Here is a 111,899-nt window from a genome sequence, read left to right on the forward strand (position 1 = left end):
GCGCCAGCCTACTTCGCGGCCGGCGTACCGGCCGGAGCCGACGCGGCGATGGCCGCGAACTGCTCCACGGTCAGCGACTCGCCGCGGGTGCCCGGGTCGACGCCGGCGGCGGTGAGGGCGGCCTCGGCCCGGTCCGGGCCGCCGGCCCAGCCGGCGAGCGCCGCGCGCAGGGTCTTGCGGCGTTGCGCGAACGCCGCGTCCACCACGGCGAAGACCCGCTTCCGGGGTACGTCGGGTCGGGGCGGCTCGTGACAGGTGAAGGCGACCAGACCGGAGTCGACGTTGGGGACCGGCCAGAACACGTTCGGCGGCACCCGCCCGGCGCTGCGGGCGTCGGCGTACCAGGCGAGCTTGACCGACGGGATGCCGTACACCTTGGAGCCGGGACCGGCGACGAGCCGGTCGGCGACCTCCTTCTGCACCATCACCAGACCGTGCCGCAGGCTGGGCAGCTCGGCGAGCAGGTGCAGCACCACGGGCACGGCGACGTTGTACGGCAGGTTCGCGACCAGCGCCGTCGGCGGCGGACCGCCCAGCTCGGCGGCGGTGACGCGCAGCGCGTCGGCGCGGTGCACGGTGAGTCGGTCGGCGTCCGCTCCGGCGTGCCGCGCGGCGGTCTCCGGTAGCGCGACCGCGAGCGTGGGATCGATCTCCACGGCGTGCACATGCCCGGCGACCGGCAGCAGTCCCAGGGTGAGCGAGCCGAGGCCGGGGCCGACCTCCAGCGCCACATCGTCGGGCGTCAGGCCGGCGGCGGTGACGATCCGCCGGACGGTGTTCGGGTCGTGCACGAAGTTCTGGCCCAGCTTCTTGGTGGGCGCGACGCCGAGCCGGCTGGCGAGTTCCCGGATCTCCGCCGGGCCGAGCAGGCTCACCACGGGCCGAAGGCCCGGTCACCGTTGGCGGAGATGGCCGTGCACAGCTCGTCCAGGTCGCTGCCGGTGGTCGCGGCGAGGGCGCGGACGGTCAGCGGGATCAGGTACGACGCGTTCGGCCGGCCCCGGTGCGGCGTCGGGGTGAGGTAGGGGGCGTCGGTCTCCACCAGGATCTGGTCCAGCGGTGTGAGCGCGGCGGCCTCGCGCAGGGCGGTGGCGCTGCCGAAGGTGACGGTGCCGGCGAAGCTGAGCAGGTAGCCCCGGCGCACACACTCGCGGGCGAACTCGGCGTCGCCGGAGAAGCAGTGCAGCACCACCGTCTCCGGTGCGCCCGCGTCGTCGAGAATTCGCAGCACGTCCGCGTGGGCGTCCCGGTCGTGGATGACGAGCGTCTTGCCGTACCGCTTGGCGATGGCGATGTGCGCCCGGAAGCTCTCCTCCTGCGCGGCCCGCCCCTCGTCGCCGGTGCGGAAGAAGTCCATCCCGGTCTCGCCGATTCCCCGGACCCGGTCGCGGGCGGCCAACGACTCGATCTCCCGCAGCGCCTCGTCGAGGTCCCCCAGCCGGGGCGCCTCGTTGGGGTGCAGCGCCACGGTGGCCAGCACGGCCCGATGCCGGTCGGCGATGTCCGCGCCCCAGCGCGAGGACGCGACGTCCACGCCCACCTGGACCAGCCGGTCCACGCCCACCTTGGCGGCCACCGTGATCGCCGTGGCGACCGGGTCGTCGGACGGCCCGCCGCCCGGTACGCCGGCCTCGCTGACGGTGATGTCCAGGTGGGTGTGGCTGTCCAGCACCGGCCGGGGCAGCGGCTCGGGGGCGGGCGGGAACTCTCCGGCCCGCCGGGCGGCACGCTCGCGGCGGGTTTCAGTCGGCTCGCTCATCAGCGACAGCATCACACACCGGCGTCGTCCATCCGCCCGCCACCCGGCGTTCACCTCGACTACGCCGCGCGACTCTACCGTCGCGGCAATGACGGTCACACCTCACGCGAGCGACGCGGCCGGCGAGCGGATCGGCCTGCGGGTGGCGTTCGGCGGGGACGTGTACCCCGCCGAGGAGATCGCCCGGGGCGCCGCGTACGAGCTGTTCAGCGCCGAGGAGGTGGCCGGCTTCGAACGGGCGCCCCGACCGGGCAGCGCCCTGCCGTGGCATCGGTTCGTGCACGTCACCGAGGTGAACGCGGTGCACGGGGCAGTCGAGGCGGCCGAGGAGCCGGAGACGCCGCTGATGCTGCCGGCGCACCGGGAGCACGGTTGGTCGCACGTACACCAGCTCAGCCAGCAGCCGTCCGCGGCGGGTGACCCGGTGGTGGCCGCGGTGCGCGCCTCGGCGGTGGTGCGGCGCGGAACCCGGATGGTGAAGATGCTCTCCGCACGGCAGCTCGCCGGGTACGTGCGGGGCTGGCTGCCGCACGGCTTCTGCTATCGGGAGCACGACGTGGCGCACCTGCGCACGCCGGCGACGACCGCCGTGCTGCGCACCGACGGGGACGTCGGGCGGGACGGATCGGACGTGGCGTACGCGCTGCGCTGGCGGGCGGCCGACCCGGGCGACTACGACGTGCCGGTGGGCGAGGCGCACCGGGGCCTGACCGCGCTCAGCTCCCGGGACCGGGTGGGCCCCTCGGTGCTGGGCACCGGTTTCGCGCCGAGCAACGGTCAGCTCATCCCGGAGTTCGTGACCCGGGACTTCGCCGACCTGCCGATGCCGGCGAACGCGACGCTGCTGGCGTACACCGCCGAGGGGATGGAGGTGGTGCTCTACAGCTACCAGGCCGAGCAGCGCGCGTGGTTGCGGATGGTCGGCCCGCAGTGGCGGCACCTGCTGGCCGCGGTCCCGGGCCTCTCCCCCGACCAGGAGTTCGTGCCGACCGGCGACGCCCCGCGCTCCACCCAGCTCGTCGGCCGCTACGGCGACACGGAGTACGAGGCGGTGGCCGACCTGCCCGGAGGTTTCCGGGTGCTGGCGATGACCCGGGCGGCCCGCTACCCGGTGGAGGCGGTGGCCCGCCGGCTCCGGTTCGCCACCTGGCGGGGCGTGCCGTGCCTGGTGCTGCGCGAGGAGGCCGGCTGGCTGCGGTTACGGCTGCGCCACCCCGACCCGGAGGCAGTGGTCAACACCGGCGCGCAGTGCCACGACCGGGGCGTCTACGAGACCTGGGCGCCGGGCGTCGAGGTCACCGAGGACCAGGTCATGGACACCCGGTACGCGCTCTGACGACACGCGGCGGCCGGACGTGCCGCCGCGTGCCGCCAAACGCTCAGCCGACCAGGCGGGCCAGTTCCTCGTCGACGATCGACGGGTCGAGCTTGCGGAACACCGGCGTCGGCGCGGTCAGCGGCCGGCCGGTCTCGATCGGCACCGACTCCCAGCGCGCGCCCACCGTGTAGTCCCCGGTGAGCACCGGGTACGACGGACCCCCGTCCAGGTCGTCGACCTGCTCGATGACGGGCATCGGCGCGTGTACGTCGGTGCCGCCGAGCAGCTCGTACACCTTCTGCGCGGAGTGCGGCAGGAACGGGGTGAGCAGCGTGTTGGCGTCGCTGACCACCTGGAGGGCGACGTGCAGGATGGTGCCCTGGCGGGGCTTGTCGGCCTCGGCCTTGAGCTTCCACGGCGCCTGCTCGGAGAGGTACTTGTTCGCCTCGGCGACCACCCGCATGGCCTCACCGATGGCCTGCTTCTGCCGGTGCCGGCCAATCAGGTCACCGACCGTGTCGAAGCCGGTCCGGGCGACGGCGAGCAGCGCCTCGTCGGCCTCCGTGAGCCCGGCCGGGTCGACCGGCGGGATGGCCCCGAAGTTCTTCGCCGCCATCGAGACGCACCGGTTGACCAGGTTGCCCCAGCCGGCGACCAGCTCGTCGTTGTTGCGGCGCAGGAACTCCGCCCAGGTGAAGTCGGTGTCGTTACTCTCCGGGCCGGCGGCGGCGATGAAGTAGCGCAGCGCGTCGGCGTCGTAGCGCTCCAGGAAGTCCCGGACGTAGATGACCACCTTGCGGGACGAGGAGAACTTGCGCCCCTCCATGGTCAGGTACTCGCTGGAGACCACCTCGGTGGGCAGGTTCAGCCGGCCCAGCTCGCCCGGCTCACCGTCGCGGGAGCCCGCACCGGAGTAGCCGGAGAGCAGCGCCGGCCAGATCACCGAGTGGAAGACGATGTTGTCCTTGCCCATGAAGTAGTAGGACTGGGAGTCCTTCCCCTGGCCGTCGGCGGACCACCACTTCCGCCACGCCTCCGGGTCGCCGGAGCGGCGGGCCCACTCGATCGAGGCCGACAGGTAGCCGATCACCGCGTCGAACCAGACGTAGATCCGCTTGTCGGGGCGGTCGCGCCAGTCGTCGAGCGGGATCGGCACACCCCACTCCAGGTCGCGGGTGATCGCCCGGGGCTGGAGGTCGTCGAGCAGGTTGCGGGAGAACCGCAGCACGTTGGGCCGCCACCCCTGGCGGGTGTCCAGCCACTGCCGCAGCACGTCGGCCAGGGCGGGCAGGTCCAGGAAGAAGTGCTCGGTCTCGACGAACTTCGGGGTCTCGCCGTTGATCCGCGACTTCGGGTCGATCAGGTCGATCGGGTCGAGCTGGTTGCCGCAGTTGTCGCACTGGTCGCCGCGGGCGCTGTCGTAGCCGCAGATCGGGCAGGTGCCCTCGATGTACCGGTCGGGCAGGGTGCGCCCGGTGGACGGCGAGATCGCGCCCATGGTCGTCTTGGGCACGATGTAGCCGTTGCGGTACATCCCCTCGAACAACTCCTGCACCACGGCGTAGTGGTTGCGGGTGGTGGTGCGGGTGAACAGGTCGTAGGAGAGGCCGAGGCCGTGCAGGTCCTCCACGATCACCCTGTTGTACCGGTCGGCCAGTTCGCGCGGGGTGACTCCGTCGGCGTCGGCCTGCACCTGGATGGGGGTGCCGTGCTCGTCGGTGCCGGAGACCATGAGCACGTCGTGGCCGGCCATCCGCATGTACCGGGCGAAGACGTCGGAGGGAACGCCGAAACCGGAGACGTGGCCGATGTGGCGGGGGCCGTTGGCGTACGGCCAGGCCACTGCCGCGAGAACGTGACTCATGAGCAGCAAGCCTAGTGACCCGTCCGGCGGGCCCGCGAACCAATAGGGGGTGACGGGTCGACGGACCGGGCTGAGCCCCTCGGCCTTTGGTCCGATTTGTCGCCGACACGCGGTCCAGCTGCCCGTTCGGCCCCCGCCGCCGGTGTGCAATGAACCTCGTGACTGGCAGACGAGCGGCTCGGGACCATGACGAGCGTCCCACCGGGCCGACGGTCGACGACGAGCCCGGCAGGGCGTCCGAGGCGTCCCGGGGCGGCGCGGTCGCGCCCCAACCCCGCCCGGTGCCCGCCGCCGACCCGGCCGCCGCTCCCCGTCCGGACCCCGCGCCGAGCCCGGTGCCACAGCCGGGCGCCGCGCCGAGCCCGGTGCCACAGCCGGGCGCCGCGCCGAGTCCCGCGCCACGCGCCGGTGCCGGGTCGCGGCCGAGCCCCACCCCCCGGCCGCCGACGCCGACCCCGGCGCGCCCCAGCCCGACGGCGCCCACGCCCAGCCCGGCCCGGCCGCACCCGCCGGGCCCGGCCGCCGAGCGGCCACCGGCCGGCTCGTCCGCCGAGCGGCCACCGGCCGGCCCGGCCGCCGAGACGGCGGCGGCCGGGAGCGCGACGCCCGCCGCTGTCGAACTGGGTCAGGCGGCGACGGCCGAGCTGGAGCCGACCACCGGGGCGCCGGTGGACGCGGTGCCGCGCCGGGTGCCGGTCCGTCAGCAGAGCCGCGGCCGGGACGCGTACCGCTCCGACGGGACGGAGCCGCCGGACGACGGCGGCGCCTTCTGGGCGCCGATCGAGGAGGTGCACTGGGACGGCACCCCGGTCCGGGAGGACCCCGCTCCCGGGCCCCGCACCCCGGCGACGGGTCGTCGCGCCACCGCACGGACGGCGGTACCGCCCGACCCACTGGTCGGATTGACCGTGCTGGTGCTGTTGAGCCTGGTCACCGCCTTCTTCGCCTGGGTCAGCGCGGGACCGTTCTGGCTCGCCGTCGGGCACGCGCGCGACGGCACCGTGGTGATCGACTCCTGCGTCGGCGGTGGGCTCACCCAGCGTTGCCGGGGGATCTTCACGGCGGACGGGGGACGGTTCCTGGCGCACGGCGTACGCGTCAGCGGCGTGCCCGCCGGGGGTGGCGCTCCCGGGACCGCGCACCGGGCCCGGATGACCGGACCGGCCGGCAGCACCGCGTACGCCGACACCGGCGCGAGCCGGCACCTGCGCTGGCTGCCCGGGTTGGTGGTGGTGCTCGGCTGCGCCGCCGGCATCGTCCGGTGGACCGGGTCGGCCCGGCTGCCCGGCCGGCGACACCGCCGGTGGGCGGTGGCCGCCGCGCTCGCCGGCCCGACGCTGATCACCCTCGGCTTCCTGGCCGCCGCCTGGTGAGCGCGACGGCGGGTCAGCTGTGCACGATCGTGTAGACCTCGCGGCGGCGTAGGGCGTACTCGGTGGCGACATCGGTGATGGCGTCCCGGCGGGACCGTCCGGCGGCCTCCCGCTCGGCGACCGCGGCGCGCAGGGTCTCGTCGTCGGGGCGTTCCGCGGCGGTCACCGGCGCGCCGGCCACCACCAGGGTGATCTCCCCGCGCGGCTCGGTCTCCGCGGCCCAGCGGGCCAGCTCACCGAGCGGACGACGGAGGACCTCCTCGTACGTCTTGGTCAGCTCCCGGCAGAGCGCGGCCGGCCGGTCCGCGCCGAACGTGTCGGCCAGGTCGGTGAGCGCCGCGCCGATCCGGTGCGGCGCCTCGAAGAAGACGAGGGTGCGCTCCTCGGCGGCGAGCGCGCGCAGGCGGGACCGGCGGGCGCCTCCGGCCCGGGGGAGGAACCCCTCGAAGCAGAACCGGTCACAGGGCAACCCGGAGACGGCGAGGGCGGTGGTCACCGCGCTGGGCCCGGGGGCGACGGTGACCGGCGCGCCAGCGTCCAGCGCGGCCCGGACCAGTCGATATCCCGGGTCGGAGACGCTCGGCATGCCGCCGTCGGTCACCAGCGCCACCGCGTACCCGCCGAGGATGACCTCGACGAGTTCGGGTGTACGCCGTTCCTCGTTGCCCTCGAAGTAGGAGACGATGCGGCCTCCGACGGTGATGTCGAGGTCGCGAGCCAGCCGGGTGAGGCGGCGGGTGTCCTCGGCGGCCACCACGTCGGCGCTGGCCAGCACCTCGCGGAACCGGACCGAGGCGTCGGCGGGGTTGCCGAGCGGGGCGCCGAGCAGGATCAGGCGTCCAGCTTCGGACATTTCACCCACGACATCGTCTCCTTCATTGACAGCGGATACCGGTATCAGGGACGACGGGCGCCACAGGACACCCTGGCAGCCTACGATCGCCGGGTGACGAGTGCGTCGACAGCGCAGAGCCCGAGCGTCGAGCCGGCAGGAACGGTCGAGGTTTCCGGCGAGCCCAGCCCCCATCAGGAAGCGGCGACGCCGCCTGCCGACAGCGGAGGTGTGTCCGCCGCGGTCCGTCGCCGGTTCACCACCGTCGACAGCCGGATGGACCCGTACTCGTGGCTGGCCACCGCCGTGGTGGTGGCCATCGCGGCGATCCTGCGCTTCGTCGGCCTGTCCAGCCCCAAGGGCAAGATCTTCGACGAAACGTACTACGCCAAGGACGCGTACGGGCTGATCAGCCGGGGCGTCGAATGGAACTATAAGGACAACGTCCCGTCGTACGTGGTGCATCCGCCACTGGGCAAGTGGCTGATCGGCATCGGCGAGTGGGCCTTCGGCTATCAGGACGCGGATTCGAAGGTGTCCGTCGGCGGGCACCTGTTCACCGCCGCGCCGGAGTTCGGCTGGCGGTTCTCGGCGGCCCTGATCGGCACGCTGTCGGTGCTGCTGCTGGTCCGCATCGGCCGGCGACTGTTCCGCTCGACGGTGCTCGGCTGCGCGGCCGGCCTGCTGCTCGCGTTGGACGGTTTCCACCTGGTGCTGTCCCGCGCCGCGCTGCTCGACATCTTCCTGCTGTTCTTCGTGCTGGCGGCCTTCGGCGCGCTGGTGCTCGACCGGGACGCCCGGCGTCGGCGCTGGGCACGCGCGCTTGACGACGGCCTCGACCCCAGCCTGCCCGGCCGTGCGGGCCGACCGTCGACCGGTTGGCGGACGTGGCCGTGGTGGCGGCTGGCCGCCGGGGTGCTGATCGGCTGCGCCTGCGCGGTCAAGTGGAGCGCGCTCTACTTCGTGCCGGTGTTCGCCCTCTTCGTGGTCCTCTGGGAGGTCGGGCTCCGCCGGTCGGCCGGCGTCCGCCGGCCCTGGCGGGACACCCTGCTCGACGAGGTGCCCTGGCTGGTGCTGGCGGGGGTGCTGATGATCGGCACCTACCTGGCGACCTGGTCGGGGTGGTTGCTGAGCGACGACGGCTACTACCGGCTGGCGACGTCGTCGGCGTACCCGACGGGGTCACTCAGCGACACGCCTGTCATCGGCCCGCTGGTCAACCTCTACGAGTACCACCGCGCCGCGTACGGTTTCCACGCCCAGCTCGACGACCCGCACAAGTACCAGTCGTGGCCGTGGCAGTGGCTGCTGCTCGGCCGCCCGGTCGCCTTCCACTGGTCGGGGGACGGCGCCTGCGGCGCACCGACCTGCGCCTCGGAGATCCTGCTGCTGGGCACTCCGCTGCTGTGGTGGTCGTTCCTGCCCGCTCTGGTGGCGCTCGTCTGGTTGGGCATCGCCCGACGGGACTGGCGGGCCGGCGCGATCCTGCTCACCGTGGCCGCGGGTCTGCTGCCCTGGTTCTGGTTCGCCCTCGACGGCCGGACGATGTTCTCGTTCTACGCGGCCCCGGCGCTGCCCTTCCTGGTCCTCGCCGTGGTGTACGTGCTGGGCGCGTTGATCGCACCGGCCGGGGGTGACGTGGGTGAGACGAAAGCCCTGGTGCCCGGCGACGCCGGCTACGAACGACGGTTGGTGGGCAGCATCGCGGCCGGAGCCTACGTGCTGCTGGTGGGGCTGTGCTTCGCCTACTTCTATCCGATCTTCGTGGGCAAACTGATCCCGTACTCGGACTGGCTGGCCCGGATGTGGCTCGACGGTCGCTGGATATAAGCACCGGCAGGCGACGCGCCGCATAGCGCGAAGGACATCGGGCCCGCACGCGTGACGCGTGCGGGCCCGATGCTTGCCTGCGAAGTTCCAGACAAAGAAGTTCCAGACAAAGAAGTTCCAGACAAAGACGTTCCAGACAAAGACGCGCGCCCCGATCGCCTGCCACGGGGGAAGCGGGCGATTGGGGCGCGCATGAAGAGCTTAACCACCGCGCGCCACCGGCACAACGGGTCAACTTGGGTCGGATTTCCGACCGATTCCGGCCGGGCCGAGGACTATCCTCCGGCCGTTGACCGAGGGTGACCTGACGTGGACCCAGCGCCCTCAAGGGGCGCTTTGGCCGTCCGGAACGACCAACCACCCCGACGGCCATCCAAAGTGGATCTCACTACACTGCGGGCCGTGATCAACTTCAGACGATCGGCGGCCGTCCTTCTCGGACTGTTGGCGACCACCGCGCTGACCGGGCCGGTCCCGGCGGCGGCCGACGAGGAGCAGGTGGCCGAGCCACCCCGGGTTGAGCTGGTGCTCGACGTCAGCGGCTCGATGCGGGCAGCGGACATCGACGGACGCAGCCGGATCTCGGTGGCCCAGCAGGCCTTCAACGACGTGGTGGACGCGCTGCCCGAAGAGACCCAGCTCGGCATCCGGGTGCTCGGCGCGACCTACAAGGGCAAGGACAAGAAGGTCGGCTGCCAGGACACCCAACAGATCGTGCCGGTCGGTCCGGTAGACCGGACCGCGGCCAAGGCAGCGGTGGCGACACTCCGGCCGACCGGGTTCACCCCGGTCGGGCTGGCACTGCGCTCCGCCGCACAGGACCTGGGCACCGGGGCCACCACCCGGCGGATCGTGCTGATCACCGACGGGGAGGACACCTGCGCCCCGCCGGACCCGTGCCAGGTGGCCCGGGAACTGGCTGCGCAGGGCACCAGCCTGGTCGTCGACACGCTCGGTCTCGCACCCGACGAGAAGGTACGCCGGCAGTTGCTGTGCATCGCCGGGGCGACCGGCGGCACGTACACCGCGGCGCAGAGCGCCGACGAGCTGACGGGCCGGATCAAGCAGCTCGTCGAGCGGGCCGGCGACACCCACACCCGGGCGCCGACCGTGGTCGGCGGCACCGACGCCTGCGGGTCCGCGCCGCTGCTCGCCCCCGGGGTGTACGCCGACCGGGAGTCGTTCTCCGAGCACCGCTACTACCGGGTGCCCGTACGCCCCGGTCAGGAGCTGCGCGCGTCGGTGAGCATGGCGCTGGACCGGCCGGTGAACCGGGACTACGGGGTGCTGCTGCGGGCCACCGCGGCGGACGGACGGGAACTGGTGCGGGGCGCGGACGCCGGCAGCGGCCGTGCCGACGTGCTCTCCGCCGGTCTGCGCTGGTCGGCCACGGCGGACGAGGAGGACGCCGCCGACGAGGACGCCGCCGAGGCGAGCCCGACGCCGACCGTCGAGCCCACCACCGTCTGCCTGGTGGTCAGCAACTCGTTCGCCGCACGCCCGGGGACCGCGGCCACGCCCGGCCTGCCGGTGGAGCTGACCATCGACGTGGTCGCCGCCGCCGGCGCCCCGGACGGCCCCGATCTCGGTCGTGGCTGGGTCCTGCTCGCCCTGCTCACCGTTGCGGGCCTGCTCACCGGCCTGGTCGCCGGCCTGCTCACCCGCTGGTGGGTCGCCACCTGGAGGGAGAACTGATGCGTACCGCACTGTTCCGGTCGCTGGCGGCGCTGCTCACCGTCGGCGGGGTCGCGTTACTGCCCGCGGCGGCCGTGGCCGCCCCCACCCCGTCGCCGGGCGCCACTGCCGTGACCCGGGCCGGCACCTCGTTCCTCACCGCCACGCCGATCACCGCCGGTCAGCCGGTACGCGTGGACGCCTCCGTCGGGGACCACCTGTACTGGTCGTTTACCGCGACGGCCGGGCAGGTCCACGAGATCAACGCCACCGTCACCTTCCCGAAGGCCCGCAGCGGCGCCTCCACGTGGACGATCGACGTGTTCGACGGGTTGCGTCGGCGGCAGGCGTGCACCGCCGGGGCACAGACACCGACGGTCGACGGCAAGGCGTCCAGCGTGGCGCTGGGCTGCACGCTGCGCGAGGTCCGTCCCTGGGCGGAACCGTGGTCGGCCGATCCGCTGCCCGGCACGTACGTGGTCCGGCTCTCGGTCACCGACCTGCCCGAGCCGGACCTGGGCGCACCCGTCGACGTGGACCTGCTGGTCGGCGTCGTCACCGACCGGGGCGCCTCAGCCGATGACGGCGAGCTGGCCGCACCGCTGGTGCCGAACACGAAGGCGGGCACGGTGCTCAACGCCGTACCGACGCCGGAGCCGGCGGCCGACGACGAGACCGGCTCGCTGACGGACTGGCTGCCGGATCTCGGCTCGCGCTGGATCTGGACCGGCATCGGCGGCGTGCTCGCCGCGGTGGCCGGGGTGGTCGGCTTCGCTCTGACCCGGCGGCCCCGGCGACCCTGAGTCGGCCGTGTCCGTCGGTGGCCCCGCCCGAGGCGGGCGGGGCCACCGACGGTTCAGCCTCGTCGCGTCCCCCGCGGCAGCCAACCGATGAAACGGTCCTGCAACGACATCACCGGCGCTGCCCGCAAATCCTCGGCGGCGGCGGCGAGACAGGAGCCCAGGTAGACGCTGAGCATCGCGCGGTCCCCCCCGTACTCCGCCAGCAGCCGGTCGCGCTTCGTCGTGCACGGCCACTCGTCGCCGCAGGAGCCGCAGTTCCAGCCCGGGGTCGTCGGTGCGTGGTCGTCGGCCCGACCCCCTGGCCGTTCGGCGCCATCGCTCATCGCAGCTCCTTCAGATGCTCACGGGACTTGGCAGCTCTTGATGGTGGTCCCCCCGGAGCCATCATGGAGAGCGCGACGCGTCCCTCCGGTGTTACATCTTTGCGGTACGTTCTGCGGTCGTGGGAGTCGGAAATTTGACGGTCCAGAGAACGCCTGCTCGCTACCCATCGGTAGGGCTCCGCCGTGCGTGATCTCCTACCGCCAACGGTCGCCGTGGCGGTCGCCGCGCCCGACGACTGGACCGGCGACCTCCTCGACGCGGAGCAGGCGTGTCTCGGCGACCAGGCGGTGCAGACCCGTCGACGGGACTTCACCGCCGGCCGGGTCTGTGCCCGCCGGGCCATGGCCGACCTCGGCCTGCCTGCGGTGGCCGTGCCCAGCGCCGCCAACCGGGCGCCCGTCTGGCCGGCGGGCGTGGTGGGCGCCATCACCCACACCGCCGGCTACTGCGCCGCCGCCGCGGCGCGCGCCACCGACGTGCGGTCCGTCGGTATGGACGCCGAGCAGCACCGCGAGATTGATGCGGGGGTACGCCGACTCGTGCTGCTGCCCGAGGAGGAGGAGCACTACGCGCGACTTCCCTCCGGCATCCGGTGGCCGATCGTGTTCTTCAGCGCCAAGGAGACCGTCTACAAGGTCTGGCACCCGGTCGTCGGGTCCTGGCTGGACTTCCACGACGCCCGGCTGGAGATCGACCCGGACGCCGGCACGTTCACCGCTCGGATCGCGCCGACGCGGATGGACGCGGCGGAGGCCGCCGAGGTCGCGGACCCGCCGAGCACGATCCACGGCCGGTTCGTGGTCGCCGACGGCCTGGTCCGCACCGCTGCCGTCCTCGCACCGCGCTGACCGCCACCATCCATGGTGGTCACCGCGGCGGCCTGCGGAGGCCGTGGGACGCGGGCCGGCGTGCCGACCGGCCGCCCGGCGCCGCGAGGTAGCGTCGGCGCGTTCCCGAACCGCACGTACGAGGCGTCAAGGAGTACGGTGACCCACCCCCAACCCCCCGTCGGACCGCAGGACCTTCAGCAGCCGAGTCCGGAGCCGCTGCTCCCGGCCACACCGCGGCAGTCCGCCGCAGACCCGACGGTTCTGCCGGCGACGCCCAGCCCCTGGTCGACTGCGGGCAGCGAGCCGGTCCCGCCGCCGTACTCCGGCGCCGCGTACCCGCAGGGCGACGGGCCGGGCCATCGGCTCACGATGCCGCCACCCGTCCCGCCGACGACGACGTCGCAGCGGACCGTGGTCGCCGTCGCGGTGACGACGGCCGTGCTCGCCCTGTTGTTCTGCGCCGGCGGCATCGTGGCCGTCGTCATCGGTGCGAAGCACGCCGCCAACGAGGTGACCGAGGCGCTGCCCACCCCCGGCGTCAGCAGCGACGCCGGGCAGCCGGCGGCCGGGGCCATGCCCTCGCCCGTACCATCCGTCGCCGCCGGCAGGGCCCGGAACATGTCCGTCGGGGACACTCTCGTCATCGACGACAACGGCGGCACCGTCGAGATCACCGTGACGAAGTTCCACACCGCCACGAAGCCCTGCAAGACGTACGGCCTGAAGCCCGACGAGGGCATGTTCGTGATCGCGGACGTGACGGTGACGGTGACCAAGGGCACCGGCTCGGCGAACCCGCTCTTCTTCCAGTGGGTCGCCGCCGACGGCACCGAGACCAACGCGGTGACGGGTGCCTTCTCCGGCTGCGGCAAGCCGATCCCGGCCGGCAACGACCTGGCCGCGGGCAGCAGACGTACCGGCAGCGTGGTGTTCGACGTGCACGACACGTCGGGGGTGCTGGAGTACCAGCACCGGTTCGCGACCGCCGGCTCCTGGCGGCCCTGACGTGCTGGTGGGGCCGGCCCGATGATCGGACCGGCCCCACGCGTTCGACAGGTCAGCAGCCGGTCCACCGGACCGGGGTCACCCGGTCGGCGTTCCGGAAGCCGACGATGGCGCCGGTGTCGGCGATGGCCCTCGCGCCGACGTTGCCGCCGCCCGGCAGGACCCGGGAGGTGGTGCCACGGGTGACCAGGGCACCGCCCACCACGACGCCCTTGGCGTTCACGTCGTCGAGCCCGGCCTCCGGGTCGAGGATCACGTGCGACCCGTTGCGGAGGTCCCACCGGACCTTCGCCGGGTTGTCACCGCCGAGCCAGACCTGGCCGATCGCCCAGTGGCCCGCGGCGGCGTTGACCACCGTCGACCCACCACCGGCGACCGCGAGCGGCTTGACCTTGCCGTTCGGGCGGCGGACCCATCCGGTCCAGTCGCCGAAGGGTCCCGCCTGACCGACGACGGTTCCGTTCGGCGTGATGCCGGTCGCCTGGGCGTCGACCGGGGCGTCGAGCACCTCGACCGTCCCCGGCCGGGCGGCCGGCCAGCGCAGGGCGCTGAACTCGCCGGGCACGATGTCGGAGCCGTAGCCGACGATGTCACCCGCGGAGTTGATGGCGGTGACGAAAATGCCGGTGGACGGCGGCACCGGCAACTGCTGGAGCTTGCCGTCGCGGTACGTCCACGGCCGTCCGATGCCGCTCTCCGCCCAGCCGTTGGCGATCACGGTGCCGCTCTCGTTGACGTCGACCGGGTGGAGTCCGTTGCCCGGCGCCACGATCTCGGTGAGCCGCTGCCTGTCCCAGACCAGCAGCAGGTACTGGTTCTCGCTCTCACCGACCCGCAGGGCCGTGCCGGCGACGAAGCGGCCCGACGGGTCGATCGCGCTCGCGTCGGCGCGGTAGGTGTCCGTCGGGTAGGGCAGTGTGCTGATGGTGCAGGCGCTGGCGGTGGTCCTCGCGGGCGCGGCGGTCGCCGTCGAGGACAGGGCGACCCCGAGGGAGGCGGCCAGCAGTCCGGCGGCGGTGCCGGCGAGCATCCTGCGTCGAGCGGTGTACGTCATCTCTTCTCCCCGTGTGAAGCCCGGCGTTCCCGGGCATCGACTTATGCCAGATCCACACCGGAAGACGTCACACGGTTGCGGCCTGTCCGATGAGCGACGTGATCGCTCCTGCCGGCTTGCGGTCTGCTATGGACGGGTGGAGGGCCCTTGCCCGGTATCCGTCGTGGCCTCAGGATCGGACGCGTGATCATCGACCCACGTCCGGGCCGCGCGCTGGACTACCACCTGGTCCTGCCCGCATCGGACGGCCACGACGGGGAGAGCGTTCTCGTCGAGGAGTTCACCCGCCAGGACGACCTCTGCGCCACCGGGCTGCACAGCGCGAGTTGGACACCGAGCGATGGCTGGTGGAGTTCCGCCTCGCTGAGCCGCGGTCTGCGGGCGGACCCCGCCGTACTCGCCCGGGTCGTTCCCGTCGGACGCGCCGAGGCGGCAGACGCCTACCGACGCCTCGGCGGCGGTGAACTCCCGTCCGAGGTCGTGCTGCGGACGTACTTCCGCGACCATCAACCGATCGCGGCGGCCACGCCCCTGCGACTCGGCCCGACCCAGCCGCCGCCGGAGGGCTTTCACGAACGACGCGTGTACCGCGTCCTGTTCGCGAAGGACCTGCGGGCGGAGCAGGTGACGGCCCTGCGAAGCCGCTGGCGCACGACGGGCGGTGGCACCGCCGGATCGGTCGCCGACGGGTGTCACGACAGTGGCGGCGCCCGGTTCACCTGGGACCTGAGACGGGTCAGCCACACACTCGCCTGGGGCCTCGACGTGACGGTCCTGATGCGAGAAGGCGGGGCCCCGGCGGTGCGCGAGACCCTGATGAACCTCACGAACCTGCTGCGGCAGCAGGGGCTGATCACCGTGACGACCGAACGGTTCGCCTAACCGCCGTGCCGATTTTGCAATGATGTACGTCGATGTTGCCAGAGTGGTGCCAGACGTGTTGGAATGGCTCGTATCGCCGCAGCGCGGGGGCAACCGCGCTGGAAACGGCCAGCGCGGGAGCAGCGCAGTGCCGGCAGCGCGCCGATTGGGCAGCCGCTCGCCTGTCGCACAGCCGGGCCATCTCAGTGACGACGGACAGCTCGCCGTTCCCGTCGTCCGCACCCCCGACACATGCCCCCGATGGCCGACGCGCCCGCCGGGGCGTCCGGTCCGGTCCGTGAGGACGCCGGAACCGGCGACGAGGTGAGAGGCAATGATGAGTTCCCCAGAGAGTGCCGCCAGGTGGTACCGCAACCGCCTGGTGTGGGTGGCGGTGATCCTGCTGGCGGTGTCGGCCGGTGCGGTCGTACTGATCAGGCAGGCGAACCAGGACGCGAAGCCGGCGGACCTGCAGGCCCAGATCACCGCCCGGATGCGGACGACGCTCGAACAGGCCGACCCGGGGCAGCACAACCATGCCGGCCACGGCGCCCAGCAGGTGGCCACCGAGGGTAAGCCGCCGGTGATCTGCGGGGTCCGCGTCTACGGGTACGAGCCGACCGACGCCGCCGCGCTGGCCGACGTGCGTACGGTCTACGGCTTCCACCTGTGCGGAGTCGCCGAGAAGAAGCGCCCCTGGGACGTGGCGGTCAAGCTGGCCGGGCCCGTGATCATGTATATGTCGACAAACCCTCCGGGCATCCAGGTGGTGGAGGCGACCGCCGATGTCATGTTCGTCGACCGGCTTCGGCAGATGTTCCCGGACAAGTACGAGGAGTTGGCGCTCAAGGAGGCGTTGACCCAGTCGGAGATGGCCGACCAGCGTCGCCGGTACGACGCCGCAGCCGGCCTCTGAGCACGTTCCCCCGCTCGGTGGTGACCACTCTGACCACCTCATATCCCATTTTACATAGATCAGCATTGATATTTAGACACATGGATGTAACAGTGGGTTTGGGAGCGTTCCCACCCGATCACCCCCGAGAACGGAGGATGAACCGTGCGTTCAACCAAGTCCGATCAATCCGGCGGGCGACCCCGGTCAACCGTCCGTCGGTCCCTCCAGGCGCTGGTCCTGCTGTTCGCCATGGTGGCCGGCGCACTGCCCTCGGTCGGCGCGGCCCAGGCACACGGCACCGTCATCAACCCGGCGACTCGCGCCTACCAGTGTTGGAAGACCTGGGGCAACCAGCACACGAACCCGGCCATGCAGCAGCAGGACCCGATGTGCTACCGGGCGTTCCAGGCCAACCCCGACACCATGTGGAACTGGATGAGCCAACTGCGCGACGGTCTCGGCGGCCAGTTCCAGGCCCGCACCCCGGACGGGCAGCTCTGCAGCAACGCCCTCTCCCGGAACGACTCGCTCAACCAGCCGGGAGCCTGGAAGTCGACCCCCGTCAGCCGCAACCTGACGGTCCAGATGTACGACCAGGCCAGCCACGGCGCTGACTACTTCCAGGTCTACGTCTCGAAGCAGGGGTTCAACCCGGCCACCCAGAAACTCGGGTGGGGCAACCTGGACCTGATCGCGACGACCGGCCGCTACGCGCCGGCGCAGAACATCTCGTTCAACGTCTCGATCCCGTCCTCGCGCAGCGGGAACCACATCCTGTTCGTGATCTGGAAGGCGTCGCACATGGACCAGACGTACATGTGGTGCAGCGACATCACCGTCAGCTGACGGCAGGACTCGACAGCCACCACAGACGTCGAGGGCGGGTTCTCGGTCTCCCGAGAACCCGCCCTCGACGTGCTATCCGCTGGTGGAGCTGAGGGGATTTGAACCCCTGACCCCCTCGATGCGAACGAGGTGCGCTACCAGTCTGCGCCACAGCCCCCCACCGGCGAACCGGCTTCGGTCCCACCCGGCTTGCACCGGGCGGGCCGGCAGCAAGGCTAACAGGTCGCCGGCCTCCACCGCGAATCCGCCCCCGGTGCGCCGCACCGGCCCGTTCCGAGATCCACTCGACGTCCTGGAAACCGGGGCATCCCGGACACTCAGACACCACGCCTTCCCGGAAATCGAGCCGATCAAGCGTCCGACGAGGGCCGCGAGAGCGGGCCAAGCACCCGGGCGAGCGCGGTCACGCGCCGCGGCCGGCCTCGTAGGGGCGGCCGCGCAGGCCACCCGAGCGGCGGTACGAGACCGAGCCGCCGTTGACCGCCGCCGGCAGGTCCGCAGGGCGGTCGAGGCCCATGGCGGCTCGGCGTACCACCTCGCGTTGGGCCGCCAGACGACGCTGCGCCTCCCGGCGGGCCGCCGCGCGACGGGCCTGCTCGCGGCGGACCTCGGCCTGGCGGGCGGCCAACCACGCCGCCTCCCGGGCCCGGGCGCGACGCCGGCGGCGAGCGGCGAGGGCTCGCCCGCGCAGGTGTACGACGTACACGGCCAGCAGCATGAAGGTGACCGAGAAGCCGATCCAGAAGCCGGGGCTGACGAACAGCACGCCGATCAGCTCGACGACGTTGAGCAGCAGCAGCGCGGCGAGCACGCGGCGTCGCCGGTACACGGCGGGGGTGTGCTGCCGGCGCGGCGGACGGCGGCGGGGACGCTTCGCAGCCGGCGGCACGGCGCGCAACCGGCCGGAGCGACGGGCCGCCGGGGGCGCGGAGACCGGTACGGCCAACTTCCCCGTAGTCGCATCTTCGCTGAGGGTGACGACAAGCGAGCGCGGCGGGTGGAGGGGCTGCCGTCCCGGCACAGTGCGACGCCGCCGACGGCGTTGGAGCACCCGCGCCGTCGACTGCGCCCGCTCCGCCACCAGCCGCTCGGTGGCGTCGTACCGGCGAACCAGCGCCGGGGCCAGGGCGAGCAGGCCGGCGGCGGCGAGGACGGCGAGGAGCACCGAGGTCGGCACCCTCACCCCTCCCGTCACCGAATTCGGAGCAACCGCTCCCCGACCGCAGGATCTTCCACCGATCACGCCTGAGCGCGTGGATCATCCGGGCGGTGAGCGCTTGCCGCAGCTTGCAGTTACTTGAGGTTACGGTGAACCGACCGGGATACCGCAGCGCCGCGCCGATCCCGTGCGTGGGACAGTCGTTACCGCGCGGTCGCGCGGATCCGGTGCCAGCGGGCCAGCAGACCGCCCTCGGCGGCGACCTCCTCGCTCGTCATCGCGTATCCGATGTGGTCGCGCCACGCGCCGTCGATGTGCATGTAGCGCACGTGGTACGACTCCTCGCGGAAGCCCAGCTTCTCCACCACCCGCCGCGACGGGCGGTTCTCCGGCCGAATGTTGACCTCGATCCGGTGGAGTCCACCCGGGCCGAACGCGTGGTCGACGGCGAGCGCGAGCGCGGTCGGGATCACACCCTGGCCGGCCACCCGGGCGTCCACCCAGTAGCCGACGTAACCGGAGCAGAAGGCGCGGCGCACGATGCTGCCGACGTTGAGGTGCCCGACCAGCCGATCCCGGTCGGCCTCGCGCAGGCAGACCGCGAACGGCATTCCCTCGCCCTCGCGGGCCGAGCGCCGCTGGTCACGATGCACCCACCGGAACGCGGCCGGCGAGTTCAGCTCGTCCCAACCGCCCGGCAGCGACGACTCCCAGGGCGCCAGCCAGGCCTGGTTGGCCCGGCGTACCTGCGACCACGCCGCCGCGTCGGAGCGCCGGTACGGGCGCAACAGCACCGGCCCGTCGACCAGCACCGCAGGCCAGCCGGGCGCACGGACCGGTCCGAAGAGACTCACCCGCACAGTCTCCCGCGCGGGACCGGTTCGCGCGCAAGTGGACTCCCGACATCCCGTCCGGGGGATCTCACCGACGGCGGTCCAGCAGCAGGACGTCCACGGTGGAGCCGGCGGCGGCGCTGGTCACCCGCTCGCCGAGCACCAGGAGCCCGTTCGCCTCGGCCAGGCCGGAGAGGGTGAACGGCCCTCCACGCAGCGGTTGCACGGTGTAACCGCCGCCGCGTCGCTCGGCGACGTGCGCGGGCCGGAACTCGCGCAGCCCGCCGGGTGAGGACACGGTCTCCAGCAGGTGTGCCCGGACGCTGGGACGGAACACCGGCTCCGCGCCGGCGAGCAGTTGGATCGCCGGCCGCGCCAGCACCTCGAAGCCGATCAGCGCGGCGCCCGGGTCGCCGGGCAGGCAGACCACCGGCACCTCCTCGGCGCCGACCGTGCCGAACCCGAGAGCGGTGCCGGGATAGAGCGCCACGTCGGTGAAGGCCACCGGCCCGGCCCGGCCGCCCTCGCGACGGGACAGGATCCGCCGGACCATGTCACCGGGGCCGGTGCCGGTCCCGCCGGTGGTGATGATCAGATCGGCCCGCAGGGTCTGGTCCTCCAGCAGGCCACGCAGCCCTTCCGGGTCGTCGTCGCAGATGCCCACCCGGTACGCCAGCGCGCCCACCTCGGCCGCGGCGGCGGTCAGCGCGTGCGAGTTGGCGTCCACCACCTGACCGGGCTGGCTGCCCCGGCCCACGTCGACCAGCTCGTCCCCGGTGGCCACGATGACCACCCGTGGACTCGGCCGGACCACCACGTGGCCGATGCCGGTGGCCGCGAACACGGCGACGAGGGCCGGGGAGACGTACGTGCCGGCGCGGGCGAGCAGGGTGCCGGCGGGCAGCTCCTCACCGGCGCGGCGGACGCCGTACCCCCGCTTGGGGGTGCGGAAGATCTCGACGGCGGCCATGCCCTGGTCGGTCCACTCCACCGGGACCACCACGTCCGCGGCGACCGGCAGGGGCGCCCCGGCGGCCACCGAGAAGCACGCGCCCGGGGTGAGCCGCACCGGTCGCCAGCTCGCCGCGCCCAGGTCGCCGACCACGTTGAGCCGGATGCTCCGGCCGCCGGGCGTGCCGGAGGGGGCCGGGACGTAGCTCGGGCCCCGGCCCCCTCCAGAGATGTCCTCCCAGCGGGCCGCGTACCCGTCCACGGCCGCCTGGTCGAAGGCCGGGAAGGCGTGCGGCGCGACGACGTCCTCGGCGAGGACGTTGCCGTGCGCCTGGGTGAGGTCGAGGTCGAGTGGCGGCAGCGCGCGTAACCTGCGCAGCACGCTGCCCAGGTAGTCGGCGAGCGGCGTCAACTCGTTCGCGGCCGCCTCGGCGTCGGCCGTCGCGGTCATGTACCAGATCCGCCTGCCGCGTCGGCCTTGACGAACTCGGCCAGCCAGGAGCGGAACTCGCTGCCGAGGTCCTCGCGCTCGGCGGCGATCTGCACGACCGTCTGGAGGTAGCCCAGCGGCATGCCGGTGTCGTAGCGGGTGCCCCGGTAGACGATCGCGTGCACCGGCGTGCCCTCGGTGCGGAGCAGCTCCATGGCGTCGGTCAACTGGATCTCGCCACCACTGCCCGGCTTGGTCCGCCGGATCGCGTCGAAGATCGTGCCGGGCAGCACGTACCGGCCCAGCACGGCCAGGTTGCTCGGCGCGTCCTCCGGCTGCGGCTTCTCCACCATGCCGGTCACCTTGACGACCTCGCCGATGTCGGTCAGGTCGGACTCGGCGGGCTCGACCGAGGCGATGCCGTACCGCTTGGTGTCGGCCGGGTCGACCTCGAAGAAGGCGAGCACCACGCCACCGGTGCGGGCCTGCAACTCCAGCATGGCCGGCAGCAGCGGCTCGGACGGCTTCACGAACTCGTCGCCGAGCAGCACCGCGAAGGGCTGGTCGCCGACGTGGGCCTCGGCGTACCCGATCGCGTGCCCGAGCCCGAGCTGCTCCGGCTGCCGGACGGTGTAGATCTCGGCCAGCTCACCGGGCCGACGCACGGCCGCCAGCCGCTCGGCGTCGCCCTTCTCCTCCAGCCTGGTCTCCAGGTCGGGGCGACGGTCGAAGTGGTCCACCATCGACGTCTTACCCCGACCGGTGATCAGCAACACGTCACCGATGCCGGCCTGGGCGGCCTCCTCGACGATGTACTGCAGCACCGGCCGGTCGACGACCGGCAGCAGCTCCTTGGGAACCGCCTTGGTGGCCGGCAGGAAGCGGGTGGCGAGTCCGGCGGCCGGGATGACGGCCTTGACCGCCAGGGGACGGCCGGTCGCGGCGACCGTCGCTGAGGGGTTCGCTGAGTGCTCCGACATGCCGCGAGACTATCGGCCACGGCTCTGCCGCGGCGGGTGTGGCCCAGAAGACGCGCCGCCGCCCGGCCCCGGCCGCGCCGCGTCCGGACCGGCTCGCGCGGCGTCCACCGGGCCGTCCGCCGGTTCCGGCCGCGCGTGCGCGGGCCCCGGACGGTTCGCTTCGGGTACGCCCGCAGCCGACTCCGACCGGGCGTGGCCGCCCGGCTCCCGCGGGACCCGCGCGGGCCGGCCGGCTCTCGGCAGCCCGTCGGGTGGGCTGACCGCGCCGGCCGGCACCGGGATCTCCCGCATCGGCACGTCCGGGCGGACCTCCGCGACGCGGTAGGTGTCCCGACCGGCGGCCTTGGCCACGTAGAGGGCGTCGTCGGCGGCCTCCAGCACCTCCCGCCCGGTGCTGCCGTGGTCCGGGTAGACGGCGATGCCGACCGACACGGTCACCACGATCGGCCCCGCGTACGCCTCGACGGCGATCGGCGTCTCGCGTACCGCCGCGCCCAGCCGTTCCGCGACGATCGCCGCGCCCCGGGCGTCGGTCTCCGGCAGGAGCAGCACGAACTCCTCCCCGCCCTGCCGGAACGCCAGGTCCACCTCGCGGATCTCGCCGCGTACCCGCCGGGCGAACTCCGCCAGCACGGTGTCCCCTGCCGCGTGCCCGTACGTGTCGTTGACGTCCTTGAAGCGGTCCAGGTCGAGGGCGAGGACGCTGAGCATCCGGCCGAACCGGCTGGCCCGCTCGACCTCCCGGCGGATCGACTCGCGCAGGTAGCGGTAGTTCCACAGCCCGGTGAGCGGGTCGGTGAGGGAGAGCCGCTGGGCCTCCTCGTGCACCCGCACGTTCTCCACCGCGACGGCCGCGTGCCCGGCGAAGGTCCGCAGGGTGACCAGGTCGTCGTCGTCGAACTCGGCCGCGCCCACCCGGTCGTAGAGCGCCAGCACGCCGAGGGCCACCGCCGGAGAGACCGCATCGTCGGCGGTCCGCTCGCCGCCCAGGATGGTCCGCTCGCCGCCCGGGATGGTCGTCGTGCCGCTGCCGAGCCCGGTCGTGCCCGGTGCGGCGAAGGGGACCGCCACGTAGGTGCGGCAGCGCGGCTCGCCGGTCGGCGGCTCGGTCGGTTCCACGCGTCCCCGCTGCGGCTCGCCGGTCGCGGCCACCGCGCCGACCACGCCGACGCCGACCGGCACCCGCAGGGTCTGCGGGCCGTCCGGGTCGGGGGCCGGCCAGCGCCCGTCCAGACCCTCACTGCACTGTGCCACCAGCACCCCACCGGTCTCCACCAGCAGCACCGCGCCGGCCCGCGCGCCGGTGGCCGCGATGGCGCTGTGCAGGATCACCCGCAGGATGCGTTGCAGATCGTGGGTGCTGGCCAGGGTGTCGCCGAGCACCGCGAGGTGCCCGCGGAGCTGGTCACGGCTGCTGGTGAGCGCCGCGACGTACGAACCGGTCTCGCGGGTCATCCGGTTGAACGCCTCGGCGAGCCGACCCAGCTCGTCCCGGCCGCGCACCGGCACCCGGGCGGTCAGGTCGCCGTGCGCCACCCGGTCGACCGCGCCGGCCAGCTCCACCAGGGGCCGGGTGGTCACCCGGGCCAGCCGCCACGCGGTCAGCACGGCGAGCAGCCCGGCCAGGGCGACCACGCCGGCCAGCGTGATGTGCAGACCCGGCGGCCTGGTGCTCGGCACCGACAGCACCAGCGGCAGCGGCTGGCCCACGGACGGTCCGACCCGGCGCACGTACCGGCCCTTGGTGGTTTCGGTGACCCGCTCGCCGGTGCTGTGGCCGGCGGCGGCCAGCACCCCGTCGCGTACCTCGCGGGACTCGGTGGTGTGGGTGAACCGGGCGGCGCTCGCGCCGCCGTCGAGCAGCGTGACCGCGACTCCGCTCACCGCCGCCAGCCGGGCCACGAAGGCCGGGTCGACGAGCTGCGCGGCGGCCACACTGCCCAGCAGGGCGCCGGCCGCGTCCCGCCGGTCGACGTGGGCCGCCAGCGCGCGGACCGGACCGGACGTCGCGGCGACCGGCTCGGAACAGTCCCGCCAGGGTGTCGACGGCGCGCCCGGCGAGACGTACGTGGCCCGCCCGCTGACGTCGCTGACCAGCACCGCCGCGGCCAACCCCCGGCCGACGAGCTGGCCGGCGACGATGGCCGGATCACCGGTGAGGGCGACCGCGTCGGCGGCGGCACGTAGCTGCTGGCAGAGCGCGTCGACCGAGGTACGCACCGCGGACGCCGCCACGGCGAGGCGTTCGGTGGACCGGGTGCGGTCGACGGCCGTGACGGTGGAGGCGACGAAGAACGCACCGAGCAGGACCGGGCCGAGCACCACCACGAGGAAGGCTGCCGTCAACCGCCCGCGTAGCGTCACTCGGTCCCCCCGGAAGTTCCGCCTCCGTTGCTTGCGATGCTGACACAGAGCAACCGTGGGAGTGGCGTTGCGTCAGGAGTGTTGCGTGTCAGATTTTTCTGATGAAGCGGAAGTGACCCGTGTGACGAAGCGGGACACCCGGATACGGCTGCTCGCCCACCGTCGGACCCTGGACGACGCGGCGCGGGCCGCAGCCGCCCGGCGCGTCCAGGCCGAGCTGGTCGCCCTGGTACGCCGGCTGCGACCGCGCCGGATGACGGCGTACGTGCCGGTCGGCTCCGAGCCGGGCGGGGCCGACCTCGCGGAGGTGTTGCGCGGGGCGTTGCCGGCCGAGGGTGAGTTGCTGCTTCCGGTGCTTCGCGCGGATCTCGACCTGGACTGGGCGCCGTACACCGGTCCGCACGCGCTGGCCGCCGCCGGCCGGGGCCTCCGGGAGCCGGTCGGCCCCCGCCTCGGCGTGGCCGCCGTCTCCGGCGCGGAACTGGTGGTCGTGCCGGCGCTCGCCGTCGACCACCACGGCCGGCGGCTGGGCCGCGGCGGCGGCTCCTACGACCGGGCGCTGGCACGGGTGCCCACGGCGAGCCTGACCGTGGTGCCGTTGCACGACGGTGAGCTGGTCGAGGCGCTGCCCACCGAGCCGCACGACCGTCCGGTCCGCGCGGTGGTCACCCCCTCCGGCGGAATGCGTACGCTTGATGACGGCCCGGGTACGGCGCAGGGTGTCGCGCCCCACACGTCCGCTGGACGAACCCGGCCCGAATGACGCACCATTGGCACTCGAATACGTCGAGTGCCAACTGGCCGAGTCCAGATACCGGAGGAGAACGTGCCTACGTACCAGTACGCCTGCACCGCGTGCGGTCACCAGCTCGAGGCGGTGCAGTCCTTCTCTGACGAGCCGCTGACCGAGTGCCCGGCGTGTCAGGGGCGGCTGCGCAAGGTCTTCAACTCCGTCGGCGTCGTCTTCAAGGGCTCAGGCTTCTACCGCACCGACTCCCGCGCGTCCGGCTCGGAGACGTCGGCCGGCGGCGCGGCCAAGCCGGCCAAGTCCGAGTCGTCCTCGTCCTCGTCCTCGGGTGGAGACTCCGGCTCGTCGTCCTCGACGTCCTCGACGTCCGGGTCGTCCTCGTCCGGGTCGTCCTCGTCGTCCGGCGGGTCGGGCGGCGGCAAGGCGGCGGCCAGTTCGGCGTCCTGATTCCGCTCGGCCTAAGACCGCCACGTCGGCGCTGCGCCGCTGAGCCCTGGACGGGGTCAACCCTGCCCGGGGCTCAGTCCCAGTGCGGAGGGCGTTGGGCGAGGAGCCAGTCGTCGTTTCCTGCGCTGCGCTCGCCCCAGCCGTGGTCGGTGTCGTCCGAGGTCTGCTCGGGCAGCACCACGAAGTCGTCGCTCAGGTCGACGGTGCGGTCGTCATCGCCGCGCGCGACCGCGGCGCCGGGATCCTCGGTGCTCACGAGCGGCAAGACTAGCGCAGGCCGCCCGCTCCGTTGGTAGCCTCGGACGGCGTGACGACCCCCAGCGGTGGCAGCACCCCCGACGACTACTGGCGTCGACCCGGGACCGACGACCGTCCCACGGCGGACCAACCGCCGCCCGCCACACCACCCACCGACGGGTACGCGGGGCCACCACCGAGCGTGCCGCCTCCGGCGGGCTGGCGTCCTCCCGTACACCTGGAGCCGGCGCCGCCACGACGCCTGCCACCGCAGAACACGGCCGCCCTGGACGCGGCGGAGCAGCGGTCGCAGCGGGTCACCTACGGTTTCGGTGCCGCCGCCGCCGTGGTGGTGGTGGCCCTCGTCTGCCTGCTCTGCTCGCGGATCCTCTTCTGACCACCGCGCCACTGGGCGGCGGCCGGCAGCGACCGTCGGTCCGCGCTGGTCAGAGGGTGGTGCCCCAGACGGCCTCGGCACCGGAGTGACCGGTCAGAGCGACGTAGACCAGGGCAGCGAGCGACAGCGCGACGGCGGCCACCGCGAGCACCGGCGTCACCAGGGCCGGCAGCCGTGGCACCCGGGGGTGTCCGCTGGTCGCCACGAGCAGCGCGATGGCCACGATCCCCAGCGGCACCACGATCCGGAAGAGGATGTCGCCGTAGCGCGAGTGCTCGAAGATCTGGTCGAGGATCTGCCCCTGGTAACCACGGGCGACCAGGGCGTCGGTGAGCGCCTCACCCGACTCGACGGCCACGAAGGCGGTCACCGGCGTCACCACGGCGAGGATGCCCAGCGCCCAGTCCAGTCGGTGCCGCCAGCGCGGCAGCCCCACGTACGCGATGGCCAGCACCGCCAGCAGGGGGACGAAGACCACCATCGCGTGCACGACGAAGACGTGTGTCGGTAGACCCAGAATCTTCTCGAACATCGACACCTCCAGGCGGATCGCGGTCCCGGGGTCGTCAGCGTACGTACGAACCGCTGGTCGTCCCCGGGCTCTCCCCCGAAAGACACGCGCACGGCGCTGACGAGGTTCAGTGTCCGGATCGATCTTTACGAGCTGTGTTCGTGACCACCGCCCTCGGCCGACTGTTGTCGTCGCTGGTCGCGCGTGCTGTCATTGGCGCGTGTCCAGAGGTGAGGAACTGCTGCGATCGCGGGGGCTGCGCGTCACCCGACCGCGCCTGGCGGTGCTGGATGTCCTCGCCGACGGTGGCCACCTGGAGGTCGACGAGATCACCCGGCGGGTCCGGGAACGCCTCGACTCCGTCTCCACCCAGGCGGTCTACGACGTGCTGGGGGCGCTGAGCAGGGCCGGGTTGTCCCGCCGGATCGAGCCGGCCGGCAGCCCCGCCCGGTACGAGGCACGCGTCGGCGACAACCACCACCACGTGGTCTGCCGGGGCTGCGGCGAGATCGCCGACATCGACTGCGCGGTCGGCAGCGCGCCCTGCCTGGATCCGGGCGTCGCGCACGGCTTCGAGGTGGACGAGGCGGAGGTGACCTTCTGGGGTCTCTGCCCGAGCTGTCAGTCGCGGCGCGCCGCCGACGGCTGACCCCTCCCCGTCGCCGGGACCCCGGCCGGCCGGGCTGGCCGGCACCGACGCGCCGGCCGTGGCACGCTTGGTCGGTGGACTCCGATGACCTCGGCCTCTTCGGTCCGGGTTCGGTCACGTGGAAGGTGCACGAGGAGCCGATCCTGATCGTCGCCGGCCTGCGCTCGCTCTACCTCCAGGCGTTGCACCCGCGCGCCATGGCCGGCGTCGCGCAGAACAGCGACTACCGCACGGACGCGTGGGGACGGCTGGTCCGCACGGCCACCTACGTGGAGACCACCGTCTACGGCACGACCCTGGACGCGGAGCAGGCCGGCGCGCGGCTGCGTCGACTGCACGCCCGGCTGCGGGCCACCGACCCCGCCACCGGCGAGCAGTTCCGGATCGACGACCCGGCCCTGCTGCGCTGGGTGCACGTCACCGAGGTCGAGTCGTTCCTCAGCACCGCCCGCCGGGCCGGTCTGCCGCTCACCGATGACGAGGTGGACGGCTACTACACCGAGCAACGTCGGTCAGCCGCCCTCGTCGGGCTGGACCCGGCCACGGTGCCGGGCACCGCCGCCGAGGTCCAGGATTACTACCGTGCCGTTCGGCCGGAGCTGCGGATGACCCGGGAAGCCGCCGAGACGGCGCTGTTCCTCACCGCCCCACCGCTGCCGTGGAAGCTCGGCCTGCCGGCCCGGCTGGGCCTCAACCTCGGTCCGCCACGGTGGGCGTACCTCGGGATCGCCGGAACCGCGCTCGCGCTGCTCCCCCCGTGGGCCCGGCGGATGTACGGCGGGTTGGGGCTGCCCACCACCGAGTTGTCGGCGGATCTCAGCGTTCGCGCGCTGCGACTGGCGCTCGGCGCGGTGCCGCGTCGCTACCTGGAGGGGCCGTTGGTTCAGGCCGCCAAGCAACGGGCGGCGGACCGAGCGGCGCTGGCCGGCTGACCGACCCCACGTGCGCCGCGTCGAGCTGGCCGACGGACGCGATCAGCCCTCGACGGTTCGTTCCACGGCCGCCCACGGCTCCTTGCCCGGGGTCTGCGCCCCGGTGGGACAGTGCCGCCGGTAGTCGCACCAGCCGCAGCGCGGCCCGGGCGCGACCGGGAACGCCTCGTCGGCGTCACCGCCGTCGGCGACGACCCGCTCGGCGGCCATGATGTCGCGGGCCGTGTCCTCCGCGCGGGTCAACTGGCGGGCCAGCGACTCGACCGTGTGGTCGTGACCGGCGACCGTGCCGGTCGGCAGGTGGTGCAGCTCGACCCGGCGGCACGGCCGGCGGAACACCCGCTCGGCCGCGTACGCGTAGAGGGCCAACGCCTGCGAGCCCCGGGCGTCGTCGGCGTCCAGCCCGGTGCGGCCCGTCTTGTAGTCGACGATGACCAGCTCCGGACCCTCCGGGCCCGGCCGGGAGTCGATGCGGTCGGTGCGGCCGTTGAAGGCCAGGACGGCGGTCTTGACCGCCACCACCCGCTCGACACCGAGCGGGTCGGAGTCCGGCTCCAACGTCTCGACGTACGCCTCCAGCCAGCTCAGCGCCCGCCGGTAGGCGGCCCGCTCCTGCTCGTCGTCGCGGTAGCCCTCACGGACCCAGGTGCCCTTGAGCAGGGTGGCCAACGCTTCGGGGCGGCGTCGGTCGGCGGGCAACGCGTACCAGTTCTTCAGGGCGGTGTGCACGCTGGCGCCGAGTGAGTTGTGGGCCCAGGGCGGACCCTTCTGCGGTGCGGGACGGTCGACGTAGGAGTAGCGGTAGCGGCGGGGGCAGTCGGCGTACGTACCGAGTTTGCTCGGGGTGCAGACGAACAGCCGCTCCGGCATCCCCTCGAAGCCGAGCTGCTCGGCGCCGCCGGGACGTTGCTGAGGGGTCCGACCGCCAGCGGCGGATCGTCCGGATGAAGAGGCTCGTCGCACGCCTGCGATCCTGCCATCCACCCCCGACATCCGGACTGTCCCGGTCAGGTCATGTTCACGTAGTGCGTGACGAAGGCGGCCACCGCGTCGGCGATGAGCTGGACGGCGATCGCGGCAAGGAGCAGGCCGGCGATCCGGGTCAGCACCTCGATGCCGCCGGGGCGCAGGATCTTGACGATGCCGCCGGAGAAGCGCAGCACGATCCACACGGCGACCATGACGGCGAGGATCGCCGCGGCGATCGCGGTGTAGTCGCCGAACCCGTCGGCCTGCTGGACGAAGAGCATGGTCGCCACGATGGCGCCCGGTCCGGCCAGCAGCGGGGTACCCAGTGGCACCAGCGCGATGTTCGAGGTGACCTGCTGGCTGGGGTCGTCGGCCTTGCCGGTCAGCAGCTCCAGGGCGACCAGGACGAGCAGCAGCCCACCGGCGGCCTGCAAGGCGGGCAGGTCCACGTGCAGGTAGTCGAGCAACGTCTGCCCGGCCACCGCGAAGATCACGATCACACCGAGAGCGAGCGCGACGGCCTGCCACGCCGCCCGGTTACGGTCGCGCGCGGGCAGCGGCCCGGTCAGCGCCAGGAAGATCGGCATCATGCCCGGGGGGTCGGTGATCACCAGCAGGGTCACGAAAACCTCGCCGAACAGCTTCAGATCCACGTGAGCAACCTAGCCGCGTCACGGTGGGCGAAATACGCGGATCAGACCGAAGCGACCTCGGTCACCCCGGCGGCGACGATCCGCTCGTACGCCTCGACACCGGTGGTGAACGCGCCGAGCCGGACGGTCTTGTGGGTGCCGTGGAAGTCGGAGGAGCCGGTCACCAGGAGGTCCAGCTCGGCGGCGAGCGCCCGGACGTGCGCCCGTTCGGCCGGGCTGTGGTCCTCGTGGTCGGCTTCCAGCCCGGCCAGCCCGGCGGCGGCCAGCTCGGCGATCAGCTCGTCGGGCACCACCCGGCCACGTCGGGTGGCCCGGGGATGGGCGAACACCGGTACGCCCCCGGCGGCCCGGACCAGCCGGACCGCCCGGAAGACGTCGATGTCCTCCTTCGGCAGCCGGTACCGCTCACCGAGCCAGTCCGGGCCGAACGCCGCGCGGGTGTCGGCGACCAGGCCGGCGCGGATCAGCGCCTGCGCGATGTGCGGGCGACCGACTGTCCCGCCGGCCGCGCCGGCGAGGATCTCCGGCCAACTCACGTCGATGCCGTCGGCGCGCAGCAGCGCCACGATCCGCTCACCGCGCTCCTCACGGGCGGCCCGCACCCGGGCCAGCTCGGCGACCAGCTCCGGGTGTTCCGGGTCGAACAGGTAGGCCAGCAGGTGCAGTGGGATCGCCGGATCCGCGCCCTCCCAGCGGCAGGACAGTTCGGCGCCCCGGATCAGGAGCAGGCCGGGCGGCAACGCCCGTACGGCCGGCGCCCAGCCCGCGGTGGTGTCGTGGTCGGTGATGGCCAGCACGTCCAGACCGGCGTCCGCGCCGGCACGGACGAGTTCGGCCGGCGTCAGCGTGCCGTCGCTGGCGGTCGAGTGGGCGTGCAGGTCGATCCGGGGCGCGGAGCCGGTACGCGAGGTCACTCCCCGACGCTACCGAGCGGACCCGAAGCAGACTCGCGTAGGTGGGGCGGAGATCCCCGCCGCCCGGCCCGATAACCCGGCGGATCCGGCAGGGTCAGGAGCCGCTGACCAGAATCGGTCGGTCGCCGGGCTCGAGGCCGGCCACGGGCATCGACTCGGCCTGTTCGCCGGCACGGACCCGCTTGACGTTGACCCGGACCAGCCAGCCGGAGCTGTCGACGTAGGCGACGTCCGAGTCGCTCGTCCAGGCGACCGCGCCGCTCACCGCCGGGCCGACGGGTACGGCGTCCAACGTCGTACCGAGCCGCTCCAGGTCGACCAGCAGGGAGCGGTCGGTCGACCCGACCTTCCCGTTCACCAGGAGCCATCGTCCGTCGTCGGACAGCCCGCCGACGCCGTCCGGGCTCAACCGGCTGCCGCAGGCGGTACGTGCCGCTTTCGTGGCCCGCTTCGGATCGACAAGTGTCAGGCAGGTTTCGTCCGCCGAGTTCGCCGGCACCTGGCTGACCAACCGCCCGTCCGGCAGCGAACCGTAGACGTTCAGGGTGTCCTGCTCGGGCACCTCGGTCAGCTTGTCCGCGCCGGGCCGCCACAGGACGTGACCCGGCCGGGTCGGATCAAGTCGGACCACCAGGCTGCTGCCGACGAACCGGACGGGTTGCGCGCTGTCCGGGACCGCGATACGCACCGTGCCGATGAGCTGGGTGCCGACGACTCCCGCCACGAGCAGGTCCCCGCCGTCCCGCCAGGCGACCTGCGTGGCGTCGGGCGCGAGAACGATCTGCCCCGCGCCGGCCAGCAGCACCTGCACCAGGCCGTCGTCCTGGGCGACCCAGAGGGAGCGCCCGGCGGCGGTGGGCGCTCCGACCACCAGCAGACCCGTGCCGTTGGGCAGCCGGTGCGCGAGTTCGGCGGGGCCGACACCGGGCAGCGCCAGGCGCTTGCCGTCGGCGTCGATCAAGGCGCTGGCGAAGAGTACGTCGGCGGGCGCCTTCGACGAGGGCGGAGGCGGGGCGACGCTGGCCGTGGCGAGCGGTTGGGCCGACAGGTCCGGGTCGCCGATGACGACGATGGGCGGCCCCTGCTGGTCGGAGCCGCCGGAGAGGTGTGTCATGCCGGCGCCGATCAGCACGGTGGTGACCACCCCGAGCGCGATACCGACTCCGGCACGCCGCCGTCGGATCCGGTTGGCGCGCCGGATGGCCTGACCGGCCGGGTCGGCGGTCAGTGGACGGGTAACGGCGACCTGGCGCGAGAGAGCCTCCCGCACCGCACCTTCGAGCTGGTCACGTCGCACCTGATTAGGACGCCGCAGGCCACCCGTGAGGTTGTCGGGGAGCCGCGGAAAGACGTTCACTGCTGCTCTCCGGGGCCGGTGCCGACAGGCACGGCCACCGAAGCGGTGGGCAGGTCGACCGCCGGGGCGATCGGACGGGGCGCGGACGGGCGCGGCGCGACCGGCCCGGGCTCGGCCCGACCGACGCTGGGACGCGGCGTCATCGCGGAGCGGGCTCCGGCCAGCCCTCCGACCGAACCGGACGGGACCGCCTCGACAGTCCCGCCGGGTCGGGCAACCTCTCGGGAGCGGGCGGCAGCCGCGTCGCGGCCGCGCCGCGGGGCGGTGCCGGTCCCGGTCGGCGCGGCGGCCAGATCCGGAGTGTCGACGCCCATGCGGCGGCGCAACGTGGCCAACGCCCTGGATGCCTGACTTTTCACCGTTCCAGGTGAGATGTCCAACAGTGCCGCCGTCTGCGCTTCCGACAGGTCCTCGTAGTAGCGCAGGACGAGCACCGCCCGCTGCCGGCTGGGCAGCTCCTTGAGGTGCCGCCAGAGCAGGTCACGGTCGAGCTGCCGCTCGATCTCGTCGAGGCCCGGGCGCTCGGGCAGCACCTCGGTGGGGCGCTCACCGTGCCAGCGCCGCCGCCACCAGCTCGTCGACGTGTTGACCATCACACGCCGGGCGTACGGCTCGACCGCCTCGATCCCGCCGAGCCGCTTCCACGCGAGGTACGTCTTCGTGAGCGCCGTCTGGAGCAGGTCCTCGGCCGTCGCCCAGTCGCCGGAGAGCAGATAGGCGGTACGGAGCAGGGCGGCGGAGCGAGCCGCGACGAACTCGCGAAACTCCTCCTCCAGGGGATCCCTGCTCGCCACCACACACCTCCGCACCCAAACCGTCCTGGAAGAGTGCCACGTCAGCGGCGTTTCGGTCCATGACGAAAGGTGCGCACTTGCTCCGATGTTCGGACGAAAACTTTCACGCGCCGTCGTCGGCCTTGGCCTCGTCGGCCTCCTTGCCCAACCGCGCCTCGACCGCCTGCGGCTCGTACATCTCTTCGACGACCCGTAGGTAGAGCTCGTTCGGGTTGGGCAGATTCTTGACCTCCCGCAGCGCCTGCTCCTGGCCCGCGGACTCCAGGACGAAGGTGCCGTAGTTGAGCGCCCGGCCGGTCGGGGTCTGCTCGTACTTCATGTCGGTGACCCGGACCAGCGGCATCATGGCGACCTTGCGGGTGACGATGCCGTTGACCACCATGACCCGCTTGTTGGTCAGGATGAACCGGTCGTACCACCAGTCGGCGACCTTCCACGCCACCCAGCCCATGACGGCGAACCAGAGCAGCACCGCGATGGTCGTCAACGCGCCCACGTTCCGCCCCGCGAGGAAGCCGGAGAGGTAGCCGAGCACGAAGGTCGCCGCGACGCCGATCAGGAGCGGGTTGGTGAGGTGGATCCAGTGCCGCTTCCACTCGCCCCGGTAACGCTCGGTGGGGAAGAGGTAACGGGCGACCAGCGAGCTGGGCTCGTCCTCCAGCGGGAGGACCCGACGGGGTGTCGACCCCATGGCGTCGGCGCGCAGCCCCGCCAGCTCCTCCTCGGAGATCTGCGGCGGCTGGCTGGCGGCGTCGGGATCGCGGATCCAGGCCCGACCGGACCGCCCTTCGCCGGCATAGCCGGGCCCGTCGCCGTAGCCGACGTCGTCCGAGAGGGAAGGCCCGTCGGACAGGCCGGGGCCGGCACCGTAGCCCGGGCCGTCATCGGGCCCGATCCGCGGGATCGGCTCGGTGTCGCGCTCGCGACGGTCCCGGTCGGGGTCGTCCGGGTCGAAGGGTGGACCGGAGGGGCTGCCCATCGGCGGCTAGGCGACGAGACTGGTGAAGAAGTCGCCGAACCCCTGGGCGATGTCCATGATCCCGCCGCCCAACGACTTGAACACATCAGCCGCAGAGTTTGGCCGATAGGCGACGAAGAAGATCAAGAATGCGATTCCGGCCCAGGTGAGGACCTTCTTGACCATGGCGGGCCATCCTCTCGCGCGGCGCCGGGTCCCATTACCGCAGCGGCACCCAGAGTATCAGTGTGGTGTCGTACAGTGAATATCTGCGTCCGTTCTCCGTCAACCCGGAAGAGATGTCAAGCTCTCCCGGACAGGTACGGGGACGGTGCGCCGTACACGAGTTCGGGCGGAGTCCACTCGGTCAGGTCGTGTAACACGACATCCTCCGCGAGCAGATGACCCGCACTCGCCGGCCAGGCTATCGCATGTAGCCACATTCCCCGAGCCTCGCCGGCGTACGCGCTTCGATCCGTCGGAGAATTCACCAACCACAGTGGAGTCGGGTGCCCGCCGACCCTGATCCTGGCCTGCCCGACGTGCTCGGGATGCCCGGGACCGGGGTCGGTCAGCGCGTCGGCGAGCTCCGGTCCGGGATCGGGGCCGGCCAGGCCGGCGAGTCGCGTACCCAGGCCCACGCCCGGTTCCTCGGCCACGAAGACCAGATCCGCCGGGCCGTCGTCGAGCGGTGCGGGCCCCGCGCAGGCCACCGCGGTCGCCCGCACGCCGGTGCGGTCGTCCCCGGCGTACGCCACGCCGGTGAGGGTCCAGCCGGGCGGCAGCGGCCACGGGCACCACAGTGGTGTCCCGGGTGGACCGGGAGCCGCGGTGATCCGTTCCACCACGCTCGCGACGATCTCCGCCCCGATGTGTTCGGGCACGTGCAGCGGCGGCACGGGTCCGCAGCGCAGGCACCTCGACTCGGTGTGCATCAGATCCGGCGCCCGTACCGGGCCCCCGCATCTCGGACAACTCACCGCGACACTCACATCCCCACCGTCACCCCACATCGCCGCCACGTCAAGCCGGAACGCCGAAAGCCGGAACGCCGAGCGCGCCGATGGGACGACGGTCAGTCCGGCGGTGGACCGGCGTGCGTCCGGATCCACGCGTGCATGGCGATGCCGCTGGCCACACCCGCGTTGATGGACCTCGTGGAGCCGTACTGGGCGATGGAGTGGAGTTGGGCGCAGGCGGCCCGCGCGGGCGCGGACAGGCCCGGGCCCTCCTGGCCGAAGAGCAGCACGCAGTCACGCGGCAGCACGGCGGTCTCGATCGGCCGGGAGCCGGGCAGGTTGTCGATGCCGAGCACGGGCAGCCGCCGTCCGGCCGCCCAGGCGACGAACTCCTCGATCGTCTCGTGGTGCCGGACGTGCTGGTATCGATCGGTCACCATCGCGCCGCGTCGGTTCCACCGACGCCGACCGACGATGTGCACCTCGGCCGCGTTGAACGCGTTGGCGTTGCGCACCACCGTGCCGATGTTGAAGTCGTGCTGCCAGTTCTCGATGGCGACGTGGAAGCCGTGCCGCCGTCGGTCCAGGTCGGCGACGATCGCCTCGTGCCGCCAGTAGCGGTAGCGGTCGACGACGTTGCGCCGGTCGCCCTCGGCCAGCAGTTGCGGGTCGTAGCGCGGATCCTCGGGCAGGTCCCCGGGCCAGGGGCCCACACCCACCTCAAGCTGGTCGTCGGTCACGGTCATCAGAGAGTACGGCCACCCCGGCGCCCCGCGATCTCAGCCCAGGCCGAGCGCGTCACCGAGCCGGTCCAGGAAGCGTCGGTCCGCCGGGCTGGCCGGATGCCCGTCGAGGCCGGGCGTCGCCCGGCAGACGCGGGCCGCGACCGACTGCACCCACTGGCGGTACGCCGCCGAGTCGGCCGGATCGGCACGCCGACGCAGCACCCGGGCCGCTGCCCGACACGCGGCCAGCAGGTCCACCAGATCGGTGAGCCGCTCGGCGGGAGCCGGCGCGCCATCGTGCCGGGCGTAGATCGCGGCGACCACGGCACGGACCAGGTCACTGTCGAACCCGCGGCCGGCGGCCACCGCGTCCAGGCCAGCCAAACCAGCCATCACCCCGCGCTCCGGGCGGCCGGCGCCGGGCGCGGCGGCGGCCACGAGGACCCGAGCGGGCAGGCTGGTGAGCAGATCCCACTCGGCGGCGGAGTAGACGGCGGTGGTCAAGGGTGCGGCACGGCGGCCGGCAGAGGGCGGCTCTCCGGCGACGGAGTGGCTCATCGGAACCTCCGGCGTCAGCATAAGCCCCGAAAACGGGACCAGGGCCGCCACCGGCGGAACCTGCTGTCCGATGGTGCCCTGCTCCGGCGGGCGCGTTCAGCGCGGCGTGGGGAAGCTGGGCCGCTCCGGGTCCACCCCGTCGGGCACCGCGCTGGCCGCGTACTCCTTCTTGGGGACCATGACCCGGCGGCGGAAGACGCAGACCATGGTGCCGTCCTGGTTGTAGCCGCGGGTCTCCACCGAGACCACGCCCCGGTCGGGCTTGGAGCCGGACTCCCGCTTGTCGAGCACCGTCGTCTCGCCGTAGATGGTGTCGCCGTGGAAGGTGGGCGCCACGTGCCGCAGCGACTCCACCTCCAGGTTGGCGATGGCCTTACCGCTGACGTCGGGCACCGACATGCCGAGCAGCAGGGAGTAGATGTAGTTGCCGACCACGACGTTGCGCCTGAACTGGCTGGACGTCTCGGCGTAGTGCGCGTCCAGGTGCAGCGGATGGTGGTTCATGGTGAGCAGGCAGAAGAGGTGGTCGTCGTACTCGGTGACGGTCTTGCCCGGCCAGTGCCGGTAGACCGCGCCGACCTCGAACTCCTCGTAGTAGCGGCCGAACTGCATGCTGGTCCCCTTCGACGGGCGGCGATGGAGTTCGGCACAGCATGCCTTACCGGTGGTTAAGGCGACGGTCCGGGCGGGACCTCGGCGGAAATGTCACACCGGTCACTCACCAGGGGGGAGACGCAATGAGCGGCGGGGCCCTCCCCGGCACCCGCCGCCCACGCTCTGATGTGAGGAATTCTGCCCTACGGCGCCGTAGCTTCAACAGAGATCGCGGTCACATTTATCTTTTTGTAACACTACTCTCCGTGACGAACGCGGGGTTGATCAGCGATCTCCGCAGGCCGGATACCTCCTTGTCAGGGCTCAAGTTACCGATTCGTAGCGCTCGACCGGGTGGATCTCCCTGGAAACGCTCCCATTACCGCAGGTCACGCAAGTGCGTCATGCACTTGCGTTCCGCAGGACGAGATGAACTGACACAGTTCGATGGTCTGCGCGGCACCCGAGCAGCCCCGGCCACGTTTCGTGCGCAGCCGCCCGGGAATTCGATACGGTCAGCCCTGGTTCTACGGGACGCAGACAACCCGCAGGTGATCGGAGAGTGCAATGGCAACCGTTGAGCTGACCTCGGCGAACTTCGACGAGGTGACCGGCAACGACGGCATCGTCCTGGTCGACTTCTGGGCCGACTGGTGTGGTCCGTGCAAGCGGTTCGCCCCGGTCTACGAGCGCTCCTCGGAGAAGCACCAGAACATCGTGTTCGGCAAGGTCGACACCGAGGCCCAGCAGGAGCTGGGCGCGAAGTTCGACATCCGGTCGATCCCGACGATCATGGCGATCCGCGACGGCGTCATCGTCTTCGCCCAGCCGGGCGCCCTTCCCGAGTCCGCCTTGGAGAACCTGATCGAGCAGGTCGAGGCGCTGGACATGGACGACGTCCGCAAGCAGCTGGCCGAGCACAAGCACTGAGCCGTCCGCGCGACGGCACGCGAAGGCCGGGCCCGGTTCGGGTCCGGCCTTTCGTCATATCCCGAAAGCCGCCCATGATCACCGACCTGGGCAGGCGGAACTGACCGTCGGTGGGACGCGAGACGGTCGGTACATCCCGTATCGTCACGACCCGATGGAGACCCTGACCACCCGCGGGCGCGTGACCCGGCTGGGCGCGACCGCCCTCGGTCTCGTCCTGCTGCTGCTCGGCACCTTCTGGGGCAGCGACGACGACTTCCCCTTCGGCCCGTTCCGGATGTACGCCACCTCGAACCCGCCGAACGCCCCCGCCCCGGACACCCGGGTGGAGGGCGTGAACAGCGCCGGAGCGGTGGTCGACCTCGACCAGGACGCGACCGGCATCCGCCGCGCCGAGATCGAGGGCCAGCAGGACCGGTACGCGGCCGACCCCGCGCTGCTCACCGAGGTCGCCGACGCGTACGCCGACCGTCATCCGGACGCCCCCGCGCTGGTCGAGGTCCGCATCGTCATCCGTTGGCACGGCATCCGCGCCGGCCGGCCCACGGGGCGGCACACCGACGAGACGATCGTCAGCTGGCAGGTCTCCCGATGACCGGCTGGCTGACGGAGGCGGTGCCCCGCGGACGGATCGCCGCGTTCCGGACCCTGATCTACCTCTTCGTCGTCGCCGACCTGGTGGTCTTCACCCCCTGGGTACGCACCAGAGCCAGCGTGCCCGGTGAGCTGTACCAGCCGCTGTTGATCGGCCGCCTGCTCCCGCTGCCGACCCCGACGCCGACGGTCGTGGCGCTGATCTTCTGGGGGCTCCTGCTCGCCGCCCTGCTCGCCGCGACCGGCCGGGCACCCCGGCTGCTCGGCTGGACGGTCTGCGCGCTGTACCTCGAGTGGATGATCATCGCGATGAGCTACGGGAAGGTCGACCACGACCGGTTCGGCCTGCTCGTCGCGCTGGCCGTGCTGCCCACCGCCGGCCGGGCCCGCCACGGCGACACCACCCGCACGGAGGCCGGCGGCTGGGCCCTGCGCGTCACCCAGATAGCGGTCATCTGCACGTACTTCCTGGCCGCCTGGGCCAAGCTGCGCTTCGGCGGTCTGGACTGGCTGACCGGCTCGGTACTGGCGAGGGCCATCATCCGACGCGGCACCGACCTGGCCGACCTCATCGCCCAGGTGCCGTACCTGCTGATCGTCGCGCAGTTCGGCATCGTGGCCTTCGAGCTGCTCAGCCCCGTGGTGTTCCTGTTACCGGCCCGCTGGCGAGTGGCCATGGTCGGCTTCTTCTACTCGTTCCACGTGGTGACCATCGCGACCATCACGATCTCGTTCGCGCCACACCTGGCCGCGATGACCAGCTTCCTGCCCCTGGAACGGGTACGACCGCTGGTGTGGGCACGCCGACTCGCGGGGCGGGGCCCGGTGGACGTCGACACGACGTCGGCGCCGCCCGATCAGGCTCCGCCCGACGATCGGGCCCGGCTCGGCGATCAGGCTCCGGCGGTCGGGCGCCCGGTCGGGCCGTAGAGCCGCTCCCTGGCCTCCTGCGGCAGGGAACACGCCGCCGTACCGCCCGGGAGGCGGTGCCTGTTGCGGGCCACCCAGCGGTAAACCGGCCAGGCCACCGCGCGCACCGGCGGGAACCGCAGACCCGCGCCGGCCACCCGCCACACCGGACCGCTGTCGGCCAGCAGCTTCGCGATGGCGTCCGGACCGGCGGCGCGGGAGCCGTCCGCGCCGACCCACTGCACGGCCTCCTCGCACTCGGCCACGGTGAGGCCGAGGGCGTCCAGGTCGGCGAACTGCCAGGGCACCACCCGCGCGCCCGTGGGGATCCGGCGTTCGATGAACTCCGCACAGGTCGTGCAGAACGCGCAGTCACCGTCGTAGACGAAGGTCGACCTCTCCATGGGTCCATCCTCCCCCGTTGGAGCGACGATCGCTCACGGGTGTCCGGCGGGTCACTTGCGCGGACCTCGTACACGTGTTCGAATAGTGCCCATGCGCTGGGACAACCTCACCGCTCCCCCGGTCGAGGGAGACCCCGAGAGGGCAGCGCCAGCGACGCCACCCCTGCCGCTGGCGCTGCCCGGCGCCGTCGTCCGCACCTTCGACACCCCCGAGTTCGCCGGGATGACGTTCCACGAGGTGCAGGCCAAATCAATCCTCAACCGGGTGCCCGGCCAGTCCCGCGTCCCCTTCGAGTGGACCATCAACCCGTACCGGGGATGCAGTCATGCTTGTGTCTACTGCCTGGCCGGTGACACTCCGATCCTGATGGCGGACGGTCGCACGAAGCTGATCAGTGAGCTCGAGCCCGGCGACCGCATCTACGGGACCGAGCGACGCGGTGCTTACCGCCGATACGTCGTCACCACCGTTCTTGACAAGTGGTCCACCGTGAAACCCGCATACCGGGTCACCCTGACTGACGGCACCACGCTCATCGCCAGCGGAGACCACCGGTTCCTCTCCGATCGTGGCTGGAAGTACGTCACCGGGGCTATGCAGGGCACCGGCCAGCGCCCCTACCTGACCACCAACAATCGCCTCATCGGCACAGGCCGTTTCGCATCCGGGCCGAAGGAGTCACCTGACTACCGCCGGGGCTACCTCTGCGGGATGGTCCGGGGCGACGCTCACCTCGCCACCTACTCGTACCCACAGGGGGTCGTGCATCGGTTCCGTCTGGCGCTGATCGACGACGAGGCGTTGAGTCGGAGCGAGCGCTACCTCGCCCAGGAGGGCATCGAGACACAACGCTTCTCGTTCGCACCGGCCAGCGCCACCCGGCAAGCCCTGTCGGCGATCCGCACCTCGAAACAGCGGGACATCGAAACGATCACCGGTCTGATCCAGTGGCCGGCTGCCCCCACCGACGAATGGCGCCTCGGCTTCCTGGCCGGCATCTTCGACGCCGAGGGCAGCTGCAGTAGAGGCGCCCTGCGCATCAGCAACAGCGACGACACGATCCTCGACCAGACGACGGCGGCGCTGCGCCAGTTCGGCTTCACCTGCGTGCTTGAGGACCCCGGCAGACCCAACCGGGTGCGGCAGATCAGATTGACCGGAGGTCTTCCCGCTCGGCTCCGGTTCTTCCACCTCACGGACCCGGCCATCACCAGGAAGCGCTCGATCGAGGGCGCCGTGCTGAAGTGCAGGGCCGACCTCAGGGTGGTCGACATTCAAGCGCTCGGGCTGGAGCTGCCGCTCTGGGACATCACCACCGGCACCGGCGATTTCATCGCCAATGGGGTGGTGAGCCACAACTGTTTTGCGAGAAACACCCACACCTACCTCGATCTCGACGCTGGTACGGACTTCGACCGGCAGGTGATCGTCAAGGTCAACGCCGGTGAGCTGGTGCGACGCGAGCTGGCCGCGCCGAAGTGGCGGGGCGCGCACGTCGCGATGGGCACCAACGTCGACTGCTACCAGCGTGCCGAGGGTCGTTACCGGCTGATGCCGCAGATCATCGCGGCCCTGCGGGACTTCGCCAACCCGTTCTCCATCCTCACCAAGGGCACCCTGATCCTGCGTGACCTGCCCCTGCTGCGTCAGGCGGCCGAGGTGACCACGGTCGGCATCTCCTTCTCGGTGGGCTTCGTCGATGACCAGCTCTGGCGTGGCGTCGAGCCCGGCACGCCGCACCCGAGTCGCCGGCTCGAGGCGGTCCGCCGGCTCACCGACGCCGGCTTCCCCGTCGGGGTGCTGATGGCGCCGATCCTGCCCGGCCTCAGCGACGGCGAGGAGTCGATCGACGCCACGGTCTCGGCGATCGCCGCCGCCGGAGCGACGAGTGTGACCCCGCTGGCGCTGCACCTGCGCCCTGGCGCCCGCGAGTGGTATGCCCAGTGGCTCGCCCGGGAGCACCCGCACCTCGTCGGCCGTTACCGAGAGCTGTACCGCGCGGGCGCGTACGCCCCGCAGGCGTACCAGCGGGAGCTGACCGCCCGGGTGCGGATCGCCTCCCGTCGCCACGGGCTGCTCCGGGGCGAGGTGGGCGACAACCGCCGCCTGCCCGAGCCGCCGCCCGCTCTCGCCGTCGAGCAACTGACCCTGCTCTGACCTTCCGCGCCGGGTGGAAAGCCCCCGGAACTGCGGCGATACCCTCCCCCGTGCGCCCTGGCACGTGGCGCTGACGTCCTGCCGGCAGGACGCGGGGACGCTCGCGACGGTGTGGGACCGCGAAGACGGAACCTGGCGGCGGTGCCAGACAAGAACAGGGCATGAACGCACCGTCGAACCAGGGGGCCATCGGGACATGACTGTGACCGAGCGCTCCGACTCGCTGTTGGTAACGGGAGCGCCTGAACTGTTCGGGGAGCTGTTCGAGCGGTACGGCGGTTGGCTGTACAACTTCAGTTCCCGCCGGGTCGGGCGGCAGCTCGCCGAGGATCTGGTCGCCGAGACGTTCCTGATCGCGTTCTCGCGACGGGACCGCTACGACACCTCGATGCCCAATGCACGTCCGTGGCTGTTCGGCATCCTGAGCAACCTGCTCCGGAACTACCACCGCGCCGAGGTGCGGTGGCTGCGGGCACTGGAGAAGTCGGGCAGAGATCCACTCAGCGGTTCCGGCCAGCACAACTTCGCCGATCGGGCCGACGAACGGCTCGACGCCGAGGCCGCTACGCGGGCACTGGCCGGCGCTCTCGCCGCGATGCCACACGACCAACGTGACCTGCTCCTGCTGCACATCTGGGCCGGCCTGGACTATCCGGAGCTGGCCTCCGCGCTCGGCCTGGCACCGGGCACCGTCCGCTCCCGCCTTCACCGGGCCAAGGCACGCCTGCGCCTCGCGATGCCCGCCCACTACGCACCGTCCGCCGCTGCGAATGAGGAAAACGGATGAACGACAACGTGGAATCTGACAACGCGGGCGTCGAGCTGCTCGTCGCCTTTCGCGAGGACCTGACCGGCCCTGGAACGGACGCGACCGACCGGATGCGGCACGCGATCCTCAACGGGACCAGGTACGCGCGTCCAACGGCGAAGCGCTGGTTCCTGCGTCGTCCGGCGATCGCGACCGCGACCGCCTTCGCTCTGGCTGGTCTCGCAGCCGGCGGTGTCGCCCTCGGCACGGCCGACCGGACCGGGCAGGTGGGCGGCGTCGCCAGCTCGACGGACGGGTCCCACCCGTCGCAGCTGGGCGATGTCACCTACGTCAGCAGCCAGACCCAGGCCGCGCTGGGCAAGGCGGACGACTACGTCGTGAAGGTGCACGACACCTATCGGGGTGGCTGGATCGACTCCTGGGAGGACCGGCAGACCGGACGCCGGCGGGTCGACATCTTCGGGGGCGACGGCAGACCGGACTCCACGCTGGTGACGGTCGTCGCCGACGGGAAATACCGTGGCACCCAGATCAGCCATCTCGAGCGGACGTACTTCGAGTTCGTCGACTCACCGGACAAGGCAACCGGCACGGTCTTCGTGCCGAACGACGCGGCGAGCATCCGGACTTGGCTCGCCCGGGGCAAATTGGAGATCGTGGGGCAGGAGAAGGTGGACGGGCGCGACACCGTGCACCTGCGGTTGACGGCGGGGACGGCGGCCTACACCGCAGAACTGTGGGTGGACTCGACCTCGTTCCTGCCGTACAAGACGGTCGCCGACAAGAGCGGCAAGGTGACCGACAGGTCAGAGGTCAGCACCTTCGAATGGCTGCCCCGCTCGGATGCGAACCTGAGCCACTTCGACCTGACGCCGCCCGCCGGCTATGAGAAGGCGGGAAGCAAGGCCACCAAGGGCGACTCGCCGTTCACCCTTCCCGCTGGACCCGACCAGGCCCCCAGCCCGACGACCGACTGACCGCCGTGGGTTGCCGCGCCCTGGGTTCCGGGGAACGGCAGCCCACGGCGTAACCGGTCTGCTTCGCTTCGCGCGAAGCGCCGGCCGGGCCCGACTGGCTGCTGGGGGCGGCCAGTCGGGCCTTTCGGCGCAGGTGTTGCTCGCCCGCGTGCGGCGGGCGGCGGAGCTACAGTCGGCGGGTGCGTACCGCTCAGCAGATCCTCGCCGACTCCGCCGTGATCGCCGTCGTGGGCGCGTCCCGCGACCCGATGAAGGCCGCGCACAGCGTGCCGTTGCAGATGCAGCGGTACGGCTGGCGCATCATCCCGGTCAACCCGAGCGTCGACGAACTCTTCGGCGAGCGGGCGTACGCGTCGCTGGCGGACATCCCGCACCCGGTCGACCTGGTGGACGTGTTCCGGCCGGCCGCGGACGCCGTGCAGGTGGTGCGGGACGCGGCGGCGATCGGCGCGCCGGCGGTCTGGCTGCAACTGGGCATCGTGTCGGCCGAGGCGCGCGAGATTGCCGAGGAGGCCGGCATGGACTACGTCGAGGACCGCTGCCTCATCGTCGAACGCGCCGCCGGAAACCTGACCCGCCTCCGCTGACCCGCGTTTCCCCCGCGATCTTGCAGTTTCGGTTGGCGTTCTGCCCCGTTATGCACGCCATGTCGCCGCAGTAACTGCAAGATCGCGGGATTCAGGGTGGGGGTTAGAGCTTGTATTCCTTCAGCAGGCCTCGGCTGATGATGGTCTTCTGGATCTCCGAGGTGCCCTCGCCGATCAGCAGGAACGGGGCCTCGCGCATCAGCCGCTCGATCTCGTACTCCTTAGAGTAGCCGTAGCCGCCGTGGATGCGGAACGCCTCCTGGACGACCTCGGCGCAGTACTCCGAGGCGAGCAGCTTGGCCATTCCGGCCTCGACGTCGTTGCGCTGTCCGGCGTCCTTGAGTCGGGCGGCGTTGACCATGAGGGCGTGCGCGGCCTCGATCTTCGTGCCCATCTCGGCGAGCTTGAAGGCGATGGCCTGGTGCTTGGCGAGTGGCTGGCCGAACGTCTTGCGCTGCTGGGCGTAGCCGACGGCCAGCTCGAAGGCGCGGATGGAGATGCCGCAGGCGCGGGCGGCGACGTTGACCCGGCCGACCTCGATGCCGTCCATCATCTGGTAGAAGCCGCGGCCCACCTGGTCGGCCCCGCCGAGGATCGCGGAGTCGGGCACGGTCACGCCGTCGAGCACCATCTCGGTGGTCTCGACGCCCTTGTAGCCCATCTTCTCGATCCGGCCGGGGATGGTGAGGCCGGGCGCGGTCTCGCCGAAGCCCGGCTCCTTCTCCAGCAGGAAGGTACTCATGTTGCCGTACACCGAGTCGGCGCCGGTGTCGGTCTTGACCAGGGTGGCGACCACCGATGAGTACGCCCCGTTGGTCAGCCACATCTTCTGCCCGTTGAGGACATAGGTGTCGCCCTCCCGGACGGCCCTGGACTTGATCGCCGAGACGTCGGAGCCGGTCTCCGGCTCGGACATCGAGAACGCACCGCGCACCTCGCCCGTCGCCATCTTCGGCAGCAGGCGGGCCTTCTGCTCGGCGGAGCCATGCTGGGAGATCAGGTACGCCACGATGAAGTGGGTGTTGACGATGCCGGAGATCGACATCCAGCCCCGGGAGAGCTGCTCCACCACGAGGGCGTACGTGAGCAGCGACTCGCCGAGCCCGCCGTACTCCTCGTCGATGGTGAGACCGAACAACCCCATCTCGCGCATCCCGTCGAGGATGTCGGTGGGGTACTCGTCGGCGTGTTCGAGCCGCTGGGCGTGCGGGATGATCTCCTTGTCGGCGAACTCCCGGACGGTCTCCAGGATCGACTGCTGCACGTCGGTGAGGCCGGGCGTCTGGGCGAGTCGAGCCATCTCGGCCTCCGGGAATCAGCGCACTACTCGTGGGTAACTGAACGCTCGGTAAGTATCGGTCGCCCGGCCCGCCAGGCCAAGGTGACCAGTCCACACAACCGCTGTGAAAAGGTTCACCGCTACGGGTACCGTCCGGCAAGAAGGACTTTTCCGGCACCGACAGGAGGAGGACAGCCGTGAGCTACCCGCCGCCGTCGGGCCCGCCGGGAGACGAGCCGCCGCCGTCACCCTACGAGCCATCCCGGGACCAGTCGCCGTACGCGCCACCGCCGGCCGGCCAGTCGCCGTACGCGCCACCGCCGGACCAGTCGTCCTCCGGACCGCCGGAGCGCTCGCCGTACGGGCCACCCGCCGACGAGCCGTCGCCGTACGAGCGGCAGGGGCCGCACCAGCCGGCGCACTGGGGTCAGCAGCCGCCGTACCCGCCGCAGGGCCCCTACGGCCAGTACGGCCCACCTCCCGGCGGCCCCGGTCGGGGCACCAACGTGCTGGCGATCCTGTCGCTGGTGTTCGCCTTCGTGTTCCCCCCGGCCGGCGCCGTCCTCGGTCACCTGGCCAAGCGGCAGATCCGCACCACCGGCGAGGAGGGCGACCAGCTCGCGACCTGGGGCCTGATCCTCGGGTACGTGTTCACCGCGCTGACCCTGCTGGCCTGCTGCGGCTGGCTGGCGCTGGTCATCCTCGGTAACAACGGCGACAGCCGCGGCTACTGATCAGCGGAACCGGGCCTCCCGGACGCTGTTGCCACCGTCCACCACGAGCATCTGACCGGTGATGTACGACGCGGCCGGCGAGCAGAGGAAGCTGATCGCCGCGGCGACCTCGTCCGGGGTGCCCGGTCGTCCGACCGGGGTGCCCAGACCCTGCTTGATCTCGGCCATCGTGGAGGCCGCCGTGTAGATGGTGCCCGGCGCGACCGCGTTCACGGTCACCCCGTCGGCGATCATCTCCATGGCCAGCGCGCGGGTCAGACCGACGACACCGGCCTTGGCGGCGGCGTATGCGGCTTCGGTGGGCAGGGCGTTGACCGGGCCGGCGGTGGCCGCCAGGTTGACGATCCGCCCCCAGCCCCGCTCGGCCATCCCGCCGATGAAGGCCCGGCTGCACAGGAACGCGGTGGACAGGTTGCGGTCGATCTCGCCGCGCCACTCGTCGTAGGTCAGCTGCGCGACCGGCCGCAGCACTCCCTGACTGGTCCGGCTCGCCAGGCCGGCGTTGTTGACCAGAACCTCGACGTCGCCCAACTGCTCGGCCACCGCGTCGGCCAGCGCGCCCACCTCGGACTCGTCGGTCAGGTCCGCGACGAACCCGGTCACGCCCAGTTCACTGGCCCGCTCGTGGATGCGCCGGGTGGTCGACACGATGGCGACCCGCGCCCCCAGGTCGGCGAGGCGCCGCGCGGTGGCGTACCCGATGCCGTCCGGACTGCCCGCCCCCGTCACCAGGGCGACCCGGCCGTCTAGCCGCATGGTCACCGGATCGGGCAGCGCGACCGGCTCGTCGGCGCCGGTCGCGCCGGTCGACGTGGCCGCCCGACCGCGCCGCGCCACACCCGGACGGCTCACGTCCCGTCGCGGTCGGCTGCCGGACCGGTCCGCGGCACGCGCGTCAGTTGACATGCCAGGGATCCTGCCCGTTACGACCGGCCCGGGCAACGCGGCACCCGGGAGCGGGGGCGTCGGGTTTGGTCACTGCTGGCTACTCTGGCGGCGCAGCCGAGCCGACGGAGATCACGCATGACCAATCCCCCGCCCCCCGGCGACTGGAACGACCCCACCTGGTCGGCTCAGCCGTCGAGCACACCGCCGGACCCGACCCTGGTGGCCGGTCAGCCGGTGCCCGCCCAGCCCGGTCCCGTGGACCCGTACGCGCCGGTCGACCCGTACGCGGGCGCGCAGCAGGCACCCGGTCAGCCCATGCCCGGTTACGCCCCGCCCGGATACCCCGCACCCGGGTACGCGCCGGCGGGCTACCCGCCGCAGTACCCCGGTTACGGCTACCCGGCCCCGCGCAAGACCAACGGTCTGGCCATCGCGTCACTGGTGCTGGCCCTGGTCGGTCTCACGTCCTGCGGCATCACCGCGCCGATCGGGGCGATCCTCGGTCACGTGGCGCAGAAGCAGATTCGGGCCAGCGGCGAGGACGGCGAGGGGTTGGCGAAGGCCGGCATCATCGTCGGCTGGATCGTCACCGCGCTGATGGTGCTGGGCATCGCCGCGTACGTCGCCGTGATCATCTTCGCGGTCACGACGGGCGCGAGCAGCGACAGCGGTTACTGAGGCGGGCGCGCGGGTGGGCGTACCGCCGAATGCGGGACCGGGTCGACGGCCGGCGGCGGGCGACCCGACCCGGCCACTCACTCCGCCGGCGGGGTGAACGACGAGGTACGGCTCATGCCGGCGGCGCGGCCCTTGGCGGCGATCACCAGCGCCATCTTGCGGGACGCCTCGTCGATCATCTCGTCGTCCAGCATCACCGCGCCCAGCCTGCCGCCGGCCTCCGAGGTGTAGTGCTCGTACGCGTCGAGAATCAGCTCGGCGTGGTCGTAGTCGGCCTGCGCCGGCTGGTAGACCTCGTTAGCGGCGTCGATCTGGCCCGGGTGCAGCACCCACTTGCCGTCGAAGCCCAGCGCCGCCGACCGCTTCGCCACCTCGCGGAACGCGTCGACGTCCCGGATCTGCAGGAACGGGCCGTCGATGGCCTGCTTGTCGTGCATCCGGGCGGCCATCAGGATGCGCATCAGGATGTAGTGGTACGGGTCGCCCGGATAGTCCGGGATCAGCCCGCCGACCACCAGCGACCTCATGTTGATCGAGGCCATGAAGTCGGCCGGGCCGAAGATGATGGTCTCGACCCGGGGCGAGGCGGCCGCGATGGCGTCCACGTTGACCAGACCGGCCGCGTTCTCGATCTGCGCCTCGATGCCGATCCGGCCGACCTCGAGGCCGAGCGTCTTCTCGATCTGGGTGAGCGTCAGGTCCAGCCACCGCACCTGACCGGCGTCCTGCACCTTCGGCAGCATGATGCAGTCGAGGTTCGCGCCGGCGCCCTCGACCACCTCGATGACGTCCCGGTACGTCCACGGGGTGGTCAGGTCGTTGACCCGTACCACCCGGGTCTTGCCGGCCCAGTCGCCGTCGTTGAGGGCGGCCACGATGTTCTTGCGCGCCTCCGGCTTGGCCAGCGGCGCAACCGCGTCCTCCAGGTCGAGGAAGACCTGGTCGGCGGGGAGCCCCTGCGCCTTGCCGAGCATCTTGACGCTGGAACCCGGTACGGCCAGGCACGACCGACGGGGACGACCGACTGCGGCCATGGATGTGCTCCTTCCAGCGACCGGCGGGCACGCCGACGCCACCTGAATCCGAGGAAAACTTAACGATCCCAAAGGGCGTGGTGACGCCACGGTAACCTCGCGCCATGACCGCGGTGAATGGACCTGTGGAAGATCTCACTGGGCGTCGGCTGGTGGTGGTGACGGGTGCCAGCTCCGGCATCGGATTGGCCGCCGCGGTGGCCTTCGCCTGCCGCGGCGACCAGGTGGTGCTCGTCGGGCGGGACCCGGCCCGACTACAGGCCGCGGCGGAGCGCGTACGGGAGACAGCCGGCGAGCGCCCGGAGCTGTTCCGGGCCGACTTCGCGGTCCTCGACGACGTACGCGGACTGGCCGAGCGGCTGCGCGACGCGTACGACCGGATCGATGTGCTGGCCAACAACGCCGGGGCCATCGCGCTTCAACCGCTCACCACCGTCGACGGCTTCGAGCTGTCGATCCAGGCCAACCACCTGGCCCCGTTCCTGCTCACGAACCTGCTGGCCGACCGGGTGGGCCGGACGGTGGTGACCGCCTCGGGGGCACACCGCTTCGGCGCGCTCGATCCGGACGACCTCAACAGGCCGCTGCGCGCCTACCACCCGATGGGCGCGTACGGCACCAGCAAGCAGGCGAACATCCTGTTCGCCGCCGAGGCGTCCCGGCGCTGGCCGGGCATCTCCGCGTACAGCTTCCATCCGGGAGTGGTGCGGACCCGGTTCGCCAACGACAGTCGGCTGGTCGCCTTCGGCATGCGGTTCATGCCGTTCCGCAGCCCGGAGAAGGGGGCCGAGACGCTCCTCTGGCTCGCGAACCAGGATCCGGCCCGGCTCGCCGGCGGCGGCTACTACTACAACCGCCGGCCGCGTCGGCCGTACCGCAAGGCGGCGGACCCACAGCTCGCGTCCCGGCTCTGGGAAGCCAGCGCCACGGCCGTCGGCATCGATGGGTAGCGTGGCCGCCATGCTGACGCTTGTCGCGATCGTCGAGTACGCCACCGGGGCCGAGACCGCCGGGCAACGCTACGAGGACACCGTGTTGGCCCTGCTCGACCGGCACGACGGCCGGCTGGAACGGCGGCTGCGCGGCACCGACGGACGGAGCGAGGTGCACGTGATCACGTTCGCGGCCCGCACCGGATACGAGTCGTTCCTCGTCGACCCGGAGCGTGCCGCGCTGCGCGCCGACCTCGGCGACGCCGCCCCGACCACGCGCGTCATCGAGGCGTACGACGTCTGAAGCGATCGTCAGCTCTCCAGCGGGGCGGCGTCGGCGGGCAGCGGGGTGAGCGGCGTGGCACGGCGGGCGGCCCGGGCGCCGCCCAGCACCACCACCGCCACGCCGACGAGCAGCAACGCCATCCCCAGCAGCGCGTACGGGCGGGGAACCTGGTGCAGCCAGGCCCAACCGAGCAGGGCCGCACCGGGGGCCTCCAGCAGGATCAGCACGCTCACCGTGGTCGCCGAGATCTTGTGCAGGGCGTAGTTGAACATCGAGTGCCCGAGCAGTTGGGCGCCCGCCACCAGGGCCAGGATCGCCAGCCAGGTACGCCCGTCGAAGCCGACCGTACGGACCCCGCCCAGCAGGCAGATCACCAGCAGGACCGCCGAGCAGATGCCGTAGCAGATGGTCGTGTAGGTGGTGGTGCTGATGCTGGCACGGGCTCGTTCACCGAAGGCGGTGTAGACGGCTGCGAACATGCCACCGGTCACCGCCAACAGATCGCCGGCGACGGCTCGGCCGGAGATGCCCACGTCCGCGCCGGTGGCGATCACCGCGCCGCCCACCGCCACCGCGATGCCGACCCACACCACCGTGGGCAGCCGCCGCCCCTGGGCGCGGGCGATCAGCCCCTGCCAGACCGGCTGGGTGGCACCCAGCGCGGTGGCCGCGGCGACCGAGGTGAGCTGGGCGCTCGGCACCCAGGTCGCGAAGTGCCCGGCGAGCGCGACCCCGGAGAGGACGCAGAACAGTCCCTCGCGCCGGCCGGTCCGCCCCGCCAACGCGCGGAACTCGGCGCGGCGGCGCGCCAGGGCGAACGGGCTCAGCACGGCCACCGCGAGCAGGTTGCGCCAGAAGGCGATGGCCAGCGCCGGAGCGGCGGCGTACGCGATCAACGGCGCGGACGTTGACACGGCAACGACGGCCAGGGCGACCGCGGCGGTGGTCAGCGGGTCCAGGGGTGGTCGAGGGGACACGGGAAGCAATCTTCACACGACCACGGACAGCACGGAACGTCAGCACTCAGTTACGATCACGCGCGTTCGCGCCGACGACCCTCGACCGCAAAGGCGCTCCCCCATGGCCGGCTACCAGGCGGTGCTGTTCGACTTCTTCGGCACGCTGACCCGTTCGGTGCAGCGCGGCGCCGCGCACCTCGGCACCGCCGAACTGCTCGGCTGTCCCAGCGAGACGTTGAGCGAGGTGCTGAACCGCACCTACTACGAGCGCGCCACCGGCCGGCTCGGCGACGCGCAGACGACCATGCGGTGGGTCTGCGCCCAGGCGGGCGTACATCCGAGTGACAGTGCCCTGCGGGCGGCGGTGGTGTCCCGGCTTCGCGCGATCCGCGCGGACACCCGGCTGCGCGCCGACGCGGTGCCCGTGCTGGCGGCGCTGCGCGAGCGCGGCGTCCGCACCGGCCTGATCAGCGACTGTACGCACGAACTGCCGGCCTTCCTGCCGCACCTCCCCGTGGCGCCCCTGCTCGACGTACGGGTCTTCTCCGTGCAGGTCGGACGCTGCAAGCCGGATGCCGCGCTCTACCTGACCGCCTGCCGTCGACTCGGGCTCAGGCCGGACGACTGCCTGTACGTGGGTGACGGCGGCAGCCACGAGTTGACCGGCGCCGAACAGGCCGGCATGACCGCGGTCCGGCTGGCCGCGCCCGATCTGGCCGAACACATGGTCTTCAACGCCGACCGTCAGTGGCGCGGCACCACGCTCGGCACCCTGCGTGAGGTGCTCGACCTCGTGGACGCCAAGGTCACTGCCGCCGCTGTCGCGGCGAGTTGACCCGATCAGCGGCGACGGACCCGGTGCAGGCGGAACGGCTTGCGGGTGGCGCGGACCGCCGGGGTCTCCCGGGGCGGCTCGGTCTGCGCGTCGGACGGCAGGTCCGTGCCGGCCAGGGGCGTGCCGGCCGGAGCGAGGCGGTTCAGGGCGCAACCGTCGGCGACCCAGCGGGCCACCAGGTCGGCGGTCGGACCGGGCGCGTTCAGGCGCTTGCCCGCCACCAGCGGCGCGGCGGTGTCCCACGCCTCGGTGCCCGGTGCCAGCCGGGTCACCCGGGCCGGCCAGGTGACGATCCGCCCCCCGTGGTCACCGCGCAGGGTGACCTGCGCCTCGGTCGCGTCGGCGAGGCCCGGCGCGGCCTGCTCGCCCGGCCCGCTCACCACCAGGAGCGCGCCCTCCAGCGGGGCGCACCAGAGCGCGAGCGCCGGCCCACCGGACACGCTGACCCAGGCCATGGCGGCCTTCTTCATCGCCTCGTCCACCAGCGGCGTGCCACCGGCGGCGTCCTCGTCCGTCACACCCGCATCCTCCCGCATCGACGCCGTCGCTCAGCCCACGAACGGCGGCACGGCGATCTCGCCCCGGGCCACCGGCATCACCTGGCCGGCGACGGTCGCGCCGACCGCCACGCCGTTCGCCGCGGTCACCGTGCAGCCCAGCGCGGACGGGCGGCCCATCTCCACGCCCTGGCGCACCGAATAGTGCGACAGCCCGTCCGCCGGCAGTAGCCCGCTGGCCACCAGCCAGACGCCCAACCCGAGGGCCGCCGAACCGGTCGCCGGGTCCTCCGGGACGCCGATCCCCGGCACGAAGACCCGAGCGTGCGCGGTTTGCGTGGCGACGTCCCAGGAGAAGACGCTGACGTGCGCCACCCCCAACCGTTCCGCCGCCGCCGGGTTCACCCGCGCCCGGGCCACCGCGTCCGGGTGGACCGGCAGGTAGGGGAACTCCAGCCCGCAGCCGGCCACCCGGGGAGCGGGCCCGGCCGGGTCGTGGTCGTCCGCGCCCAGACCGGCGATCTCCAGCAGCGGCTCCGGGTCCAACTCGGGGCCGAGGGTGGGAACGCCTCCGGTGAGCGTCGCCCCGGACGACGTCACCTCGATCGGCAGCACGCCGGCCCCGCACTCCTGGGTGATCTGCCCCACACCGAACATCCCCCGCCGGCTCGCGGTGACCGCCGCGCCGACGCTCGGGTGCCCGGCGAACGGCAACTCCTCGACCGGCGTGAAGATGCGGGCCCGGTAGGTGGCGCCGACCTGCGTCGGTGGCAGCACGAACACCGTCTCGGAGAGGTTGAACTCCAGCGCGAGCGCCTGCATCTGCTCGGTGGCCAGCGCCTCCGCGCCGAACACCACGGCCAGCGGATTGCCGGCGAACGGGCGGTCGGTGAAGACGTCCACGATCTCGTAGGCCAAGGTCGACATGTTGATAAACACTAGGCGCTTAGGCTGGTGCCCGTGAGTACGCCGACCCGGGTCTACATCGCCCGCCTCGCCGGAGTCGCCGTCTTCGATCCGAACGGCGACCAGGTGGGCCGGGTCCGTGACGCCGTGGGACGGCTCCGGGCGACCACGCGTCCCCCCGAGGTGGTGGGTCTGGTCGCCGAGATGCCCATGCGTCGGCGCATCTTCCTCTCCATCAACCGCATCACGTCGATCGACGCGGACGCGGTGGTGCTCGGCTCCGGCACGCTCAACCTGCGACGCTTCGAGAAGCGCCCGAACGAGCTGCTGGTGCTCCAGGAGCTGCTCGACCGGCGCGTACAGCTCGACCCGGGCGGCCAGCCCGGCGCGGTGGTGGACGTCGCCATGGAGTGCACCAGGGGTGGCGAGTGGTCGCTGACCCGGGTCGCGGTCCGCGAGCAGACCGGCCGGCTCAGCCGCCGCGGCCACCTGCACCAGGTCGAGTGGGACCGGGTGCGCGGCCTCAGCGGCATCGCCGACAACCGGGGTACGGCGAACCTGCTCGCCGTCCTGGAGGACATGCGCCCCGCCGACCTCGCCAACGCCCTGCAGGACCTGCCGGACGCCCGACGCAACGAGGTGGCCGCCGCGTTGAACGACGAGCGGCTGGCCGACGTGCTCAGCGAGCTACCGGAGCACGACCAGGTGGAGATCCTCGCCGCGCTGGACCGGGAACGGGCCGCCGACGTGCTGGAGGAGATGGACCCGGACGACGCCGCCGACCTGCTCAACGAGCTGCCCCCACCGGAGCAGGACGTCCTGCTGGACCTCATGGAGCCGGACGAGGCGGACCCGGTACGCCAGCTCTTGAAGTACACGCCGGGCACGGCGGGCAGCGTGATGACCTCGGAGCCGGTCATCCTGCCGCCGGACGCCACCGTCGCCGAGGCGCTGGCGCGGATCCGTGAGCCGCAGCTCTCCCCCGCGGTCGCCGCGCAGGTCTTCGTGACCCGGGCCCCGCAGAACACGCCGACCGGCCGCTACCTGGGCATGGTGCACTTCCAGGCGTTGCTGCGCGAACCGCCGGCCGACCTGTTGGGCAAGGTGGTGGTCAACGACATCGACCCGTTGCGTCCCACCACCCCACTGCCGGAGATCACCCGCCGCATGGCCACCTACGACCTGGTCGCCATGCCGGTGATCGACCGGAACAGCCGGCTGGTCGGGGCCGTCACGGTCGACGACGTCCTGGACCACTCGCTGCCCCGGGACTGGCGTGACCGGGACGCCGTGAGCGCCCCGGGCACCACCGACGCGGTACCGGACGGCGACGGTGGCTGAGCAGCGGCGCACGGAGCGGCTCGACCAGCCCCGCGAGCCCCGGGGCATCACCCTCCCCCGGTTCGACGCGGAAGCGTTCGGCCGCTGGTCGGAGGGGATCGCGCGGGGCATGGGCACCGCTAACTTCATCGTCGTCATGACGGTGGTGATCGCGATCTGGTTCGGCTGGAACACCCTCGCCCCGGCCGGGTTGCGCTTCGACCCGTACACCTTCACGTTCCTCACGCTGGTGCTGTCGTTGCAGGCCAGCTACGCCGCGCCGCTGATCCTGCTGGCCCAGAACCGGCAGGCCGACCGGGACCGGCTGGCCCTGGAGGAGGACCGGCGGCGGGCCACGGCGCAGAAGGCGGACACCGAGTACCTGGCCCGGGAGATCGCCGCACTGCGGATCGCGCTCGGCGAGGTGGCCACCCGGGACTTCCTCCGCTCCGAGCTGACCCGGCTGGCCGAGGAGCTGGACGAGGCGGGGCAGCGCCGGCAACGCCTGGAGCGCCGGCAGCAGGAGAAGGGCAGCCAGCGGTCGACCGACCTTCCCGGGCTGGACGAGCCGCGCGACGACCTGGACGGCGACTACGCCCGCGACGCCCGGCCCGAACGCTGACGACGGCTCATCGTTTGGCTCACACCACCCTCGGCCAGCAGTCGGCCGGGATGCCCCGCGACGTAGCATTGCGGGCATGTCAGCACCCGTGAGCACCGTCGAGGACGCGATCCAGGCCGCGCTGGCCACCGTCAACGACCCGGAGATCCGCCGGCCCATCACCGAGCTGGGCATGGTCCGCTCCGCCACGATCGGCGCGGACGGCGTCGTCCGGGTCGAGCTGCTGCTCACCGTCGCCGGCTGCCCGCTCAAGGACAAGCTGCGCACCGACATCACCGCCGCGGTGGCGGCGGTGCCGGGCGTGGCCGGCGTGGAGATCGACTTTGGCGTGATGAGCCCCGAGCAGCGGCAGTCGCTACAGGCGCAGTTGCGCGGCGGCGGTGCGAGCGAGGAGCCGGTCATCCCGTTCGCCCAGCCCGGCTCGCGCACCCGCGTGTACGCGGTGGCCAGCGGCAAGGGCGGTGTCGGCAAGTCCAGCGTGACGGTCAACCTGGCGGCGGCGCTCGCCGCCCGGGGGCTCTCCGTGGGCGTGGTGGACGCCGACATCTACGGTCACTCGGTGCCCCGCATGCTCGGCGCGGACGGCCGGCCCACCCGCGTCGAAGACATGATCATGCCGCCGCAGTCGCACGGTGTGAAGGTGATCTCGATCGGCATGTTCACCTCGGGCAACGCGGCCGTGGTGTGGCGCGGCCCGATGCTGCACCGGGCGTTGCAGCAGTTCCTCGCCGACGTCTACTGGGGCGACCTGGACGTGCTCCTGCTCGACCTGCCGCCGGGCACCGGCGACGTGGCCATCTCGCTGGCCCAGCTCCTGCCCAACTCGGAGATCCTGATCGTCACCACCCCGCAGACCGCCGCCGCCGAGGTGGCGGAGCGGGCCGGGGCGATCGCCCTGCAGACCCACCAGCGGGTCGTCGGCGTGATCGAGAACATGTCCTGGCTGGAGCTGCCGGACGGATCCCGCATGGAGATCTTCGGGGCCGGTGGCGGCACGGCGGTCGCCGAGTCGCTGAGCCGGACGATCGGCGCCCAGGTGCCGCTGCTGGGCCAGATCCCGCTGGACACCCGGGTCCGCGAGGCCGGCGACGCCGGTAACCCGATCGTGCTGGCCGCGCCGGAGTCCCCGGCCGCGCAGGCGCTCGGCGGCGTCGCCGACCGGCTCGCGCTGCGCCGTGAGTCGCTGCTCGGCAAGCCGCTCGGCCTCAAGCCCGCCGGGCGCTGACCGGTTCTGCCGCGCGCCGGGCGCTGAGCGGGTTATGCCGCGCCAGCGCTCGGCCTCCGGCGGGGCGCCATGATCAACTCGGGTTTCGGGAAGTCGGGCTGTCCCGCGCCGGTTGATCGGCCGCTTTCCTTGAGACCGAGTCGATCAAGGCCGCGCTTCTGCCCGCCGCGACGGGACCCGCACCGGCGGGCACCGGGCTCAGGTCGCGTCGTCGTAGCTGACCCGGGGCGCCGGCGTCGAGGGCGTACCGGTGGTGGTGCCGGGTCGCGTGCCGTTCGAGCGCAGGTCCGCGGCGTTGGCCACGTCCTTCAGCTCGTTGTGCACACCGTCGACGTCCGCGCGCAGGTTGTCGTAGACGCCCTGTAGCGGCTTGCGGATCGCCGCCTCGTCCTCCTCGCTGAGGAGGTGCTTGCGGATGAAGGCCTTCGGGTGCAGGTCTTCGAGCTGGATGTCGGTGCCCAGCTCACGACTGAGGTCGCCGGTGGCGTTGCGGGCCATGTTCCGCAGGTTACGGACCAGCCGTAGGCCGTCGTTGATCACGGCAGGTAACCGGTCACCGAAGATCAACAGCGCCAGAAGCAGCAGCGCCCCGACTTCCCACATGTTCAGGTTCTCGAACATCCCGTGGGCCTCCTCTCGGCGTCAGCAGCAAGACTACGCACGTCGGGCGGCTTTCCGGCAGGGGGTGACCCGCTGTTCACTTGGCATCCGCGGCGAGGGTCACCGACGTGTTCCGTCGTGCGGTTCCCCGCCGGAACTCGACGGTCACCACCGACCCCGGCGCGAACTTGCGGACCAGGGCGATCAGGTCGGTCGGCTCGGTCATCGGCCGGCCGTCGAGCTTCAGGATCACGTCGCCGACCTTGAGCCCGGCCCCGGCCGCCGGCCCGGAGGGCTCCACGGCGGCCAGTCGTACGCCGCCGCCCGCACCCGCGCCCGGGCCGCCGACCTGGGCGCCGATGACCGTACGCCGGGCCTTGCCGGTGCCGATGATCTCCTGGGTGACCCGCTTGGCCTGGTTGATCGGGATGGCGAAGGCGAGACCGATGTTGCCGGCCTCCTGCCCGTCGGCCACCAGCGACTTGATGGTGGAGTTGACGCCCACCACCCGGCCGGCGCCGTCGACGAGCGGGCCCCCCGAGTTGCCGTGGTTGACGGCGGCGTCGGTCTGGATCGCCGCGTAGTAGCGCACCGGGCCGCCCGGCTCACCGGCCTGCATCGTCCGGTCCAGGGCGCTCACGATGCCGGCGGTGACCGTGTTGGCCAGCGACAGGGGTGAGCCCACGGCGAGGACCGGGTCACCGACGGCCAGCGCGTCGGAATCCCCGAACTCCACCGGCCGCAGACCCGTCCGGTTCACCTTGATCACCGCGATGTCGGACTCCGGGTCCTGGCCGACCACGGTCGCCGCAGCGGAACTGCCGTCGTTGAAGACCACCGAGGCCTTGCCGCTGCTGCCGGCCACCACGTGGTCGTTGGTGATCACGTGCCCGTCGGCGCTGGCGATGAACCCCGAGCCCTCGCTGGTCCCGCCGAGGCTGCTGACCCGGATGGTGACCACGCTGGGCAGCACACGTTCGGCGACCCCGGCCAGCGACTCCGGCTTGCGCTGGGCCAACGCCGGTGGATCCGCGGCCGCCGCACCGAGCACCGTGCCGGCCGCGCCGCCACGCACCGCGAACGCGTAGCCCAGCGCGCCGCCGAGGGTGCCGGCCAGCAGAGCGGTGATCACCGGGATGAGCAGCAGGTGTCGCAGCGTCGGTCGGCCGGGCGCGTCCGGGTCGGTGACCGGCTCCGGCTCGGTGCCGGAAGGCACCACCGAAGGCACCACGACCGCGGTGGGGGCCGCCGGGTCACGCCACGGATCGCCGAGCGCGTCGGACCACCACGGCGACGCGCCAGCGGTGGGGGGCGGCGGATTCGGGTACGACCCGGTCGGGGCCCCGGCCGTGGTTGCGGTGTCGGCGGCCGAGGGCGCGGTGCCGCTCCCCGGCGTGGCCGGCGGCCCCTCCGGCGGGGCTCCTGCCCCCGGCGGGCGCGCCGGAGCCGGAGTCTCACCGTCCCGGCGCCATTCCCAGCCGTCGGTCACGTCGGTGCCTCCCAGTCCGTCCCCCGGATCCCGTGCGGCCTCGCCCGGCCACGGTTCGGCGCGGTCGAGACTGACGGAATACCGCTTCCAGGATTGCACGGATGCGCGCGGTGGAGTCAGCGGTTGCCTCCGGTGATCGCGGTGAGGACGGAGGCGCGGCTGCGCCTCGCGCCGGTCGCCTCTACGCTCACAGTGCCAACCCGCCCCCCGCACCACGCGCCGCCCGGAGGTGCCCCATCGCCACGGTCGCCGGTTCCGGCAGTTCGACGACCCAGGCTCAGCAGTTCGCCGAGTCGTACGTGACCGAGGATCTCGTGCTCCGCACCGCCCGCAGCCTGGCCCACGAGGTGGGTCTCGACGCGGTCACACCCGGAGCGGGGGCGGCGTTGCGGCTGCTGGCCGCCGCGGGCAACGCCCGCGCGGTCGTGGAGATCGGCACCGGTACGGGCGTGAGCGGCGTCTGGCTGCTGCGCGGCATGCGTGCCGACGGTGTGCTCACCACCATCGACCTGGAGGTGGAGCACCAGCGGATGGCACGACGGATCTTCACCGAGGCGGGCTTCGCCACCGGCCGTACCCGCATCATCACCGGCCGCGCGTTGGACGTGCTGCCCCGACTGGCCGACGGCGCGTACGACCTCGTCTTCGTCGATGCCGAGGCCACCGGGTTCCACGCCTTCGTGGAGGCGGCGCTACGGCTACTGCGCCCGGGCGGGGTGCTCGCGCTCAACGGGATGCTGGCCGGCGGCCGGATCGCTGACCCGGCCGCCCGGGACGCGGGGACGGTGACGGTCCGCGAGACGATCAAGGCGTTGCGGGAGTCGGAGCACTGGATCCCCGCGCTGCTCCCGGTCGGCCACGGGGTGCTCGCCGCGGTGAAGTGCTGACCGTCAGTCGACGGCGGCCAGCCAGCGCAGCAGCGAGCGGACACCCCAGCCCGTCGCGCCCCGGCTCAACTCCGCGTGGTCGCCGTCCGCCCAGGACGGGGCGGACATGTCCAGGTGCAGCCAACGGTCCCGCAGGTCGCCGGTGAACTCGCGGAGGTAGAGCGCCGCCGTGACCGATCCGGCGCCCTGGGTGGGCGCGCTGTAGAGGTCGGCGATCTCGCTGCCCAGGTACTCGACGTAGTCGCCGTGCAGCGGCATCCGCCAGGCCGCCTCGCCAGCCGCCTCGATCGCGTTCAGCACGTCGGCGGCCAGGTCGTCGTTCTCGCTGTAGAGGGCGGCGGTCCGCTTGCCCAGCGCCACGGCGTTGGCGCCGGTGAGGGTGGCGAGGTCGACGAGCAGGTCGGGCTTGAGCTGCCGCACCGCGTAGGCGAGCGCGTCGGCGAGGACCAGTCGGCCCTCGGCGTCGGAGTTGGTCGTCTCGCTGGTCGTCCCGCCGTAGTGCCGGATGACGTCGCCCGGACGGAACGCCGAGCCGCTGACCATGTTCTCGGCGAGCGGGGCCAGGGTGGTGACGCGGACCGGCAGGCGCATCGCCGCCGCGCCGAGGGTGGCGGCGACGACCGCCGCCGCGCCGGCCATGTCCTTGCGCATCAGCTTCATGGCGGGCACCGGCTTGATCGAGATGCCGCCGGTGTCGAAGGTGATGCCCTTGCCGATCAGCACCACGTGGGTACGCGCGTTCGCGGGGTGCCAGTCCATCTCCAGCAGACGCGGGCCGCTGGCCGAGCCGCCGCCCACGGCGAGGATCCCGCCGAAGCCCTCGGCGGCCAACTCGGCCGGACCACGGACCGTCAGGCGCAGGTCCGGCAGGTCGGCGGAGGCGGCGGCCGCCTGGTCGGCGAACCACTGCGGGGTCTTCACCGAGGAGGGCATGTTGGTCAGGTCGCGCGCGAGACGGGTCATCGCGGCGGTGGTCCGCGCGGTGGCGACCGTTTCCTCGTGGGCCGCCGGGTCGGTGACCAGCAGGTCGACGCCGTCGAGCGCGGGCGGCTCGTCGGCGTCGGTCAGCCGGAACCGGTACGAGGCGAGCAGCAGCCCCTCGGTCAGCCCGCGCACGGCGGCCGCAGTCACCCCGGCCGGCAGAGCGATAGTGATATGCGTCTCATCTGACGCAGAGCGGGCCAGGGCCGCGCCGGCCGTCCGCCAGGAGGATTCCCCGCCGTCGCCGATACCGAGCAGCACCAGCTGACCGGGGTCGCGCCCGGGACGCAGCTGCGTGCTGATCTCGCCGGCCCGTCCGCTCAGTCGGGCGGCCGGCACCAGCGCGGCCGCCTCGTCGGCGGTGCCGTCCGGCGGCGTCACCGCGGTCGGCGCCGGCTCCGCCGAGACGTCACCTCCCGCCGCCGGCTCGGTGGGGCGTACGGGCAGGACGAGGACGTCGAGCCGTTCGGGCTCGGCGAGCGGACGGATGGCGAGCACGCGGAACCGCACCTCCAGGAAGTTTCACAAAGTGGATCGGGCCATGCCCGCGCACAGATATGAAGACCCTGAGCCACCGGCGCTCCCGGTGGCTCAGGGTCCAAGAAACGCTCCGACCGGCGTACGCCGTCCGGGTCGTCCCTCACTCAGCCGGCGGCTGCCTTCAACGCGTCACCGAGCGCGTTGGCCTCGTCGGGAGTCATCTCGACGACGAGCCGGCCACCGCCCTCCAGCGGGACACGCATGACGATGCCCCGACCCTCCTTGGTGACTTCCAGCGGACCGTCGCCCGTCCGCGGCTTCATCGCCGCCATGTTGTCTCCCCTCAGACCTACACCAGGGTCGGTGGGTTGCCCCACAGCCACTTCGTCACGACCACCCGCAACGCTCGCGGGGGTGTCGACAGACGATTTTCCCTGATGAACACCGCCGGACCCAAACCGGAGCAGCATTGATGTAACAGCATCTAGCTTATCTTGAGAAGGCCTGTCACAATGTGCGGTCATGCAGGCACGGTCGGCACTCTTCGACCTGTACGGCGACCATCTCCGACCGAGGGGTGGCCGCGCACCGGTCGCCGCCCTGGTCAAGCTACTGGCGCCGTTGGGAATCGCGCCGCCCGCCGTTCGCACCGCCGTGTCCCGGATGGTGCGTCAAGGCTGGCTCGACCCGCTCCGGCTGGCCTCCGGACCGGGATATTCGATCACACCAAAAGCCGCCCGACGACTCGACGAGGCGGCGGCCCGGATCTACCGGACCGGCCGGGTCACCTGGGACGGCCGGTTCGATCTGCTCGTCCTCGACGCGCCGGGCTCCCGGCGGGACCGGCAACGACTCGCCGCTACCCTCAGCTTTCTCGGCTACGGCACCCTCGACGAGCAGACCTGGGTCGCGACCCGCCCCGCCGAGGACGTCGACCTGCTGCTGGCCGAGGCCGGCATCCGGTTCGAACGGTTCACCGCATCGCACTTCTCCGGCACCCCGGGCGCGATGGGCGTCGTCCGTCGCGCGTGGGACCTGGCCGAGATCGGCCGCGCGTACGAGCGGTTCGTCGCCGACCAGCGCCCGCTCCTGAGCGCGGTCACCGTGCGCAGCAGCGACGAGGAGGCGTACGCGGTCCGGTTCCGGCTCGTGCACGCGTGGCGTACCTTCCTGTTCCGGGACCCGCAGCTGCCCCCGGCGCTGCTGCCCGAGCGCTGGCCCGGCACCGCCGCGGCCAGCTTCTTCGACCGGCACGCGGCCCGCCTGCGTCCAGCCGCCGACCGGTACGTCGAGCAGTGCCTCGACGCCGGCAACCGCATCGTTCGACAGAAGGGTCGTTAGACACGTGACCGAGCCGTTGCTCGTCGACCGGACCGACGCCGTCGTCACCCTCACGCTGAACCGGCCGCAGGCGATGAACGCGTTCGACGTCGCGCTGAAGGAGGCGCTGCGGGACACCCTGGCGGAGCTGGAGACCGACCGGTCCTGCCGGGCGGTCGTGCTGGCCGGGGCGGGCGGTTCGTTCAGCGCCGGGCAGGACCTGCGCGAGCACACCTCGACGCTCGAGAACGGCTCGGCCGACCCGCTGGGCACCGTCCGGGTGCACTACAACCCGATCGCCGCCCGGCTGGCCAACCTGCCCAAGCCGGTGGTGGCCGCCGTACGCGGGATGGCCGCCGGGGCGGGCGCGTCGCTGGCCTTCCTGGCCGACATCCGCATCGGCGGGCCGAGCACCAGCTTCCTGATGGCCTTCGCCAAGGTCGGTCTGGCGGCCGACACCGGCGCGTCCTGGACGCTGCCCCGGCTGGTCGGCCACGCCAAGGCGGTGGAGCTGCTGATGCTGGCCGAACCGGTCCGCGCCGAGGAGGCCTGCCGGCTCGGGCTGCTCACCCGGCTGATGGACGACGATGAGCAGGTGCTGCCGGCCGCGCAGGAGCTGGCCGCCCGGCTCGCCGCCGGCCCCACCGTCGCGTACGGGGCGATCAAGCGGCAGCTCTCGATCGCCGACGCCGGCACCCTCGCCGACGCGCTCTCGGCCGAGGCCCAGGCCCAGGCGATCTGCGGCGCCACGGCCGACCACAAGGCGGCCACCCTCGCGTTCGTCGCCAAGCAGAAACCGGTCTTCGAGGGACACTGAACGCGATTCGCACCCCGCCCTTACCGTCCTCGTACGCGGGCCGCCTAGCGTCGGCTTCCATGAGCGATCGTGAAGCGGTGGCGCACCTGCTGCGTCGGGCCACCTTCGGGCCGACCGCCGACGAGGTGGACGCGGCCGAGCGGGCCGGGCCGGCGGCGACCCTGGACAACCTGCTCGCCCCGGGGCGAGCCGACCGGGGCGCGGCGGCCACGCCACCGCCGGCCCTGCCCGCCGACCCGTACGCGGCGCTGACCAAGGAGTCCACCCGCGAGCAGCGGCAGAAGGCCAACGCCCAGCGCAAGGAGCAACTTGCGCAGGTGACCCTGTGGTGGCTGGACCGGATGGTCGCCGCCGAGGACGGGCTCACCGAGAAACTGCTCTTCTTCTGGCACGGGCACTGGGCGACCAGCGCCCAGAAGGTCAAGTCGGCGCGGATGATGCAGGGCCAGTTGGAGACGCTGCGCCGGCACGGGCGCGGGCCGTTGGCCCCCCTGGTCGCCGCGATGGTGCGCGACCCGGCGCTGATCATCTGGCTGGACGGGCAGAAGAACACCCGTAAGGCGCCGAACGAGAACCTGGCGCGCGAACTGATGGAGCTTTTCACCCTCGGCATCGGCGGCTACACCGAGGCCGACGTGAAGGCCGGCGCGCGGGCGTTGACCGGCTGGACGGTCGACCGCCGTACCGGGGTGGCCCGCTTCGAGGCCAAACGACACGACCCCGGGGAGAAGACGATCCTCGGACAGAACGGCCGCTTCGACGCCGAGGCGTACGCCGGGCTGCTGGCCGCCCAGCCGGCGGCGGCGACGTTCGTGGCCCGGCGGCTCTGGTTCCGCTACGCCGGCACCGACGTCCCGACGCCGGACGGCCTGGCGGGCGCGGACACCGTCGCCACCCTGCGGGCGCTGTTCTCGTCACCGGCCTTCGCCCAGACCCGCGGCACGCTGGTGAAGCAGCCCGTGGAGTGGACGGTCGGCGCGCTGCGACAGCTCGGCATCCGCCCCAAGGAACTGCCCGAGCAGCAGCGCAAGCAACTGCTGAGCGGGTTGAGCGCCCTGGACCAGGTGCCGCTGCGACCGCCCAGCGTGGGTGGCTGGCCGGCCGGCCCCGCCTGGCTGACCACCTCGTCGCTACAGGGCCGACTCCGACTGGCCGGCATGCTCGCCGCCGCGGCCCGTCCCGCGCTGCTGGACCGGCTGACCGCCGCGCCCACCGCCGGACGGGCGGACGCCCTGGCCCGGCTACTCGTCGTCGACGGATGGAGCGCCCGTACCCGGGCCGCCCTGACCCCGCTGGCCGGCGAACCTCGAAAACTACTGGCTGCCGGCCTGGTCAGCCCCGAGTACACCGTCAGCTGAGCGGAAGGAGTCGAGAAGATGGACACCCTGACCCGACGCAGGTTCCTGCTCACCAGCGGGGTGGTCGGCGCGGGCGCGTTGGCCGCCGGCGCGGGCGCGTACAGCCTGCGGGACCTGCTGGACACCGCCGGAGACCGCGACCCGCAGTCACAGACACTGGTGCTGGTGACCCTCTACGGCGGCAACGACGGCCTGAACACCGTCATCCCGTACGGCGACCCGGCCTACCGGGCAGCCCGCCCCGAGCTGGCGTACCCCGACAACGAGGTGCGTCGCCTCGACGACGACTTCGCCCTCAACCCGGCGCTGGAGGGCCTGCACAAACGCTGGTCCACCGGTGGACTCGCGATCGTGCGCGGAATCGGCTACCCGAAGCCGGACCGCAGCCACTTCCGGTCGATGGACATCTGGCACACCGCGCAACCGGACCGGCCCGGCACCACCGGCTGGCTCGGCCGCTGGCTCGACCGGGCGGGCGGCGACCCCCGACTGGCGGTCTCCTTCGAGCCGGCGCTGCCGCCGCTGCTCGCCGGGGAGCGCAGCGCGGGCGCAGCCGTCCCGGTGACCGACCGCAAGGCCGCCAAGGGGCTGTCGGCGGACACGCTGAAGGCGTTCGCCGCCGCCGAGGCGGGCGAGTCGCCGGCCCGCGCCCGGGCCGCCGCCTGCTTCGCCGACATGCGCTCGGTGGACGAGATGATCCGCGAGGTCCGCGACTCCGCCGACCCGGACACGACGGACCCGGACGGCGACCAGGCGCCGGCCACCGCCACCGGAGGGGCCGGTACGCCCCTGGACGCGCAACTCGACCTGGTCGCGCAGTGTGTGGAGGCCGGGGTGTCCACCCGGGCATTCTCGGTCTCGCTCGGCGGCTTCGACACGCACGCCGACGAGAAGCAGTTGCAGGCCGTGCTGCTGGGTCAGCTCGACCGGGCGTTGACCAGGTTCGCCGACCGGATGAGCCGCACCGAGGCGGGCCGCAAGGTGGTGGTGGCCGTCTACTCCGAGTTCGGCCGCCGGGTCCGGGCCAACGCCTCGGACGGCACCGACCACGGCACCGCGTCCGACATGCTGCTGCTCGGCGCGGGAGTGCGCGGCGGCTGGCACGGGGACGCGCCCAGCCTCACCGACCTCGACGACGGGGACCTGAAGTACACCACCGACTTCCGGGACGTCTACGCCACGCTGCTGGAACGGGTGCTGGACACCGACCCGGGCCCGGTGCTCGCCGACTGGCGGGGACGCCTCGACAAGTTGTTCCAGGCCTAATCGTCCTCTTCCGGGTCCTGGTTGGCCTCCGCGCCGAGCACGAACGCCTGCATGGCCAGCTCGTCGCCGGACGGTGCGACGAAGGCGGGCAGCTCACGCGGCCCCAACTCCTGCACGTACGACCAGAACAGGCGTACCGCCTCGGCGGGCGTGCCGGCCTCGATCGGCAGGTCCAGGCTGACCAGCCAGGTACGCCGCGCCGGGGGCGGGCCGAGCTGGTCGGCCAGCGCCCGGAAGGTCGCCGGATCCAGTGCGGTGACCGGCCCGTCGAGGGTGAGCAGGTCGGCCGGCACCGGCTCGTCGAAGGCCCGCCGGGTGTACGTCACGACGAGCGTCTCCGGCTCGACCGGGGACTGCGGGTCGTCCGGGTCCTCACGGTGCCGCTGCGTCGGCGCGGCGACCCGACCCAGGGCCACCAGGCGCGGCGGCGCGTCGGCCAGCACCGCCACCCGGTCGCCGGGGCCCGGCCGCCCCGCGTCGGTCAGGCCGGTCAGCTTCAGCGAGTCGTGGTGCACGAGCCGCTCGGCCTCGTAACGCTCGGCGGGCAGCAGCACGGCCCAGGTGCCCGGCCCGTCGGCGTGGCCGGCCCCGTCGGCCCGGTACGCGGTCTCGGTCGTCATGCCTGTCATCCCATCACGGGCGGGTGTCGAGGGTGACGTGACAGCCGACGATGTGATCGTCGACCATCCCGGTGGCCTGCATGAGGGCGTACGCGGTGGTGGGGCCGACGAACCGGAAGCCGCGCTTCTTGAGTGCCTTGGCCATCGCCGTCGACTCGGCGGTGATCGGCGCCAGCTCGGCGAACGAGGCGGGACGGGCCGGCCGGCGCTCCGGCGCGAACGACCAGAGCAGCGCGGACAGCCCGTCGGGCAGGTCGAGGGCGGCGCGGGCGTTGGCGATCGCCGCCTCGATCTTGGCCCGGTTGCGGACGATGCCGGCGTCGGCGAGCAGCCGGGTCACGTCCGTGTCGTCGTAGCCGGCGACGGTGGGAATGTGGAACTCGTCGAAGGCCAGCCGGAAATTGGGCCGCTTGCGCAGGATGGTCAGCCACGACAGGCCGGACTGGAACGCCTCCAGGGTCATCCGCTCATAGAGCGCGTCGTCGCCGTGCAGCGGCCGACCCCACTCGGTGTCGTGGTAGACGGCATAGTCCGGGGTGCTCGCCCCCCAGGCGCAGCGGGCCAGCCCGTCGGCGCCGATCACCAGGTCACTCACGTCGCACACGCTAGGCCATCGCACCGACAGCCCGTGCTCAACCGGTCGATGACGCCGTCAGGGCAGGCGGCCCTGCTCGACCAGCCGCGCGAACCTCTTGAGCGCCTGGGTGAGGCCCAGCTTGGAACCGGGCCAGAGCACCGGCCACGCGAGCCGGCCGGCCGCGCCGCCGGGCAGGTGGAACCACTCGTGCCAGACGACCTGAGTACGGGCCTGCCCGAGTTCGGTGCAGCGCAGGACACCCGGGCCGCGCAGCACCTGGCCGTGGTGCACCACGCCGATCTCGTACGGCTCGTCCACCCGGACCACCAGCATCTCGTCGCGCAGTGTCGCCCGGCCGAGCGCGGTCACCGCCTCGATCCGGCTGCCCTCGCGCCCGTCGCCCTCGACGACCCGGACCCGGGTGAACGGGATCCAGTCGGACTGCCGTTCCCAGGCGAGCAGCGCGGCGAAGACGCGGGATGCCGGCGCGTTGACGATGACCGTGGCGGTCACCTCACCGGCGCCCGGTTGGGCCGCCTCCCGGAGAGCATCGGCGCCCTCCGGGCCGGTCACGCCGACTCCGACCGGACCACCGCGCCCTGCTGTCCGGCGCCCCGGGCGGCCCCGGGCGCGGCGTCGTCGGCGGGCGTGCGGATGCTCGCCTCGTCGGTCGCCGGGGCGACACCGTCGGCGTCCACAGCCGAAGACGTGGCCGGGGCGACACCGTCGGCATCCACAGCCGAAGACGTGGCCGGGGCGACACCGTCGGCATCCACCGCCGAATCGGTCGCCGGTGCCACGCCGTCCGCGTCGGCCGCCGAGGAGGTGGCCGCGGGCTCCGCTGCCGTGGCGTCGGGCGCCGCACCGGCGGACTGCTCCCGCGCCCGGCGCAGCACGTCCGCGTCGTCGGTCCGGCCCTCGCGCAACGCGATGACCTCCGCCTCCAACACGCCGATCAGTTCGGACTTGTAGCCGATGTCGTAGGCGGCGCGGCGCATCGCCTGGTCGACCTGTGCCATCCGGTAGCCACGCAGACCGGTGTCGAAACGGACCGCGCCGACGTCGGATTCGCGCAGCGGCCGGGTGCCCGGCAGCGGTACGGCCTGCGAATCCGGTTCCGTCGGAGCGAGACCGGGATCGCGCCCGCCGACCAGCACCGTCACGCCGAAAACCACCGCCGCGACGGTCAACGCCACGACCAGGAGGAGCAGAAGCTGACCCATGCACTGATCGTGGCACGACAGCCCGCCGGTAGCGACCCCACCACCCCGATCACCCATCGACGCCCACGCCCGCCCCACGCGTGCCCGCACGCACCGGCTAGCGTCGGTGGCGGCCGGAGCAGCGGCGACGGCGCGCAGGAGGCGGGAGGCGGCATGGCCGGGGCACTTCGGCTTGGTTCGCGGACGTTCGCGCCGGGTGAGCTGGTGGTGATGGCCATCGTCAACCGCACACCGGACTCGTTCTTCGACCGGGGCGCCACCTTCGCCGCGGACAGCGCGCTCCGGGCGGTCGAACGGGCGGTCGACGAGGGCGCCGAGATCATCGACATCGGCGGGGTCAAGGCCGGTCCGGGTAGCGAGGTGGACGTGACCGAGGAGATCCGACGCACGGTGGACACCATCGCCGCCGTACGGTCCGCGTTCCCGGAGGTGGTGATCTCCATCGACACCTGGCGCGCCGAGGTGGCGACGGAGGCCGTGGCGGCCGGCGCGGACCTGCTCAACGACACCTGGTCGGGCGTCGACCCGGCGCTCGCCCGGGTCGCGGCGAGCACGGGCGCCGGGCTGGTCTGCTCGCACGCCGGCGGCCTGACCCCCCGGACCAGGCCGCACCGCGCCGCCTTCGACGACGTGGTCACCGACGTGGTCGCGACGGTGACCGGGCTCGCCGAGCGCGCGGTGGCGGAGGGGGTACGCCCCGACGGGATCCTCATCGACCCGGCGCACGACTTCGGCAAGAACACCCGCCACTCGTTGGAGATCACCCGTCGGCTGGGCGAGCTGACCGTCACCGGCTGGCCGGTGCTCGTGGCGCTCTCCAACAAGGACTTCATCGGCGAGACGCTCGACCTTCCGGTGGGCGAGCGCCTGGAGGGCACGCTCGCCGCGACGGCGGTCTCCGCCTGGCTGGGCGCCCGCGTGTTCCGGGCCCACCAGGTCGGGCCGACGCGCCGAGTGCTGGACATGGTGGCCTCGATCCGCGGCGACCGCCCACCCACAGCCACCAGAAGAGCCCTGGCCTAACTCCCCACCCGGGATGGGGTGGGGGGTTAGGTCCAGCGGAGGATGTTTCTGCGCCAGGCGTAGAGGAGGCCGAGGGCGAGCACCGCCACGAAGAGCGCCATCTCCACCACCGTGACCACGCCGAAGCCGGGTCGGTCGAAGACCACCGCCCACGGGAACAGGAACACCGCCTCGACCGCGAACAGCACGTAGAGGTACGCGTAGACGTAGTAGCGGATCTGCATCTGCGCCCAGTCCCCGCCGACCGGGTCGAGCCCACACTCGTAGCTGGCCCGCTTGCCGAACGGGTCGGCCGGGCGGGCGGGACGTAACACCCGGTTGGCCGAGAACGCCGTCACAAAGAACAGGACGCTGACGAGCAGCAAGAGCCCGAGCGTCGCGTACGAGCCCAGGTAACCGGTCACGCCCGGAGCCTACCGCCCGCCCCGGAGAGACCGTCCCCAACACGTTACGGATTTGTTTCCAGGTGGGACTAGTGCACCGGGGCAACTATTAAGAGTATTGGATTCCCACCCCCGCAACCGGAGGACAGATGGCCCGCGTGAAGGTTTCGCCCGATCGCTGGGCCGCAGGGCGGCATCCCACCCCCCTGCTGGCAACGTCGCTCGCGCTCGGGCTGCTCGCGGCGCTGGCCGTCGCACCGGCCCTCGCCAGCGCGGCGGCGCCGCGCGCCCATCCGGTCACCGCCGTGACGGAGTCGGCGCCCGATCCCGACCCGGACCCGGAGACCACTGGGCCGCAGGAACCCATTCCGACCGAAGATCCGGGCGGCGATCCCGCGCCGACCGACCCGGCCCCGCCGACCACCGCAGCACCACCGGAGACCACACCGCCGGCGCCCCCGCCGACCACCGCTCCTGGGCCACCGGTCACCAGCGCTCCCGCCCCGGGCGGCGCCACCCATCCGCCGACGGCCGGGCCGCCCGCACCCCCGGTCCCACCGGTCAACCCGCCGGCGCCGGGCGGCACGCAGGCGCCGCCGTCGAGCCCTCTCGGCGTACAGGTGACCACCGAGGACGTCTCCCTCTCGGAGTCGTACTGGAACGCGCCCAGCACGACCACCACGCTGCGCGTCACCGTGGCCAACACCGGCACGGCCACGCAGCGGGTCCGGCTGTCGTACACCCTGCCGGCCGGGCTGAGTGACGCCGGCACGAACGGGTGCGTCGACGAGGGTGGCGGCGCGTACCGCTGCGGGGCGTGGACGACCGAGGCGGGCACCCGGTTCAGCAGCCTGATCCGGCTGCGGGTCGCCGGCGACGCCTGGGAGCGGATGCCACTCAGCGGCTCGGTACGGGTCGTCGCGGACGTGCCGGGGACACCCGGCGAGGTGGCCGACGACCAGGGCTTCGCGGTGCTGTTCCCGCCCGGTCCGCCGGTGCCCGGGATCTCGCTGGCCGCCGACGAGGTCGCGTTCGACATCAGTGGCGCGCAGAGCACCCTCGCGGTGCGGCTGGGCAACACCGGCACGGTGGACGCCACCGGGCTGGTGGAGGTGGTCCTGCCGTCCGGGGTGAGCGCGCCCGCCCCACCGCCGGGTTGCGTGGCTCTCGACGCGTCCCGTACCCGGTGCGACGCCGGTCTGCTGTCCGCCGGCGAGACCCGTGAGCTGCGACTACCGGTGGAGGCGACTCCGCAGGCCCAGCGGGAGGCGCCGTTGTCCGGGGCCGTGGTCGGTCAACTCGACCCGCGCAACGGCGCGACCCGGCGGTTGCAGATGAGTTTCCGGATCACCGCGGCGGCGGCGCTGGCCACGCCGGTAGTCTCGCCGCCCGCGCCGACCGGCTCCCAGGGCGTACTGCCGGCAGGCGCCACCACCGACGACAGCATGTCCTCGGTCCAGCGCACCGCGGTCATCCTGGTCGCGGTCTCCGCGCTGCTGGTGGTGCTGGCTCTCACGCTGGCCACCACCTCGTTGCGGCGCCGGCTCGGCGGACAGGTGAGCGAGCCCCCGGCCCCGCCCACCGACTGATCGATCGACGACCCTGGCCGCCACCGGCCGGGGTCGTCCCGGGCCGGCGGACGGTGATCTGAATTACGGCGGGCGGGGCGAAACCCCACATTCCACGGCAATTTCGGCGTTGATCCGGTCTCAGTCGGCGGACCTCCGGGCAGGCCCGGGGGTCCCTTCGACGTAGGCTCTGGGTGGGGAACGACAGCGCTTGCGAGCCCGCAGTCGCGAACGAAGGTGGCACAGTGACCAAGCAGATCCGTCAACTCGACCGGGTGGTCATCCGGTTCGCCGGCGACTCCGGCGACGGCATGCAGTTGACCGGCGACCGGTTCACCTCGGAGACGGCGCAGCTCGGCAACGACATCTCCACGCTGCCGAACTTCCCCGCCGAGATCCGGGCTCCCGCCGGCACCCTGCCGGGCGTGTCGAGCTTCCAGGTGCACTTCGCCGACTACGACATCCTCACGCCGGGCGACGCGCCCAACGTGCTGGTGGCGATGAACCCGGCGGCGCTCAAGGCCAACCTGGCCGATCTGCCGCGCGGCGCGGACATCATCGTCAACACCGACGAGTTCACCAAGCGCAACCTGGCCAAGGTCGGTTACCAGAGCAGCCCACTCGACGACGACTCGCTGGCCGGCTACGTCGTCCACCCGGTGGCGCTGACGTCGATGACGGTCGGCGCGCTGGCCGAACACCAGGTGTCCAAGAAGGACGCCGAACGGTCCAAGAACATGTTCGCCCTCGGCCTGCTCTCGTGGATGTACTCCCGGCCGTACGAGTCGACCCTGCGCTTCCTGGAGCGCAAGTTCGCGTCCCGCCCCGAGCTGGTCGCCGCGAACGTCGCCGCCTTCAAGGCCGGCTGGAACTTCGGCGAGACCACCGAGGACTTCGCGGTCCGCTACGAGGTCAAGCCGGCGAAGATGCATCCGGGCACCTACCGCAACATCACCGGCAACGCGGCGCTGTCGCTGGGGCTGGTCGCCGCCGGGGTCCGCTCGGGCCTGCCGGTCTTCCTCGGCGCGTACCCGATCACGCCGGCGTCGGACATCCTGCACGAGCTGAGCAAGCACAAGCGCTTCGGCGTGCTGACCATGCAGGCCGAGGACGAGATCGCCGCGGTCGGCGCGGCGCTGGGCGCCTCCTACGGCGGGTCGCTCGGTGTGACCACCACGAGCGGCCCGGGTGTGGCGCTCAAGAGCGAGACGATCTCCCTCGCGGTGGCGCTGGAGCTGCCGTTGGTGATCGTGGACGTGCAGCGGGCCGGCCCGTCGACCGGCATGCCGACCAAGACCGAGCAGGCCGACCTGAACATGGCGCTGTACGGCCGGCACGGCGAGGCGCCCGTCGCGGTGATCGCGCCGAAGTCGCCATCGGACTGTTTCTTCGCGGCGTTGGAGGCGGCCCGGATCGCGCTGACGTACCGCACGCCGGTGATCCTGCTGTCGGACAACTACGTGGCGAACGGCTCCGAGCCGTGGCTGCTGCCCGACGTCGAGTCGCTGCCCGACCTGCGGGTCGACTTCGCCACCGCGCCCAACGGTGACGACGGCACCACCTTCCTGCCGTACCTGCGCGATCCGGAGACCCTGGCCCGCCCGTGGGCCATCCCCGGCACGCCGGGCCTGGAGCACCGGATCGGTGGGCTGGAGAAGGCCGACAAGACCGGCGACATCTCGTACGACCCGGCGAACCACGACTTCATGGTCCGCACCCGGGCCGCCCGCATCGAGACGATCCCGGTGCCGGACATCGAGGTGGAGGACCCGGACGGCGACGCCCGCGTGCTGGTGCTCGGCTGGGGTTCGACGTACGGGCCGATCGGGGCGGCCTGCCGTGGCGTCCGCCAGCGCGGCCTGTCCATCGCCCAGGCGCACCTGCGGCACCTGGCCCCGATGCCGGCGAACCTCGGCGAGGTGCTTCGCTCCTACGACAAGGTGGTCATCCCGGAGATGAACCTGGGCCAGCTCGCCCACGTCATCCGGGCCCGCTACCTGGTCGACGCGATCAGCTACAACCAGGTCCGCGGCCTGCCGTTCACGGCCGCCGAGCTGGAGACGACGCTGGAAGAGGTCCTGAAGAATGTCTGAGCCCGTCGCCCTCAAGCTCACCGCCAAGGACTTCAAGTCCGACCAGGAGGTGCGTTGGTGCCCCGGCTGCGGTGACTACGCCATCCTGGCGGCCATCCAGCAGTTCATGCCGGAGCTGAACATCCCCCGCGAGCGGACCGTGTTCGTCTCCGGGATCGGCTGTTCGTCGCGCTTCCCGTACTACATGAACACGTACGGGATGCACTCGATCCACGGCCGCGCGCCGGCGATCGCGACCGGCCTGTCGGTGTCCCGTCCGGACCTGTCGGTCTGGGTGGTCACGGGCGACGGCGACGCGCTGTCGATCGGCGGCAACCACCTGATCCACGCGCTGCGGCGCAACGTCAACCTCAAGATCCTGCTGTTCAACAACCGGATCTACGGGTTGACCAAGGGGCAGTACTCGCCCACGTCCGAGGTCGGCAAGATCACCAAGTCGACGCCGGCCGGGTCGGCGGACGCGCCGTTCAACCCGCTCTCGCTCGCTCTGGGTGCGGAGGCCAGCTTCGTCGGCCGCACGATCGACTCCGACCGCAAGCACCTCCAGTCGGTGCTGCGGGCCGCCGCCGAGCACCAGGGCTCGGCGTTCGTGGAGATCTACCAGAACTGCAACATCTTCAACGACGGGGCGTTCGAGCAGCTCAAGGACCCGTCCACCCGGGACGACTACCTGATCCGCCTGGAGCACGGCCAGCCGATCACCTTCGGGGCGGACGGTCGGTTCTGCGTGGTGCACCCGCCGGGCGCGTTCGGGCTGGAGGTCCGGGAGACCAACTCCGTACGCCCCGAGGAGATCGTCGTACACGACGCGACGGTGGCCGACCCGGCGTACGCGTTTGCGCTGTCCCGGCTGCCCGGTCTGGACCTGCGGAACACGCCGATCGGCGTGTTCCGCTCGGTGGACCGGCCGTCCTACGACAGCGTGGTGCAGGAGCAGTTGGCGACGGCGAGGGCGAAGGTCACCGAGACGCCCGAGCAGCAGCTCGCGGGCCTGCTGAGCGGTGGCGACACCTGGACGATCCTCTGACCCGTCGGACCTGAACGAGAGCGGCCGCCCCGATCCGGGGCGGCCGCTCTCGTTGTGCCGGGTGCCGTCTCAGCGCTGGGCCGAGGCCGGCGTCCACAGGTTGTCGATCTCCTTCTCGGCCGCGGTGCGGCTGGCCTCGTGCAGGGGGATCAGCTCGGCCATCGCCGGCACCGTGGGCGCCAGGGTCAGTTCCGTGCTGATGAAGCGCGGCTCCAGGCCGGTCATCGACAGACCGTGCGGGAGCCACTGCTCCGCGTGGTCCCAGCCGTGCCGCGGGGTGCCCTCGCCGTAGCCGCCGCCGCGCGTGGCCACCACCACGAACTCACGACCGCTGAGCAGGCCCTCCTGCGTGTCCGGGTCGTACGTGAGGCCGGCGACGATCAGGTGGTCGACCCAGGACTTGACGCTGCTGGGCGCGCCGTAGTTGTAGAGCGGCAGCCCGAGCAGGACCACGTCGGCCTGCTTCACCTCGTCGACGAGGCGCTGGCTGAGCTCCCACGACGCGCGCTGGGCGGGGGTGTGCTGGTCCGGCGGCGTCATTCGCGCCAGCCCACCGTCGGAGTCCAGGTGCGGCAGCGGCTCTGCGCCCAGGTCGCGGTAGGTCACGGTGCCGTCGGGGTGCGCCGCGCGCCAGGCCGTGGCGGCTCGGGCCGTGAGCTGCCGGCTGACCGACCAGTCGCCCCGGATGCTCGAATCGATATGCAGCAGGTTCATGATTCCTCCTCCAAGGATCGTCTGTGTTGCACCAACTATTTATAGCAGGCAGATGTTCCGTGGCGTCGGTAGACTGGGTCACATGTCCGCCCTGCCGCTGGAGCCCTCGGAGCACCGCTCGGGCGCCCTGCTGGACCACCTGGCGCGGCGGATGCGCCTGCGGGCCGAGTCGGTGCTCGCGCCACTGGGCCTGCGACCGCGGCACCTGGTCGCGCTCACGGTGTTGCGGGCGGGTGGCGGCATCAGCCAGCAGTCGCTCGCGGGCACCCTGGAAATGGACAGCACCAACATCGTTGGGCTGCTCAACGACCTCGAAGCGAAGGATCTCGTCGAGCGGCGACGCTCACCCCAGGACCGCCGGCGACACGTCGTCGAACTGACCGAAGATGGGATGAAACGCCTCAAAGAGGCAGAGTGCGCCCTCGCGGGTGTCGAGGACGAGGTGTTGGGCGCGCTGGAGCCGGCCGAGCGGGAGACGCTCTACTCGTTGCTGCGGCGGGCGGTCACCACGACACCGATCACCTGCACCGAAGCCTTGAGCGTCGGCGAACCGGACGCCTGCTGACGCCCGGGAATGTCAGACCGAGGCCGCGGACTGCGGGCGGTCGTCGCGGACGTGCACAAGCATGTCGCCGGTCTCGATCACCGCGCCGGCCTTGTCGGCCAGGGTGACCACCTTGCCCCGTCGCACCAGGGCGATCACCAGTGAGTCCAGCTCACGCGGCGAACGGCCCACCTCGTCCCGCTCCGCCGAGCGCATCGCCAACGCCATCCCCTGCCCCGGAGTCAGCAGATCCTCCACGACGTCGATCAGCGGCGGCGCCGAGGTCGAGAGACCGAGCAGGCGGCCCGCAGTCGCCGAGGAGACGATCACGTGGTGCGCGCCGCTCTGCTTGAGCAGCGGGGCGTTCTCCGCCTCCCGCGCCGCCGCGATGATCCGGACCTGCCCGGCCGTGAGCTGCCGGACGGTCAGCGCCACCAGCACCGACGCGTCGTCGCTGTCGGTCGCGATGATCACTGCCTTCGCGTTCTTGACGTGCGCCTCGTTCAGCACCGACGACCGGGTCGCCGACCCCTCGATCGCCACCAACCCGGCCGACGTGGCCTGCCGCAGTGCGACGCCGTTGCGCTCCACCACCACGATCCGCGACCGGTCCAGGCCGTTCTCCAACAGAGCGTTGACCGCGCTGCGCCCCTTGGTGCCGTAGCCGCAGATGATGACGTGGTCCTTCACGACTCTCCTCCACCGCGACAGGCGACGGCCGGTCCGGTACTGCTCGGTCAGGACTTCCAGGGTGGTGCCGACCAGGATGATCAGGAAGAGCACCCGGGCCGGCGTGATGAACAGGACGTTGACCAGCCGGGCCGACGGCGCGGCCGGGGTGATGTCCCCGTAGCCGGTAGTGGAGAGCGAGACGACCGCGTAGTAGAAGCAGTCGAGCAGGGTGAGGCCGTCCTCGTTGACGTCGCGGTAGCCGTCCCGGTCCAGGTAGACCGCCGCCACCACGGCGAAGACCAGCCCCAGGGCGGCCGCGAGCCGCAGGCTCAGCGCGCTCAGCGGGCCCCGGCGCTGCGCGGGAAAATGGATCACCGTCGAACCTGCCCCGCCGCCGTCGCCTGCACGCCCACAACATAGCGGGTACGCGGCGCTTCGCACGCCCGGGCTACGACGACGGTCGGCGCGACATGCACGGGTCGGCCCCGACCGTCGGCAACCGGCATGATGATGGGAGGTGTCCCCGACGACGACCGCGAGAGTGAGGTCCGCATGTCGTTGCTACGACGAGTGATCGGCGGGGTGCTGCGCCGGCTACGCCAGGGCCAGGGCCGCACCCTGCGCGAGGTGGCCGAGGCGGCCGGGGTCTCCGTGCCCTACCTCTCGGAGGTCGAACGCGGGCGGAAGGAGGCCTCGTCGGAGATCCTGGCGGCGATCTGCCGAGCCCTCGGCATCCAACTCTCCGACCTGCTCGAGGCGGCCCGCGACGATCTGCGCCGAGTCGAGCGTCGCATCCCCGCCGCACCCCGGGCCGCTCTGGCCCGGCTGGAACAGGTGCCCGCGCCACGCAACGAGACCGGCCGCGCATTCCGAATCGGCTTTCAGCCCGGTGGGGCGACGCCACCCGTGGCCGCCGCTCCGGCCCCCGCACGGCAGCCGGCCGGGCCGGTGCTGCGGCTGGGCGGGCCGATCCTGCACGTCGGCGGTCCAGCCTCGCCCGTCGGGTCGACTGTCGGAGGGGCGGGGCTGCGAGTTCGACTGATCGCCTCCGCACCGGCCGGGCGCCCCGGTCCGCGTACCTCCAAGATGCTGGCCTGCCGCCGGGCCCGGACGGGCCGGCGGCGGTTGACCCGGGTGTAGGCCGGCTGGGTTCTGCCCTGGGCCGATCTGCCGGCGGCAGAATCCCTGGGCCGCGACCGCCGCCGCGCGCACGCTGGAGGAGCCGGTTCCCCAGGCGGTTCCGCCGCCCGCCGGCAGCGCGGAAGGCGGCGACACATGATCGGGTACGACGTGCGGATGCTGGACAGCGGTCAGCCGACCTTCGGTGACCAGGTGTTCGAGCGGCTGCTACGGGAGCGGATCATCTTCCTCGGCACCGAGGTGACCGACGAGTCGGCCAACCAGATCTGCGCGCAGATCCTGCTGCTCGCGGCCGAGGACGCCGACCGCGACATCTACCTCTACATCAACTCGCCGGGCGGCTCGGTGACCGCAGGGATGGCGGTCTACGACACGATGCGCTACGTCCGCAACGACGTCGCCACGCTGGCGCTCGGCCTCGCCGGCTCGATGGGACAGTTTCTGCTCTGTGCCGGAGCCGCCGGCAAGCGGTACGCGCTGCCGCACTCACGGGTCATGATGCACCAGCCGTCCGGCGGGATGGGCGGCACCGCCTCGGACATCACCATCCAGGCGGAGAACATGCTGCACGTCAAGCGCACCATGCAGGAGTTGATCGCCCAGCACAGTGGACGCACCCTCGACGAGATCCAGCGCGACTGGGACCGGGACCGTTGGTTCACCGCCGAGCAGGCCCGGGAGTACGGCCTCGTCGACCGGGTGCTCACCCACGCCGAACAACTGCCGGCGGATTGACCCACCGTGTTGGCCGGGCCCCCCGGAGTGGACCTTCTTGGTTAGGGTCACGTCTATGCGTCGACTGATCCCTGTCCTCTCGATTGCCCTCGCCGCCGCCCTCGTGGCCGGCTGCGACACCACCTCCGGTGACACCGGAGGGTCCGGACCGTCCTCGGCTCCTACCACGCCCAAGCTCGAACCGGCCGCCGCCGTCCGGCAGGCCATGGAACGCAGCCTCGCCGGCACGGTCACCATGGACGCCTCGGTCAAGGCCGGCGGCCAGTCGGTCAGCCTCAAGGGCAAGGTCGACCCCGCCGCCAAGGCGATCCACGTCACCGGCACCGCGCCGGAGCCGATCGAGGCCCGGCTGATCGGCGACGTCGCCTACATCAAGTCGGACTCGCTCGACGGCGAGAAGCCCTGGATGAAAATCGATCTGAACAAGCTCCGGCCGACCAGCTCGCTGCGCCAGTCGTTCGACCTGAAGGCACAGACCGGCCTCATCGGCGGCGTCGTGGTCGCCCAGGAGGTCAGCCCCGGCCACTACAGCGGCACCGCCGACCTCAACAAGGCCGCCGAGACCGCCAGCACCGACGGCGGCATGCGCGAGGGCCTCGAGTCGACCGCCAAGCTGGCGAAGGAGCCCCAGGCGATCCCCTTCGAGGCGACCGTCGACGCCGACGGCCGGCTCACCGCCCTGTCCTACACGATCGCCACGAAGAGTCTCGGTGACCTCGTCACCGACATGAAGATGAGCGGCTTCGGCGAGAAGGTCACCGTGGCCGCTCCGCCGGCCGCCGACACCGAGGCCGCCTCCGCCGAGATGTACAAGTTCCTCTGACCCCTGTGGATGCCGAGGTGCCCTCCGGGACGGCCCGGAGGGCACCTCGACCTCTCGCGGCACGGTTCGGTCCGCACGGCGACGACCACCGCGAGGGGCTTTGTGACAGTCACCATCATCGCCTCGGTGTTCACCGCCATCGCCGCAGTCACCTACCTGACCGGCCACGACCACCCCAAGGCCCAGGCAGACATGAAGCGGGTCCCACACTCCCGGCTGCCCGTGAACGTGTCCTACCGCTGGTGACCGTCGAAGGTCAGTTTCCTGACAGCGGTCGAACCGAGGCGGAGTCCGCGGGGCGAACCGCAGTCCGGGCCCGCCGCAGACCAGCCAGCTCTTGAAACAGACCCTGGGTGCCCCCGGCAGGATTCGAACCTGCGACACACGGTTTAGGAAACCGATGCTCTATCCCCTGAGCTACGAGGGCGCGAGTGGTCAGTGTAACGACCTGGGGGTTCACCTGGGGTGGCAGGGAGTGGCCCACGTTCACCTACGTTGCCCGGACCCGTGTTCGCCCAGCCCAGGAGCACACCCGGAGCACACGAACCCCGGTTTGCGACCGGCGGTCGGCCGGGGTGACCCGCGTTGACACCGGTTCGCCCGGGTTGGCATCCGCTGGAGAGCACACACCGCGCACAACATCGGAGATCATGACGTGCGCGCGACCCAAGCCCGGGACCGCCAGCCGCAAGGGGCGCGGCTCCGCGAGCTTCGTTCGCTGGCTCAGGTTGTCGGCGTACCGGTCCGAGTACAGAAGCAGGTACGGCTTCAAGTGCCGCGGATCTTGACCTGTGCACAGCGTCGCGGCCCCCTCGGCTTGGCGACGGTCCAAGCCGGTGACGTGAGCGCCAAATGAGAGCCACACGACTAGCGTGGGCAGCCGAAATGAGAGCGAGGCCCCCGGCCACCCCGAGTCCAACTAATGCATGGACACTCGCCAACCTTGAGCCTATAGTCGCGGAGTTGTCCGATAAGGATGGCATTGGCTTCGATATAGGAAAGACTTAGTGACAGAGCAGATCTCTCGGAAGCCCCGGGGGCAGGGCCCTCGTGCCATGAGGGCATCGGCGCTCCGCGCCCTCGAGGAGGGGATCGTCCGCGAGCGCCAGGAGAGGCAGAAGCGCGAACGCCAGCAGGCGGAGGCGATCGACAGGTTGGTTGCTGCCGCCGCCGCAACCGGAGCGAAACTCACGCGAGGCGACCATCGCCTGGCCCTGCGCTTTGAGTTGGCCGGACAGCCATTCGAGGCTCCCCTTTCCGACGACCGCCCAGGGTTGATAGACAGTCTGACGGCGATGGTGGGGCCCGGCTTGGTGATTCTCGGTGCGTACAGCGCGTTCGCCCAACTTGACGAGGGCTACATCGAAGCCCTCGTCGTTGGAGCCGGCCCTGAGCCGGAGGCGGACACCGCAGAGGAGTGGCACCACTGGGACAGTTACCGCCCCGGAATCATCCGCGCGGTAGCCCCTGACGGTGGTTGGCGAATCGAGTTGTAGCCCGGCTCGGCGGTATTTTGGTGCCTGCGCGAGCGATTTGTCGATATGAGTAGGGAGTTCAACCGGGACGAACCGACGTATACCACACTGAAGATCAGTGGCCGGCCGCTATCCACCCCGGACGAGGCCTTGAAACTGCTGACTCTTGCTGCCGGTTCGTGGTCTTTTGACATCGACGGGGAGTGCGGGCTGGGTTTCCGTCTTGCGCTGCGTCCGCCGTGGCCGCTGCCCGAACGCCGGCGTAGTCCAAGGCGGGCACGTCCTGCGACAATCGAGCCCTCTGTTGAAGGGCCGTCACGGGCGTATGACTCCGAAGCGTTGGCGTTTTACTGGTACGCCCGGGCCATGCCGCGTGCCCCGTTTGTGCAGTTCCTGGCCTTCTACCAGGTGCTTGAATACCACTTCACCCGCTACGCCCACAATCGAGGCGTCCAAGAGGTGGCCGCGCTACTGGCCAGCCCAGGCGCGGATTTACACAGTCTTGCCTTCCATACCAAAGTCTTCCACGCGATCGCCCAGGTGGCCCGGTCACAGCGCACCGAACTGGCCCAGCTACGGGCCACGATCGAGGCCACGGCGACGGCAACCGGGCTCAAACAGCGGATCTTGTCCGACCCGGCCTTGAGGGCCCACCTGCGAGCCAACGCCGTGACCGGTGTCGCATCTGTACGCGTCAACGCCAACAGCTCGCCCGCCTCAGTTGTCGAGGCCGTCGCCAAACGCGTTTACGACCTGCGCTGCATGGTGGTGCACAGCAAAGAAGGCGGCGGTGCCACCGCGCAGGTACTGCTGCTGCCGCAGACGCCCCAGTTCCTCGCCGTCGAGCGTGACTTGCCGTTGATGCGCTACCTGGCGCGAGCCGCCTTGTCGGCTAGCAGCTCACCGCTGCCGCCCCTGTGACACGCGATCGACGCCGCGATGCCGGCGATCCGACTCCGATCGCGGGGGTGAGTGCCTCTGGTGGGTCCAACCGAGGACGCAAGCCCGTCAGCGGTGAAAGATCCTGTCGTAGCTGTAGTCGTACCAGCCGTCGGTGTTGTGCTTGTGAAGGGTGCCAGCGACGCGTGTCAGCATCAGCACGTCGCCGTTGAGGGTCAGGGCGGCGTCCTCGGCCCTGCCGGCGAGGATTCTGGCCACGGTCGCCAGCATGTGAGGTTTGCCCTTGTCGGCCAGGGTGTCCTTGCGCATGTAGAAGCTGACGTCGACGTAGGTCTCTGGCTCCCATTCCCACAGAGCGCCACCGTCGTCCTCGGCGCTGTAGTAGCCGTGCCGGCCGCCGGTGATGTCCACGACGTACCCGCGCTCGTCGTTCAGGTCGGCGCTGAGCATCCTGCCGCCGGACGCCGTGGACGTCTCGACCGCTGCGGGAGCAGCCAGCTCCGCCACCTGCTCGAGTGGAATGTCGCCCGCCAGCGTCAGCCGGTACTCGACAGCCATCTGCATCCCTTCGTTAGTCTCGCCGGATGATCTGAATGATCGCACCGTCGCGCGTTACTGCCGCCAGTTCCTTCAGCCCTGTGATGGGCCAGTCGTGAAACTGCTTGTGCAGGGTCGCGAGCTCTCCTCGCCAGTCGTGGAGGTTCAACATGACCCGTTGGGTCTGCTCGGCGTCGACCTTTTTGGATACCGCGCTCCACACGGCGCGGGCCGGCACAGGAGCAGTGGGCGCGTAGCAGTCGAAGACATGCCCCTCGATGAGGAAGTCGGGTGCCTTTTCCGGCCTCCCAGAATCCCCGGTCTCGCGTCGCGCGTTCGCGACCTCCTGCCCCGTGGGGTTCTGGTGAACCCGGTACCCCTTGCCGGCCACCCTGTCGGCACACTCGTTCTCCAACTCCAGGGCACGCCGCTCCCGTGGCTTCTCATTTGCGGAGATCCGGGTTCGACGTCCGGTAGGCGACCCACCGCCGACGCCGGTGGGACGCCTGGTCCACGGGGTTGCTGCGTCAGGGTCCGTGGAGACAGTTCTGCCCAGGGTGGGGGCCGTCGGGGATGGGCTGCCGGTGGTATGAGGGGCGGGGCTGGCCGGTGGATGACCGCCAGCCCTCGTCAGTTTCCCGACGACCCCAACTGCCGGGCCTGCGCGATCGCCCCTTCGATAGCCTGCCGGGCCCCGCCGGTGCGCTGAACGACCAGCACCAGGACCTGCTTGATGGCCTCCAGGGCCTGCAACAACGGCCCGGGCTGCCCACCCTGCAGGACCACGGCGACGAGCTGCTGCGCCTCCCCGACTCCGGTGATAGCGCCGGCCGCCGCGTCACGGGCGGCGTCCACGGCGGTCAGCACAGGCGCCAGCCCGGCGATCGACTCCTGCGGGGTGGCCTCGTTCGGCACGGCCGCGGTCGCCTTCGCCGCCTCACCGATCGACCCGGCAAGACTTCCCAGGGCACCCTGGATGCCCGTGATCGCGTTACGCACCCGCGCCACACCCGCCGCCACGGCGACGAAGCCGGCGCCCGCAGCCCGCAACGCCACCTCCTGCGCCTGACTGTCGGCGGCGGCTGCCAACCCCTGCGCGCGTTCGACCCCGGTCATCAACGCGCGGAACTCACCGGTGATCTTCTCGATGTGCGACACGTGGCCGGCATCCCCAATCGATGACAGTAGAAGTGCTCGACAGCTGAAACTACCTGGCGTTCCTAGAGGGCCCACCGTCCCGTGTCAGCCCGTCGCCGGTAACGGTGTCGACGAGGTCGAGGAGGCGATGGGCCGCGTTGATCGCGGGGCGCATGACCTCGGCGGCGGCTTGGTCGACACGTTCGTCGAGGATCTGCCGCAGCGTGACGATCTCGACGCCGGATGGAAACCCCAAGTGTTGAGTGATGGCGACATGGCGCTGTCGGTCGCCACGGGCGAGATACTTCGCGGCCAACTGCACCAGGAACAGGATGCTCGCCGGGTGATTCGCGTCGGCACCGGTGGAGTCCGAGGTGCGGTGCTGATCCAGCAGCGGCATGAACGCCAAGCCGGTGCGCGGTGGTGGTGATTCGCGATACAGCAGGAGCCGACCGTCGGTGGGTATGGCGGCGGTGGTGGCGGGCCACAAGTAGAGATCGATCAGAACGGGTAAGGCGGCCAGCTCGACGCACGCAGTCACGTAACCGCCACCGGCGGGGGCATTGCGGGGCTTACCTCTGGTGAACAGCAGCCGGCCGGGCAAATGCAGGCCGGCAACCGGATCGTCGAGCACGCTCTGTGGTGTGGTGTCGTCAACGGCCACGACGAGGTCGACGTCGCTGTACGGGTCAGCGCTGCCTCGTCCGAAAGATCCCACTAGCCACGCCGCCCACACAGATTTCCGCTGGTGCAGCACGTCGACAGTGGCAGCGAGCCAGGCCGTACGGGCTTCCACTACGGCTGCCAGCAGTGCAGCCGCTCGCCGCCCGTGCGGCGGTGGGACGTTGGCAGGCATGCGCTGGCTCATGTCCGCCAGTCCCGTCTGTTTGCGGGCACTGCTGCTCCTACGTCGGCGCGGCCGTTCCTGGGACTCGGGAGGCGGAGAGACTCGAGGATCGCCGCGCAGTTGGATTCGGCCGACATGGAAACGTCAAGTCGTTGCGTTGGCAGGCCCGGCCAGTCGCCAGAGGCACGCATCTCCGTGGCGAATGCTTGCAAATACCCCAGGTAAGCGGGCGTCACAGTCTGAGACGATGTGAGGCGCGGAAGGGCCGTCCGGAGCGCCTCCTCGCCCTCCCCAAGTTCGATCGACACGCACGGCTGGATGTCGGTGAGCGCTCGGACCGAGGCGGCCAGACGTTCCCGAAAGGGTTCGGTTGCCGTGCGTCGCTCCTGAGCGTGGGCGCGGGCGGATGCGAGGACGGTCTTCGGCCCGCGATCAACCAGGTGCACGTGGTCTTGTGCGACGCTCAGGTCGCGGAGGTCGTCGAGGCGATCAATCATTGCCGTGATGAGTGCTTCTGCGACGTCCGGACCAGTGGTACTGATGACCCAGGAGGCGAACTGTTCCGCCGCTGCGATCGTGGGGAGGTAACGCCACAGTGGGCTTGAGACGACTGCTTCGGCGCCACTGCGGTTCAGGGCGGCGGCAAGGTGTCCGATCAGAGTCGTCTTCCCGCTACCATCGATCCCGTCGACGAAAATGATCATAGGGACGCCGATTCTTCGAGCATGCTCCTCACGGCCACGAGCGCACCTGGCACCCGTGCGGCGAGCCGCTCGGCCTGTGCTACGTCGTCTGCGCCTGCACGACGGAAGGCGTCGTAGTCGCCAAGGAGCGACCTGAGTTCGGTGCCCGGCCAGTCGCGCAGCGCCTCGACCACCTCAGGAAGGCGCAGGCCGACCTCTGGCGCTCGATGTGCGACAAGCAGCCGACCGGCACTCGACAGCACCGACAACACCCGGCGTGCGGAGTCCTCGCGCTCCGAGTCTGTCTGGTGGCTCGCGGCCAGACGGGCGACGGCGAACTCGTGCAGCACGGCAACGTCACCAGCGAGATCGGTCAAATCCGAGGCGGCGGCCGGCGCAGGCGCGGCAACACCTGCGATCACGGCGGTGTCGAGCCCTACGCGGCGCAGCACCACCCGCATCTTCATGTCGTAGAGCGGACCGAGGCGACGGGCGTCGCCCCCGTGGCTGTCGGCGAGGTGCAGCGACGCTCGAGAACCGTGGCGTCGGGCCGCTTCACTGACGATCTCGTGGAGCGACGTGGCGGCGGCCGACGTGGGGGGCAGGTTCCAAGCGATGAAGTCGACGTCGCTCCAGCCCTCGATGAAGTCTCCTCGTGCGGCGGATCCGCACAGCCCCACCCCGGCATTCGGATGTCCGGCGATGACGGCCTCGGCCTCTGTCGCCACCTGGTTGACCAGGTAACTGAGCTTTCGGCTGAACGGCAGGGGATGAGCGGCACGCCAGGTGATGACGGCAAGGGCGCGATCCAGCACCTGCTGGAACTGGGGATGGCTGGCGGCCTGCCGGGCGGCGGGAGCCTCGAGCCAGCGGGCCTGGACGAAGCCTTCGTCCCGGGCCGGAGTCGTGGTGGTGGTGGATGTCGAGAAGAGGAACCAGTCGACGATCTTCGCCGCTGGCATGCCGTCGTTGTCGGTGAACGTGTACGCCTCCTGCCCGAGATACGCGCTGTAGTGCGTGTCGGTGAGGCCGGCTTCCTCGGCCACCTCCCTCTTGGCTGCGAGGAGTGGCGCCTCGCCTGGCTCCAGTCGGCCTTTCGGCGCGACGGTCTGTCGTTCACCGGTCTTTCGGACCTGATCGAGGAGCAGGACTTGTGAAGAGCTGAGGTCGTCGGTCGCGACGACGGCACCGGCGGAGGCGTATCGACGAGTCATGGCTGGATGCCTCCTGAGGATGTCTGCATGGTCTGGAACGCGTCCCGGAGACGAGCCCTGAAGGTGATGATGCTGGCAGTGTTGTCGACCCAGTGATCGGCAATTGCGCGCCAGGCCGGAAGCTGTTCGTGGACGCGTTTCCGCTCGTCTTTGCGTCGGATGATGCGTCGGGCCTCGTCGGCGGTCAGCCCTCGGGCCTGCGCGAGGCGTCTGACGCGGACGAGTTCTGGTGCGGTGATGAAGATGATCGAGCATGGTGCCGGCCACGTTCGCTTCACAGTCATAGCCAAAGCGGCATCGATGAAGCTCTCGACTGCCAAGGGGGCCTCACCGCGGTCGGTTAGTGCGAGGAGTTTCGAGACGAACTCGTTGTACCCGAAGCCTTCCCGCGTCTCCACGCCCTCGTGGTAGGCCTGCCGGCCTGAGGTGAGTTGCACGAGGACTGTTCTGATCTTTACGCGGCGGGAGCCGAGGGCGGCCAGGTACTCGCCCGCGCTCGACTTTCCAGCCTCGCTGGTGCCGGCGAGGAGGAGCATCGGTGGCGCGGCCGGCTGCCGCATCACGAATCTCCTCTTGTCCGACGGATCACCGCGGCAACACTGGTGGGCAAATCGTCTGGCTTGCCGATGCCGACGCGGATGACCGGTACAACGGCAAGTGCGTCGAGCGCCTTCTCCCCGAAGTTGAAAGCGGGAAGACTGCGGCTAATGGTGACCTCGTCAGCCGAGGAGAAGATCGAGACGTGGTCAAGAGTCGGGTCGCGTAGCTTCGCCTCGTGGTCGGTGACCGCCGCGCGCAGCAGATCCCGGGCTGCGGGAGTAGGCGTCTCGCGCAGTTCACCCGCCGCAAGACCCTGATCCGGAATGACGATGAGGCTCAGCGGCATCGGGCGGTGTCCGGCCGTGGTGGGGGTGGGAAGATCCACCGGGTAGAGGAGCCGTTCGGTGGCGTGAGGTGCCAGCAGCGGCGCCATGTCGGCGCGTATGTGCCAGGGCAGGGTGGGCATCGGCACCACGCAGGGCTGACGGCAGGGGAAAGCGGTGAAGGCGAACTCGTCGACCAAGAGGCTGCCTCCGTGAGCGGCGACGCCCAGCGCGAGTGATGTCTTGCCCTGCCCGCGTCCGCCGTCCAGCACCGCTACGGCCGACCGTCCGCCGTCTATGGTCACCGCACTCCCGTGCAGGAGTGTCAGCTCGCCGTCCCCCATGACGGCCAAGCAGCGTGCCGCGGCCTGGAGCACTCCGATCTCCAACGTGGGTGGATCGCCAGCCAGCTCTGTGGCTAGTTCCAGGAGGACCTCACCTCTACTGACGTCGACGGTCAGCCGGGTTCGGTGCCCATCACGTACCTGCATGACCTGCCCGGCCGGCATCGTCGGCAGTTCCGTGTCAGCGAGTCGGGCGACGAACCGCCGCAGGCAGCGTGGTGCCGACTCAGCGATCCGGATCTCCAGCGCGTGGTTGCCGACTCTCAACAAGCTCATGACCGCTCCCCAGGCTTGCGGAGGACGAGCCACATCGAGTACCGGCGGTGTCTGCCGCGTACCGGGAGCGCGGGGGCCGACAGGACACCCTCCTCCGATGTCACGGTCGCGTACTGCCGGATCCCGCATGTCGCCGCGAGGAGGTACAGCTCGTGGGCGGTGGTGAGGTGGGCGTAGCCGGGTGCCGCTCCGCTGGTCTTGTTGGCGAGGTAGATGATGTCGCGCGCTGGCAGGGGCCGCGAGCTGGTGCGGCGCTGCCCCCGCCATCGCGCGGCGCGGGCGGCCAGGTCCAGCAGATTGGCGATACGGACAAGCCCGAGCCGGCCGGGGTAGTACCAGTTGAACGTCTCTACCAGGACGGTGCCTCCCGGGGCGCACACCCGCCACATCTCGTGCAGGGCTTCCACACGTTCGGCCTCGGTTGCCAGCGCGTTGAAGGAGAAGCGGAGGCACCACACCTGGTCGAAAGTGTCCGCTGGTAGTGGCAGTGCGTTCATGCTGCCGTGCACGAAGGTGCCGTTCGGGCACGCGGCCCGGGCAACTGCCAGAGCCGCCTCGTTGATGTCGACGCCGACGATGTCGCCGCCCAATACGGTTATCGCTTGGGTGACGCGACCGGCACCGCATCCCACATCGAGGATTCGCGCCCTCGCACCGAGCCGGTGATAGAGCGCCTCCTCGCAGGGGCGCAGCGGTGCTGTGTTGTAGAACGACGTCTCGCCCGCGTAGTGGACCTGGTTCAGGGCGCGGATCATGGCTGCGTAGTCGATCTCGGCGATGCTGCCGTGGGTAGTCGTCATCGCAGTCCCAGTCCTCCGTCGACGTGCAGCGTGCTGCCGGTGATGTACGACGCCTTCGGCGACAGCAGGAACGTGATCGCGTCCGCCACCTCTTCCGGTTCACCGCAGCGCCTGAGAAGGCAGCGGTGACCGGTGGCCTTGTCGGGGGTCATCTGTGTGGCGATCGCACCCGGCACGACGGTGTTGACGCGGATGCCTCGATCGGCCAGTTGTCGGGCGGTCGCTCGCGTGAGCGCCTCCGCGCCACCTTTGGCCACCGCATACCCGAGTCGCTCCGGGTGCCCGTAGTGGGCGTTGACGGAACTGACGTTGACGATGGCGGCAGGAGCGGCGGCATACGCGACGAACTGACGGATCACCAGGAAAGCCGAGCTCAGATTGACTGCGAGCATGCGCTCCCACTCCGCGACGTCCGCGTCGGTGATCGAGGTGCGCTCCACCGCTCCCGCGCAGTTCACCAGCCCACCCACCGATCCAGGCTTGACATGATCGGCGAAGAACGACTGCACCTGCTGCTCGTCCGCGACGTCGACGTCGTGCCAGGAGGGGCCCTGGTCTCCGCGCGGAACGTCCTCGGGCACGTGAATATCCAACCCGTACACCTGAAGGCCCCTGCTCATGGTCGCCCGCACGGTGGCGAGCCCGATACCCCGCCCGGCACCCGTCACGATCAGGGTGGATGGGACTAATTCGTGCTCCACTGGCACCTCCCAGGGTCGTGAAGAACTAGGGCGGATCTGACGAGTGGTCGCGCCCCGTTCTCCTCACACTCGCCCTCAGCGTCGCTGTCGTGAATGCCGGGCATGCGGACGATGGGGTTGTCCGCATGCGGCGCGCCTCATAGGCCGACGGTCATGCGGCGCAGTTCCTGGCGATCCTGGTTGCGCCGCCCTGAACAGTGCGTGACCCTATGTGTGCCAATTCCACACTGCTCAATGCCGCCAGCGGCAAGCAGCCCGAAAGGCGGTGTCATGGGCCAGACCCCGCGGGCGCTCCAGCCGTCTCTGTCCGATCGCCACTACTTCGGTGCCGAACTGCGCCGGCTGCGCGAACGCGCCAACCTCTCGCAGGCGCGGCTCGGCACCATGATCCGCTTTAGTGCCGATCTCGTGCGTCGGGTGGAGACGGCCGACCGGTTTCCCTCCCGCGAGTTCGTCGAGGCCTGCGACAAGGCTCTGGTGACCGGCGGCTCCCTGATGCGCCTGCTACCGCTGCTTGACAAGAACCGGACCAGCGACGGCAAGCGGAGCGCCCCGTCACCGGCCGACGACGGCCTCAGCAGCACGCTGTCCAATCGCCCGACAGAAACGTTGGGGCTGGCCGAGATGGTCGCTCGGGTTCCGTTCCAACCCGGTGTCCTCGATCGCGCCGCCCTTGACTGGCTGAACGCTGCGGCGGGACCCCGGCCGCCCGTGGCCGGACGGCCCGGCTCGCCTGACCAGGTTGACGAAGAGGATCTTCATTCGGCGAAGACCGCTCTGGCGATGTTCCGGCAGTTGGACCACACCCACGGTGCTGGACGAGTTCACGCGCAGGTGCAGCGGTACGTCGAAGGCGAGCTGAACCGACTGTTGGCGAATACTCCAACGTCTGAGGCTGTTGGTCGCCAGCTCTACACGCTGGCGGCGGGCTTCTTCGAACTCTGTGGGTACCAGGCGGTCGACACCGGCGCCCATGGCCTCGCCCAACGCCGCTACCTTCGCGCTCTACGTCTGACAGAAGCCGCCGACGACCGCCTGTACGGCAGCTACCTGCTCGCCGTGAACATCGGCCACCTCGCGCTGCACTGCGGGCACCCCGAGCCGGCACGCAGGATGGCGCTGACGGCGGTGAGAGGAAGCGAGACCCGGGCGACGCCCGCCGTAGCAGCCGCACTGCACGCGGTGGTGGCGCGCACGCACGCCCGCCCGGGACGCGAGAGCGACTGCCTGACCCACCTCGACATCGCGGAGAAGCAACTGGCCCGCAGCAAGCCCGAAGACGAGCCACCGTGGATCAGGTATTTCGACGCGGCGTACCTCGCCGACGAGATCGCCCACTGCTTCCACGACCTGGGCCGACCGCAGCACACCCAACGGCACCTAGGCGACGCCCTCACCGCCCTGAGCCCCACCCACGTCCGGCGACTCGCCATCGACACCGCGCTCCTGGCCTCGTCGCTGGCCGCCGCCGGCCGCATCGACGAAGCCTGCGCCACCGCACGCGAGGCAGTCGACCACGCCGCACGAACAACCTCACACCGCTGCCTGCAGCGCATCGTCGAGGTACAGGCTGACCTTGAGCCCTACCGGTGCGAGCCGGAGGTCCGCGAGTTCGGCGAGTACGTGCATCACCGACTACCGCTGGCCGCCGTGTAACCCCCGTTGATCGTTGGCCGCATCCCCATCACCGAGCGGTAGTGAGCCAGCTCCGCCTCCAGCGCCGCGCCCGCTCGACGGGACGACGCCACATAATGGCCAACATCGGTAAGAAGCAACACCTCGGGCGCCATACCGAGAGACGTCAACTCCTCGGCGAATTCGCGGACATCCTCGACCACGGCCACCTCGTCGACGGTGCCATGAATGAGCAGCACCGGCCCTTGCACAGCGGCGGCACGGACCCGGCCGGCACCACCTCGCAACCGCATGGCGTGCGCCCGCTGGAACCGGGGCACCGTCTCCACCCACCGGTCAGGATCCACGATCGCCGACACGGCCGTGGCAGCGGCGAATGGTCCGTCCTGCGCCACCGCGTGCAACGCGGTGTATCCACCGGCGCTGGCACCGCGAATGAACACCTGCCCCGGCACCGCCCGCCCCGTCGACAGCAGATGTACCGCCACCGCCGCGCAGTCATCGACATCGTCCCGACCCCACCGGCCGTACAGCGATTCCCGGAACACTCGGCCGTACCCGGTGCTACCCAGGTAGTCGACATCAACGACAGCGAACCCGCGACTGGTGAAAAACTGCGCCTGCCAATCCAGGCGCAGCAGGCAGGAGGCGGTAGGCCCAGGATGCGCCCGCACGATCACCGGTGCCCGCCAGTCCGCAGCCGAGCCAGTCGGCGGATACACCAGGGCGAGCACCTCCCGACCACTCGCCACCGGAACGCGCAGCTCCGTCGGTGTCGAAACGCGCGCCCCGTCGAGTGCGGTGTGCTCCGGCCTGGCAAGCACCTCCACCCGGGGACCGGAGCCAGCCAGGTTCACGAGCGCGACCTGCGGGGCTGCGGTCGGTGACGATCCGATCAACGCCACCGTCGTCCCTCGGACGGCCAGGTACGGCTTGATCGACGTGTACGGAAGGTCGACGGGGCGAGCAGTGCCGTCGGGCTCGATGACGACGAGGCGGTGTCGCGGCCCCTCCTGAACGGCTACAACGATCCGACCGTCGTCGAGGAAGCCATACGACGCGTAACCCAACTCCCACGGCTCCGCAGCGCATTCACCCGCGATCGGTGCCACCGCCTTTACCCGGTGGCCGTCCCACCGGTAGAGGTTCCACCAACCACCGCGGTCCGACACGAAGTACAACGCCCCGTCGGGTCCCCACCGCGGCTCCACCGCCGACTCGTCCGGACCACCCGCCAGCTTCACGGGATTCTCGATCACGCCGCGTGGCGAGTAGCAGGCGACCCACACCTCGCACGCATCCCAGGGCATGTCACGCTCGCTCCAGGCCGTCCAGGACAACCACCCCGGACCCGGCCGAGGCGCACCGAGAAACCCCCGGGACAAGACGAGAGTTCGCACCTGCGGAGCACCGGTGAACGTCACCGCGACGAGTTCGTCACCCTGCTCCGACTCCCGCACAGCCAGCAACTCGCCGTCGCCGACCGTCAGGTCACCGAAGGATCCATGAGTAACCAATTCGAGTTCATCACCGCGACGGCGGCTCCGGTAGAGACCATCTCCGCCGACGCACCACAACATCCCCTCGGCGACAGCGAACGATCCGCCCCCATACGCGTGCACGCCGCTGGCGACATCGAAGCCCTTCGGACTGACATCATGCTTGCCCTCGCCGGACCGCCACCGTGTCACCGTCGTACTCCCGCCGGCGTCGGGGCGAGTCTCCAGCCAGTACAGGCCGTCATCACCGGTACGCAGTTGGTCATAACTCACGGAGGCGCGGACGGCGTCGTCCACCGACACTTCAGCGATCCTGTCGCCCAGCCTCACAGGTCCTCCTCGAACAACTTCCACGCGGGCCGGACGACGGCGGGCTCGTCAACCGGTCGCCGGGACACCGGCGCGGCCACCGCCAGGGCTCGGATTTCCGGGCCGGTGTGTGTGCCCAGACGTAGCCGACTCTACGTCCGAGCTTCTTGTCCCTGCTCCCGGCTCACCCTGCAAACTGCGTCCGCTCGATCGCTCTCCCGGGGGGCAACGTCGATGCGAACAGAAGTTCTCGTCCAGCATCATTCCCGATCATGCCTAGGGTCTCGGCAGGAGGCCGTAGTGGTCGGCGAAGGAGCGAACAAGGTCTTCGAGTACAGCTTTGCCCTTGGCCGCGGTGCCGTGGGACGGCAGACCAATGACACCGCTGGTGGTGTAACCACTCATGCCCCTCGTGAGGAGGTGACGTCGGTCGTCCGCTAGGTGGTCTGCATGCTGGAAGCCATCACGCACCACTTCCGGCGCAACGTGCAGAAGCAGCGAAACCTCGAGCTCGCCAGCGTGCATGTCCTGGTGGGCTGTGCTGTGCAGGCCGGCGGCAACGCGAGCGTCGTCCCAGTCGGCCCGAGCGGGGAACAGGGTCATCCTCGGTCCGGCGACATTGGCTTCCTGAACGATGTTGGCAAGCGCGTAGTTCCCGCCGTGTCCGTTGATCACAGCGAGCCGGTCGACGCCCGATTCACGCAGGGAGTCAGCGATGTCAACGACCACGGCGGCGAGGGTGGTGGCGCTGATACTGACCGTTCCACGCCACGCGCCGTGCTCGTGGGAGCAGGAGATCGTCACGGGCGGCAGCAGAAAGAGGCCGTAGCGCTCGGCGACTGCCTTCGCAATCGCGCATGCCACGATGGTGTCCGTCAGCAGCGGGAGGTGGGCGCCGTGCTGTTCGAAACTCCCGACTGGGAGGACCGCGACGGACGCCCCTCGCTCGGACTCGTCGGTGCTCGTCGCCGTGGTGATCAGATCCACGGACTAATGGTTACACGCTTCGAGGGTCGCCTGCCGATAGGCGAGCACGAAGGCCGCCGCCTCGGGAATGGTTGGCTGCTGTCGAAGGGCCACCGCCGTCGGGTTCAGCCAGCGCAAAGCCCGGGCGGAAGAGGTACCTGTGGCCAACGCCAAGGCGTTGGTGGCCTCGGTCGCCGCGCGCTCGACGTCGCCACAGTTGACGTAGGCGGTGGACAGGGCCGATCGCCAAAGGGCCTCGTCGACGCGCCACTGAGCTGGCCAATAGCGCAGGAGCTGCTCGTAGAGATCGGCTGCAGCCGACGGTTGACCGAGGAGAAGACGGCATTGCGCTTCGTGGGCAGCCACGTACACCGGATCGCAGTGGACGCCAACATCGATCGGCAGTTCCGAGCCCCAGTCGGCGCTGCCGGCGACCCTGTGCGCCTTGTCGATGCTGGCTGCACAGGCGTTCTGGTCACCTCCCATTGCATAAGCCTGGGCTTGGCGGATCAGCAGTAGAGCGCTGATACGGCCGGGTAACCGAACCTCCTCCAGCGCCCGCTGCGCCAAGGCAATGGCATTGCGCGGGTCGAAGCGCTCAAGGGCGCGTTGGCTCTGCCTCATCAGGACGTAGCTTGTCAGCGTCGGCGCGTTAGCTTCGACGGCGTGCTGTTGGGCGCGCCGCAACCAGGCGTCGGCCTCGGCGGCGTCGCTCTGCTCGTCGATCCAACTGAGGAACTCCGCCCACAGTGCCTGCGCGATTAGTACGTTCCGGCGGTCGACTGAACGGCTTCGCCGCCCGATGGCAGCTGCGACGCTGAACTGCGCGTGGGCGGTGGACGCCATCCCGGCGTATCCGGTGCGGTTTCCGGCAATGGCCAGACCAGCAAGTTGCTCGTGCCACGAACGGAGCAGGTCGGGCTTGTCGGGATGATCGATGGAGGCCCGGAGTCGGCCCTCCGCACCGTCGACCAAGCGGTATCCGACGCTGGTGAGGCGACGCTCACTCTCGAGGGCTGACAGGAAACGGACCAGCTCACCATCCGCCTGCAGTGCGCCTTCACACGACTCGACGAAGCGGGCGGACGGCCAACGTTCGGCCTTCTCCACTTTGCCGATGAGATCCCCACTGACGTGCACCAGCCTGCCTAGAGCACGCTGAGACAGCCCGCGGCGCTCGCGCCACTGCCGAAGCACGGCACCGAATCCATGCAGCGCCGATCGATGCGGGGTCAGCCGTCGTGGAGTTTGTGCCACCGGTACTCCTGGGTGCTGTCTGTCCGTCACTGCCGCATCCGGATGGGTCTGACCATACGTGGTCGAACGCTACGCGGACAGTCGCATGCGGACAACACCGCGTGTCCGCATCAACGCTATCGACTCATCTGCCTCGGTGAGCAAATCTCGTTGCTGACGCCCCATCCGCTTGCTGGTCGAAGCGATTTAGGCGCGACTAAGTAGTTGCCTTCGCTGACGGTTTAGCCGCCAAGAGCGAGATTGGCCAGGACGCAAATATTTGAGGAGTGTGATGAGTTTCCAGGATGACCTATCCCGATATGGGTATCGACAGGAACTGAGCCGCCAGCTTCGGTTTCGGGACTTGGTCGCGTACGGGTTGGTGTACATGGTGCCGATCGCGCCGATGGCGATCTTCGGCAGCGTGTACGCCGGCTCCGGCGGGATGGTGGCCCTCGCCTACGCGGTGGGTGTGGTGGCGTTGGTGTTCACCGCGTTCTCGTACGCGCAGATGGTTAAGGCGTTCCCCATGTCGGGCAGCGTCTACAACTACGCCGGTCGGGGTATCAGCGCGCCGGTCGGTTTCCTGGCCGGCTGGGTGATCCTGCTGGACTACGTGCTCGTACCGGGACTGCTGTACCTGGTGGCGTCGGTGGCGATGCACGCCACCGTGCCCGTTGTGCCGGTGTGGTTGTGGCTGCTCGGGTTCGTCGGGCTCAACACGGTCGTCAACTCGGTCGGCATCCGGATGACCGCGATGGTGACCCGGGTGATGCTGATCGGTGAGTTGATCGTCCTGGCGATCTTCCTGGGTGTCGCCGGTTGGGCTCTTGCCTCGGGTAGGGGCCGGTTCAGTTGGGACGCCTTCTACAACGCCGACACGTTCACCTGGCCCCTCGTGGCCGGGGCGGTGTCGATCGCGGTGCTGTCCTTCCTCGGCTTCGACGGGATCAGCATGCTGGCCGAGGAGACCAAGGGCGGTTCCCGGCAGATCGGCCGGGCGATGGCCGCCGTGCTAATCCTCGCCGGCGTGCTGTTCATCGCTCAGACCTGGCTGGCCGCGATGCTCGTTCCGAACCCCGGCACCCTCCTCGCGGAGGGCGACGTGAACGGCACCGCCTTCTACGACGCGGCAGCCGTGGCTGGCGGGGGCTGGCTGGCGACCCTGTGCGCAGTGGCGACGGCGATCGCGTGGGGCCTGCCGAACTCGATGGTCGCCCAGGTCGCCACCTCACGCCTGCTGTACGCGATGGCCCGGGACCGGCAACTGCCCGCCTTCTTGGCGAAGGTGTCGATCCGCCGGAACGTGCCGATCAACGCGACCCTGCTCACCGGCGCCGTGTCCCTGGTGCTCGGCCTGTACATGGCGACCCGGGCGGACGGGATCACGCTGCTGTCGTCGCTGATCAACTTCGGGGCGATGGTCGCCTTCCTTGTCCTGCACGTCTCCGTGGTCGTGCACCACCTCATCCGCCGACGCAGCGGCAACTGGTGGGCGCACCTGGTCATGCCCGGTATCGGGTTCGCGATCCTCGCCTACGTGGTGGTCAACGCCAACATCGCCGCGCAGCGCCTCGGCCTGGCCTGGCTCGCCCTCGGCATGGTCGTTCTCGCCAGCCTTTACCTGTCCGGCCGCCGGCCGGCCCTGTCGGGTCTGGCGCCCGCGCAGTCGCAGGCCCGCCACGTGGAACGGGTGTGACCGGCATGGACACGATCACCTACCGGCCCGCCCGCGACGAGCTGGCCTACACCTTCGGCGGGCGGATGCCGGTGGCCCACGTCCGCTCCGGCGACATCCTGCAGGTGCACACCGAGGACTGCTTCGGCGGCCTCGTGCGCGGGGCGGCGGACCTGCCGTCGCAGGTGTGCCGAATGCCGTACCTGAATCCGGTGTCCGGGCCGTTCTTCGTCGAGGACGCCGAACCCGGTGACACCCTCGCGGTCCATCTCGCCTCGATCGTTCCCGCTCGGGGCTGGGGTGTGTCATCGACGTTCCCGCACTTCGGGGCGCTGACCTCCACCGCCCATACCGCGACGCTGCAGGAGCCGCTGCAGGAGCGGGTGTGGGTGTACGACATCGACCGGCAGGGCGGCACGGTCGGCTTCCATGCCGTGGCCAGCGACCATTCAGTGAAGCTGCCGCTGGACCCGATGATGGGCACGATCGGGGTCGCTCCTGGCGGGTTCGAGGCCCGCTCCACGATCGTCCCTGACTCCCATGGCGGGAACCTGGACACCCCGGAGTTGCGCGCCGGGGCCACCCTCTACCTGGGGGTGAACGTGCACGGGGCGATGCTCGCCCTCGGCGACGGGCACGCCCGCCAGGGCGAGGGTGAGGCCTGCGGGGTCGGGGTGGAGATCGCCACGACCACCACCCTGGTCATCGAGGTCATCAAGGGCACCCGGACGGTGTGGCCTCGGCTGGAGACCGACACGTCGATCATGTCGGTCGGCTGCGCCCGGCCGCTGGAGGACGCCTACCGGATCGCCCACCGCGACCTCGTCGGCTGGACCAGCACGCTCACCGGGTTGGAAGAGCTCGATGCCTACCAGCTGATCTCGCAGGCCGGCAGGGCACCGATCGGCAACGTGTGCGACCCCAACTACACCGTCCTCGCCGCCGTCGACAAGGCGCTGCTGCCGCACCCGAGCGCCGCCTACACGGGAGTGCACGCCCGGCTGCGCCAGCATGCGGCCGGGCTGCGGTAGGAGCTGCCGCGATGACCGCGTCGATTCCTCAGCTGCCGTTGCGGGACGAGTTGTTCCTGCTCGGCCACAACGACGACACCGGCCAACCCCACATCCACCGCCAGGCCCTCGCCCTTGGGATGGCCGGCGCGGTTCTGACCGACCTCTTCCTGGCCGGACGAATCACGCTCGACGACCCGAACGACGACACCTGCCCGGCCGCCGATCAAAGGATCCGGCTCCGCCTCGATCGACCCGTCGGCGACCTGGTCGCCGACGCCGCCATCGCCTCGGTCCGCTACGCCAACCCCGCCCCGACGCTGCGGGGATGGCTGACATGGTTCGCCGAGGACCTGTACGAACGCACCCGCGCCGGCCTACACGCCGGCGGGATCCTGCACCGCACCAGCCGCCGCCGGCTCGGCGGGCTCGCCCGCACCGACGTCTACCTCGCCACCGACACCAAGTGGGCGGTCGTGGCCCGATCCAGGCTGCGGTATCTCGCCGCGGGCCGGGAGCCGCCGGACAACCACACCGCCGCCCTCGCCGGCCTCGTCGCCGTCCTCGGCCTCGCCACCCACCTGTACCTCGACGACACCAACGCCGTCGCCGCCCAGCTGCGGGCGATCGCCGAGCAGCACTACCGGCCTGTACGCGACATCACCGCCGCGGTCGACGCCGCGGTCGGTGACCTCGCCACCGCCGCCTACCGCTGACCCCTGCCACAGACTCCCGGAGCATCGACCGTGATTCACCCACCTCACCCACCCTCGACGCCCACGGATCTGCCGGCCCACTGGCGTCGGCGGCCCGCCGTCAGGATCGCTGCCGCGCTGTGCGTGCTGGGCCTGCTCGCCGCTGCCGCCCTCGTGCCCGGATGGGCCGCCACGCACACCCCCGCACCGCAGAGCAGCCGCTGGCAGGTCACCTCGCCTGCCCGAACAGGTACTCCACCGTGCGGGATCCCCGCGCCGCTGACCGCCGCCGAGCTGCGCGCCCTCGCCGCGCGGACCGCTGCGACGCCACCCACCGCCCTACCCGCACCGCGGCCAGCCGACCACGTGCTCCCCCAGGTCGCCGCCGAGGCGCACTGCGACGTCCCGGGCCGGTTCTCGTTCGTGCTGATACGGCAGTGGGCCGCCGACACCCGTATCGAGGCAGGACGCGCGACCAGCACCGTCGTGGTCTTCGAAGAGCGGCACTGGCGAGCCGACAACGGCTCCGGACGGGCCGTCAGCCTGCGCCACCCGCCCGGTCCACGACCCACCACCGACGAGACCTACGAGCCGGGCACGCTCGATGGAACCATCGGCCCCGTCGCCGTCGACTCCACCGGCCTCACCGCACAGATCAGCAGCATCTCGCCGCCGTTCCTCGGCGCACCGGCAGTCCTGCACGCCATCGCCGGCCTGACGTCGTGGCGCACACCCAACCGCGACGCCCGCACCGCGATCCTCACCCTGTTGAGCCACACCAACGGGCTCACCTACCACCCCGCGGTACAAGACCGCGCCGGGCGCACCGGTGCCGGAGTCAGCGCCACAAGCGACGACGGCACCACCCGCGGCCTGCTCATCCTGCACCCCAGCACCGGCGAGGTCCTCGCCTACGAACGCGCCCACTTCACGCCATCACAGCGCGGCCACCCCCGCACCGGCGACGTCGAGGACTACCTGCTGTTCACCCTCCACACCCGCACGAGCACCACCAACACGCCCTGACACCACGCCGCCAATCACACGGCAACCCCATCCGCTCCCGACCTGTCAAGGGATCCTCATGGATGTCACTGCTCGCATCCGCGCCGCCCGCTGGGCCGACAAGGACAAGGTCGCCGCGCTCATCGCCGACGCCCTGCACCCCGACCCGCTGGCCGCCTGGCTAGTGCCCGAGGCGACCCACCGGCGCCGCATCCTCACCGACGTGGCGGCGATCTGGGTGGAACACGCCATGTTCTACGGCGACACCCACGTCACCGACGACCTCAACGCCGCCGCAGTCGGCTTCCACCGCTACCGCAGCATCCCGCCACCGGCGAACTACCGCAGCCGCCTCGCCGACGCGGCCGGCGACCATGCTGAGCGGTTCGAGATCCTCGACGGGCTGCTCAGCGCACGCCGGCCCACCGAACCGCACTACCACCTGGCGTTCCTCGCCGTCGCCCCCGCCGCCCAGCGGCAAGGCATCGGCGCGGCGATGCTCGCCCACCACCGCGACAGACTCGACCGCGTCGACCTGCCCTCGTGGACCGACGCCACAGGCGAGGGCCAGGACATCTACACCCGCTACGGCTACACCCCACAGGAAGCCATCCGGCTGCCCGACGGCCCGGCCGTCGCCCCGATGCGCCGCACCCCTACGTCGGGCTCCCATCGCCCGGACGCCGTCAGCGCGGCCGGTGGCTCGCAGGCCCGAGGTCTGGGCGTCTGATCCGCGCGATGGTCTCGCGAACCGAACGTGGCCGATCCTGCGCCATGTAACCCGTGGTCTCGGACGGGGACCGTCCCGGTGCCGGACGCGACGAGCGTCGCCCGCCCGCCGCGATGCCCGCGCGCCCCACTGACCCCAGAGATCAAGCCCAGAACCTACAGCGCCCCGCGTGTTCGCTCGCCTGACCGGGAGTCCAGCCGCTACCGCGTCGGTGACGGTGGGTTCACCCCGCCTTGCGGGGCCCGCGGCGCCTTTTGTTGATCTTCTCCGCGACGGCGTCGGCGGCGTCCTGGCGCAGCTGCTTGGTGACGCTCTGGTAGGTGTCGCGGGTCAGGGTCGTGGTGGAGTGGCCGAGTTGGTCGGAGAGGACCTTGATGTCGACGCCGGCGTCGAGGGCGATGGTGGCGGCGCTGTGGCGCAGGTCGTGCAGCCGGATCGGCGGTAGGCCAGCCTTGCGGATGAGCCGGCGGAAGCGTTGGGTGACGGCGTTGGGGTGCCAGGGCTGCCCGTCGGGGCGGACGAAGAACAGGCCGGTGTCGGGCCACGCCGGGCCGGTGGCGAGTTGCCATTCGGCGCGGCGGGCCTTGTAGGCGGTGAGGACCTTCGCGGTGTCGGTGTCGAGGGCGACGTCACGGTTTCCGGCCCTGCTCTTAGGGGGTTTCTGCACGGGGGTGTAGCCGTGGGTGGCGATCTGGTTGTTGATGGTGGTCTCCCGGCGGTGCAGGCGGACCTCGCTGTCGCGCAGTCCGCAGGCCTCGCCACGGCGGGGTCCGCGGTAGGCCATGTAATGCCACATGGGATGCAGGTCCGGGGCGTGCCGTGCGGCGTGGTCGAGGAAGTCCACCACCTGCGCGTCGGTCCATACCATCACCGGTCCGGGCACCTCGCCGGTGTCCTTCCAACGCTGCACGCGTTCGTCCTCCCACACGATCGGCAGCGGCCGGTCACCCGGGGTCTTGACCAGCGCGGCCGGGTTGGAGCCGACGATCAGTTCGTCGGCGAGGGCATCGTTGATGGCCTTGCGCAGGCAGGCGCGGATGCGCTGGCGGGTCGTGGGGCCGGTAGGCCGCACTCCGGCGACCGACCTGCGCACCGCCGGGTCGGGACTGGTCTTCGCGGCGCGGATGTCGTCGCCGCGGCGTTCGATAGCGGCGAACATGGCACGGACGTGGCTGGTGCGCAGTTTGTCCAGCGGAACCTCGCCGAGGTGCGGAATCAAATGCACCCGCACGATGGACTCGTAGCCGCGCAGGGTGTTGTCGTCCACGCTGAGGTGAGTCAGCCAGCCGGTGAGGTAGTCCGCGACGGTGGGCGCGTCAGCGAGAGGGCCGTCGCCGCGCAGCCGCTGGCGGATCCGGTCGACCTCGGGCAGGGGCCGTTTGGTGCGTGCGGCGTTCTGGAGCAGGTCGCCGATCTCGGTCCGGCGGCGCCGGTCGCCCTTGGCTAGGGCGAGCAGTTCCCGGGCGTGGTCGAGTTCGTCGGCGGCGGCCCGCCGGGTGGGTAGGCCGGAGCGGCGTAGTTGCCGACGCCCGCCGTCGGCGGTGGGTGGAAGTTCGAGTTGGTAGGTCCAGTGGCCGTGCTCGAAACTCCAGGAGCGGTTCGGGCGGCGCAGTTTCGGGCATTCGTTGCCGAGCGGCTTGCCGGTGTCAGGGTGGCGGCAGCCGCAGCGCTTGAAGATGCCTCCGTCAGGCATGGCAGGTGGTGCTCCTCGATCAGGTTGGGATGCATCGGTTTCCGCTGATCGACATCCACGCGTCATTTGCGGGCACGATCAAGTCGCCGGATCCGTCACGACAGGGTCCGGCTGAAGAGTGGGAAGGCTGGAGCAGAGGGGCCCGTGTGGCTGCGGCCCGAAGGCTGCACGGGTGGTGTCCGTCGGCACGGCAGGGCACCTATGGCGGTGAGTCCAGGGCGTCGGGGTTTCGCTGAGGCGCGGACGTGTCGCGGTCGTCCAGGCGCAGGGTGGCCAGCAGCGGGGCCGTGGGTATCCGGTAGTGGGCGCCGACGCGGAAGTGCGGCACGGGGAACGCGTCGCGGCGGATCAGCTTGTAAGCGGCGGAGCGGGACATGCCGAGCACCGCCGCGGCGGTGGCCAGGTCGGTGCTGGCGCCCAGGGCGCGGACCCGTTCGGCCGTCCACGTCGGCTCCCGCTCACCGCCGGCCGGTCCATCCCCGGACCGAGGTGACACGGTTCGAGTGCGTCTCGACGATCTCATCGTCATCTCCTCGGCGGTGAGTACGGGCGGTACAGGCTCGGGCGCGGGGCGCACCGCGGTGAGGCCGGATGCGCTTCGCGTGGCGTCGGTGAGACGCTGACATCTGTAAACCCGCGCTTGTGTGCTCTGGCGAACGCCTATGTGACTCACCACCCACTCACAGAGGCTCACAGGGCTGCCCGTCCGGCCATGCGTCCCGGGCCGGCGCCGATCCGACACGGATGGGCCACCGCCTCGGCGCCCACCAACCGGACAGTGGCAGGTGTCGATGACACGGTGGGTGGTGCGACGGTTCACCGATGCTGCGACACCGTGTCCACCGACGGCTCGGCCAGGGTGCCTACGTGTCACACGCCCAGCGGCGACGACCGGTCAGGCACACATGAGGTTCGATGGACACGATGTCCGTGGACATGTCCTTACCCGGTAGGCGCGGACACGGCCTGCGGACGGTTGACACGCTCGTCCATGCGGCGCAGGGATGTCATGCCGGTTTGGCCACCGCCACCACGGGACGGACGGTCGCGGTCGGCGCCAGCGTCACTCCGGGCCAGGGACACGCGCGTGGCCACAATGTCCCCGCCCTGCTCAGCAACCACGCCGGACACGTTGTCAACGACGAACATCGATGACACGTGCGACGCCGCGGACACTCTGGCCGGACGTTGAGGACACCTTCCTCCCGCCTTGAGGCCATGGCCGCGCGCACGGAAACGGTCAACAGATCTCGACGTCATATGACCGGCCGACGATTGCCTGGCCGGACAAGGTGACACAGCTCCCCCGCCGACGTTCCTGTCCCCTCGGACACGGTCACCGCCGGATGCAGGGACAAGATCTCCATCGATAAGCACCGTTGACACCGGGTCGCCCGTTCCCGGACAAGGCAGCCGGTGCCGGTGGAGTCCTCATCACTGGTGCCTGCACCGGCGACCGACACGGGTACGGCGCCAGGCACGATGGCCCGCCCCGGGGACGCAGGAGGTGGTCGGGGCTCGCGTCACCACCGGCGCCGCCGTCGGCGTTCGGGCGCCGGCAGCGGGTGCAACGCCGCTGTGAGTCGCTGTGAGTCTTTGTGAGCGGCTGTGAGTCGCTGTGAGTGGTGGGGCGGCCCCACGATCGCGGCTTCGTCGCTGAGCCGTCTGAGTGCCGCGCTTGGCGTGCCTCAGTGGCTCACAGCCCTGCTCAGGAGTACCGCGACCCGTCCCGCATCGCCTGTCTAGTGCCGCCTCGCGTCCGGAGTTCGCTCGAGATACCGCAGCGGCCGGCTGGGCGCGAAAGCCGGCTTGACCTGCGCTGTGAGTGCCTGTGAGTCAGTCGTGGCGTAATCGGCATTCCAGCGTCGCCAGAACACGGCGGCGACGCCCGATGGCCTCACTGGCCTAGGAGTACTGATCATGAGTGTGTCCGACACGATCTTCCCTGCCGCACCCCTGGACGCCGTCGATGTCGCGTTCGCCGCGCTGACCAGCGACCCGGCGCCCCTGTCCCTCGACCTCGACGGGTTCAGTCCGGATGACGGCCTGCCAAGAGGCGTCGTGGCGCTGCCGACGCTGCGGGACTGGCTACTGGCCAACCCGTGCGCCTACACCGCTCGCGACGCGGTGTGGCGGGAGCTGATCCGTCGAGCCCGCCTGGCCGGGCCGCAGTGGGTCATCGCCGCGGTCGGCATGGCGATGCCGGCGCTACGCCGCTACGCGAGGCGGTTGTCCGACGGATACCGCGGTGACCCCGACGACATCAGCGCGGAGATCCTCGCGGGATTCCTGGCGGCGCTGCGGGACCACGTGGATGTGGCCCACCGGGCACCGTACGCGTCGTTGTGCCGGGCCGGGTGGCGCGCCGGGCACGCGCTACGTCAGCAGGCCAACGAGTTCGTTCCGGTCGAGGACGTGGAGCGCGTCACGGGACCGCGGACCCCGCAGGTGCCCTACGGGCATCCGGACGTGCTGGTACGCCGCGCGGCACGCCTGGGGATCCTCGACGCCGACGACGAGCAGCCCTACATCGACGTACGGCTGGGACGGCGAGCCATGGAACCCATCGCGGCCCGGATGGGGCATCAGCACCGACGCCCTGCGCATGCGGCTGGGGCGCATCGACACCCGCCTCGCCGAAGCCCTCGCCGACGGGATGCTGACCGGCGCGGCGTCCCCGCAGGCCGCCGAGGCGTTGGCGGCGCGAGCCGAACGCCGGGCCAGTCTGCGCGCCGCCAGCCGCCGCCGCCTCGCCACCACTGCCGCTACGTCAACGGCAGTCGCCTAGGTCGGCTCCCTCTTCTCGCGGCGCCGTCACTTCCCCCGGTGAGGGCTCCTGGGACAGATCACCTCACCTGAGGAAACCCCTCGTTGTGTGGCTGTGAGTGGCTGTGAGTGAGGCAGGCGTTCGCCAGAGCACACAAACGGCGGTTCCTTAATGACGGCGCCACAAGCCGCGCTCAGATTCTCGCCGTACCGCACGACCGGCCGGTGATCCGGCCGCGCGGACCAGCCAGCTCCGTACCGGGGCTGCCGTCCGGGCACGGAAGCGGCGAGCCGGTGCCCTGTCACCCACCGCGACGCACGACCGCGGCGGCGTGATCCGCCCGTGGTGCGCCGCACCGATGCGGTCGCCCGGGCATTCATCCACCCCTGCCACCCTCTATCCGGGGTGGCGCCATCTTGGAGGTACCGGTCATGGCGACCACCTACCATCCCCAGTTCACTGTCCCGTCCACCCGACCGATCCCGGCGGAGCTGCTTCTGGCCGAGAGCCGCCGCATGCGCCGGCCCGACTGGTGGGCCGTCGAGATGCTCGCCGAGCACCGCGTCCTGACCACCGCGCAGCTCACCGCACTCGGTTTCGCCACCACCACGGCGTCGGCCACCCGACGTCTGGCGATCCTCGCCCGCCGCGGCTGGATCGACCGCCTCTGGAACATCAGCACCGCGGCCACCGCCGACACCTGGTGGTGCCTCGGCCCGATCGGTGCCCAACTCACCCCACTCGGCGAAGACCGCGATGTCACACCGGCGCAGGTGTACCGGGCCCGCGACCGGCTCCGCGAACATCCGAACCTGCCCGGCCTGCTGCAGGCCAACGACTTCTTCGTCAACCTCGCGACCCGCGCGCTCGCCAAACCCGGGAGTGACCTACGCACCTGGTGGTCACCGCGCACCTGCCGATACGTCACCGCGGCCCGGCATACCGCCTGGCACGGCGAGTACATCCACGACCGCAACCGCCACGCGTTCTGGTACCAGCCCGACCCTGGGGAGATCCGTCCCGCCGACCTCGCCGACCGCATCCACGGCTACCGACACCTGGCCGAACAATCCGGCCTGGCGACCCTGATGTTCCACGCCGCCGACCCGCAGCGAGAGCAGGAACTGCGCCGCTACCTCGAGCGCCGCAACACGCGGCACCTCACCGTCGTCACCAGCAACCCCGAGCACGGCCATCCGGCCGACCCGGTCTGGCAGCCGATCGGCGAGACACACCGCCTCGCCCTGACCGACCTTCCCCACACCCCCGAGCAGTGGCCGCCCGACACCGTGACCTTCAAGGAGGTACGGCCCCGAGCCCCACACCCCATCTACGACCCCGAGCGCCCCTACGACGAATCCGTCGCCGACGGCGAGTACCACTACCCGCCGCGCCCCTGACCAACCTTGCGCTGCTCCTCGACCGGCCCGTGGGCCGGTCGAGGAGCAGACCGGGGCGACCCAGCGAAGCGCTTACCCGGTCACTGTCAGGGACTGTCGGAGGTTACCGTTCGCTTCGAACCCGAACGACAACGCCTACGGCTCTCGCACCGCAGGTCGCAGCCGCTGTGACCAACTTCGGTCGGACAGGCGACTGACTGCCCGTGTCACCGGAAGTTCGCCACACGGGCGAGACCAGTGAGATTGGCATGTCCAACCAAACTGCCGGACAGCGACTACCGACCTCCGGTTGCTCCGGCCCGCTATGCCGGGCGGCACACCAATCTCACACCCACTCGCACCTGTGACCTTGGAGCAACAACGATGATCACCCCGCACCGCGAACCTCACCAGCGTCACCGGCCCGACTCACACCCATCCTCACCGCAGCGTCACGCCGAACCCGTTGCGCCCGGCGCTTCAGCGGTCAGTGCCGATCTCCGTTCTACCGTCCGTCTTGATCCTGACCCCCAACCTGACCCCTCACGGCCGCTCACAGCCCAGGTCAGCCCCGCTGTCAGGAGTCGGGGACCGCTCCAGACAGACCCTCCAGTCTCGGGTCTCTCCCCCAGGGCTGGTGCCCATGGGTAAACACCTACCGACCGCGGACCCGCTGCTGCGACTGCAGGCCAGCATCACCGCCCGCGACGACCGGCTCCTGGGCTGGCTCTACGACCACGGCGTGCTCACCACCGACCAGATCGCCGCCGCCCTGTTCCCATCCCTGGACTTCACCCAACGCCGCCTGCGCCGCCTTACCGCCCTGCGAGCGGTCGACCGCTTCCGACCCAACAAAGCGGACGGCGGCTCCTACCCCTACCACTACGTCCTGGACCAACTCGGCTACGACCACGTCCACGCCCAACGCGGACTCCCACGAGGCCGCCGCGACCAAGCCCGCCGCCGCAAACACTCCCTGACCAACCGACCGGACCTGCCGCACCTGCTCGGCGGCAACCAGGTCTTCATCGACCTCGCCGCCCACGCCCGCACCCACCCCGACAGCGACCTCGTCCGCTGGCAGCCCGCGTCGGCCTACCACGAACCCGGCACTCTCTACCGCAAAGGCGGCGACCCGCAGATCATCCTCGCCGGAGCGACCGGCTTTCCCCGCCCGGACGGCGCCGGGGTGTGGACCGAGTGGGGACGGTCCGTGCCCTTCTTCCTCGAGTACGACACCAGCGGCGAGAACCTGCAGGTCCTCATCAACAAGGTCATCAAGTACGAGCGGCTGTACAGGATGAGCACCTGGGCATGGCCGGTGCTGTTGCACCTACCCTCCGCACGACGCGAGGCGAACCTGCACCACCGCCTCGCCGGCACCAGCCTGGAGGCGGCCATTGCCACCACCACCGCCGAACTGCGCACCGCCCTCGCCGCCAGCCCTGCCCACCAGATCTGGCAACTACTCGGCCGTACCGGCCGTCTCCGCCTCATCGACCTGCCCTACACCGACACCCACCACGACGACCAATACCGCACCCACGACCAGCCCACCCCGGACGAGCGGGCCGCCTGATGAGGGGAGCGGAACACACGGCGCGTGGGGCGGCCTGCAGGCCGCCGCACGCCGCCGGGCCCACCCCCACCGCCAGCTAGCCGGGCCGGTAACCGTCACCCGCCGTACGGGCGCGCACCGAGCGACCGGAGCGGACTGCGCCTCGATCGAAAGCGTTGAGTCGGCCCCCTGAGTCGCGGTGTCAGGATTGCTCCTGGTCCGCTTCCTCAGGCCGCTCGGGCCACGCCCCGCCGCCAAACAAACCCACCGCCGCCAACCCTCGGCCGGCAGCCGCAGCACATCGCACTGCGCCTGCTCCTCGCACCTCAAAGCCACGAGCAGACGAACGACTTGACCTTCAGTTGAAGGTGAGCGTCGATCGTATTTGCCGTCTGCCACTCGTCCCGGCGGACGGCGAACACGACCGACAGAAGGAAACCCACGTGTCCAGTGAGCGCCTCAGCCTGCTTGCCGCGATACCCGACGACGTGACCGACCCGCTCTTGTGGCGGCTCGCCCTCGACGTCACCGCCGCCCACCAACCCGACCAGAACGGCAACTGCCGCAACCTGCAGTGCACCAAGCACCGCGGCATGTGTCCCGCCGCGCGCATCGCCCAGCACGCCATGAACCTCGCCCGGTGCGTACGCCCAACTGCCACTCCGCCCGCGGTCGCCTACGGGCAGGGACGGACCGCTGCGGCTACGCGCCCACCCGGAACATTTCACGGCTGGTTCGTTTCCGCACAAGCACCGTCACAACTGAGGGCTGATCAACCGCCGCGAGAGGCAACCTTGCGATCCATGCCGGCCGGCGCCGCGTAGGAGCACGGCTGTCGCTGCGTGACAGGTGCACCCTGTCCGCCTTGGCGACGCTTGAAGCGGTGCTGTACCAACCTATCCGCCTCAATATGAGGGCCAGCTTCAGGCGTGTGACTGCTTAAAGCATCGCCGCTCGTAAACACTGCCGGCGATTCGCTCGGCGGCTTCCTGAGGGTCCTCGTGCTCCCAGATGCGGATGACATGCCAGCCGTTATTCGTGAGGACACGGTCGGTGCTGACATCCCGGGTTTGATTACGTGCGACTTTTTCCGACCAGTAGGTGGTGTTGGCCTTGGTCTTGCGGCTTCCGTGCTGCGGGCATCCGTGCCAGAAGCATCCGTCAACGAAGACGGCCACACGGGCTGGGCCGAAGACGATGTCAGCGCGTCGACGGAGCGATTGTGTGGGTGCTACGTCGACGCGGTAGCGCAGTCCGGCGGCGTGTAGCAGGCGTCGTATCGCGAGCTCGGGCTGAGTGTCGCGGGTCCGCTGGCGCTGCATGCGGTCACGCACCCCTGGGCTGCTTGCCCAGGAACGTGCGGCCGTTTCGTGTCGGGGCGTCCGCCTCGCGGTGGCAGGCCGCCCTTGCTCTATCTTCATTGTCCGGTTGCGGCCTCCTCGGTAGGGAGTCCGAGTTGGCGACGGTCACGGTATGCCTGTGTCATGCGCAGCAGCCGGGGCTTGGTGCCGCCGAAGCTAACCAGTGCTTCGCCCTTGCCAAGGGTCCGGATCTGCTCGGCCAGGCGCGAGTCGTTTGGGTTGAGCTTGCGGGCGGCTGCCGCGGCGACGGTGGCGTCAGGCAGCCGGAAGCACACCTTGGTCTGGGCGTTGGTAGCGACGACGTCAGGCAGGTCTCCGGGCTGCTGGGTGGCAAGCAAGACGCCGAGACCCTTTGAGCGCCCTTCCCGGATCATGGTGTCGACGGCCTTGAAGGCAGCGACGCGGTGGGCTTCATCCACTACAGCGACGTACCGGACGGAGTTCGGCACGGGTGGCAGCGACTGCACCCGCAGGAGCAGCGCCGAGAGGATGAAGCCGGCAGCCAGGACGGTCGTCTGGCCATTGCCAGGAATTCGGCTCAGCCCGAAGACGACGTTTTGATCGATTACTTCGCCAAGGGGTGGACCTTCTCGGAACAGTTCGTTGCGGGTTAGGTCGCCGATCACCCCCTTCAGGTCGTCGTCGAGCTCGTCGTCGAGCAGTCGGAGTGTCGGCCAGCGACCCTCCCTTCGGCCGACCGCATAGGCGCTACGCAGCGCTTTTTCCAGCTTGCCGCGCTGCCTGACACCGATCCGGGTGAAGGACTTGGTGGCGACTTCGACGGTGTCGCGCAGTTCAATGACAGCGGTGTCGACGGAGCGGTCGGTGAAGTCCTCCAGGGCGAGGGGGTTGTACGGAGCGCCGCCGTTCCAGAGGTCGAGGAACTTCGCCCCGGCGAGCTGGGGGAAGCCGGTTTCGTCGCTGTAGTCGTTCTTGAAGTCGGCGATGCCGAACTTGCTCCCGCTGTGGTGGGCGAGCTGCGCGAGCAGGCTCATTGTGAACTGCGTCTTGCCCATACCCGAGCTGCCCCACACCTCCACGTGGCCGTTCTGGAGCACCCCCTGCTCGGGGCCGGCCGGGTGCCAGCGCACCTCCTCGCCCGTGATGGCGTCCCAGCCCAAGACCGGGGCGCGGAACGGGACCGGTTCCGTGGCGGACGTAGTCGGCTCCGTGTGCCTGCGCGGCTCCTCGGTCGCGCTCGGCTCGGAGGTGTGCGCCTGCTGCTGCGGCTCAGTAGCCTGAGGGTTCGACGGCGCGGCCTCGCTTGGCGAGGGCCGGGCAGGCTCGGGGACGTCAGCGTCCCGGGTTGTGTCGGCCGGCGGCTGCGCCTGCTCTGCGGGCTTGGCCTCGGGCCTGCGCCGCGTCCGTCCGCCCTTGAGAGGCGGGCGCTCGGCTTCGACAGTCCTGAGGTCCGTGATGCGCACCTGCGCGGCTTCGAGCAGCAGGTCCTCGGTGAGTTTGATGCTGTGCAGCACCACGGGGACGATGTCGCTGGCCACCTCCCTCGGGTAGTACCTGTCGAACTCTTCGACGTTGGGGCCGAACACCAGGCCGACGCCCGCCCACTCCAGGGTCCCCGTGCCGGTTCGGAACGCCTCAAGCGCCGCCAGTTCATCGGCGTCCAGCTTGAAGCGCGACTCCCGTGCCACCGAGTAGGCGGCCTCCGCGATGCGGTTAAGCCACAGGCGGCTGTGGATGGACCCGGGCTCGGGGTAGGCGGCCCACCTAGTGGCCGCGAGCGTCTGGTTGAGCTGGTCGAGAGCACCGGCAGCAGCGTCAGTTTCGTCGCTGCGCCTGGCCTTCACCTCGATGGCCGCGACGTGGACCCCTTCCTCGGAGGGGTCGAGTGCGATTGCGAGAAGGTCCGCGCGGCGGCTGGGGAACCAGTGCCGGTACTCGTCGAGGCTGACGAGCAGGACGCGGCACCCCGGCGGCAAAGGCCAGGGGGTGGTCGTGCGGGCAAGCAGCGAGAATGCCACGACGTGGCCGACGAGTTCATTAATGCCCGTGCCGCTGGTGGCGGCCTCGAGGGCCAGGATGCCGTAGCCCTGGCTCGCAACCTTGCGGAGGTCAGTCCCTACGCTGAAGGCGACGTCCCGGTCGGCGACGATGTTGGCTGCACGCAGGCTGCGGCCGATGGCGCGGTCTGCCGGGCCGCCCGACTTCTGGCTTAGCACCAGCGACAGCGGGCTGTCGCCACCGAGTCGGCGCTCCTGGTGCAGGATGGCGATGCGGTGGGCGCCGAGGGCCTGCTCGAGGCTGTCGCGGGTGGCGTAGCGGTCGAGGGTGGCCACCCAGAGCGCGAGGTCGTGGACCTCCCGAAGCTGCTCGGCGATGTCCATAGCTCCGGTGCGGACCTCGGGCACCGGGATCTTCTCGCCTTCCTCCGGCCAGGATTCGTCCACAGCCGCCTGCAGCTTCAACCACGTGATGCCGGCACGCGTCGTAGCGGGCGGCATCAGCAGCATGCGCCGCTCCTTCCCAGGCCGCTGCGAGGTCCGGGGAGCGAAGAGCACTTCGGAGTCCTCCCGCGGTGCGGGCACTTCGGGGAACTCGATCTGCAGCCGGTTCCCGCCGTCACTGATTCCGGTCACCAGCGCGAGGTGTACCGCCGGGTTCGGCGAACCCGGCTGCTGCAGGACCTCGCGGGCCCGGGCGAGGCTGTCGAGGTAACGCAGCTCCAGCACGTCGCGGCTGTCGCGCAGCTCTTCGTCCGCACGTGCGAGGGTCTGCCAGTGCGGCCTGTCGGTCGGCTCCTCCCCGACGCAGAACACCTCGATCTTGGCGACGGTGCCGCGGCCGGTCTTGCGGCCGATCAGCTTGACTGCCTGCGAGACGAGCAGGTCGGCGGCGCCGGGCCCGTAGGCGAGGCAGCGCAGGTGCCCGGCGGCCTCAGGCTGCAGCGAAAGCAGCCGGACCACGACCGAGGTCAACGCCGCGCCGGCGTAGCCGCTTTCGTCGCGGGTGTTGGCCCCGCCGTAGAGGCTCCAGAGCCGCCCTTCGCTGGTGGGCAGCATGGCTTTGTCCCGCAGGCGCGCGCGAACGTGGGCGGGGTGGTGCGAGGCTGTCGTGCGGGCGATTCCAGCGGCCGTCGCGGCGACAGGCTTGTCGTCGCTTGCGTCGGCCGCGTCGAGCAGGGACCACAGCGCGTCGAGGTACTGGGCGAGCCACTCGGCCTTCAGTGGCGCGAAGCCGGTGAGAGCCACGCAGTGGGCCGGGCCCTCGACCGCCCCCGCTAGCGAGAGTGCCTCTGCCACCTCGGCCTCCGCGCCGGGTGCCTTGTCGTTGCTGGCGGCAGCCCAGCTGGTAGCCCACCTGCGCAAGGGCTGAGGGCTGAGCCCTTCCTGCAGCGACAGCTGCGCAAGCTCGCGTAGCTCGTGCGCGAGCGGCTTCAGTTCATTCGAAACGGGCTGCGGGCTCGGTACCTCGTTGCTGCAGAACGACGAGAGGGTCGGCTCGTCGGCCGCCGTCAGGGTGAGGGCGGTCTCCTCAGCGAACAGCAGCGCGGCGCGCAGCAGTGCGGCGTCGTCGAGGTCGGGCCGCCAGTCGACTTGGACCGTGCTGCCGTCGGCGGCGTGGAGCCGCAGCTGCAACAGCGCGAGTTCCCCCGAGGCGAGGTCAGCGTCGTGGAAGGATGCCTCGACGGTTTTGTCGGTGTCGGCCGGCTGGAGGAGGAGGCCGTCAACTTCGACCCCCCGGCTTTCGAGCCGGCGCATCAACCCGCCCAGCCGCAGCCGCGCGCAGCCGAGGGTGATGCACCGCACCGCGCCGCTGCGGTTCGGCTTCGCGTTTTCTGCCGACGGCTTCGGGCTGAGGAGGCTGATGCGCTTCAGCGGACCGCCGAGCTGCTGCACCGCCTTGATCAGGGCATTTTCGGGGCAAGACGGATTGCTGCCGCTGATGGCCTTGTCGCGCAGCAGCTTCTCGAGCTTGATCCTGGTCGGCCTGTCGAAGATGCCGTGGGCTTGGGCTTCGTCGAGGTCGAGCAAGTCCCGCGCGGCGTCTCGCTGCTGAGCGGAGCGGCGAAGTTCCTCTGCGCGCGAGTGGTACCTAGGCCAGGGCAGCAGCGCAACCCGCTCGTCCTCGTGTCGCCGCTGGTAATCGGCCAGCGCCTGTAGCGCGACGTCGGCGAGGTCCTTGGTGCGCTGTTCGAGGATCTCGCGTGCCTCGTCGAACTCCAGCTCCTGAAGCAACTGTTCGCTGCCGGACTGCAGCATTGTCATCACGGCCGCCGCGGCGGCGGACGCCTCCGCCGGCTCGTTGCGCAGCCTGGGCCGCCGGCCGAGGACCATCTCGGCGCGCCGGCGAATTTCGGTGTAGGCGCTGGGCCGCAGGACGTCGTCGCTGG

General features: G+C 71.2%; 114 protein-coding genes, 2 tRNA genes and 1 pseudogene (1 of these 117 running past the window's edge). 55 read left to right on the plus strand and 62 right to left on the minus strand.

The features are described from left to right. Window positions 1–8: 8 nt before the first annotated feature. Together rsmA and AB0B55_RS13965 are read right to left on the minus strand one after the other, a co-directional pair. Window positions 9–878: a 16S rRNA (adenine(1518)-N(6)/adenine(1519)-N(6))-dimethyltransferase RsmA gene (gene rsmA / locus AB0B55_RS13960; protein ID WP_357171847.1), complete on the minus strand. Its 870-nt coding sequence runs from the start codon at window positions 876–878 to the stop codon at window positions 9–11. Beyond that, on the minus strand, window positions 872–1,771 hold the full coding sequence (locus AB0B55_RS13965) for a TatD family hydrolase (RefSeq protein WP_357124543.1): 900 nt from the start codon (window positions 1,769–1,771) through the stop codon (window positions 872–874). Before AB0B55_RS13965 ends, rsmA begins: the two co-directional genes overlap by 7 nt. 76 nt (window positions 1,772–1,847) lie before the next feature. Between AB0B55_RS13965 and AB0B55_RS13970 the strand changes: the two genes are divergently transcribed. After that, a complete protein-coding gene (locus AB0B55_RS13970) occupies window positions 1,848–3,095 on the plus strand; it encodes a hypothetical protein (RefSeq protein ID WP_357124540.1) in 1,248 nt (415 codons plus the stop codon). A 43-nt stretch (window positions 3,096–3,138) separates the two neighbouring features. Here AB0B55_RS13970 and metG read toward each other — a convergent pair whose 3' ends face one another. Continuing rightward, window positions 3,139–4,941, minus strand: coding sequence for a methionine--tRNA ligase (gene metG, locus AB0B55_RS13975; protein ID WP_357124537.1), 1,803 nt, complete (start codon window positions 4,939–4,941; stop codon window positions 3,139–3,141). A gap of 158 nt (window positions 4,942–5,099) precedes the next feature. Here metG and AB0B55_RS13980 point away from each other — a divergent pair, with 158 nt between their 5' ends. Further along, entirely contained in the window at window positions 5,100–6,314 is a 1,215-nt protein-coding gene (locus tag AB0B55_RS13980; RefSeq protein ID WP_357171848.1) for a hypothetical protein, read from the plus strand. A gap of 13 nt (window positions 6,315–6,327) precedes the next feature. Here AB0B55_RS13980 and rsmI read toward each other — a convergent pair whose 3' ends face one another. Continuing rightward, entirely contained in the window at window positions 6,328–7,176 is an 849-nt protein-coding gene (rsmI, locus tag AB0B55_RS13985) for a 16S rRNA (cytidine(1402)-2'-O)-methyltransferase (protein WP_357124531.1), read from the minus strand. A gap of 246 nt (window positions 7,177–7,422) precedes the next feature. Between rsmI and AB0B55_RS13990 the strand changes: the two genes are divergently transcribed. The 3 genes from AB0B55_RS13990 (at window position 7,423) to AB0B55_RS14000 (ending at window position 11,453) form a co-directional block, all read left to right on the plus strand. Beyond that, window positions 7,423–8,976, plus strand: coding sequence for a phospholipid carrier-dependent glycosyltransferase (locus AB0B55_RS13990; RefSeq protein WP_357172026.1), 1,554 nt, complete (start codon window positions 7,423–7,425; stop codon window positions 8,974–8,976). A gap of 402 nt (window positions 8,977–9,378) precedes the next feature. Further along, the gene (locus AB0B55_RS13995) at window positions 9,379–10,671 is read left to right on the plus strand and encodes a VWA domain-containing protein (RefSeq protein ID WP_357124528.1); all 1,293 of its coding nucleotides are present in this window, start codon (window positions 9,379–9,381) and stop codon (window positions 10,669–10,671) included. After that, window positions 10,671–11,453: a peptidase gene (locus tag AB0B55_RS14000; RefSeq protein WP_357171849.1), complete on the plus strand. Its 783-nt coding sequence runs from the start codon at window positions 10,671–10,673 to the stop codon at window positions 11,451–11,453. The genes AB0B55_RS13995 and AB0B55_RS14000 overlap by 1 nt, the downstream gene beginning before the upstream one ends. Before the next feature lie 53 nt (window positions 11,454–11,506). On the opposite strand, the gene AB0B55_RS14005 is transcribed toward AB0B55_RS14000, so the two are convergent. Further along, window positions 11,507–11,776: a hypothetical protein gene (locus AB0B55_RS14005; protein ID WP_357124522.1), complete on the minus strand. Its 270-nt coding sequence runs from the start codon at window positions 11,774–11,776 to the stop codon at window positions 11,507–11,509. A gap of 183 nt (window positions 11,777–11,959) precedes the next feature. Between AB0B55_RS14005 and AB0B55_RS14010 the strand changes: the two genes are divergently transcribed. Both AB0B55_RS14010 and AB0B55_RS14015 read left to right on the plus strand, forming a co-directional pair. After that, entirely contained in the window at window positions 11,960–12,625 is a 666-nt protein-coding gene (locus tag AB0B55_RS14010; protein WP_357171850.1) for a 4'-phosphopantetheinyl transferase superfamily protein, read from the plus strand. 138 nt (window positions 12,626–12,763) lie between these two features. Beyond that, window positions 12,764–13,612 (plus strand): DUF4352 domain-containing protein, encoded by an 849-nt coding sequence (locus AB0B55_RS14015; protein ID WP_357124516.1) that lies wholly within the window; start codon window positions 12,764–12,766, stop codon window positions 13,610–13,612. Between the two features lie 52 nt (window positions 13,613–13,664). Here AB0B55_RS14015 and AB0B55_RS14020 read toward each other — a convergent pair whose 3' ends face one another. After that, entirely contained in the window at window positions 13,665–14,666 is a 1,002-nt protein-coding gene (locus tag AB0B55_RS14020; RefSeq protein ID WP_357171851.1) for a hypothetical protein, read from the minus strand. A 183-nt stretch (window positions 14,667–14,849) separates the two neighbouring features. Here AB0B55_RS14020 and AB0B55_RS14025 point away from each other — a divergent pair, with 183 nt between their 5' ends. The 3 genes from AB0B55_RS14025 to AB0B55_RS14035 all read left to right on the plus strand — a co-directional run bounded on the left by AB0B55_RS14025 (window position 14,850) and on the right by AB0B55_RS14035 (window position 17,271). After that, the gene (locus AB0B55_RS14025; protein ID WP_357171852.1) at window positions 14,850–15,548 is read left to right on the plus strand and encodes a hypothetical protein; all 699 of its coding nucleotides are present in this window, start codon (window positions 14,850–14,852) and stop codon (window positions 15,546–15,548) included. 316 nt (window positions 15,549–15,864) lie between these two features. Next, window positions 15,865–16,443, plus strand: a complete 579-nt coding sequence (locus AB0B55_RS14030; protein ID WP_357172027.1) for a hypothetical protein — start codon at window positions 15,865–15,867, stop codon at window positions 16,441–16,443. 144 nt (window positions 16,444–16,587) lie between these two features. After that, window positions 16,588–17,271: a lytic polysaccharide monooxygenase gene (locus tag AB0B55_RS14035; protein ID WP_357124504.1), complete on the plus strand. Its 684-nt coding sequence runs from the start codon at window positions 16,588–16,590 to the stop codon at window positions 17,269–17,271. Between the two features lie 80 nt (window positions 17,272–17,351). Here the strand turns inward: AB0B55_RS14035 and AB0B55_RS14040 are convergent. The 6 genes from AB0B55_RS14040 to AB0B55_RS14065 form a co-directional block, all read right to left on the minus strand. Further along, window positions 17,352–17,428, minus strand: a tRNA-Ala gene (locus tag AB0B55_RS14040). A gap of 246 nt (window positions 17,429–17,674) precedes the next feature. Continuing rightward, on the minus strand, window positions 17,675–18,454 hold the full coding sequence (locus tag AB0B55_RS14045; protein ID WP_357171853.1) for a hypothetical protein: 780 nt from the start codon (window positions 18,452–18,454) through the stop codon (window positions 17,675–17,677). 179 nt (window positions 18,455–18,633) lie between these two features. Continuing rightward, window positions 18,634–19,284: a GNAT family protein gene (locus tag AB0B55_RS14050; RefSeq protein ID WP_355048988.1), complete on the minus strand. Its 651-nt coding sequence runs from the start codon at window positions 19,282–19,284 to the stop codon at window positions 18,634–18,636. Window positions 19,285–19,351: 67 nt separating this feature from the next. After that, window positions 19,352–20,665 carry a gephyrin-like molybdotransferase Glp gene (glp, locus tag AB0B55_RS14055; protein ID WP_357124498.1) on the minus strand — a complete coding sequence of 438 codons (1,314 nt, stop codon included), beginning with the start codon at window positions 20,663–20,665 and terminating at the stop codon, window positions 19,352–19,354. Then, entirely contained in the window at window positions 20,662–21,624 is a 963-nt protein-coding gene (locus AB0B55_RS14060; protein WP_357171854.1) for a UTP--glucose-1-phosphate uridylyltransferase, read from the minus strand. The genes glp and AB0B55_RS14060 overlap by 4 nt, the downstream gene beginning before the upstream one ends. 9 nt (window positions 21,625–21,633) lie before the next feature. Further along, a complete protein-coding gene (locus tag AB0B55_RS14065; RefSeq protein ID WP_357171855.1) occupies window positions 21,634–23,988 on the minus strand; it encodes a diguanylate cyclase in 2,355 nt (784 codons plus the stop codon). Between the two features lie 85 nt (window positions 23,989–24,073). On the opposite strand from AB0B55_RS14065, the gene AB0B55_RS14070 reads away from it, so the two are divergent. Then, entirely contained in the window at window positions 24,074–24,751 is a 678-nt protein-coding gene (locus AB0B55_RS14070; RefSeq protein WP_357171856.1) for a 5-formyltetrahydrofolate cyclo-ligase, read from the plus strand. Between the two features lie 63 nt (window positions 24,752–24,814). Then, window positions 24,815–25,183: an FmdB family zinc ribbon protein gene (locus AB0B55_RS14075; RefSeq protein WP_357171857.1), complete on the plus strand. Its 369-nt coding sequence runs from the start codon at window positions 24,815–24,817 to the stop codon at window positions 25,181–25,183. Between the two features lie 73 nt (window positions 25,184–25,256). On the opposite strand, the gene AB0B55_RS14080 is transcribed toward AB0B55_RS14075, so the two are convergent. Continuing rightward, a complete protein-coding gene (locus tag AB0B55_RS14080; protein ID WP_357124483.1) occupies window positions 25,257–25,439 on the minus strand; it encodes a hypothetical protein in 183 nt (60 codons plus the stop codon). A 51-nt stretch (window positions 25,440–25,490) separates the two neighbouring features. Here AB0B55_RS14080 and AB0B55_RS14085 point away from each other — a divergent pair, with 51 nt between their 5' ends. After that, complete coding sequence (locus AB0B55_RS14085) at window positions 25,491–25,817, plus strand: hypothetical protein (RefSeq protein ID WP_357124480.1); 327 nt, start codon at window positions 25,491–25,493, stop codon at window positions 25,815–25,817. Between the two features lie 49 nt (window positions 25,818–25,866). Here the strand turns inward: AB0B55_RS14085 and AB0B55_RS14090 are convergent, their stop codons facing one another. Further along, window positions 25,867–26,349, minus strand: coding sequence for a DUF2231 domain-containing protein (locus AB0B55_RS14090; protein ID WP_357171858.1), 483 nt, complete (start codon window positions 26,347–26,349; stop codon window positions 25,867–25,869). A gap of 199 nt (window positions 26,350–26,548) precedes the next feature. Here AB0B55_RS14090 and AB0B55_RS14095 point away from each other — a divergent pair, with 199 nt between their 5' ends. Continuing rightward, window positions 26,549–26,977 (plus strand): Fur family transcriptional regulator, encoded by a 429-nt coding sequence (locus AB0B55_RS14095; protein ID WP_355048996.1) that lies wholly within the window; start codon window positions 26,549–26,551, stop codon window positions 26,975–26,977. A 74-nt stretch (window positions 26,978–27,051) separates the two neighbouring features. Then, window positions 27,052–27,909: an oxygenase MpaB family protein gene (locus AB0B55_RS14100; protein ID WP_357171859.1), complete on the plus strand. Its 858-nt coding sequence runs from the start codon at window positions 27,052–27,054 to the stop codon at window positions 27,907–27,909. 42 nt (window positions 27,910–27,951) lie between these two features. Here the strand turns inward: AB0B55_RS14100 and AB0B55_RS14105 are convergent, their stop codons facing one another. The 11 genes from AB0B55_RS14105 to AB0B55_RS14155 form a co-directional block, all read right to left on the minus strand. Continuing rightward, window positions 27,952–28,779, minus strand: a complete 828-nt coding sequence (locus AB0B55_RS14105; RefSeq protein WP_357172028.1) for a PD-(D/E)XK nuclease family protein — start codon at window positions 28,777–28,779, stop codon at window positions 27,952–27,954. Window positions 28,780–28,916: 137 nt separating this feature from the next. Beyond that, the gene (locus tag AB0B55_RS14110; protein ID WP_355048999.1) at window positions 28,917–29,531 is read right to left on the minus strand and encodes a MarC family protein; all 615 of its coding nucleotides are present in this window, start codon (window positions 29,529–29,531) and stop codon (window positions 28,917–28,919) included. 41 nt (window positions 29,532–29,572) lie between these two features. Continuing rightward, window positions 29,573–30,445, minus strand: coding sequence for a PHP domain-containing protein (locus AB0B55_RS14115; RefSeq protein ID WP_357124468.1), 873 nt, complete (start codon window positions 30,443–30,445; stop codon window positions 29,573–29,575). 94 nt (window positions 30,446–30,539) lie between these two features. Next, window positions 30,540–31,802, minus strand: coding sequence for a hypothetical protein (locus AB0B55_RS14120; protein ID WP_357124464.1), 1,263 nt, complete (start codon window positions 31,800–31,802; stop codon window positions 30,540–30,542). Beyond that, entirely contained in the window at window positions 31,799–32,596 is a 798-nt protein-coding gene (locus tag AB0B55_RS14125) for a SigE family RNA polymerase sigma factor (RefSeq protein WP_357171860.1), read from the minus strand. The genes AB0B55_RS14120 and AB0B55_RS14125 overlap by 4 nt, the downstream gene beginning before the upstream one ends. A gap of 103 nt (window positions 32,597–32,699) precedes the next feature. After that, window positions 32,700–33,575 (minus strand): PH domain-containing protein, encoded by an 876-nt coding sequence (locus AB0B55_RS14130; RefSeq protein WP_357124458.1) that lies wholly within the window; start codon window positions 33,573–33,575, stop codon window positions 32,700–32,702. Between the two features lie 6 nt (window positions 33,576–33,581). After that, the gene (locus AB0B55_RS14135; RefSeq protein WP_007455302.1) at window positions 33,582–33,740 is read right to left on the minus strand and encodes a hypothetical protein; all 159 of its coding nucleotides are present in this window, start codon (window positions 33,738–33,740) and stop codon (window positions 33,582–33,584) included. Window positions 33,741–33,856: 116 nt separating this feature from the next. Next, on the minus strand, window positions 33,857–34,567 hold the full coding sequence (locus tag AB0B55_RS14140) for a DUF6758 family protein (RefSeq protein WP_357124694.1): 711 nt from the start codon (window positions 34,565–34,567) through the stop codon (window positions 33,857–33,859). 62 nt (window positions 34,568–34,629) lie between these two features. Then, on the minus strand, window positions 34,630–35,253 hold the full coding sequence (locus tag AB0B55_RS14145) for an RNA methyltransferase (RefSeq protein ID WP_357124691.1): 624 nt from the start codon (window positions 35,251–35,253) through the stop codon (window positions 34,630–34,632). 39 nt (window positions 35,254–35,292) lie between these two features. Then, window positions 35,293–35,817 (minus strand): hypothetical protein, encoded by a 525-nt coding sequence (locus AB0B55_RS14150; RefSeq protein WP_357124455.1) that lies wholly within the window; start codon window positions 35,815–35,817, stop codon window positions 35,293–35,295. Window positions 35,818–35,892: 75 nt separating this feature from the next. Beyond that, window positions 35,893–36,408, minus strand: a complete 516-nt coding sequence (locus AB0B55_RS14155; protein WP_355049005.1) for a MaoC family dehydratase — start codon at window positions 36,406–36,408, stop codon at window positions 35,893–35,895. Between the two features lie 549 nt (window positions 36,409–36,957). Between AB0B55_RS14155 and trxA the strand changes: the two genes are divergently transcribed. The 3 genes from trxA to AB0B55_RS14170 all read left to right on the plus strand — a co-directional run bounded on the left by trxA (window position 36,958) and on the right by AB0B55_RS14170 (window position 38,844). Beyond that, on the plus strand, window positions 36,958–37,320 hold the full coding sequence (gene trxA / locus AB0B55_RS14160) for a thioredoxin (RefSeq protein WP_074316526.1): 363 nt from the start codon (window positions 36,958–36,960) through the stop codon (window positions 37,318–37,320). Between the two features lie 154 nt (window positions 37,321–37,474). Then, window positions 37,475–37,915 carry a hypothetical protein gene (locus AB0B55_RS14165; protein WP_357171861.1) on the plus strand — a complete coding sequence of 147 codons (441 nt, stop codon included), beginning with the start codon at window positions 37,475–37,477 and terminating at the stop codon, window positions 37,913–37,915. After that, on the plus strand, window positions 37,912–38,844 hold the full coding sequence (locus AB0B55_RS14170; RefSeq protein WP_357171862.1) for an HTTM domain-containing protein: 933 nt from the start codon (window positions 37,912–37,914) through the stop codon (window positions 38,842–38,844). Before AB0B55_RS14165 ends, AB0B55_RS14170 begins: the two co-directional genes overlap by 4 nt. Here AB0B55_RS14170 and AB0B55_RS14175 read toward each other — a convergent pair. Further along, window positions 38,808–39,227: a DUF393 domain-containing protein gene (locus tag AB0B55_RS14175; RefSeq protein WP_357171863.1), complete on the minus strand. Its 420-nt coding sequence runs from the start codon at window positions 39,225–39,227 to the stop codon at window positions 38,808–38,810. The two genes, AB0B55_RS14170 and AB0B55_RS14175, sit on opposite strands and share 37 nt — an antisense overlap. Window positions 39,228–39,318: 91 nt before the next feature. On the opposite strand from AB0B55_RS14175, the gene AB0B55_RS14180 reads away from it, so the two are divergent. The 4 genes from AB0B55_RS14180 to AB0B55_RS14195 all read left to right on the plus strand — a co-directional run bounded on the left by AB0B55_RS14180 (window position 39,319) and on the right by AB0B55_RS14195 (window position 43,718). Beyond that, entirely contained in the window at window positions 39,319–41,385 is a 2,067-nt protein-coding gene (locus tag AB0B55_RS14180) for an intein-containing Rv2578c family radical SAM protein (RefSeq protein WP_357171864.1), read from the plus strand. 196 nt (window positions 41,386–41,581) lie between these two features. Beyond that, window positions 41,582–42,172: a sigma-70 family RNA polymerase sigma factor gene (locus tag AB0B55_RS14185; protein WP_357171865.1), complete on the plus strand. Its 591-nt coding sequence runs from the start codon at window positions 41,582–41,584 to the stop codon at window positions 42,170–42,172. Further along, a complete protein-coding gene (locus AB0B55_RS14190) occupies window positions 42,169–43,131 on the plus strand; it encodes a DUF2092 domain-containing protein (protein ID WP_357171866.1) in 963 nt (320 codons plus the stop codon). The genes AB0B55_RS14185 and AB0B55_RS14190 overlap by 4 nt, the downstream gene beginning before the upstream one ends. 179 nt (window positions 43,132–43,310) lie before the next feature. Next, entirely contained in the window at window positions 43,311–43,718 is a 408-nt protein-coding gene (locus AB0B55_RS14195) for a CoA-binding protein (protein WP_357124433.1), read from the plus strand. Window positions 43,719–43,821: 103 nt separating this feature from the next. Here the strand turns inward: AB0B55_RS14195 and AB0B55_RS14200 are convergent, their stop codons facing one another. Next, window positions 43,822–45,018 (minus strand): acyl-CoA dehydrogenase family protein, encoded by a 1,197-nt coding sequence (locus AB0B55_RS14200; protein ID WP_357124430.1) that lies wholly within the window; start codon window positions 45,016–45,018, stop codon window positions 43,822–43,824. 176 nt (window positions 45,019–45,194) lie between these two features. On the opposite strand from AB0B55_RS14200, the gene AB0B55_RS14205 reads away from it, so the two are divergent. After that, window positions 45,195–45,731: a DUF4190 domain-containing protein gene (locus AB0B55_RS14205; RefSeq protein WP_357124427.1), complete on the plus strand. Its 537-nt coding sequence runs from the start codon at window positions 45,195–45,197 to the stop codon at window positions 45,729–45,731. On the opposite strand, the gene AB0B55_RS14210 is transcribed toward AB0B55_RS14205, so the two are convergent. Further along, the gene (locus AB0B55_RS14210; protein WP_357124424.1) at window positions 45,732–46,637 is read right to left on the minus strand and encodes an SDR family NAD(P)-dependent oxidoreductase; all 906 of its coding nucleotides are present in this window, start codon (window positions 46,635–46,637) and stop codon (window positions 45,732–45,734) included. A 117-nt stretch (window positions 46,638–46,754) separates the two neighbouring features. On the opposite strand from AB0B55_RS14210, the gene AB0B55_RS14215 reads away from it, so the two are divergent. Continuing rightward, window positions 46,755–47,297: a DUF4190 domain-containing protein gene (locus tag AB0B55_RS14215; protein WP_357124422.1), complete on the plus strand. Its 543-nt coding sequence runs from the start codon at window positions 46,755–46,757 to the stop codon at window positions 47,295–47,297. A 77-nt stretch (window positions 47,298–47,374) separates the two neighbouring features. Here the strand turns inward: AB0B55_RS14215 and AB0B55_RS14220 are convergent, their stop codons facing one another. Then, complete coding sequence (locus AB0B55_RS14220) at window positions 47,375–48,331, minus strand: CoA ester lyase (protein ID WP_357124419.1); 957 nt, start codon at window positions 48,329–48,331, stop codon at window positions 47,375–47,377. Between the two features lie 125 nt (window positions 48,332–48,456). Between AB0B55_RS14220 and AB0B55_RS14225 the strand changes: the two genes are divergently transcribed. Next, window positions 48,457–49,281, plus strand: coding sequence for an SDR family NAD(P)-dependent oxidoreductase (locus AB0B55_RS14225; protein WP_357124688.1), 825 nt, complete (start codon window positions 48,457–48,459; stop codon window positions 49,279–49,281). Window positions 49,282–49,291: 10 nt separating this feature from the next. Continuing rightward, window positions 49,292–49,567, plus strand: a complete 276-nt coding sequence (locus AB0B55_RS14230; RefSeq protein WP_357124416.1) for a hypothetical protein — start codon at window positions 49,292–49,294, stop codon at window positions 49,565–49,567. Between the two features lie 8 nt (window positions 49,568–49,575). Here the strand turns inward: AB0B55_RS14230 and AB0B55_RS14235 are convergent, their stop codons facing one another. After that, window positions 49,576–50,535, minus strand: coding sequence for a DMT family transporter (locus AB0B55_RS14235; RefSeq protein ID WP_357171867.1), 960 nt, complete (start codon window positions 50,533–50,535; stop codon window positions 49,576–49,578). 94 nt (window positions 50,536–50,629) lie between these two features. Between AB0B55_RS14235 and AB0B55_RS14240 the strand changes: the two genes are divergently transcribed. Continuing rightward, window positions 50,630–51,343 carry an HAD-IA family hydrolase gene (locus AB0B55_RS14240; protein WP_357171868.1) on the plus strand — a complete coding sequence of 238 codons (714 nt, stop codon included), beginning with the start codon at window positions 50,630–50,632 and terminating at the stop codon, window positions 51,341–51,343. A 5-nt stretch (window positions 51,344–51,348) separates the two neighbouring features. Here AB0B55_RS14240 and AB0B55_RS14245 read toward each other — a convergent pair whose 3' ends face one another. Then, window positions 51,349–51,879, minus strand: a complete 531-nt coding sequence (locus tag AB0B55_RS14245; protein WP_357171869.1) for a hypothetical protein — start codon at window positions 51,877–51,879, stop codon at window positions 51,349–51,351. Between the two features lie 12 nt (window positions 51,880–51,891). Further along, complete coding sequence (locus tag AB0B55_RS14250) at window positions 51,892–52,767, minus strand: PhzF family phenazine biosynthesis protein (protein WP_357124405.1); 876 nt, start codon at window positions 52,765–52,767, stop codon at window positions 51,892–51,894. 33 nt (window positions 52,768–52,800) lie between these two features. Between AB0B55_RS14250 and AB0B55_RS14255 the strand changes: the two genes are divergently transcribed. The 3 genes from AB0B55_RS14255 (at window position 52,801) to AB0B55_RS14265 (ending at window position 55,913) form a co-directional block, all read left to right on the plus strand. Beyond that, window positions 52,801–54,087 (plus strand): CBS domain-containing protein, encoded by a 1,287-nt coding sequence (locus AB0B55_RS14255; protein ID WP_357124402.1) that lies wholly within the window; start codon window positions 52,801–52,803, stop codon window positions 54,085–54,087. Then, window positions 54,080–54,688, plus strand: a complete 609-nt coding sequence (locus tag AB0B55_RS14260) for a DUF1003 domain-containing protein (RefSeq protein ID WP_357171870.1) — start codon at window positions 54,080–54,082, stop codon at window positions 54,686–54,688. Before AB0B55_RS14255 ends, AB0B55_RS14260 begins: the two co-directional genes overlap by 8 nt. A gap of 76 nt (window positions 54,689–54,764) precedes the next feature. Beyond that, entirely contained in the window at window positions 54,765–55,913 is a 1,149-nt protein-coding gene (locus AB0B55_RS14265; RefSeq protein ID WP_357171871.1) for an Mrp/NBP35 family ATP-binding protein, read from the plus strand. A 198-nt stretch (window positions 55,914–56,111) separates the two neighbouring features. Here AB0B55_RS14265 and AB0B55_RS14270 read toward each other — a convergent pair whose 3' ends face one another. Next, a complete protein-coding gene (locus AB0B55_RS14270) occupies window positions 56,112–56,534 on the minus strand; it encodes a preprotein translocase subunit TatB (protein ID WP_357124392.1) in 423 nt (140 codons plus the stop codon). Between the two features lie 76 nt (window positions 56,535–56,610). Then, window positions 56,611–58,002, minus strand: a complete 1,392-nt coding sequence (locus AB0B55_RS14275; protein ID WP_357171872.1) for a trypsin-like peptidase domain-containing protein — start codon at window positions 58,000–58,002, stop codon at window positions 56,611–56,613. A 299-nt stretch (window positions 58,003–58,301) separates the two neighbouring features. Between AB0B55_RS14275 and AB0B55_RS14280 the strand changes: the two genes are divergently transcribed. Next, the gene (locus AB0B55_RS14280) at window positions 58,302–58,889 is read left to right on the plus strand and encodes an O-methyltransferase (protein WP_357124389.1); all 588 of its coding nucleotides are present in this window, start codon (window positions 58,302–58,304) and stop codon (window positions 58,887–58,889) included. A 3-nt stretch (window positions 58,890–58,892) separates the two neighbouring features. Here the strand turns inward: AB0B55_RS14280 and AB0B55_RS14285 are convergent, their stop codons facing one another. Further along, a complete protein-coding gene (locus tag AB0B55_RS14285) occupies window positions 58,893–60,368 on the minus strand; it encodes a leucyl aminopeptidase family protein (RefSeq protein ID WP_357171873.1) in 1,476 nt (491 codons plus the stop codon). Between the two features lie 146 nt (window positions 60,369–60,514). After that, a complete protein-coding gene (locus AB0B55_RS14290; protein WP_007455245.1) occupies window positions 60,515–60,682 on the minus strand; it encodes a DUF3117 domain-containing protein in 168 nt (55 codons plus the stop codon). A 190-nt stretch (window positions 60,683–60,872) separates the two neighbouring features. On the opposite strand from AB0B55_RS14290, the gene AB0B55_RS14295 reads away from it, so the two are divergent. Genes AB0B55_RS14295 through AB0B55_RS14310 form a run of 4 tightly spaced genes read left to right on the plus strand, consistent with a single transcriptional unit; the run spans window position 60,873 to window position 65,111 of the window. Beyond that, the gene (locus tag AB0B55_RS14295) at window positions 60,873–61,691 is read left to right on the plus strand and encodes a PaaX family transcriptional regulator C-terminal domain-containing protein (RefSeq protein WP_355049029.1); all 819 of its coding nucleotides are present in this window, start codon (window positions 60,873–60,875) and stop codon (window positions 61,689–61,691) included. Window positions 61,692–61,695: 4 nt separating this feature from the next. Beyond that, window positions 61,696–62,487: an enoyl-CoA hydratase-related protein gene (locus tag AB0B55_RS14300; RefSeq protein WP_357124383.1), complete on the plus strand. Its 792-nt coding sequence runs from the start codon at window positions 61,696–61,698 to the stop codon at window positions 62,485–62,487. A 59-nt stretch (window positions 62,488–62,546) separates the two neighbouring features. Continuing rightward, window positions 62,547–63,845 carry a DUF1800 domain-containing protein gene (locus AB0B55_RS14305; RefSeq protein WP_357124380.1) on the plus strand — a complete coding sequence of 433 codons (1,299 nt, stop codon included), beginning with the start codon at window positions 62,547–62,549 and terminating at the stop codon, window positions 63,843–63,845. Between the two features lie 18 nt (window positions 63,846–63,863). Continuing rightward, the gene (locus AB0B55_RS14310) at window positions 63,864–65,111 is read left to right on the plus strand and encodes a DUF1501 domain-containing protein (RefSeq protein WP_357124377.1); all 1,248 of its coding nucleotides are present in this window, start codon (window positions 63,864–63,866) and stop codon (window positions 65,109–65,111) included. Here the strand turns inward: AB0B55_RS14310 and AB0B55_RS14315 are convergent. The 4 genes from AB0B55_RS14315 to AB0B55_RS14330 are packed head-to-tail and all read right to left on the minus strand — an operon-like array spanning window position 65,108 to window position 67,531. Continuing rightward, entirely contained in the window at window positions 65,108–65,731 is a 624-nt protein-coding gene (locus AB0B55_RS14315; protein ID WP_357124374.1) for a hypothetical protein, read from the minus strand. The two genes, AB0B55_RS14310 and AB0B55_RS14315, sit on opposite strands and share 4 nt — an antisense overlap. 13 nt (window positions 65,732–65,744) lie before the next feature. Then, window positions 65,745–66,326, minus strand: a complete 582-nt coding sequence (locus tag AB0B55_RS14320) for a DNA-3-methyladenine glycosylase I (RefSeq protein ID WP_357124371.1) — start codon at window positions 66,324–66,326, stop codon at window positions 65,745–65,747. Between the two features lie 57 nt (window positions 66,327–66,383). Beyond that, a complete protein-coding gene (locus tag AB0B55_RS14325) occupies window positions 66,384–66,881 on the minus strand; it encodes an SRPBCC family protein (RefSeq protein WP_357124368.1) in 498 nt (165 codons plus the stop codon). Continuing rightward, a complete protein-coding gene (locus AB0B55_RS14330; RefSeq protein WP_357171874.1) occupies window positions 66,878–67,531 on the minus strand; it encodes a DivIVA domain-containing protein in 654 nt (217 codons plus the stop codon). Before AB0B55_RS14330 ends, AB0B55_RS14325 begins: the two co-directional genes overlap by 4 nt. A 153-nt stretch (window positions 67,532–67,684) precedes the next feature. Between AB0B55_RS14330 and folP the strand changes: the two genes are divergently transcribed. Beyond that, window positions 67,685–68,554 (plus strand): dihydropteroate synthase, encoded by an 870-nt coding sequence (gene folP / locus AB0B55_RS14335; protein ID WP_357171875.1) that lies wholly within the window; start codon window positions 67,685–67,687, stop codon window positions 68,552–68,554. Window positions 68,555–68,580: 26 nt separating this feature from the next. Here folP and ndhC read toward each other — a convergent pair whose 3' ends face one another. After that, window positions 68,581–68,958 (minus strand): NADH-quinone oxidoreductase subunit A, encoded by a 378-nt coding sequence (ndhC, locus tag AB0B55_RS14340; RefSeq protein WP_357124358.1) that lies wholly within the window; start codon window positions 68,956–68,958, stop codon window positions 68,581–68,583. 128 nt (window positions 68,959–69,086) lie between these two features. Here ndhC and AB0B55_RS14345 point away from each other — a divergent pair, with 128 nt between their 5' ends. From AB0B55_RS14345 to AB0B55_RS14355, 3 genes are all read left to right on the plus strand, one after another. Continuing rightward, window positions 69,087–70,526, plus strand: a complete 1,440-nt coding sequence (locus tag AB0B55_RS14345; RefSeq protein WP_357171876.1) for a hypothetical protein — start codon at window positions 69,087–69,089, stop codon at window positions 70,524–70,526. Window positions 70,527–70,750: 224 nt separating this feature from the next. Continuing rightward, window positions 70,751–72,598 (plus strand): 2-oxoacid:acceptor oxidoreductase subunit alpha, encoded by a 1,848-nt coding sequence (locus AB0B55_RS14350; protein ID WP_357124352.1) that lies wholly within the window; start codon window positions 70,751–70,753, stop codon window positions 72,596–72,598. After that, window positions 72,591–73,625, plus strand: coding sequence for a 2-oxoacid:ferredoxin oxidoreductase subunit beta (locus tag AB0B55_RS14355; RefSeq protein ID WP_357124349.1), 1,035 nt, complete (start codon window positions 72,591–72,593; stop codon window positions 73,623–73,625). Before AB0B55_RS14350 ends, AB0B55_RS14355 begins: the two co-directional genes overlap by 8 nt. 69 nt (window positions 73,626–73,694) lie before the next feature. Here the strand turns inward: AB0B55_RS14355 and AB0B55_RS14360 are convergent, their stop codons facing one another. Continuing rightward, window positions 73,695–74,339, minus strand: a complete 645-nt coding sequence (locus tag AB0B55_RS14360; protein WP_357124345.1) for an NAD(P)H-dependent oxidoreductase — start codon at window positions 74,337–74,339, stop codon at window positions 73,695–73,697. 82 nt (window positions 74,340–74,421) lie between these two features. On the opposite strand from AB0B55_RS14360, the gene AB0B55_RS14365 reads away from it, so the two are divergent. Further along, window positions 74,422–74,904, plus strand: coding sequence for a MarR family winged helix-turn-helix transcriptional regulator (locus AB0B55_RS14365; RefSeq protein ID WP_357124342.1), 483 nt, complete (start codon window positions 74,422–74,424; stop codon window positions 74,902–74,904). A gap of 12 nt (window positions 74,905–74,916) precedes the next feature. Here the strand turns inward: AB0B55_RS14365 and AB0B55_RS14370 are convergent, their stop codons facing one another. Beyond that, window positions 74,917–75,930: a potassium channel family protein gene (locus AB0B55_RS14370; RefSeq protein WP_357124339.1), complete on the minus strand. Its 1,014-nt coding sequence runs from the start codon at window positions 75,928–75,930 to the stop codon at window positions 74,917–74,919. A gap of 177 nt (window positions 75,931–76,107) precedes the next feature. Here AB0B55_RS14370 and AB0B55_RS14375 point away from each other — a divergent pair, with 177 nt between their 5' ends. The 4 genes from AB0B55_RS14375 to AB0B55_RS14390 all read left to right on the plus strand — a co-directional run bounded on the left by AB0B55_RS14375 (window position 76,108) and on the right by AB0B55_RS14390 (window position 78,499). After that, entirely contained in the window at window positions 76,108–76,695 is a 588-nt protein-coding gene (locus tag AB0B55_RS14375) for a helix-turn-helix transcriptional regulator (protein ID WP_357124336.1), read from the plus strand. 135 nt (window positions 76,696–76,830) lie between these two features. After that, window positions 76,831–77,430 carry an ATP-dependent Clp protease proteolytic subunit gene (locus tag AB0B55_RS14380; protein ID WP_357124333.1) on the plus strand — a complete coding sequence of 200 codons (600 nt, stop codon included), beginning with the start codon at window positions 76,831–76,833 and terminating at the stop codon, window positions 77,428–77,430. Window positions 77,431–77,485: 55 nt separating this feature from the next. Beyond that, on the plus strand, window positions 77,486–78,253 hold the full coding sequence (locus AB0B55_RS14385) for a hypothetical protein (protein ID WP_355049047.1): 768 nt from the start codon (window positions 77,486–77,488) through the stop codon (window positions 78,251–78,253). Window positions 78,254–78,355: 102 nt separating this feature from the next. Continuing rightward, the gene (locus AB0B55_RS14390; protein ID WP_357171877.1) at window positions 78,356–78,499 is read left to right on the plus strand and encodes a hypothetical protein; all 144 of its coding nucleotides are present in this window, start codon (window positions 78,356–78,358) and stop codon (window positions 78,497–78,499) included. Between the two features lie 108 nt (window positions 78,500–78,607). Here AB0B55_RS14390 and AB0B55_RS14395 read toward each other — a convergent pair. Beyond that, window positions 78,608–78,680: transfer RNA gene (locus AB0B55_RS14395), tRNA-Arg, on the minus strand. A gap of 580 nt (window positions 78,681–79,260) precedes the next feature. Between AB0B55_RS14395 and AB0B55_RS14400 the strand changes: the two genes are divergently transcribed. Continuing rightward, window positions 79,261–79,749, plus strand: a complete 489-nt coding sequence (locus AB0B55_RS14400; RefSeq protein WP_357171878.1) for a hypothetical protein — start codon at window positions 79,261–79,263, stop codon at window positions 79,747–79,749. Between the two features lie 45 nt (window positions 79,750–79,794). Beyond that, window positions 79,795–80,649 (plus strand): hypothetical protein, encoded by an 855-nt coding sequence (locus AB0B55_RS14405; protein WP_357171879.1) that lies wholly within the window; start codon window positions 79,795–79,797, stop codon window positions 80,647–80,649. Window positions 80,650–80,736: 87 nt separating this feature from the next. On the opposite strand, the gene AB0B55_RS14410 is transcribed toward AB0B55_RS14405, so the two are convergent. The 10 genes from AB0B55_RS14410 to AB0B55_RS14455 form a co-directional block, all read right to left on the minus strand. After that, a complete protein-coding gene (locus AB0B55_RS14410) occupies window positions 80,737–81,186 on the minus strand; it encodes a SitI3 family protein (protein ID WP_357171880.1) in 450 nt (149 codons plus the stop codon). Between the two features lie 13 nt (window positions 81,187–81,199). Next, window positions 81,200–81,622 carry a hypothetical protein gene (locus AB0B55_RS14415; protein WP_357172029.1) on the minus strand — a complete coding sequence of 141 codons (423 nt, stop codon included), beginning with the start codon at window positions 81,620–81,622 and terminating at the stop codon, window positions 81,200–81,202. A 173-nt stretch (window positions 81,623–81,795) separates the two neighbouring features. Then, complete coding sequence (locus AB0B55_RS14420) at window positions 81,796–82,323, minus strand: DUF6244 family protein (protein WP_357171881.1); 528 nt, start codon at window positions 82,321–82,323, stop codon at window positions 81,796–81,798. Between the two features lie 49 nt (window positions 82,324–82,372). After that, window positions 82,373–83,170 carry a nucleotidyltransferase domain-containing protein gene (locus AB0B55_RS14425; protein ID WP_357171882.1) on the minus strand — a complete coding sequence of 266 codons (798 nt, stop codon included), beginning with the start codon at window positions 83,168–83,170 and terminating at the stop codon, window positions 82,373–82,375. Beyond that, on the minus strand, window positions 83,167–83,853 hold the full coding sequence (locus AB0B55_RS14430; protein WP_357171883.1) for a hypothetical protein: 687 nt from the start codon (window positions 83,851–83,853) through the stop codon (window positions 83,167–83,169). Before AB0B55_RS14430 ends, AB0B55_RS14425 begins: the two co-directional genes overlap by 4 nt. After that, a complete protein-coding gene (locus AB0B55_RS14435; protein WP_357171884.1) occupies window positions 83,850–85,046 on the minus strand; it encodes an NUDIX domain-containing protein in 1,197 nt (398 codons plus the stop codon). The genes AB0B55_RS14430 and AB0B55_RS14435 overlap by 4 nt, the downstream gene beginning before the upstream one ends. Further along, window positions 85,043–85,606 (minus strand): hypothetical protein, encoded by a 564-nt coding sequence (locus tag AB0B55_RS14440; RefSeq protein WP_357171885.1) that lies wholly within the window; start codon window positions 85,604–85,606, stop codon window positions 85,043–85,045. Before AB0B55_RS14440 ends, AB0B55_RS14435 begins: the two co-directional genes overlap by 4 nt. Beyond that, window positions 85,606–86,529, minus strand: coding sequence for a hypothetical protein (locus AB0B55_RS14445; RefSeq protein WP_357171886.1), 924 nt, complete (start codon window positions 86,527–86,529; stop codon window positions 85,606–85,608). Before AB0B55_RS14445 ends, AB0B55_RS14440 begins: the two co-directional genes overlap by 1 nt. Then, window positions 86,526–87,329: a class I SAM-dependent methyltransferase gene (locus tag AB0B55_RS14450; RefSeq protein WP_357171887.1), complete on the minus strand. Its 804-nt coding sequence runs from the start codon at window positions 87,327–87,329 to the stop codon at window positions 86,526–86,528. Before AB0B55_RS14450 ends, AB0B55_RS14445 begins: the two co-directional genes overlap by 4 nt. Continuing rightward, window positions 87,326–88,036 carry an SDR family oxidoreductase gene (locus tag AB0B55_RS14455; protein ID WP_357171888.1) on the minus strand — a complete coding sequence of 237 codons (711 nt, stop codon included), beginning with the start codon at window positions 88,034–88,036 and terminating at the stop codon, window positions 87,326–87,328. The genes AB0B55_RS14450 and AB0B55_RS14455 overlap by 4 nt, the downstream gene beginning before the upstream one ends. 264 nt (window positions 88,037–88,300) lie before the next feature. On the opposite strand from AB0B55_RS14455, the gene AB0B55_RS14460 reads away from it, so the two are divergent. After that, window positions 88,301–89,686 carry a helix-turn-helix transcriptional regulator gene (locus AB0B55_RS14460; protein ID WP_357172030.1) on the plus strand — a complete coding sequence of 462 codons (1,386 nt, stop codon included), beginning with the start codon at window positions 88,301–88,303 and terminating at the stop codon, window positions 89,684–89,686. On the opposite strand, the gene AB0B55_RS14465 is transcribed toward AB0B55_RS14460, so the two are convergent. From AB0B55_RS14465 to AB0B55_RS14475, 3 genes are all read right to left on the minus strand, one after another. Then, a complete protein-coding gene (locus AB0B55_RS14465; protein WP_357172031.1) occupies window positions 89,659–90,846 on the minus strand; it encodes a prolyl oligopeptidase family serine peptidase in 1,188 nt (395 codons plus the stop codon). The genes AB0B55_RS14460 and AB0B55_RS14465 overlap by 28 nt on opposite strands. Before the next feature lie 903 nt (window positions 90,847–91,749). Next, the gene (locus AB0B55_RS14470; protein WP_357171889.1) at window positions 91,750–92,460 is read right to left on the minus strand and encodes a creatininase family protein; all 711 of its coding nucleotides are present in this window, start codon (window positions 92,458–92,460) and stop codon (window positions 91,750–91,752) included. A gap of 3 nt (window positions 92,461–92,463) precedes the next feature. Continuing rightward, window positions 92,464–93,696 (minus strand): helix-turn-helix transcriptional regulator, encoded by a 1,233-nt coding sequence (locus AB0B55_RS14475; RefSeq protein WP_357171890.1) that lies wholly within the window; start codon window positions 93,694–93,696, stop codon window positions 92,464–92,466. 271 nt (window positions 93,697–93,967) lie between these two features. Between AB0B55_RS14475 and AB0B55_RS14480 the strand changes: the two genes are divergently transcribed. From AB0B55_RS14480 to AB0B55_RS14500, 5 genes are read left to right on the plus strand one after another with little or no spacing between them, the layout of a single operon-like run. After that, complete coding sequence (locus AB0B55_RS14480; RefSeq protein WP_357171891.1) at window positions 93,968–95,374, plus strand: APC family permease; 1,407 nt, start codon at window positions 93,968–93,970, stop codon at window positions 95,372–95,374. Beyond that, window positions 95,371–96,384 carry an acetamidase/formamidase family protein gene (locus tag AB0B55_RS14485; RefSeq protein ID WP_357171892.1) on the plus strand — a complete coding sequence of 338 codons (1,014 nt, stop codon included), beginning with the start codon at window positions 95,371–95,373 and terminating at the stop codon, window positions 96,382–96,384. The genes AB0B55_RS14480 and AB0B55_RS14485 overlap by 4 nt, the downstream gene beginning before the upstream one ends. Window positions 96,385–96,395: 11 nt before the next feature. After that, on the plus strand, window positions 96,396–97,079 hold the full coding sequence (locus AB0B55_RS14490; protein WP_357171893.1) for a GPP34 family phosphoprotein: 684 nt from the start codon (window positions 96,396–96,398) through the stop codon (window positions 97,077–97,079). 30 nt (window positions 97,080–97,109) lie between these two features. Beyond that, window positions 97,110–98,084, plus strand: a complete 975-nt coding sequence (locus AB0B55_RS14495; RefSeq protein ID WP_357171894.1) for a hypothetical protein — start codon at window positions 97,110–97,112, stop codon at window positions 98,082–98,084. 58 nt (window positions 98,085–98,142) lie between these two features. Then, window positions 98,143–98,793: a GNAT family N-acetyltransferase gene (locus AB0B55_RS14500; protein WP_357171895.1), complete on the plus strand. Its 651-nt coding sequence runs from the start codon at window positions 98,143–98,145 to the stop codon at window positions 98,791–98,793. A gap of 223 nt (window positions 98,794–99,016) precedes the next feature. Here the strand turns inward: AB0B55_RS14500 and AB0B55_RS14505 are convergent, their stop codons facing one another. Further along, window positions 99,017–100,486: a tyrosine-type recombinase/integrase gene (locus tag AB0B55_RS14505; protein ID WP_357171896.1), complete on the minus strand. Its 1,470-nt coding sequence runs from the start codon at window positions 100,484–100,486 to the stop codon at window positions 99,017–99,019. A gap of 199 nt (window positions 100,487–100,685) precedes the next feature. Then, window positions 100,686–100,982: a helix-turn-helix domain-containing protein gene (locus AB0B55_RS14510; protein WP_357171897.1), complete on the minus strand. Its 297-nt coding sequence runs from the start codon at window positions 100,980–100,982 to the stop codon at window positions 100,686–100,688. Between the two features lie 1,424 nt (window positions 100,983–102,406). On the opposite strand from AB0B55_RS14510, the pseudogene AB0B55_RS14515 reads away from it, so the two are divergent. The 3 genes and pseudogenes from AB0B55_RS14515 (at window position 102,407) to AB0B55_RS14525 (ending at window position 106,211) form a co-directional block, all read left to right on the plus strand. Beyond that, window positions 102,407–103,274, plus strand: a pseudogene (locus AB0B55_RS14515) (hypothetical protein). Window positions 103,275–103,684: 410 nt separating this feature from the next. Then, window positions 103,685–104,653 (plus strand): replication-relaxation family protein, encoded by a 969-nt coding sequence (locus AB0B55_RS14520; protein ID WP_357171898.1) that lies wholly within the window; start codon window positions 103,685–103,687, stop codon window positions 104,651–104,653. Between the two features lie 622 nt (window positions 104,654–105,275). Beyond that, complete coding sequence (locus tag AB0B55_RS14525) at window positions 105,276–106,211, plus strand: replication-relaxation family protein (RefSeq protein WP_357171899.1); 936 nt, start codon at window positions 105,276–105,278, stop codon at window positions 106,209–106,211. A 305-nt stretch (window positions 106,212–106,516) separates the two neighbouring features. On the opposite strand, the gene AB0B55_RS14530 is transcribed toward AB0B55_RS14525, so the two are convergent. From AB0B55_RS14530 to AB0B55_RS14540, 3 genes are all read right to left on the minus strand, one after another. Then, window positions 106,517–106,813 (minus strand): hypothetical protein, encoded by a 297-nt coding sequence (locus tag AB0B55_RS14530; RefSeq protein WP_357171900.1) that lies wholly within the window; start codon window positions 106,811–106,813, stop codon window positions 106,517–106,519. A 300-nt stretch (window positions 106,814–107,113) separates the two neighbouring features. Beyond that, window positions 107,114–107,524, minus strand: a complete 411-nt coding sequence (locus tag AB0B55_RS14535; protein WP_357171901.1) for a very short patch repair endonuclease — start codon at window positions 107,522–107,524, stop codon at window positions 107,114–107,116. Window positions 107,525–107,607: 83 nt separating this feature from the next. Further along, window positions 107,608–111,899, minus strand: partial view of a helicase HerA-like domain-containing protein gene (locus AB0B55_RS14540; RefSeq protein ID WP_357171902.1) — the 3' portion only. Its footprint extends 586 nt past the window's final position; 4,292 of the gene's 4,878 nt are visible here — the last part of the coding sequence; its start codon lies beyond the right edge, outside the window — the gene reads right to left on this strand; the stop codon is at window positions 107,608–107,610.

Source organism: Micromonospora sp. NPDC049107 (genome assembly GCF_040648595.1).
Taxonomy (GTDB): domain Bacteria; phylum Actinomycetota; class Actinomycetes; order Mycobacteriales; family Micromonosporaceae; genus Micromonospora.

What these genes read in the sequence shown, in the direction of transcription:
- AB0B55_RS13965 (WP_357124543.1), bottom strand. Translation starts at nt 1,771, where the DNA reads ATGCTGTCGCTGATGAGCGAGCCGACTGAAACCCGCCGCGAGCGTGCC.
- AB0B55_RS13970 (WP_357124540.1), top strand. Translation starts at nt 1,848, where the DNA reads ATGACGGTCACACCTCACGCGAGCGACGCGGCCGGCGAGCGGATCGGC.
- metG (WP_357124537.1), bottom strand. Translation starts at nt 4,941, where the DNA reads ATGAGTCACGTTCTCGCGGCAGTGGCCTGGCCGTACGCCAACGGCCCC.
- AB0B55_RS13990 (WP_357172026.1), top strand. Translation starts at nt 7,423, where the DNA reads ATGGACCCGTACTCGTGGCTGGCCACCGCCGTGGTGGTGGCCATCGCG.
- AB0B55_RS14000 (WP_357171849.1), top strand. Translation starts at nt 10,671, where the DNA reads ATGCGTACCGCACTGTTCCGGTCGCTGGCGGCGCTGCTCACCGTCGGC.
- AB0B55_RS14005 (WP_357124522.1), bottom strand. Translation starts at nt 11,776, where the DNA reads ATGAGCGATGGCGCCGAACGGCCAGGGGGTCGGGCCGACGACCACGCA.
- AB0B55_RS14020 (WP_357171851.1), bottom strand. Translation starts at nt 14,666, where the DNA reads ATGACGTACACCGCTCGACGCAGGATGCTCGCCGGCACCGCCGCCGGA.
- AB0B55_RS14030 (WP_357172027.1), top strand. Translation starts at nt 15,865, where the DNA reads ATGAGTTCCCCAGAGAGTGCCGCCAGGTGGTACCGCAACCGCCTGGTG.
- glp (WP_357124498.1), bottom strand. Translation starts at nt 20,665, where the DNA reads ATGACCGCGACGGCCGACGCCGAGGCGGCCGCGAACGAGTTGACGCCG.
- AB0B55_RS14060 (WP_357171854.1), bottom strand. Translation starts at nt 21,624, where the DNA reads ATGTCGGAGCACTCAGCGAACCCCTCAGCGACGGTCGCCGCGACCGGC.
- AB0B55_RS14090 (WP_357171858.1), bottom strand. Translation starts at nt 26,349, where the DNA reads ATGTTCGAGAAGATTCTGGGTCTACCGACACACGTCTTCGTCGTGCAC.
- AB0B55_RS14105 (WP_357172028.1), bottom strand. Translation starts at nt 28,779, where the DNA reads ATGCCGGAGCGGCTGTTCGTCTGCACCCCGAGCAAACTCGGTACGTAC.
- AB0B55_RS14130 (WP_357124458.1), bottom strand. Translation starts at nt 33,575, where the DNA reads ATGGGCAGCCCCTCCGGTCCACCCTTCGACCCGGACGACCCCGACCGG.
- AB0B55_RS14135 (WP_007455302.1), bottom strand. Translation starts at nt 33,740, where the DNA reads ATGGTCAAGAAGGTCCTCACCTGGGCCGGAATCGCATTCTTGATCTTC.
- AB0B55_RS14140 (WP_357124694.1), bottom strand. Translation starts at nt 34,567, where the DNA reads ATGTGGGGTGACGGTGGGGATGTGAGTGTCGCGGTGAGTTGTCCGAGA.
- AB0B55_RS14150 (WP_357124455.1), bottom strand. Translation starts at nt 35,817, where the DNA reads ATGCTGACGCCGGAGGTTCCGATGAGCCACTCCGTCGCCGGAGAGCCG.
- AB0B55_RS14155 (WP_355049005.1), bottom strand. Translation starts at nt 36,408, where the DNA reads ATGCAGTTCGGCCGCTACTACGAGGAGTTCGAGGTCGGCGCGGTCTAC.
- trxA (WP_074316526.1), top strand. Translation starts at nt 36,958, where the DNA reads ATGGCAACCGTTGAGCTGACCTCGGCGAACTTCGACGAGGTGACCGGC.
- AB0B55_RS14165 (WP_357171861.1), top strand. Translation starts at nt 37,475, where the DNA reads ATGGAGACCCTGACCACCCGCGGGCGCGTGACCCGGCTGGGCGCGACC.
- AB0B55_RS14170 (WP_357171862.1), top strand. Translation starts at nt 37,912, where the DNA reads ATGACCGGCTGGCTGACGGAGGCGGTGCCCCGCGGACGGATCGCCGCG.
- AB0B55_RS14175 (WP_357171863.1), bottom strand. Translation starts at nt 39,227, where the DNA reads ATGGAGAGGTCGACCTTCGTCTACGACGGTGACTGCGCGTTCTGCACG.
- AB0B55_RS14180 (WP_357171864.1), top strand. Translation starts at nt 39,319, where the DNA reads ATGCGCTGGGACAACCTCACCGCTCCCCCGGTCGAGGGAGACCCCGAG.
- AB0B55_RS14185 (WP_357171865.1), top strand. Translation starts at nt 41,582, where the DNA reads ATGACTGTGACCGAGCGCTCCGACTCGCTGTTGGTAACGGGAGCGCCT.
- AB0B55_RS14190 (WP_357171866.1), top strand. Translation starts at nt 42,169, where the DNA reads ATGAACGACAACGTGGAATCTGACAACGCGGGCGTCGAGCTGCTCGTC.
- AB0B55_RS14200 (WP_357124430.1), bottom strand. Translation starts at nt 45,018, where the DNA reads ATGGCTCGACTCGCCCAGACGCCCGGCCTCACCGACGTGCAGCAGTCG.
- AB0B55_RS14210 (WP_357124424.1), bottom strand. Translation starts at nt 46,637, where the DNA reads ATGTCAACTGACGCGCGTGCCGCGGACCGGTCCGGCAGCCGACCGCGA.
- AB0B55_RS14215 (WP_357124422.1), top strand. Translation starts at nt 46,755, where the DNA reads ATGACCAATCCCCCGCCCCCCGGCGACTGGAACGACCCCACCTGGTCG.
- AB0B55_RS14220 (WP_357124419.1), bottom strand. Translation starts at nt 48,331, where the DNA reads ATGGCCGCAGTCGGTCGTCCCCGTCGGTCGTGCCTGGCCGTACCGGGT.
- AB0B55_RS14230 (WP_357124416.1), top strand. Translation starts at nt 49,292, where the DNA reads ATGCTGACGCTTGTCGCGATCGTCGAGTACGCCACCGGGGCCGAGACC.
- AB0B55_RS14240 (WP_357171868.1), top strand. Translation starts at nt 50,630, where the DNA reads ATGGCCGGCTACCAGGCGGTGCTGTTCGACTTCTTCGGCACGCTGACC.
- AB0B55_RS14245 (WP_357171869.1), bottom strand. Translation starts at nt 51,879, where the DNA reads ATGCGGGAGGATGCGGGTGTGACGGACGAGGACGCCGCCGGTGGCACG.
- AB0B55_RS14250 (WP_357124405.1), bottom strand. Translation starts at nt 52,767, where the DNA reads ATGTCGACCTTGGCCTACGAGATCGTGGACGTCTTCACCGACCGCCCG.
- AB0B55_RS14265 (WP_357171871.1), top strand. Translation starts at nt 54,765, where the DNA reads ATGTCAGCACCCGTGAGCACCGTCGAGGACGCGATCCAGGCCGCGCTG.
- AB0B55_RS14270 (WP_357124392.1), bottom strand. Translation starts at nt 56,534, where the DNA reads ATGTTCGAGAACCTGAACATGTGGGAAGTCGGGGCGCTGCTGCTTCTG.
- AB0B55_RS14290 (WP_007455245.1), bottom strand. Translation starts at nt 60,682, where the DNA reads ATGGCGGCGATGAAGCCGCGGACGGGCGACGGTCCGCTGGAAGTCACC.
- AB0B55_RS14295 (WP_355049029.1), top strand. Translation starts at nt 60,873, where the DNA reads ATGCAGGCACGGTCGGCACTCTTCGACCTGTACGGCGACCATCTCCGA.
- AB0B55_RS14305 (WP_357124380.1), top strand. Translation starts at nt 62,547, where the DNA reads ATGAGCGATCGTGAAGCGGTGGCGCACCTGCTGCGTCGGGCCACCTTC.
- AB0B55_RS14310 (WP_357124377.1), top strand. Translation starts at nt 63,864, where the DNA reads ATGGACACCCTGACCCGACGCAGGTTCCTGCTCACCAGCGGGGTGGTC.
- AB0B55_RS14315 (WP_357124374.1), bottom strand. Translation starts at nt 65,731, where the DNA reads ATGACGACCGAGACCGCGTACCGGGCCGACGGGGCCGGCCACGCCGAC.
- AB0B55_RS14330 (WP_357171874.1), bottom strand. Translation starts at nt 67,531, where the DNA reads ATGGGTCAGCTTCTGCTCCTCCTGGTCGTGGCGTTGACCGTCGCGGCG.
- folP (WP_357171875.1), top strand. Translation starts at nt 67,685, where the DNA reads ATGGCCGGGGCACTTCGGCTTGGTTCGCGGACGTTCGCGCCGGGTGAG.
- AB0B55_RS14345 (WP_357171876.1), top strand. Translation starts at nt 69,087, where the DNA reads ATGGCCCGCGTGAAGGTTTCGCCCGATCGCTGGGCCGCAGGGCGGCAT.
- AB0B55_RS14355 (WP_357124349.1), top strand. Translation starts at nt 72,591, where the DNA reads ATGTCTGAGCCCGTCGCCCTCAAGCTCACCGCCAAGGACTTCAAGTCC.
- AB0B55_RS14360 (WP_357124345.1), bottom strand. Translation starts at nt 74,339, where the DNA reads ATGAACCTGCTGCATATCGATTCGAGCATCCGGGGCGACTGGTCGGTC.
- AB0B55_RS14365 (WP_357124342.1), top strand. Translation starts at nt 74,422, where the DNA reads ATGTCCGCCCTGCCGCTGGAGCCCTCGGAGCACCGCTCGGGCGCCCTG.
- AB0B55_RS14375 (WP_357124336.1), top strand. Translation starts at nt 76,108, where the DNA reads ATGTCGTTGCTACGACGAGTGATCGGCGGGGTGCTGCGCCGGCTACGC.
- AB0B55_RS14380 (WP_357124333.1), top strand. Translation starts at nt 76,831, where the DNA reads ATGATCGGGTACGACGTGCGGATGCTGGACAGCGGTCAGCCGACCTTC.
- AB0B55_RS14385 (WP_355049047.1), top strand. Translation starts at nt 77,486, where the DNA reads ATGCGTCGACTGATCCCTGTCCTCTCGATTGCCCTCGCCGCCGCCCTC.
- AB0B55_RS14405 (WP_357171879.1), top strand. Translation starts at nt 79,795, where the DNA reads ATGAGTAGGGAGTTCAACCGGGACGAACCGACGTATACCACACTGAAG.
- AB0B55_RS14410 (WP_357171880.1), bottom strand. Translation starts at nt 81,186, where the DNA reads ATGGCTGTCGAGTACCGGCTGACGCTGGCGGGCGACATTCCACTCGAG.
- AB0B55_RS14425 (WP_357171882.1), bottom strand. Translation starts at nt 83,170, where the DNA reads ATGAGCCAGCGCATGCCTGCCAACGTCCCACCGCCGCACGGGCGGCGA.
- AB0B55_RS14430 (WP_357171883.1), bottom strand. Translation starts at nt 83,853, where the DNA reads ATGATCATTTTCGTCGACGGGATCGATGGTAGCGGGAAGACGACTCTG.
- AB0B55_RS14435 (WP_357171884.1), bottom strand. Translation starts at nt 85,046, where the DNA reads ATGACTCGTCGATACGCCTCCGCCGGTGCCGTCGTCGCGACCGACGAC.
- AB0B55_RS14440 (WP_357171885.1), bottom strand. Translation starts at nt 85,606, where the DNA reads ATGCGGCAGCCGGCCGCGCCACCGATGCTCCTCCTCGCCGGCACCAGC.
- AB0B55_RS14445 (WP_357171886.1), bottom strand. Translation starts at nt 86,529, where the DNA reads ATGAGCTTGTTGAGAGTCGGCAACCACGCGCTGGAGATCCGGATCGCT.
- AB0B55_RS14450 (WP_357171887.1), bottom strand. Translation starts at nt 87,329, where the DNA reads ATGACGACTACCCACGGCAGCATCGCCGAGATCGACTACGCAGCCATG.
- AB0B55_RS14460 (WP_357172030.1), top strand. Translation starts at nt 88,301, where the DNA reads ATGGGCCAGACCCCGCGGGCGCTCCAGCCGTCTCTGTCCGATCGCCAC.
- AB0B55_RS14480 (WP_357171891.1), top strand. Translation starts at nt 93,968, where the DNA reads ATGAGTTTCCAGGATGACCTATCCCGATATGGGTATCGACAGGAACTG.
- AB0B55_RS14490 (WP_357171893.1), top strand. Translation starts at nt 96,396, where the DNA reads ATGACCGCGTCGATTCCTCAGCTGCCGTTGCGGGACGAGTTGTTCCTG.
- AB0B55_RS14500 (WP_357171895.1), top strand. Translation starts at nt 98,143, where the DNA reads ATGGATGTCACTGCTCGCATCCGCGCCGCCCGCTGGGCCGACAAGGAC.
- AB0B55_RS14505 (WP_357171896.1), bottom strand. Translation starts at nt 100,486, where the DNA reads ATGCCTGACGGAGGCATCTTCAAGCGCTGCGGCTGCCGCCACCCTGAC.
- AB0B55_RS14520 (WP_357171898.1), top strand. Translation starts at nt 103,685, where the DNA reads ATGGCGACCACCTACCATCCCCAGTTCACTGTCCCGTCCACCCGACCG.
- AB0B55_RS14525 (WP_357171899.1), top strand. Translation starts at nt 105,276, where the DNA reads ATGGGTAAACACCTACCGACCGCGGACCCGCTGCTGCGACTGCAGGCC.